We start from the raw sequence: 113,247 nt of genomic DNA on the forward strand, positions 1-113,247 counted from the left end.
CCCTCGGCGACCTGCCGCCGGTCATCTACGCCCAGCTCCACTCAACCGCCGAGGACTCTAAAAATGAATGGTCCTCTTGACGGGGAAGCTTACGAAGGGGCCGGGGCCGACTGTCGGCCGCGGAACGAGCACCCTTGAAAAGCATCTGGCAAAAAATAGGCCATGTTAGTAAGTTAAGGTTGCTAAAGACCTTTCTGTTGGCGCTCACGGATCCTGCTCGAGCGGTTGTAAGAAACCCTGACCATTCCCGCTGAGCCGTTGCACCTGCGCCATGAAGGCCGTCAGAATTTTTGACATTCTTTCAGGTAGGTCTCGGGCCTGCACGCAAACTGGCATGGGGCTGCTGCAGCCGTGCAACATCTTCCGTAAGCCCCCTGATGAACCACCAGTCCTTGCCCCCCGGCCCAACCGCGTACGGCGAGCCGGTGATCGACTGCAATGAGGAGCGGTCGTAGGGAAAAGCCGCAGCCTCCGCTGCGGAGTGCTGCATGCAAGACGGATGCACGGCGGTCAGATCTGCCACTCGACCGGGGCCCGGGGGTCGGGCTCATAGGCGAAGTAGGTACCGGTGCGTACGGTCCGCTCGAGGTGCTCGCCGAGCGCTGCATGGTGCTCGGCGATCCGGTCGAGGGCGTAACGCAGTGACCGGGTTGCACTGGTTCGTGCCCGTTCCAGGCCATCCCCCACGGTTCGCGCACGGTCGTGCAGGCCCACGCCGCGGCGCAGTTCGTTGATCAGAAACTCGCGGTCGGCGCGTGCCAGTTCTGCCCGGTGAAGGTCGTTGTTTGCCTCGGCCTCTTCGATATCCGCTTCCGTTTCGGCGAGTCGTTGCCGATAGGCTTCGCGCGCCTTCGAGTCGAACACCTCCAGCCCCGCCTGGGCATCGATGCGCAGATCCTCCGCGGGGGGCTCGACCGGCAGTGCCCCGCGCTCGGCCGACACCAGGTCGAGGACGTGGAATTCGCGACCGGGTTCTGCCAGCAGGCGCTCCAGATAGCGCATGCCCTTGAGGTCCTTGAGGCGTACGGTCGTGCCGGCGTACGTCACCGTTCGCATGTCCGCCTCCCGGCTGAAGACGCAGCGTTCGGGCTCGGCTGTTGTCTCCGCCGGTTTCTCCGGTGCCCGTTCGCGTGCGAGTTCGGCCCAGGGAGTGGCGTTGAGGTCCCGGAATGCGCTGCAGGCCGCCTCGAGCTCCTGCTCGGCCGTCCGGCGGTCGTCTGCTGCGCGATAGGCTTCGGCCAGTTCGATGCGCAGGGTTGCTGCATCAAAGGGCATTCGCAGCGAGACCCATTCAGTCACGGCGCTACTCAACAGCCGGATGGCTTCTTCGGTTTGCCCGTCGTGGAGCGCCAGACGCCCCCGGGCCGCGACGGCTGCGTTGCGCAATGTGTGGCTTTGATAGGCCTCCGCGGTGGCCTCCAGATCGGCTGCGGCGGCGCGCGCCACATCCGCACGTCCGGCGGCCAGTGCGATCACCACCTCGGCATCGCGCAAGGGGGCCCGCCGCAGCGCGCCGGTGGGCGGGCGCTCCTTCGAGGGGATGTCGAACGGATGTTCGAGGGCATTCTCGATCATCGCAAAGGCTTCCTCGGTGCGCCCCTGGGCCAGCCGCAGCCACGCAAGCCCGGGCTGGGGCAGCCAGGCGTTCTGGTAGGCGGCCATGAAGGCCTCTTCGGCCCCGGCGAAATCGCCCTTGCGCAGGCGTGCGTTGCCCAGTTCAGTGAGTGGCCAGCCGTACTCGCGGCGCATCCAGGGTCGCAGCTCTTCGCATGCGAGCAACGCCTCCTGTTCAGCCGCATCACAGGGCCCCCGCAGGCGCATGATCTCCGCCTGGTGGACCCGGCAACGCCCGCCAAGCCCCCCGAAGGCCGCGTCGTGACGCCAGCGTTCCATGGCTTCGGTCCACTGTTCGGCACGGTCGTGCTGGCCGATCCATTGCATCGCACAGATGACCTCGCACCACATCTGTCCGGAGGTCAGGGGATCGAGATTGCCGGCGCTCAGCTCCACGGCCACATCGTCCAGCGCACTCAGCCCTTCGTCGACCGCGCCATCATGGATGCGGACCCTGGCATCAGCTACCTGTCCGATGATCGCCGGCGCCTTCAGGCCGTGCCTGTGCCCCCCTTCCATCGCCTTGCGCGCCCAGTGCCCGGTCCCCGGCATGTCTCCGCACATCAGACGTTCGTAGGTTCTTACCGCAGCGACCCAGGCCCACACCGGATTGTCCGGTGCGCCGGAGAGCAGGCGTTCGGCCCGTGACAGCCAGGCGCGTACGGGTGCCATCAGGCCCGAATCCATCATCAGATACATGCCCACGTTTACGGCGGCCTGAGCTGCCTCGCAGGGCTCGTCGTTCTCGAGATGAAGGCGGTACAGATCGCCATACGCGGCCAGAGTCCCTTCCAGGTCTCCACTTCCATATGCCGCCATGGCCCGGAGTTCCAGCACTTTCGCCGAAGGGGACCCGGGGAAGTCGTCAATCAGCTCGCGCGCCCCGGCATAGTCACCGGCGTCGAGGGCCGCGCGTACCTGCGTCAGGTCTGGCTCCGTCATCTCTCACTATCTCCTTGTCCGAGCCGTGCCAGGAAATGCCATGTCTCCCTGGCAGATGCGCGATGCATCTGTCCGTTTAACCAGAGCATAGGGAGTGGTTGTCGTGTCCGATACCGATTCCGTCTGCGACGAGGTTCTGAGTATTTCCTGTTATCCGAAGGAAGAGATCGTCCACAAGCAGGTCAACCCCGGGCGGCCATTTCGCCCAAGGCAAGAATGGAAGCGGGGCCGGATCTCTTGTTGTTTCCGGCCCCTTTCGCCTCCAGTGGCCTCATGCGCCGATCCCGCTGCCCTTTATGTATCGGTTCGGCGTCATCCGCCTCCCGTCGAGGGTCCGCGATCCTGTATCTGACCGAACATTGCGAACCCAGTCGGTAACGCCGCCGAACCGCGCCAGACGTGATCAGTCGAGGAGGGCGACGGATTTGACGAGGGCGTGGGCGCGGGTGCCGGGCTTGAGGCGCAGGCGTTCGGTGGAGAGGCGGGTGAGTTCGGCCATCAGTGTCTGGCCGTCGTGCTGGCGGCAGACGGCGAGGAGGCGGGCGGGGCCGTGGTGGCCGGGGGCCTCGTCGAGGGACTCGATGGTGACGGGGATGATGTTGAGGATGGAAACGTCCTGGGGCGGCGACAGGGCGATGGAGACGTCGCGGGCGTCTACGCGCAGGCGGGCCGGGCGGCCGGCGCCGTTGCTGGCGCCGGGGGTGGACGGTACGTGGTAGCGGGCCTCGGGCGGGCCGAAGGGGTGCAGGCCGTGTTGGTCGGCCGGGCCCAGTTGGCCCTGCAGGACGGAGACGGCGCCCTGTTCGCGGAACAGGGGGGAGTCGGCGCGGGCCAGTGCCTCGCGCAGGGGTTCCAGGCGTTCGAGCCGGCCGTCGTGCATGAAGGCGACGCGGGTGGCGAGGCGTTCGACCTCGTCCGGGGCGTGGGTGACCAGCAGGCTGGGGATGCCGGTCTCCTCGGACAGGCGGGCGAGGAAGGGCATGATCTCGCGCCGGGTCTGGGTGTCCAGGGCGTTCAGGGGTTCGTCGAGCAGCAGCAGGTCGGGGCTGGTGAGCAGGGCGCGGCCGAGGGCGACGCGCTGGCGCTGGCCGCCGGAGAGTGCCTCGGCGCGTCGCTCCAGCAGGTCGTCGATGCCGAGCAAGCGGGCGACCTCGTCCAGGTGCAGGCGGCGCAGGGGTTCGGGCGTGCGCTTGTAGCCGTAGAGCAGGTTGCCGCGTACGGACAGGTGCGGGAGCAGGGTGGATTCCTGGAACACTAGGCCGACGCGGCGGCGGTGCAGCGGGACGAAGGTCTTGCCGGTCTGCCAGGCGGTATCGCGAAAGTGCACCTCGCCGCCGGGCGGATGTTCCAGCCCGGCGATGACGCGCAGGAGCGTGGTCTTGCCGCAGCCGGAGCGGCCGAACAGGGCGGTGACGCCCTGCAGCGGTAAGGCGGTGTCCACGTCCAGCGTGAATCCGGGGCGTTCCAGCCGGGCCCGGATGCGCAGCGTGTCGGGCTCGGGCCGGGTCACGGGCGCACCGTGTCGAAGCGGCGGTTGATCGCGTAGACGATGAACAGCACGGCGAAGGCGAACACCAGCAGCCCGAAGGACAGACGGTGGGCGGAGGCGAAGTCCATGGCCTCGGCGTGGTCGTAGATCAGGATGGACAGTACCTGGGTCTCCCCGGGGATGGCACCGCCCAGCATCAGGATCACGCCGAACTCGCCGAGGGTGTGGGCGAAGGCGAGGGTGGCGGCGACGATGAAGCCGCCGCGGGTCATCGGCAGGATCACGGTGAAGAAGCGGTCGATGCGCCCGGCGCCCAGCGAGCCGGCGATCTCCACCGGGCGGCGGCCGAGGTTGGCGAAGGCCTGCTGCAGCGGCTGCACCGCGAACGGCAGCGAGTAGATCACCGAGGCGATCAGGATGCCCTGAAAGGTAAAGGCCAGGTGATTCAGCCCCCAGTTCTCCAGCGTGCTGCCGACCGGGCCGGCCGGGCCCAGCAGGACCAGCAGGTAGAAGCCGAGCACGGTGGGCGGCAGCACCAGCGGCAGGGCCACCAGCGCCTGCACCGCGGTGCGCAGCCCGCCGGGGGCACGGCCGTTGGCCAGCCACCAGGCGATTGGTGTGGCGATTACCAGCAGGATCAGCGTGGTGTAGATCGCGAGCTTGAGGGTGACCTCGATCGCCATCCAGTCCGTGGGGCTCAGCTCGAACATCCGTTATTCGCCCTCGGGCATCACGAAGCCGTAGCGGCGCATGATGTCGCGGGCGGTGTCGCGGCCCATGAACCCGGCGAAGCGGTGCGCGGTAGCGTTGTCTTCGCCGCGTCGGGTGATGATGAAACCCTGGGTCAGGGGTTCGTGCAGCGCGTCGTCGATCAGGTAGTGCGGGTGTTCGGCGAGGTCCGGGAACTCGGCCAGCGACAGGGCGATGACGCCGATCTCGGCACCGCCGGCCTGGACCATGCGCGCGGTCTGGGCGATGTTGTCGCCGTTGACGATCTTCGGCTGCAGCTCGTCCCAGACACCCGCGGACTTGAGCGCTTCCATCGCGCGCACGCCGTACGGCGCATGGGTCGGCGAGGCGATGGCGACGCGGCGGATGTCGTCGCGCGTCAGGTCTTCCAGTGTCAGTTCGGAGGCGTCCATGCGGTTGCTCCACAGCACGATGCGGCCGATGGCGTAGACCTCCGGTTCGGTCACCGCATGGCCCTCCGCGCGCAGCTTCTGCGGGTAGGCGATGTCGGCGGAGAAGAAGACGTCGTACGGCGCACCGTTCATGATCTGCGTGGTCATGCGCCCGGAGGAGCCGTAGGTCACGCGCACCGCGTCGTCCGGGTGCTCGCGCTCGTATTCCTCGATGATCTCGTCCAGCGCGAACCGCAGGTCGGAGGCGGCGGCGATGGTCAGCGTGTCATTGGCGTGGGCAGCGGACGGGGCCAGCAGCAGAAACAGAGCGATGATCAGGCTCGCGAAGACAAGGCGCGGGTGGCGGGGCATGGATTGGGTCCGTCCTTTCGTCGGATTGAGCCGGGGGCGCTCGGCGGATGCCCGGGTCAGGGCGACCCGTGGGCGACCCCGGGGCGAACATGGCTGCTGTCACATTCGTTATGTTCAGTGGAATATAGCGATCCGGGGTGGGTGGAACAAGCTTTCGCAGGACCTGTCCCATGCGCCCGCAGGGCAAAACCGGAGGAAATCGATGACGAGCGAGGCACACGAGGAGACGGATACGGACGGGCCGCAGCTGGAGATCAGCGTGGATGCGGCGCGCGAGCTGGTGGATATCGGCCTGGCGGTACTGCTGGACATCCGCCAGCCGTTCGAGCTGGAGCTGGAAGGCGCGGTGGATGGCGCGGTGTCGGTGCCGCTGTTTCGGCTGAAGCAGTTGCTGGGCAAGCATCTGTCGGAAGAAGAACAGGAGCTGCTGGATGCGGACGAGCCGGACGAGCGGGATTTCCAGCACTTCCTGTCGCTGATCAACCAGCACCATGTGCGCCAGGATCAGATCCTGCTGTGCCTGTGCAACAGCGGGCGGCGCAGCCTGCGGGCCGCGCAGCTGCTGCGCGATCTGGGGTATGTGCGCAGCCTGTCGGTGCGCGAGGGGTTCCGCGGGTGGCAGGGGCCAGGAAAGGCGGATTGAGGATGGCGGGAGGTGGCCGGTTGCGGCCCGGTCGGGGGCGGCAGGGCCGTTGTTCGCGTGCGAGCACGCTCCCACATACCCGCATAGCCAGTTACCCGGGTACCCACCTGGCCGTCTGGCCGGATATGCGGGCTATTCGTTGTCGTCGCGCATGAGGGGCTGCATGGCGTCGAGCTCGTCGCGGATGGCCTCGGCGGCGCGCTCCTCCATGCGGCGGTAGCGGGCGAGGACATCCTCGCCCAGCGGTGTGACCCGCGCGCCGCCGCCCCGGGTGCCGCCGCGGGCGGTGTCCACCAGGGGTTCGCGGAAGCTGCGGTTCATGGTCTCCACCAGGTTCCAGGCCCGGCGATAGGACATGCCCATGTCACGCGCCGCACCGGAGATCGAACCCGCGCTCCGGATGGCCTCCAGCAGGCGTGCCTTGCCCGGTCCGAGGGCCGTGACCTCGCCCAGCAGGATCCGCAGGCGGGGTGTGGGGGCGTGCCGGTTTTGGCTGTCGGGGTCGCTGCTCATGGTCGGCCGTGGTCGCAATCTGCGTCGATGGTGCCGCGAAAGCCTGCCGATTGCGAGGCATGTGGCGGGTACGGGCCCGGGGTGGGCCCGCCATGCTTTCGGGATGCACCCGGCGGGCGGCGCGGTGCGGCGGTATCTGCGAGACTGAGGACATGGTGAGCAAGCTTTCCAGATCGGCCCCGTTCCGCGTCGGCCTCGGCGTCCGCTGGCGGGTGGCCCGTTCGCGATGAGCGCGACGATGGCCCGCGAAGAAGCGGCGGCGCTGGAGGATCTGCTGGGGCCGCTGGATGCGGCGCTGGCTTCGCCCGGGGCGGCGGTGCTGGTGGCCGAGCCCGGGGCGGGCAAGACGACCCGCGTGCCGCTGCATCTGGCCTCCGGGGAGTCGCCCGGGCGCGTGGTGGTGTTGCAGCCGCGGCGCCTGGCCGCGCGCATGGCGGCCACGTTCATGGCCGGGCAGTGCGGCGAGGCCGTGGGGCAGACGGTGGGTTATCGCGTGCGCGACGCGCAGCAGGTCTCGGCGCAGACCCGGGTGGAGCTGGTCACCGACGGGATCTTCCTGCGCCGCATCCAGGCGGATCCGCTGCTGGAGGGCGTCGATACCCTGGTCTTCGATGAATTCCACCTGCGTCGGCCGGAGGCGGAGCTGGCGCTGGCCTTCGCGCTGCAGGTGCGCCGGCTGCTGCGCCCGGAGCTGCGCATCGTGGTGATGTCGGCCACGCTGGATGATGACGCGGTGGCGCGCCTGCTGGCCCGGGGCGGGTCGGAGGGCGGGGCCGAACCCGTACCGGTCCTGCGGGCGCGCGGCCGGCAGTTTCCGGTGGATGTGCGGCATGCGCCGCCGGCGCCGGACGCGTCGCTGGCGGACGCGGTGGCCGATGCGGTGCGCGAGGCGCTGGCGGCCGAGACCGGATCCCTGCTGGTCTTCCTGCCCGGGGAGCGCGAGATCCGCGAGGTGGCTGGGCGGCTGCAGGCGGGCGGGGACGCCGGCCGGGATACGCCGTCCGGTCATGCGCGGGTCGTGCCGCTGTTTGGTCGTCTCTCCGCGGAGGAACAGGCGCGCGCGGTGCAGCCGGCCCCGGCGGGCGAACGCAAGGTGGTGCTGGCCACCGACATCGCCGAGACCAGCCTGACCATCGAAGGCGTGCGGGTGGTGGTGGATGCGGGGCTGGCCCGCGAGCCGCGCTTCGATGCGGCCACCGGGCTTTCTCGCCTGGTGACGGTGACGGCCTCGAAGGCCGCGGCCGAACAGCGTGCCGGGCGTGCCGGACGCACCGAACCCGGGGTCGCGATCCGGCTGTGGGCGCGGGCGGACGAGGTCACCCGGCCGGATTACGCAACCCCGGGACTGCGCCAGGTGGACCTTCTGCCGCTGGCGCTGGAACTGGCGGGCTGGGGCGAGCCGGTGGCCGGGCTGGACTGGCTGGAACCGCCCCCGGCGCACGGGCTGGCCTCGGCGCAGGCGCTGCTCGCGGAACTGGGCGCGGTGGACGCAGCGGGGCGCATCACCGATCACGGGCGTGCGCTGCTGCGCCTGCCGACCCATCCGCGGCTGGCGCACATGCTGCTGCGTGCGCAGGAACGCGGGTGGTCGCGGCTGGCCTGCGAACTGGCGGTACTGGTGGAGGAACCCGGGCTGGCCGGACCGGAGATGCCCCTGGATCTGGAGTTGCGGCTGGAACGGGCGCGGCGCGCGGGCGGACGGGCCTGGCAGCGATCCCTGCGGCGTCTGGAGCAGGGGCTGGAACGGGTCGCGGGTGCGGCCGAAGCCGGCGAAGCGGGGGCGGACGGGGCGATGGACGAGCCCGCCGCCCTTGGCGTGCTGGCCGCGCTGGCCTGGCCGGAGCGCATCGCCCGGCATCGTGGCGGCGCGGCCGGGCGTTTCGTGATGGGCAACGGCCGCGGCGCGGTGCTGCCGGAGCGCGAACGCCTGGCGCATGCGGAATTCCTGGTGGCGGTGGACTGCAGCGATGCCGAACGCGAGGCCCGTATCCGCTGTGCGGTGGCGCTGGATCCGGCGGTGCTGGAACGCGAGGCGCCGGAGCTGTTCCACCGCGAGACGCGCTGCGACTGGGTGGAGGACGGAGCGCGCCTGGAGAATGCGCGTATCCGCCGGGTCGGCACGCTGGTGATCGAACGGCAGATGGTCGCGCTGGAGGATCCCGCCGACACCATCGCCCCGTGGTGCGCACGGTTGCGCCGCGAGGGGCTGGAGCGGCTGCCGTGGGACGCGGCGGCGAGCCAGCTCCGCGCGCGCATCCGCATGCTGCACGAGGCGATGCCGGAGGCGGGGTTTCCGGCCATGGGGGATGCCGCGCTGCTGGCCGATCTCGAGCAGTGGCTGGGGCCGTATCTCGCAGGGATCACGCGGCGGCGCGATCTGGAACGCCTCGATCTGGCGGCGATCCTGCGGGCACGCCTGGACTGGGCGCAGCAGCAGCAACTGGAGCGCGAGGCGCCGGCGCGAATCGAGGTGCCGTCCGGTTCCGCGTACCGGGTCGACTACACCAGCGAGCCGCCGGTGCTGGCGGTCAAGCTGCAGGAGCTGTTCGGCCTGACCGATACCCCGACGGTTGCCGGTGGGCGCGTGGCGGTAATGCTGCACCTGCTGTCACCGGCCGGGCGCCCGGTGCAGGTCACTCAGGATCTGAAGAGCTTCTGGGCGAATGGCTACCCGGAGGTGCGCCGCGAGCTGAAGGGGCGCTACCCGAAGCATCCGTGGCCGGAGGATCCGTGGAATGCGCCGGCGACCCGGCACGCAAAGCGGCGGTAATCCCGGGGACCGCTCCCCCGGGAGCCCGGTTCCGGGTCGGGTTCACGATGCGACGCGCGGCGTTCTCGGGTAGTGTCGCGTTCAGCACCACTGCGAGAAGATTCCCCCGATGCTGAAGTTCCTGACCGCGATCCTGATCCTGCTGTTCATCTGGTGGCGGGTGTCGCGCTGGCTGGAGGTGCGCCGCCGCCGGGCACGCGGCGAGGACGTGTCCTACGAGGTGCGGATCAAGGGTTATCGGCCGATCACCATCCTCAGCGTGATCTTCCTGATCCTGTACGGGGGGTATGTGGTCTGGTACGTGCTCACCGAGCACCTGGAGCTGCTTTAGATCCGCGCCGGCCCGGGCAAGGGGCCAGCGCGGGATATGTTCGGGATCCGCGACCGATCAGCAGTCGCCGATGCGCTCGCCCTCGATCTCCGTGACGATGGTCATCTCGCCCATCGGGCCCTCGACATCGGCCTCCATGCGGCCCTCCGAGCGGTCACCCATGAAGCGCATCTCGCCTTCCATGGTCGCGCTGCCGCCCTGCGGATCGGTGCAGGTCATCGCGTATTCGGCGCCGTCGGCGCGGATGTCGGCGTGATCCAGCGTGCATTCGTCGGGCACTTCAAACACGTCCTCGCCACGTTCGATGTCTTCCTGCGTCACGCATTCGCGGGAGGTGTCCACCTGGTCCGGCATCTGGTCCATGCCTTCCATTATCATGGTGTGGGTGTATTCCCACTTGCCCGGTTCGATGTTCGGGGTTTCCGCCGCGGCGGCGAAGGGCAGGATCAGCAGGGCGGCACCGAGGCTGAGGCAGGAGGGGCCGATGCGGGAGGTGAAAAGTCGCAGCATGAGGATTCTCCGGTTTGGGACAGGACCTTGCGGTCCATCTTGCAACGCAGGCCGCGGGGTGACAACTCTGTATTTGGAGGGGGCGTGACCGTGGAGAGACGGGCGTGAGCGGCCGCTGGTGGCTGGTACCACTGCTGTTGCTGGTGGTGGCGGGGGCATGGCACGAGCTGGGGCCGGGTCCCGACGCGGAGGACAGCGAGTCGTCGGTGTCCGCGCCGGACGCCGGGCCGGCCATGCGGGAACACCCGGTGGCCCCGGGTTGCCGGCTGCCGGTGAGCCTTCATCTTGATCGGGTGGATGCGGAGTTCGGGCTGGAGGAGCGCGAGGTGCGCGCGGCCCTGCGGGATGCGCGCGAGATGTGGGAGTCGGTTACCGAGACCACGCTGTTTCGCGACCGCGCGGACGAGGGCGTGGCGGTGCGCCTGGTGTTCGATGAGCGTCAGGCCTCCGCCCTGGCCCGGCAGCGCGATCGCGATGGCCTGGATGCGGCGTACGAGGAGATCGAACGGCGGCGCGAACGCCTGGAGGATGCGCGCGCCGATCTCGAGGCGGACATCCGCCGCCATGCCGAGCGGCGCGAGGAACTGGAGGAGCGCCGCGAGGAACATCGGCGCGAGGTGGAGGCGTGGAATGCCGGGGATCGCTACCGCAGCGACCGGCGGCGCGCGCGTCTGGAGGAGGAGGGCGAGGCGATCCGGGAGCGTGGTCAGGAGCTGAACCGTCAGGCCCGGCAGCTGGAGGAGCGTCGTGGCGAACTGGATCGGCGGGCTGCAGAGCTGGATGCCGCGATCGCGCGGTACAACGAGCGTGCCGATGGTCTGAACGAACGTTCCCGGCAGGCCGGCGGGTTCAACGTCGGGCTGTACGAGCAGACGCCGGGGTCGCGCTCCATCACCGTGTATCAGGCGGTCGATCGGGAGCAGCTGACCCTGGTGCTGGCGCACGAGCTGGGCCATGCGCTGGGCATCGGCCATGTCTCCGACCCGGAGGCGGTGATGTACGCGACCCTGGGGCCGGAGAACGCCGGCCGCAGCCGCCTGACGCAGGCCGATCGCCGCGCCCTGGAGCAGGCCTGCGACGTGACCACCCGAACGGCGTCGGGGCGCCAGGGAAACACCGATCAATAGGTGTAGCGCAGTCCTGCCGACAGGATGTTCACCCGCCCGCGGGTGCTCCCGCTGTATTCCACCGTGCCGGTATCGAATTCGCGGGTCAGGTCGATGTCCTCGCGCGAGACATCCACGTACGAGTAGCCGAGGTCGATGCTCAGGCGGTCGGTCGGGTGCCACGAGGCCCCCAGCGACAGCCAGGTGCGGTCGCCATCCGGGGTGCGGGTGGAGCGGTAGCCGTCACGCGTGGGCGTGCGGTCATACTGGATGCCGCCGCGCAGGGTCCAGTCCGGGTTGAGTTCGTATTCGGCCCCGACCGCCAGGGCGTAGCTGTTGCGATAGTTCTGCTCCAGCTCCTGTTCGGCGAGCGGGTTGGCGGACTCCACCGCGATCTCGTCGAAGTTCGACCACCGGAACCAGGTGTACTGCACCAGCCCGGTCCAGCGTTCGTTGAAGCGGTGGCTGAGCGCCGCGCTGGCGATGTCCGGCAGCTTGAGCTCGGCCTCGCCGGTTGCGATCACCGGTCGGCTGATCGGACCGTTTTCGGGCATGGATACCCGGGCGGTGCCCTTGAGCGTGTGGGTCACTCCGCTGCGATAGTGCAATCCGAGACGGGTGGTGTCCGCGAGGTCGATCAGTACGCCAATGTTGTAGCCCACGTCCCAGCTGTCGCCTTCCAGGCGGTATTCGCCGTCGGTGGCCGGGTCCGCTCCCGTGGCGTCGGGGATGGCCGCGCGCAGCGTGGCATCGGCGTATTGCAGATCGATGCCGCCGCCGATGGAGACCCGGTCGCTGACCCGGACCGCGATGCTGGGCTGCAGGTTGAGGACCTGCAGGTCGGTCTCCAGCGAATCGTAGCGGGCGAAGAAATCGTCGTCGTACTCGCCCTTGAGGCCGAAATGGGTGCCCAGGCCGAAGCCCAGCCACACGCGCTCCGACTGCGGCTCGGCCCAGTAGAAATTGGGCAGCGGGGTGGGGTCGTAGGGGTTGTCGCCCTGGCTGCCGTCCACGTCAAAGGTGTTGGCGTTGGTAAAGCTGGAGCCGTCGTTGCGGGTGCTGGAGTGCGGGAACAGCAGATGCGCGCCGGCCTGCACCTCGGCGCTTTCCAGCCGGGTCATGCCGGCCGGGTTGAAGTAGATGGTGCTGGCGTCGTCGGCGAAGGCGGCCTCGCCGGCATAGGCCCGCCCCAGTCCGGTGACCCCCTGCTCCTGGAGGTAGAACCCGGCGGCCAGCACGGCCGTCGGGGCAAGGCCCAGGGTGGCGGCGGTGATGGCGGCGGCGAGATGTCGTGGCTTCGGCTGCATGTGCCTTCCTCCCTCCCGGATCCGGGGCTTTTTCACGCGGACCGTAGCCGCACCCGCGAGCGGGCTCAAGGGAAGGTATTGCTGGCGCGCAGGTTACAGCAGCAACAGGGCGAGACCGAGTGCCGCCGCCGCCCCGCCGCCACCCGCCAGTCCGAGGGTGCGGGCGGTAAAGCGCCCGATCACCGGACGCGCACGCTCGCGGCGGGTGAAGGCGTCCTGCACCCCGACCAGCGCGGTAATCGCGCCGGCGACCATCAGGATAATGCCGAAGATGTCCAGCAGTGCGGCGTGTTGCATGGGATGTCTCCCCGCGGGCGGTCGGTGTCTGCCTGATGGATCGTCCGACCGGGCGCGGGGTTCCGCGTCACAACCCTGATCGAATCAGGGTTGGTTGTGGGACGGATCACGTTTCCCGAAGGTTTGAGGATGTTTTCGGGCCGTTCGGGCCCGCCGGGTGTCAGGAGACACCGTCCGGGGAGGGATCTCATGTCCACTGATTCGTACATCCATTCACTGCATCCGAGCCGCTGGCTGCGCCCGGGTCTGCTGTCCGCGTCGGCGGCCGTGCTGATGGCCTGTAGTCCCGGAGAGGGGCAGTCCGAGGTGCCGGGGGTGGCGGGCTCGTCGCTGGAACATCCGGAGGACACCGGTGAACTGGTGGTGGTGACCCGCAATGCACCCACCGCCTGGTTCTACGATCGCCACACCGAGACCGCAGGTCCGGAACACGACCTGGTGGAAGCCTTCGCAGGCGCGCGTGGCTGGGAGGTCGAATGGAAGCTGGTGGATTCGGTGGGCGAGGTGCTGAAGACCCTGGCTTCCGGTGAGGTCCACATGGCGGCGGCCGGCCTCACGCATCTGGAATCGCGTGATGCGGATTTCCTCCGCGGGCCGCAGCATACCGAGGTGACCGAGCAGGTCGTGTGTCACCGCGACCGCGGCTCGCTGCCGGAGTCGGCGGCCGATCTGGACGGGCTGGAGCTGGCGGTCAGTGCCGGCAGCGCCTACGTCGAAACCCTGCAGGCGCTGGACGAGCCGGTGGCCCATCGCGCCGAGCCGGAGGGCACCGAGCGCCTGCTGGCGGCCGTGGAAGAGGGCGAACTCGACTGCACCGTGGCCGACTCGCATATCGTCGGGCTCAACCGGCGGATGTTCCCGCACCTGGAAGTGGCCTTCGACGTGAGTGATGAACGCGCGATCGGCTGGTATCTGCACCCCGATTTCGAGGGACTGGCGGCGCAGGCGGGCGCGTGGATGGACACCGACGAGGGGACGCAGGCGCGTGCCGGGGTGGACGAGCAGTACTATGCCTATGTCCCGGAATTCGATTTCGTCGACCTGCGTGCCCTGACCCGGCGCATCGATCAGCGGCTGCCGGATTTCCGCCCGGTGTTCGAGGAGGCCGCGGACGAGACCGAACTGCCCGCCGACCTGCTGGCCGCACTGGCCTACCAGGAGTCGCACTGGGATCCGCAGGCGCGCAGTCCTACCGGGGTGCGCGGGATGATGATGCTGACCCAGCGCACCGCGCAGGAGCTGGGGATCGAGGATCGTCTGGATCCGGAGCAGAGCATCCATGGCGGCGCGCGCTACCTGCGCCAGATGCACGAGCGCCTGGACGAGGACATCCCGGAACCGGACCGTACCTATCTCGCGCTGGCCAGCTACAACATCGGCCGCGGGCATCTGCTGGACGCGCGACGCCTGGCGCGCGAGCTGGGTCGCGATCCCGACCGCTGGGCGGATATGCGCGAAGTGCTGCCGCTGCTGACCGACGAACGCTATTACCGCGATCTGCGGTTCGGCTACGCGCGCGGCTACCAGCCGGTGTACTACGTGCAGCGCATCCGCAACTACCGCGACGTGATCCGGCCCGCCTTCGTGGAGGATGAGGTCGCCGGGGAGGGAACGGCGTCGTCTACGTCCTCGTGGCTGGCGCTGGACTGAGCGGGCGGCCGGTCAGTTCTTCCAGCGCCCGTGTCCACGCGGGCAGCAGGGTGTCGGGCTCCAGTGCGCGGACGTCCGCCGGCGGGGGCAGGCCGTCGGTGAGCCAGGTGTCGAGGCGGGCGGCCAGGGCCTCGGGGTCGCCGGCCGGATAGCGGTATTCGGGCGGGTACTGCTCCGGGTAGCACAGGGCGTCCGGCACCAGCGGACGCGCGCCGGCGCCGCTGGCCTCCAGCATCGACAGCCCCTGGAATTCGTGCGCGGTGGTGCTGACGACGATGCCCGCCCGCCACAGCAGGGCGTCGTATTCCGCGCGCGGCAGGCGCCCGTCGGCCACGATGTTGGTACCGAACCGCTCCCGGATCCGCTGCAGGGCCTCGGGCGGCGGTTTCGGGCGCGGTCCCAGCAGGGCCAGGCGGAAGCCCCGTCCGCGCGCGGCCAGCCTTTCCAGCGCCTCGGCGAACAGTTCCGGGCGCTTGTCGTACTCCCAGCGGTGGTTCCACAGGATCAGGTCCGGGTCGCGTTCCGGTGTGGCCCCTTCCGGTCGCCGCGGCGGCGGGACCGGGACCGGGAGGATCCGGGCCCGGTCGGCCAGGCGCTCCGGGACGCCGGGCGGGACCGCGTCCGGCATGCGCCGCAGCAGGGCCCGCAGGCCGTCGAGGAATGAGTCGCGGTTGAAAGCCGAGTTGAACGCGATGCGCCCGGCGGACAGCGCGCCGTAGATCTGCACCATCTGCGGCTCGATGGAGCGTACCTGATGCTCGCCGACCGGGTAGGCGAACTGGTTCTCGTGGAAGTAGTACAGCGCGGGCAGGGCCGACAGCGGCGGATGCAGGCCCCGCAGCGTGGCCAGATCCACCATCGAGGTCGCGACGATCGCATCGGCCCGCACGCCTTCCAGTGCCTCCAGCCAGGAGATCGGGTTGCCGCGGATGCGCCAGCGGAAATGGCGACCGGGCAGCTCGAAGCGTAGCCATTCGATGTCGGGAAAGGTGGCCACCAGGGCATCCGCCCATACCGCATGGCTGTCGGCACGATAGGCCGACAGCAGCAGCACCCGTGGACGGCTATCGATGTTCATTCGCGCGCCTTTCCGGCGCCGGTGCGCCGAGCAGCAGGTCCTGCAGCGCCGGGGCCAGGCGCAGGATGGTGTCCGCGTCCTGTTCCGCGCGCGCCATCAGCAGGATGCCCTCCATCAGCGCGAGCCAGTGGTCGGCGAGGCGGGCGGTGTCGGTGCGTGCATCCAGTTCGCCGTGCGCGACGGCCGCGTCGAGGGCCGCGCGGAATTGCGCGCGGATCGCGTCCAGATGGCCCTGCATGGCTTCGCGCAGACGCGGGCTCTGCGTGCCGGTTTCCACCGCCAGGCTGCCGAACGGGCAGCCGGGCAGGCGGCCCTCCGCGGCCTGCATGCGAGTCTGAAACGCGTGTACCGCGTTCACGAAGGCGGTGATCCGTCCGCGCAGTCCGGCGGGTCCGCGCAAAGCGGGCTGCAGGACCTCGGCCTCGAACTCGGTGTAAAGCACCTCCAGTGTGGCGATGACCAGATCCTCCTTGCCCGGGAAGAAGTGATACAGGCTGCCGCGCCGGACGCCGGCGCGCTCGCAGATGCCGGCGATGCCCACCGAGCCGTAGCTGCGGGTGAGCACCAGACTGCGGGTGGCATCCATCAGGGCCTGTCGGCTTTGGTCTCCGGTTTTCATGGTCTACAGTCTAGTTGACCGATCGGTAAACACAAGGAGAACCCCGACATGAACGAAGCAGATGGCTTTGCAGCGGGCGGTTCGGGCCAGGGGTCTGCGCGGTCGGTGCAGGTGCCGGTGCGTTATGGCCGGACCTGGGACGATGGTTTTGGCGCCCGTGGGTGGAAGCTGGCCCTTCCCGGGCTGGGCGAGGATGTGATCGCCGCGACGCCGTTTACCGGCGAACGCATCCCCACTTCGGTCTTCGTGCATGACATCGTGGATCACCATCTGTGCGGCTTCGCGCTTTCGGGCTATCTCGACGAGGCGGGGGCGCTGATGCAGCTGGCGCTGCGCACGGGCTCGGACCCGGTGGAGGACTATCGCCAGATGATCGACGAGGATCTGCTGCCCGGACGTCCGGTCGCGGACGACTGGCCGGCCCTGCTGCCGGAGGCCCTGCGGCCTGCCCCGGACGTGCCTCCTCATCCGCTGCACCTGCGCCGGCTCGGGCAGCAGTTCGGCCGGGGTGCGTTACGGGCGCTGCTGGTGTCCGGTTTCGTGCGGGCCGGGTATGTGCGCATGGAGGCGGCGTGCGCGTGCTGGGAAGGTTACGGACTGGAGACGCGGTCCCGCGCGGCGGTGGCGCTGGCCCTGCAGCGTCTGTTCGAGCGGGTGGACGAGGCCATGCGGTCGGCGGATGTACCGCAGGCGCAGGGGGTGTTCGAGATCGGAAACCGGCGGGTGGTCTATCGCGATGCCGGGGAGACAGGGATGGACGAGGAACCCGTCCAGCGGATGGAGGACCCCGCCGGCACGTGACCGGCGGGGGACGAGCAGGTACGCGGATCAGCCGCGCACGTGGGCGTCGCACCAGCCGCCTTCGGCGACCAGGACGTTCTGGAACGCCTGATGGAAGCAGCCGCCGTAGCCGTCGGGGGCGTCGACATTTGCATCCCAGAACGCGCAGTTGTCGCAGCGCGCGCCGTCTTCGTACTGCGGATGGTCCGCGGCGTCGGCGGAATCGTTCACGTAGTCGTGCGCGTGACCGTCTTCGGCCTTCTCGTCCGCGGCGTGCAGGGACTGCGTACCCACCAGGCTCACCACCGGAATGGCGGCCACCGCGGCGGAAGCGCGGCGCAGGAAGGCACGGCGATCGGCGTTGTGCTTGTCGGACATGGAAAACCTCCGTACTTGCATTTTGGTCGTGATTTTTTTCGTGCGACATCCGGGGTGTTTCCAAAAGTTCCCGGATGCCCGTTGGAGTATTGTAGACGTCTAGGGTTCCTGACGAAATTCATGACCCGTGGCATGGACCCCCGCGGGGTTTCCGATCGGTATCCCGTCGATGCATGAGGGTCCGGGATGATTCCGTGCGGGGCTCGGTAGCGTTCGGGCCTGGTTCCCCGGAAAAAGGTGGTAAGTTAAACTCCCAATATCATTTGACGCTCATGGAGTCCTTATGAAGATGCGCAAGATGCTGATCGGCGTTGCCGTCGCCCCCCTGCTGGCCGCCGGTTCCGCCAGTGCTGACGGCATGGGCCTGAACCCCAGCTTTGCGATTCTGGGTGGCGGGGTCTGGACCGCCGAATCCGACCTGCCGGATAACAGCGCGTACGGTATCGAGATCGGCGCCGACTGCCTGCTGTTCCAGCCCGACAACGGGGTGCTCCGCCATCGTCTGAGCGTGACCGAGTTCGATGACGGCCCGCTGGAGATGACGGGTGCCGAGCTGAACACCCACTGGGAGTTCGAGGTCGCGGACGACCTGACCATGGGGTTCGGTCCGGGGCTGGGCTACGTGAGCGCGAAGCTGGACGGTGACCGCAACGGCCTGTGGGCCGGGCAGTTCGGCGGCTCGGTGCAGTACGACATCGACGACACCATGTTCGTCGGCATGGAGGCGCGTTACCAGATCACTGAGAGTGACCGGTTCGACGGCACGCGCGAAGACATGGACAACACGCGGGTGATGGCGAAGGTGGGCTTCAACTTCTGAGGGCCACCGCCTGGCAGGACCCCGCTGGAGGCCGTCCCGTCATCGGGGCGGCCTTTTTTGTGTCCGTCGCCGTCCACACGGACTTGTGACGCCGTGCAAACTCCGACAGCATTGAAATCCGCCCCATCCACCCGGCCGGAGTCCGCCGATGAATGATCCCCGCCCCGAAGCTTACCCGCACGCCGAGGAAGAGGGTGGCGAGGGGCCGCCGTGGCATGCGCTGGATCCGGATGAGGCCCTGCGCCGTCACGATGCCGCGCGCGAGGGGTTGAGTATCGAGGAGGCGCAGGCCCGGCTGGAGCGTTTCGGACCGAATGCCCTGAAGCCGCCGGAGAAGGCCGGGGTACTGCGGCGCTTCCTGCGCCACTTCCACAACATCCTGATCTACATCCTGGTGGTGGCCGCGATCGGCACCGCCCTGCTGGGTCACTGGGTGGATACCGGGGTGATCCTCGCCGTGGTCCTGATCAACACGCTGATCGGCTTCGTCCAGGAGGGCAAGGCGGAAAAGGCCCTGGACGCGATCCGCAAGATGCTCTCGCCGCAGGCGGTCGCGCTGCGCGGCGGCGAGCGCCGAGAGGTCCCGGCCGACAGCCTGGTGCCCGGGGACATCGTCTATCTCCAGGCCGGGGACCGCGTGCCGGCCGACATCCGCCTGCTGGAGACCCGCAACCTGCAGATCGAGGAGGCGGTGCTGACCGGCGAGTCGGTGGCGGTGGAGAAGAACACCGCAACGGTCGATGCGGGCGCCGATCTCGGCGATCGCAGCGGCATGGCGTTCTCGGGGACGCTGGTGTCCTTCGGCCGCGGCACCGGGGTGGTGGTCGCCACCGGCGGCGACACCGAGATCGGGCGCATCTCCACCATGCTGGGCGAGGTGGAGAGCCTCGAGACGCCGCTGGTGCGCCAGGTCGCGCAGTTCGGCCGCTGGCTGGCCGGCGTCATCATCGTGATCTCGGCGGCGACCTTCGCCTTCGGCTTCTGGGTGCGCGATTACCCGCTGGACGAGATGTTCCTGGCGGCCGCCAGTCTGGCGGTGTCCACCATCCCCGAGGGCCTGCCGGCGATCCTGACCATCGCCCTGGCCATCGGGGTGCAGAAGATGGCGCGGCGCAATGCGATCATCCGCAAGCTGCCGGCGGTGGAGACCCTGGGTTCGGTATCGGCGATCTGCTCCGACAAGACCGGGACCCTGACCCGCAACGAAATGACCGTGCAGGCCCTTCTGACCGGCGCCGGCGAATACGGGGTCAGCGGGGTCGGTTATGCGCCGCACGGCGATTTCACCCGTGACGGGGTAGAGGTGGAGCCGACGGATGCCCCATGTCTGGAAGAGGTCCTGCGCGCCGGCTTGCTGTGCAACGACGCGGAGGTCTTCGAGAAGGACGGCCAGTGGGTGATGCAGGGCGACCCGACCGAGGGGGCGCTGGTGACCGCGGCGTTCAAGGGCGGGTTGAGCTCCCGGCGGGAACACGAGGGCCTGCCGCGCACCGACGTGATCCCGTTCGAATCGGATCACCGTTACATGGCGACCCTGCATCACGATCACGACGGCCACGGGCGGATCTATCTGAAGGGGGCGCCGGAGCGGGTGCTGGAGCTGTGCGAGCACCAGGCCACCGCCGACGGTCGCGAGCCGCTGCGCGCGGATGAGTGGCATGCGGCGATGGATGCGATCGCCGCACGCGGTCAGCGCCTGCTGGCCATCGCCCGGCGCGCCACCACCGCCGAGCAGCGCGAGCTGACCTATGGTGACGTGGAACAGGGCGGTTTCGTCCTGCTGGCGCTGGTGGGGATCATTGATCCGCCCCGCGACGAGGCGATCGCCGCGGTGGCCGAGTGCCAGCGGGCCGGGATCCGGGTCAAGATGATCACCGGCGACCACGCGGCCACCGCGCGGGCGATCGGCGAACAGCTGGGCCTGCGCGGCGAGGGCGGCACCCTGACCGGGCAGCAGCTGGAGGCCATGGATGACGACGAACTGGCGCGCGCGGTGGAAGACACCGATGTGTTCGCGCGCACCACGCCGGAGCACAAGCTGCGGCTGGTCAAGGCCCTGCAGGGTAACGGCCGCATCGTGTCCATGACCGGGGACGGGGTGAACGACGCGCCGGCCCTCAAGCGCGCGGATGTCGGCGTGGCCATGGGGCACAAGGGGACCGAGGCGGCCAAGGAGGCCTCGGAGATGGTGCTGGCGGACGACAACTTCGCCTCCATCGCGCATGCGGTGGAGGAAGGGCGTACCGTCTACGACAACATCCGCAAGGCCATCCTGCACATGCTGCCCACCAATGCCGGGCAGTCACTGACCATCATGATGGCGATCCTGATGGGCCTGGCCCTGCCCCTGACCCCGGTGCAGGTGCTGTGGGTCAACATGGTGACCTCGGTGACCCTGGCGATGGCGCTGGCCTTCGAGCGCACCGAGCCGGGGGTGATGGGCCGTCCGCCGCGTGCGCCCGACACCCCGCTGCTGTCGGGCTTTTTGCTGTGGCGCATCCCGTTCGTGGCCATCCTGTTGTGGCTGGGGACCTTTGGCCACTTCGTGTACATGGAGGAGGTGCTGGGGGTGGCCGATGATCTGGCCCGCACCGTGGCCATCAACACCCTGGTGGCCGGTCAGGCCTTCTACCTGCTGAACCTGCGGCTGATCCATCAGCCGGTGCTGGTGGGTGGCGAACTGTTCCGCTCGCGGGCGATGTGGATCGCCATCGGCGTGCTGGTCGTGCTGCAGCTGACCTTCACCTACGTGCCGGTGATGAACACCCTGTTCGGCACCACCGCGATCGATGCCGGTGACTGGGCGCGTATCCTGATGTTCGGGCTGGCGGTGTTCCTGATCGTGGAAGGCGAGAAGCTGGTGTTCCGGCGCATGGGCTGGGCCGGGGCCGGGACCTGATCCGGCCGCGGCCGGATCAGTGGGCCGATCAATGGCCAATCAATGGGCGTGGGTGACCCACTCCTCGCCGGTGGCCTCTTCCCAGTCCTCGGGCGTGGGGGTGTTGCGGTCGTATTCCAGCCAGGCCTCGTAGACCTCGTCGGGCCAGTGTGACTGCAGCCAGTAGATGATCGCCTCGGCGTCTTCCTCGTCGATCTGTTCCTCGAACGAGGGCATGGTGCCGCCGCGGGCCTGACCGCCGTAACGGATCATGTCCTTGAGCTGCCACCAGGGGTGGTGCCAAGTATGGGCCGAGCCGTCGAGCGGCGGCGGGGGCCAGTTGCCCTGCTCGTCCGGCTGTCGCCAGTTCTCCGCGCCTTCGCGGTTCTCGCCGTGACAGGCCACGCAGTACTGCTGATAGAGGTTTTCCCCGCGCGCGAGGATTTCGGGGTTGTCGGTGCGTTCGCGGTGCTCCGGTTCGCTCGACCAGAACCCGCCGTCACACCCGGCCAGCAGCAGGGGCAGGACCAGCAGCGGGCCCAGCCGCAGCGAGGTGCGCAGGGGCGCGGTCATTCGGATCCCCCGCTGTCCGGCCCGTCTTCCGGCGCGTCGTCCGGTTCGTCGTCCCCGCCGAAGGCATCACGGACCCCACCCCAGGCGTCGCGGGAGCCGTCGCGGATGCGGCCCCAGGCGTCCTGCGACCCGTCGCGCACGCCATCCCAGGCCTCGCGGGAACCTTCGCGTACGCTGCCCCAGGCGTCGCGCGAGCCGTCCCGCACCCCTTCCCAGGCCTTGCGCGAGCCGTCGCGGATCGAGCCGCCGGCGCGTCCGCTGCGCAGTTCCATCTCGTCGTACCAGGCGGCGAGGGCGTCACGTTCGTCATCCAGCGCCTCCAGGGCCCGATCGCGCCGCTCACGGGCGTCGTCGGCCAGATCTTCCCGGGCCTCGTCGGCCTCCCGGTGCAGGCGCTGCAGGGTGTCATCCATCGCGTCCAGGGTGTCCCGGGTGCGTTCGCGCGCGGTCTCGTCGCCTTCCTCGGCATCGCGCTGCAGCTGTTCGCGGCGCTGCTGCCAGTCCTCGCGCAGGGCCTCCATGGTTTCGCTGGTGGTCTCGGCGACGCTGTCTTCGTCGGCCAGGGCCGTGGTAGCCAGCGGCAGCGCGACCAGCAGGCCGAGAATGGCCGACACAAGCAGTTGTGCGGCAGGATTGCGGTTCATCATGGATTCTCCGGATGCTTCGAACTGTCCACCATGGTAGACGAGTGCGGCCCGATGGAGTTTCCCGAGGAAGGGGCGTCAGGCCACGAGGAGGTGAATCCGTGAAATTCGACGCTTTTGTCCGCGGCGCTCCGGGCCTGTCCGTGATCATCCCCGCATGGAACGAGGCCGAGTGGCTGCCACGGACCCTGGCCGCGGTCCAGGGGGCGCTGGCCGGTGTCGAACGGGACAGCGAGATCATCGTGGTCGACAATGCCTCTACGGATGCCACCCCGGAGATCGCGCAGCGCGCGGGCTGCCGGGTGGTGTACGAGCCCGAACGTCGGATCAGCCGGGCGCGCAATGCAGGAGCCGCGGCGGCGCGCGGCGACTACCTGGTGTTCGTCGATGCCGATACCTGGCCCGATGCCGAACTGCTGCAGGCCACGCTGGACGCGCTCGACAGCGAAACGGTGTGCGGTGGTGGGGCCCGGGTGGCCTTCGATCATCTCGACCACCGCATCTATCGCTGGGGGGCGGCCGCATGGAATGCCCTCGCCGCGCGCCTGGGGCTCGCGGCGGGCTGCTACGTGTTCTGCACCCGCGAGGCGTTCACGGCGTCGGGTGGCTTCAGCGAGGCGGTCTACGCGGGCGAGGAGGTGTTCCTGTCACGGGTGCTGAAACGCCGGTGCCGGGCGCGCGGGCAGCGCTTCGAGATCCTGCAGGCACCGGTGCTGACCTCGGGGCGCAAGGAGGAATGGTTCCCCCCCGTGCGTCACGTGCTGGTGGTGCTTCAGGTGCTGCTGTTGCCCTGGAGCCTGCGTTCGCGGCGTCTGAGCTGGTTCTGGTACACCCGCCCTCGGCGCAAATCCTGAGTCAGACGGCCTCGAAGCGGTTGCGCCCCGAGGCCTTGGCGGCATAGAGGGCGCGGTCGGCCCGTTCGAGGATCTCGCCGACCGGCTGGCCGGGTTGTGCGAGGTGGCCTCCGGCGCTGAAGGTCACCGGCGTGTCTTCCGGCGTTTCGACCCGGGCAGCGGTCTCCACTGCGGCCTGCCCGATCTGCGACAGACGTTCCTGGTCACAGGGATGGAGCAGGATCAGGAACTCGTCGCCGCCCCAGCGGGCCACGCGGTCTTCGGGACCACGGATCTCGCGCAGCCGCTCGGCGACCCGGGTCAGGGTGACGTCGCCAGTGGCATGCCCGTGAGTGTCGTTGAGCGGCTTGAAATGGTCGAGATCGAGGTAGATCACTCCGAACGGCTCGCCGGAATGCAGAGCCTGCTGGTAATGGTCGTCCAGCAGCTCGTCCATGCCGCGCCGGTTCACCAGGCCGGTCAGCGGATCCTTGCGTGCCAGGCGGTGCAGCGCATCGGTACGCTCGCGCACCTTGGTTTCGAGGTTGCGGGTCTGGTTACGAATGGCATCGGCCATTGCGTGATAGTGGCGGATCAGGTTCCCGATCTCGCCGCGCCCCTGCGGCAGGTCCACCGGTCGCAGGTCACCGGCCTGGATGCGCGCCATGGCATTCTCCAGCGAGGCCAGCGGGCGGAAGATCAGACGCTGCAGGGCCAGGTGCACCAGCAGCAGCGCGAGGATCAGGGTGAAGGCGAACACCACCAGCACCGGGGTGAAATGCCGCACGGGCATGACCTCGTCGAGGTCCATCAGGGTGACCTCGTACCAGCCCAGCGCCGGCAGATGCGCGACCCCGGCCAGCTGGCGCTGGCCATCGACCTGGACGAAATCGGTGCGAACCTCGCCCTCCGGGTCGTCCAGGTCGCGCAGCTCTTCCATCATCGTCTCCAGCCGCTGGCGGTCGCGGGAACGGTCGACCAGACGGTCCACGGTGCTCTTGCGGCCTTCCGGCTGGACCACGCTGCCGAATTCGATGAACTCGGGATCGCGGTAGAGCTGAATGGCCCCGCTGAAATCGGCGAACAGGGTGGTGATGCCGGGCTGGTCGATGTCGACGATTTCCCGCAGGATCTCGTCCAGTTCCAGGCCGGTTCCGGTCATCCCAAGGATCGTGCCGTCGCGGTCGCGGATCAGGACGTCGATCCACAGCTTGGTCACGCCCAGCTCGGTGTCCGGATTGACGTTGAGGTGGAAATCGCGCCCCTCCTCGATCAGGCGGAAGAACCAGGCATCATCCGGGTCGTCCGGGTCCAGGTGGTAGCGCAGCGGTTCGTCGGCGTATTCGTCTTCGGCGTTGTTGTGGTAGTACGCCCCGTTGTCGGCCAGGGCGACGAAATAATTGCGGTCGCGGAAGTTGTTGCGAAAGCTTTCCATCTCCGCGATGGCGGCGGCCTCGTGCAGGTCGTTATCCGGATCACGGGCGAAGCGGCGGATGGCGGTGGAGTCCGCAAGCTGGCGTGACAGGGCGATCTCGCGTTCCAGTGGCTGCTGCAGGCGGGCGCTGTCGTAGCGCACCTGGATCTCCGCGACCTGCCGCCCCCACTGCTCGACGATGCCCTCGGCGATGCGCTCGAAGGCGAACCACACCCCGGCCAGACCGATCAGCACCAGGGCGCCGGTCAGGATCAGGAAACGGCTGCGCAGGCTCATGCCGGCGATGCGACAGGGGGCGGGATACCGTGCATGGTTAACAGTTTACCCCGCGCCCCCCGGGCGGTCACGCGATATGCTTGCGGGCCAGGGTCAGGCCGTCGCCGATCGGGACCAGGGACAGCTCCACGCGATCGTCGCGGTAGAGTTTCCGGTTGAACTCGCGAATGGCCACGGTGTCCTCGCGCTGGTCACTGCGGTCCGCCACCGAGCCGTGCCACAGGGTGTTGTCGATCATCACCAGTCCCCCGGGGGCCAGCAGCTCGAGGCAGTGTTCGTAGTATGCCGCGTAGCCGGTCTTGTCCGCGTCGATGAACGCGAGGTCGAAAGGCTCGGTCGCGGCATCGTCGCGCAGCGCCTGCAGGGTCTCCGAGGCCGGCCCGAGACGCAGGTCTACGCGCTCCTCGACACCGGCGCGGCGCCAGTAACGACGCGCGATGTCGGTCCATTCGCGGCTCAGGTCGCAGGCGACGATGCGTCCGTCGGATGGCAGCGCCTGCGCGATGGCGAGGGTGCTGTAGCCGGTAAAGGTGCCGATCTCCAGATAACGTCGCGCACCGGCCAGCCGGGCGAGCATGGCCATGAACTGCCCCTGCTCCGGGGCGATCTGCATGCGTGCCTCGGGCAGGCGGGCGGTCTCCGCGCGCAGTTCGGCCAGCAGCGGCGATTCGCGCAGGGAGACGTCGAGCAGGTAGGGGTACAGTTCGTCGTCGAGTCCGATGGAACGTGTGGACATCGCAGCCTCCGGGTCATGCGGACCGCGCCGCGCGCAGGCGCCGCAGTACGCGCAGGGGGTGGGTGGCGGCCAGGACCAGGGCGATCAGGGCCGCCCATTCCAGCCAGTGCGGGAGCCATTCGGTGGTCGCTTCGACTCCCGTTACGGGATCAAAGCCGGTGTAACCCAGGGCGAGATCCAGGGACAAGCCGAGGACGATGGTCGATGCCACGATGCCGAGCAGGTATCGTACCAGGGCGGTATTGCCCATCTCCCGGCGATAGACGCCCAGGGTCGCGAGGCTGGTGATCGGCGCCGCCAGCAGGAACACCAGCACGGTCCCGGGCGAGACCCCGGCGGCCAGCAGTCCCGCGGCGATCGGGGTGGCCGCGGTTGCGCACAGGTACATCGGGATGCCCACCAGGGCCATCAGCAGCATGATCGCGGGGCCGCTGCCCCAGGCAGCCAGGGTATCGGGGGGCAGTGCCACCAGCAGGATGCCGGCGACCAGCAGCCCCAGCACCAGCCACAGGCGGATGTCGTCGAGGATGTCGCCAAAGGCGTAGGCAAGCCCGTCCCGCAGTCGGGTCCGGAATGTTTGCGGCGAGGGGGCCGGCGCCGGCTCGCCGGAGCAGGAATCCTCGCAGCATCGGGCGCGGGGCGCTTCCGCGCCGGGGTCCGCCGCCGCGGGTGCCCGAGGCGATCGGGCGGCGCCCACCAGCAGGCCGGTGGCGAGGGCCGTGACCACGGCCCCCAGGCCGCGCACCAGGGCCATCAACGGGCCCAGCAGGACATAGCTGATCGCCAGCGAATCGATGCCGATGCCGGGGCTGCCGATCAGAAACGCGGTGGCGGGGCCACGTCCGGCACCCCCGCGATGCAGGGCCATGGCCGCGGGGATGGCTCCGCAGGAACACAGCGGCAGCGGGGCGCCGGCGACGGCACCGCGGGCCGTGGCCCCCGCCGACGAGCCCCCCAGCCAGGCCTGCAGCCGCTGCTGCGGCAGCAGCGCATGAACCGCCCCCGCAACCGCCAGCCCCGCCAGCAGCCAGGGGGCGGCGGCGAGGGCGAGCTGCAGAGCGGCCTGGAGGATGTCGGTGATCATGAATCCATCGTTGAGCGGGCGCGGCCGTGGTGCAAGAAGGATCAGCGGGGGTGGCCATTCGGCACGGGGCCGTGCAAGCGACTACACTGCGTGCCACTCGCGTAACGACCAATCGGGGAGATGATGATGACGGGATATGCACTGGCCAACGTACTGCACGTTCTGGCCGCGGTGATCTGGGTTGGCGGCATGTTCTTCGCGTGGGCGATCCTGCGTCCGGCGGCCAACGAACAACTGGATGACGCGACGCGTCTGCGTCTGTGGCCGGCCGTGCTGGGGCGGTTCTTCCCCTGGGTGTGGGCGGCCGTCGCGGTACTGCTGGTGACCGGCTTCTATCTGATCTTCGGCGTGCTGGGCGGCATGGGCGGAGTGCACCCCAGCGTGCACACCATGCTCCTGCTGGGGATCATCATGATGCTGCTGTTCGCGCACATCTTTTTCGCCCCCTATCGCCGGCTGAAGCAGGCCGCGGAGGCGGGCGACGTCGCCGAGGGCCTGCGCCGGGTCGGTCAGATCCGCCTGTTCGTGGGGATCAACACGGTCCTCGGTCTGGTCACCATGGCGGTGGGGGCTGGCGGCCGGCTGCCGCTGTAACCCGGGTCAGGCGCTCGACCCGGGGCGCAGGTGCGGATGCCAGACCAGTTCCGCTGCCGCAGGCGGCCGGTACTCGACCACGGCGTTCTGGGCGAAGCCTTCCAGCCATCGGTCGCGGATCGCCGGGGGCAGGTCGGGCACGCAGAAGCCCGGCTCCTCGGGCCATTCCCCGTTCGGGTCGTGGCTGGTGGCCGGCCACGCCGGCAGGCCCGCCCGGGCAATCGCATCCCGCAGCTGCTGCTGGCGGCGGGCATTTTCCGCCGCATCACACGGCTGACTGAACGGGTTGTGCGCGGTGATCAGGGTGATGCGGGTGTGGCCGAGCGCGTTCAGGTGGCGTGCCAGTGCGGTGCCGGTATCCCCGATCCGCAGTTCGAACGGTGTGTCCGGGGCGCCGCCGGAGGTCTCCGGCAGCCACAGGCAATAGCGCGCCGCGGCATACACGCGCTGCAGGCGGCGGCGTTCTGCGGCATCCGCGGGCGGGGGGGTTGTGTGCGGGGCCATCTCGCGGCAATTTCGGCATCGCGTCGTTGACGCTGGCATTCGACAGGGGGAGGCGTTGCGGGTCAAGGGCAGGATGGACCATCGGCCGGGGCAATCGGACCGGGCGGGGCGCACATGAGCGGCGCAGTGCCTGGCGCGCGTCGGCGTTCCATGCGGACTTCGCAACTGACCGGCGCCTTCCTGCTGGTCCTGCTGCTGGTGGCCGCGGTGGCGGTGGTCAGCTGGCTGCGCGTCCAGCAGCTGCAGCACGAGGTCCAGTCACTGACCGCCGATTACGTGCAGCGCGTGGACAGTGTCCACCGCATGCGGGCGCTGGTGCGCGAGCGCACCCTGCGCGCGACCCTGGTGATCAGCGCCGACGACCCGGCGCAGCAGGACCAGTACCACCAGGAGTTCCGTTCTCTCGCGCGGCGGTTTCTCGAGGCCCGCGAGGAGGTGACGCGGGCGGTCGATGACCCCCGCCATGCGGAACTGCTGGACGGGCTGCGGGAGAAGACCTCGGTGGGGGCTCCGATGATGGGCGAGATGATCGATCTGGCCCTGGCCGGCGGTCGTGACGAGGCCCTGCCCACCCTCTATTCCCGCATCATGCCCGCGCAGGAGCGAACCCTGGAACAGATCGAGCGCCTGCTCGACGCGCTGGAACGGCAGAACGCCGCGGATATCCGTTCGATGGTGCGTCAGCATGAGGATACCCAGCGGGTGATGGTGGCGGCCTCCGGGCTGGCGATGCTGCTGATCGCCGGGATCGGCTTTCAGGTGCGCGGGCGTATCCGTAGCGACCATGCCGCGCTGCGCGAAGAACTGACCCAGCGGCGGCGCGCCGAGGCGAGCCTGCGCGAGACCCAGGCCGGGCTGGAAGCCGCGGTGGCGCGGCGTACCGCGGAGCTGGAGGAGGCCTCGGCGCGCCTGGAGGAGGCCCAGCGCATCGCGGGTGTGGGGTACTGGGACTGGGGTATCCGCGGCGAGCAGCTCGACTGGTCGACCAATGTCTATCAGCTGCTCGGGCTCGATCCGCAGCGGGACGGCGCCGGCTTCGAGGCCTACATGCACGCGATTCATCCGGACGACCGTGCGCGGGTCCGGCGGGGCATCAACGACGCCCTGGCGGAGGGCAGCCATTATCATCTGGAGCATCGGGTGGTGCTGCCCGATGGCGGTCTGCGGCACGTGCGGGTGGAGGGCGAGATCGCACGCGATGCCGACGGACGACCGCAGCGCATGCTGGGCATGGTGCGGGACATCACCCGGGACAAACAGTCCGAGGAACGCCTGTGGCATCAGGCCCATCACGATTCGCTGACCGGGCTGCCGAATCGCAGCCTGCTGCAGGAACACCTGCGTCAGGCGCTGAGCCGCGCGCGGCGCAACGGCACCCGGGTGGCACTGCTGGTGTGTGACCTCGACGGCTTCAAGCCGGTCAACGACCGGCTCGGCCATGATGCCGGTGACGTGGTGCTGGTGACCGTCGCCGCGCGCCTGCGCAGCGGCGTGCGCGAGAGCGACGTAGTCGCCCGTGTGGGTGGCGACGAGTTCGTCCTGCTGCTGGAGGCCGTGGGCGGGTCCGATGACGTACGCGTGGTGGGAGACAAGCTGCAGCAGCGCTTCGCCGAGCCGGTGGAGATCAATCAGGATGCGGTTCGCGTGGGTCTGAGTCTGGGGGCGGCAATCTTTCCCGACGACGGCGAGCGGGCCGAGGATCTGCTGCAGCAGGCGGACCATGCCATGTACGTCGCCAAGAAAGGCAGTGCGCAGGGCCTGGTGCTGGCCGCCGAGGCGGGCCCGGGTGGCGCTCAGAGGTAGGGAGTCAGCAGCCGCGCGGCGCCATCGCGCAGGCGGATCGGCAGCGGGCGGCGGTAGACCTCGGCGAGCGTCAGCTCGCGCGACTGTTCCAGCAGGTCGTCGGCCCACTGCGTCAGGCGTCCGCCCAGCCCGGGGTCGTAGCACTCGAGGTTGAACTCGAAATTCAGGCGCAGGCTGCGCGGGTCCCAGTTGGCCGAGCCCGCGAGCACCCATTCGCCGTCGACCAGCATGATCTTGGAATGGTTGAACGGCGGCGGGGTCAGCCACAGCCGGCAGCCGCGTTCCAGCAGCTCTGCCTGCCCGGGCTGGCTGGCCCACTGTACCAGCCGCAGGTTGTTGCGTTCCGGCAGCAGGATGTCCACGCGGATCCCGCGCAGTGCCGCAGCCTTGAGGGCGCCGACCAGGGCATGGTCGGGGAGGAAATAGGGCGTGGCGATCACGATGCGTTCGCGTGCCTCGGCGATCGCCGCCTGCAGGGTGAAGTTGAGGATCTCGAAATCCTCGTCCGGGCCGTCGGGCAGGCCGCGGCACAGCAGGGCCCCGCCATCCATGCCCAGCGGCGGGAACCACGTCTCGCCTTTCAGATGCTCCCCGGTGCTGAACTCCCAGTCCTCGGCAAACACCCGCTGCAGCTGGTGGCAAACCGGCCCGCGCACGGTGAAATGCAGGTCCTGGATCGGGTGGCGCCCGGGATCGCTGGGGCTGTGTCCGCGACGGATGTTCATGCCCCCGGTGAAGCCGCGGCGGCCATCGACCACCAGCAGCTTGCGGTGGTTGCGCAGGTTGAATGCGGCGAATCTGCGCGGGATGTGATGCACCGGCAGGAACTCGGCGGCAACGACGCCGGCACGGCGCAGTTGCCGCACGGTGTTGCGCCGGCTGTAACGCACGCCGATCCCGTCCACCAGCACGCGTACCGCGACCCCGCGCTCGCGGGCCGCCTTCAGGTGGCGGACGAAACGCTGCCCCTGCGGGTCGTAGTCGAAGATGTAGGTGGCCAGGGTGATGGAAAACTGCGCCTGGTCGATCGCCTCCAGCATCGCCCCATAGGCATGGTCGCCGTCGAACAGCGGTTCCATCGCGTTGCCGCCGGTCAGGCGGAACGGACTCAAGCGGTCGCCGCTGTGCACCAGACGCGCCCAGCGTCCCGGCGGCAGCGGCCGTTCGCCCTCGCGCGGCTGCAGGTGAGACAGCAGGTGGCCTTCGCGCAAGGCGTGCGCGCGGCGCCGGATGCGGTTGACACCGAACAGCCAGTAAAGGATGGAGCCGGCCAGTGGCAGCAGGAAGATCAGCCCGACCCACGCGATCAGCATGCCGGTATCGCGCCGCTGCAGCAGGGCATGGCCGGCGGTCACCACGGCGATCGCGAGCGAGAGGACGGCGAAAACACTGGCGGCCCAGCCGGTGTCGAGCACAGCAGGTCTCCCGGTGAGATTGTGGCGTGGCGGCGTTGTGGATGAACGGCCGCAGGCCCGCTACAGTACGCGGGCCCGGCGGCAGCTTAAAGATTTTCCCCGGTGCCCGCCACGGCGGCCCGCGGGATTCCGGCCCTGTCGCCTACCGTTCCGTCCTCCGGCCGAGAATTGCGCATGAGCCACTCCCTGACTCCCGAATCGTTCGCCAATGGCGAACAGCTGCCGCTGAAGGACTTCACCGAGAAGGCGTACCTGGATTACTCCATGTACGTGATCCTGGATCGTGCCCTGCCGCACATCGGTGACGGGCTCAAGCCGGTGCAGCGCCGCATCATCTACGCGATGAGCGAGCTGGGACTATCGGCTACCGCCAAGTACAAGAAATCCGCACGCACCGTCGGCGACGTGCTCGGCAAGTTCCATCCGCATGGCGACAGCGCCTGCTACGAGGCGATGGTGCTGATGGCGCAGCCGTTCTCCTACCGCTACCCGTTCGTCGACGGGCAGGGCAACTGGGGCTCGCCGGACGACCCCAAGTCGTTCGCCGCGATGCGCTATACCGAGTCGCGGCTGTCGCGCTATGCCCAGCTGCTGCTCTCCGAGCTGGGCCAGGGCACGGTGGACTGGGTGCCGAATTTCGACGGCGCGCTGGAGGAGCCGAAGATGCTGCCGGCGCGGCTGCCGAACGTGCTGCTGAACGGCGGCTCCGGGATTGCGGTGGGCATGGCCACCGACATCCCGCCGCACAACCTGCGCGAGGTGGCCGCGGCCTGCGTGCATCTGCTGGAGCATCCGAAGGCGACGGTCGCGGAGCTGTGCGAGCACCTGCCGGCGCCGGACTTCCCCACCGAGGCCGAGATCATTTCCCCGCCCGCCGAGCTGCGCAAGGTCTACGCGACCGGGCAGGGCTCGATCCGGGCGCGGGCGAGGTATGAACGTGAAGGCGACGACATCGTGATCACCGCGCTGCCGCACCAGGTGTCCGGCGCCAGGTTGCTGGAGCAGATCGCCGGCCAGATCCGTGCGAAGAAGCTGCCGATGGTCGAGGATCTGCGCGATGAATCCGACCACGAGCACCCGACCCGCCTGGTGATTACCCCGCGCTCGAACCGCGTGGATGTCGACGCGCTGATGGCGCATCTGTTCGCGACCACGGATCTGGAAAAGACCTACCGCGTGAACATGAACGTGATCGGCCTCGACGGGCGTCCGCAGGTGCGCGACCTGGGCGGCTTGCTGCGTGAGTGGCTGGAGTTCCGCATCGAGACCGTGCGGCGGCGGCTGCAGTGGCGCCTGGAGAAGGTGCAGGCGCGGCTGCACGTGCTTGAAGGCCTGCTGATCGCCTATCTCAATATCGACGAGGTGATTGCGATCATCCGCGAGTACGACGAGCCGAAGCCGGAGCTGATCAGTCGCTTCGGTCTCAGCGAGACCCAGGCCGAGGCGATCCTGGAGCTGAAACTGCGTCATCTGGCGAAGCTCGAGGAGATGAAGATCCGCGGCGAGCAGGACGAGCTCTCAAGGGAGCGCGACCAGCTGGAGAAGACCCTGGGTTCCGAGCGTCGCCTGCGGACCCGCGTGCGCCAGGAGATCGAGAAGGACGCCGCCGACTACGGCGATGATCGGCGTTCGCCGCTGGTGGAACGTGAAGCGGCGCGGGCGCTGGACGAGTCGGCGCTGGTGCCGGCGGAGCCGCTGACCATCGTGCTCTCGGAGAAGGGCTGGGTGCGTGCGGCCAAGGGTCACGACGTGGACGCCCGCGGCCTGAACTACAAGGCCGGTGACGGCTTCCGCGCCGCGGTCATCGGGCGCAGCAACCAGCCGGTGGCGTTTCTCGACTCCACCGGCCGCGCCTACACCCTGCAGGCGCACAGCCTGCCTTCCGCGCGCGGTCAGGGTGAGCCGCTGTCGGGCCGGGTGAATCCGGCCGAGGGGGCGCATTTCGTCGGCATGGCTACAGGGAGCGGCGAGGATCGCTGGTTGCTGGCCACCGACCACGGCTATGGCTTCATCACCCGGCTGGAAGACCTGATGGGGCGGCAGAAAGCGGGCAAGAACGTGCTGACCGTGCCGGCCGGGGCGGCGGTGCTGCCGCCGGTCGCGGTGCCGGATCCGGAGCGCGACCATCTGGCGGTGGTCACGACCCGTGGCTACCTGCTGGTGTTCCCGGCGGCCTCGTTGCCGGAGCTGGCGCGCGGCAAGGGCAACAAGCTGGCCGGGATCCCGGCAGCGGCGGTCAAGGACGGCTCGGAGCGGGTGCAGCAGGTGGTGGTGCTGACTCCCGACGACACCCTGGTGGTGCATGCGGGCAAGCGCTTCAAGGCCCTGGCGCCGGCCGAGTGGGGCGAGTATCTGAGCGAGCGCACGCGGCGCGGGCGTCAGCTGCCGCGCGGCTATCAGAAGGTCGACTCGCTGGAGGTGCGCCGCTGACCCGTACCGCGGGGTCTACGTACCCCGTTGCCTGACGCCGGTGGCGTCCTGTGCCGGGAGGATCAGGGCGCGGGCCTCGGCCTCCGGCAACGGGCGGTGATAGAGAAAGCCCTGGCCGACGGGGCAGCCCAGTTCCCGCAGAAGCGCGGCATCGTCTTCGGTCTCAATGCCTTCGGCGACCGTCTTCAGGCCGAAACCGCGACTGACTGCGAGGATGGCCTCGAACAGGCGGCGCATGTCGGGGTCCCCGGCGATCCCGTCCACCAGGGCGCGGTCCACCTTGACCGTCGATACTGGCAGCCGCCGCAGATAGGCCAGCGACGAATAGCCGGTGCCGAAGTCGTCAATGGCGATGGAGACTCCCAGCTCCTGCAACGCGTGCAGTTCCTGCAGGGCCTGATCGAGGTTGTGCATGATCGAGGTCTCGGTGATTTCGACCTCGAGGCACTGCGGCGGCGTACCGGTGTGTTCCAGGGCCAGCCGTACGGCCTCGGTCAGGGTGTGGCCGCGTGCAGTCAGCGCCTCGAACTGGCGCGCCGAGATGTTGACCGCCACCGGGTGGCAGTCGGGGGTCAGCGCCCGCCAGCGGGAAGCCGCGGCCAGCGCCTCGCGCAGCGCCCACTCGCCGAGGTTGACGACCGCGCCGGTGGTCTCCGCCACCGGGATGAATTCCCCCGGCGAGACCCGGCCGAATTCGGGGTGGTCCCAGCGCATCAGCGCCTCGAAGCCCGTGACCGCACCATCGGGCAGGTGGATCTTGGGCTGGTACAGCAGCGACAGGCCCTGACCGTCGTGGGCGTGTGCGAGGTCGTGTTCCAAACGGTGACGCCGGCGAGCGGCCCGTTCCAGCTCGGGCTCGTAGGTGAGCCACCGGATCCGTCGGCGATCGGCCTTGGACAGCGTGAGCATCACCCGGCGGATCAGTTCCCCGGTGTCGCGGCCGGCCTCGGTGGTGCGCGCATGGCCGGCCACGATCTCCGGGCGCATCTCGTACTGGCCGATCCGCAGGCGCCGCAGGGCGCTGTCAAGCATGTCCCGCAGGGCGTCGTCCGTCAGCCCGCGCTCGCTGCGGGCCAGCAGCAGGAAGGTGGCGCCGCCCCAGAGCCCGCAGATCCCGCCATGTCGGTCGACCGCAGCGTCGAGGCGGCCCTGCAGGCGCTGGCCGGTCTCGCGCAGCATCAGGTCGGCGGCCGCATGGCCCTCCATGCGTTCCAGCGTCTCGTGGCCGCTGACGCGCAGCATCACCAGGTCGATCACCCTCTCCGGCCCATCCGCGAGCCAGCGCTCCAGGGTCTCCAGCAGGGCGGCGCGGTTGGGCAGGTCGGTGGCCAGGTCGTGGTGGGCGAGGTACTCCAGATCCCGGTCCTTGCGCTGCAGGGTCAGGGACTGGGTCTCGAGACTCTGCGACAGGTCCTGGACCTCGTTGTATGTGGCATTGTGCAGGGCGCGCACCCGCAGCAGGTTGCTGATGCGCTGGACCACCTCGGAGGCGTCGAACGGCTTGGTGATGAAATCGAGGGCACCGCCCTCCAGGGCCCGCTGCCGGGTGTCCGGGTCGATCTGCGCGGTCAGAACGATCACCGGCAGCCAGTCGCCTTCGCCCAGTTCCGCGTTCAGGGTCTCCATCACCTGGTGGCCGTCCATGCCCGGCATGCGGATGTCCAGCAGGAGCAGGTCGAAGGCCTCCTCGCGCCACGTATCCAGTGCCCGTTGCGGGCGGGTCTCGCCGTGCACGTTCGTGAACCCCGCATCTTCCAGGATGGTGCTCAGGAGCTCCACATTCATCGGGTTGTCGTCCACGATGAGGATGCGGGCGGCGGTCTGGCTGTGCTCGGGTGTCGGCATGTCGGGGACGGACTCGGACGTCAGTCGGCCGGCTGCAGGAGCCGGTCCAGGGTTTGCAGAAAGGCAGGGATATCCAGCGGCTTGGTCAGATAGTACTCGAAATCGGGGTTCTGCTTCCCTTCCTCGACGCGCTCGCGGGACGCGTCGGCGGTCAGGGCGATCAGCGGGATGTGGCGGGTATCCGGCCGGGATTTCAGGACCCGGGCCGCCGCGGTGCCGCTCATGCCGGGTAGGTGGATGTCCAGGATGACCAGATCCGGCTGCCACTCGCGCGCGGTGGCCAGGCCCTGTTCCGCGCTGCCGACCACGCTCAGTTCGGTATTCCCGCGATTGTCGATCAGTTCGCGCATCAGGTCCACGTTGACCGGGTTGTCCTCGATGTAAAGCACCCGCCGGCAGCGGGCCGGGCGCGCGTCCTCCGCCTCCCCGGAGGTTTCGCCCGGAGCGCCTGTGGAGGCAGGCCGCGGGGCTTCCTCGGGTGCTCCTGTATGTTCGCCGCGCGGCAGTACGATGCGGAAACAGGACCCCTCGCCCACCGTGCTGGTGTAGTCCAGATTGCCGCCCATGCGTGCGGCGAGTTCGCGCGCGATGACCAGGCCGATGCCGGTCCCCTCGACGCCTCCGCCTTCCTGGCCCAGGCGTTCAAACGGCTGGAACAGGCGGTGCTGCTGCTCCTCCGGGATCCCGGGTCCGGTGTCCCGGACCTCCACCGCGAGGTACCCGCGGACCGCTCCGTCGAGGTGTTCCGGGGCGGGGGCCTCGGGATCCACCACGACCTCCACGCGGCCGTGGTCGCGGTTGTACTTGATGGCATTGGTCAGCAGGTTGATCAGGATCTGGCGTACGCGGGTGGCGTCGGCGTGCACCGGTGGCCAGTCGTGGTCCGGGGCCGCGTGATGCAGGCTGACCTCGCGTTCGCGGGCCAGCGGGCGCACCATTTCCAGCGCCTCGTGCAGGATCGCGTCGATGTCGACGGGCTCCAGCGACAGGGTCAGGCGCCCGGTCTCGATGCGCGAGAGGTCGAGGACATCGGTGATCAGGTCGAGCAGGTGGGTGCCGCTCTGACGGATGTGGGCGATCTGGCGAGCCTGACGCTGGCTCAGCGGTTCGCGCGGGCTTTCTGCCAGCAGCTGGGAGAAGCCGAGGATGGAGTTCAGCGGTGTACGCAGCTCGTGCGACATGTTTGAAAGGAACTGCGACTTGGCCTGGCTTGCGCGTTCGGCTCGGTGCATGGCCCGTTCGAGTTCCTCGCGGTCGCGGCGGCGCGCCTCGCGGTCATGCAACGCGTTGATGAGGATCGCGCAGGTCGAGGTGAACGGGGCGAGGAAATCCGCAAGCGCCTCGTCGTAGCCGCCCGGGCGGCCGGCGATTCCGAACATGCCCACCAGTTCATCGCCATGGTAGATCGGCATGCCCAGATACGCCCCCAGATCGGGGTGTCCCTCGGGGAGCCCCCCGGCCCGCGGGTCCTTCGTGATGTCGTCGGCGATCAGCATCTGGCCATCCCGAAGCACACGACTGATCAGGTTGTCGGTTCCGCACAGTCGCTGGTCACCCGTGAGCAGGTCTTCGTAGAGCTGAGCCGAGGCCTCGTCCCACGCGATGTTCGTGATGGCGTGAATCCTGAGGCGCGGCTGTCCATGATGCCATTCGGTTTCGCCCATGAACCCGTACTGGCTGTCGGTGACCTGCAGCAGGGCGTATAGCAGGAACGGCCAGACCTCCGCACCGGATTCCGTTTCCATGTAGTGGGTGGTGGCCAGGCGCATGGCCTCCAGCAGGAGCTGTTGGCGCTGCTGCTCCATGGTGGCGTTGCGGTAGGCGTCGATGTCCTGGAGCACGCCCAGCAGGCGCTGCGGACGGCCCCGTTCATCGTGTTCCGGCGCGCCCTGCGCATGCAGCCAGCGCGGTGGTGAGGTGCGGATGCGGAATTCGATGTCCAGCGGCTGCAGTGAGCGCAGGCTTTCTGCCAGGGCTTCCTCGACCCGCGGGCGGTCCTCCGGGTGCACGATGTCGGTCAGGAACTGCGGGGCCTCGAGTGCCGGGTGCGCGCCCCCCTCCAGCAGGGCCGCGGCCTCGGGCGTCCAGTGGAGCCGGCCATCGGGCAGGTCGATGCTCCAGTTGCCGATGCGCGCGAAGCGGTGCGACAGGCTGCGCCGGCGCTCGGCCTCCCGCAGTGCCTCCTGGGCCCGCTTGATCTCGCTGAGGTCGTGGGCGACGGTGATGACCCCCTCCGGCTGGCCGTCCTGGCCGGACAGCGGGGTCTTGATCAGTTCCAGTTCCCAGGTCCGGCCGTGGTGTTCGAAGTGCAGCGGCTGGGTGCGGGTCTCGCCGGTGGCCATCACCTCGCGGTCCAGGTTGCGGGTGTAGTCGGCCACTTCGGGGGCGAACAGGTCGTGCGCGGTGCGACCGAGGGCCAGTTGCGGGTCGAAGCCCAGCAGGGGTTCGCACGCCGGGTTGGCGACGATGTAGCGGCCGTCGGCGTCACTGGCGTAAATCGGGTTGGGGGCTCCCGTGAGCACCGCGTTGAACAGCCGCGTCTCCCGCAGTTCCCGGTCGCGTGCCTCGTGGAGGTCGGTGAGATCGTTGATGATCCCGATGTAGTGTTCGGCGCCGTCGATCCGGATGGCGCTGACCGCCAGCTGCATCGGAAAGGTGTTGCCGTCGCGGTGCAGGCCGCGGACCTCGCGGCCGATCCCGATGATGCGCGCCTCGCCGGTGGTCTGGTAGTGGTGCAGGTAGTCATCGTGCTGGCTGGCCCACGGGTCCGGCATCAGCATGGATACGTTATGCCCGATCACGTCGTCCGCGGCGTGGCCGAACAGCCGTTCCGCGGCAGGGTTGAAGCTCTCGATCCGGCCGTTGGTATCGATCTGGATGATGCCGGCCGCCGCGGTCTCGAGGATGGCGTGCAGCTTGCGGCTGTGCTGTTCCTCGCCGGAGCGCGCGGCCGTGTAGTCCTTGCGCAGGGACTGCGAGCGCAGGATCTGCGCGGCGAGTTCGGCGAAGTCCTCGAGGGCGGCGATCTGCTCGGTGTCCGGCTCATGCGGCCGGGTGTCCATGATGCTCAGCGTCCCCACCGCGACACCGTCGTCCAGGGTCAGCGGCACGCCGGCGTAGAAGCGTACACCCGGTTCGTTGGCCACCAGCGGGTTCCGGGCGAAGCGGGGGTCGGCGGCCGCGTCCCCGACGACGGTGGTGTGTTGCGGGGTGGCGATGGCATGGGCGCACAACGAGACCTCGCGTGGAATGCGGCGGTGGCGTGCGCCGTGGTCCCCCAGCAGGCGCTGGTGGTCGTGGTCGATCACCGAGACCGCCGCGATCGGGACCTCCAGGCGCGCCGCCGTCTGACGCAGCAGCGGGGCGAACAGACGGTCTCCGTCGGCCTCTTCGAGCAGGAGACGACGCACTCCGGCCAGTCGCCGGTCTTCGTCTTCGGGGGTCGGGGGTGCCCGCATGCACGTTCTCTCGGGAAGGCCCGTCTGGCCCCGAATCATACGACATGCGGGCGGGCGTGTGTTTGCTGCCGGTTCCGCGGGGGCTTGAACCCTCGAGTATCGCCCTTATCTAATACTCCGTCCGAAGAGCCCATCCGCAACGGAGATCGAGTTCATCCGATGAAACGCATACTGCTGTTCCTGGCCACCAACTTCGCCATCCTGATCGTGCTCAGCATCACGCTGCGCATCCTCGGGGTGGAGAGCATCCTCGACGAGCAGGGGGTCAATCTCGACCTGACGGCCCTGCTGATCTTCGCCGCAGTGTTCGGCTTCGGCGGCTCGTTCATCTCGCTGGCCATCTCCAAGTGGATGGCGAAGAAGACCATGAAGGTCCAGGTGATCGAGAAGCCGCGCAATGCCACCGAACAGTGGCTGCTGGAGACCGTCCAGCGCCAGGCGAAACAGGCGGGCATCGGCATGCCCGAGGTCGGGATCTACGATTCGCCGGACCCCAACGCCTTTGCCACCGGCATGAGCAAGAACAACGCGCTGGTCGCGGTCAGCACCGGGCTGATGCAGAACATGGGGCAGGGCGAGGTCGAGGCCGTGCTGGGCCACGAGGTCGGCCACGTGGCCAATGGCGACATGGTGACCCTGGCCCTGATCCAGGGCGTGGTGAACACCTTCGTGATCTTCCTGTCGCGCGTGATCGGGCACTTTGTCGATCGCGTGGTGTTCAAGAACGAGTCGGGTCACGGCCCGGCGTTCTGGATCACCGCCATCGTCGCCGAGATCATCCTCGCGATCCTGGCCTCCATCATCGTGTTCTGGTTCTCGCGCCAGCGCGAGTTCCGTGCCGACCAGGCCGGGGCCGAGCTGGCCGGACGCGAGAAGATGATCGGGGCGCTGGAGTCGCTGGCGCGGGCCTCCGGCCGGCCGGTGGACATGCCGGATCAGATGGCCGCCTTCGGCATCCGTGGAGGCATGGCGCAGGGCCTGAAGAAGCTGTTCATGAGCCATCCGCCGATCGAACAGCGCATCGCCGCGCTGCGCGCCGGGGCCTGAGGCGGGCCCCGCGCCGGGGTTCACCCGGCGAGCACGTGATCGGCGACGAACGGATTGCGCCGGCGCTGCTCGCCGAAGGTGGATTCCGGGCCGTGGCCGGGGACGAAACGGACGTCATCCCCCAGCGGCCACAGCTTCTGCGTGATCGAATCGACCAGCACGCGCCCGTTGCCGCCGGGGAAATCGCTGCGCCCGATCGCGCCGTGAAACAGCACGTCCCCCACCAGCGCCAGCCGCGCGGACGGGCTGAAGAACACCACGTGGCCCGGGGTGTGCCCGGGGCAGTGCAGTACCTGCAGCCGTTCATTCCCCAGCTCCAGGGTCTCTCCGTCGTCCAGCCAGCGATCCGGGGTCAGCGGCGCGATCTCCGGAAATCCGAACATCGCGGCCTGCTGCGGCAGCTGCTCGAGCCAGAACGCGTCTTCGCGCTGCGGGCCGACGACGGGCACGCCGGACAGCCGCGCCAGTTCGGCCGCACCGCCGGCGTGATCCAGGTGGCCGTGGGTCAGCAGGATGGAATCCAGTTCCAGTCCCTGATCATGCACGCAGGCCAGCAGTGCCGGGGCCTCGCCGCCGGGGTCGACCCAGGCCGCTCGGCCGGTGGCATCGCACCAGATCAGGGTGGCGTTCTGTTCCAGCGGGGTTACGGGGCGGGTGCGGTATCGCAGCATCGGTCTCGTGAGAGGGCATGGCGGGCAGGGCCGGCGGGATCCCCGAAAAACAGGGAATAGGACGGCCCGACACACGTCTTAAGGGTGTGCAGACTGCAAGCTTAGGAGAAAAACCGGTTTGGCGCGACCGCTTCTTTCGTTCGTCGCTCGCGGGGCGTGCTTGACAGGAAGTTCCTAATATTAGAGTATCTGCATACGCTGAATGTTGTCCCCCCTGACAGCATCGGCGGACTCCTCCATCCTCCTTTGGTGGTTTTCTTGGCGCGGGCTCGTTCCCGCGCTTTTTTTTGCCCGTTTTTCGCATTGCCCGGCTCCGCACCCTACCATGGCGACCATGTGGAGACGTATCCGGTTTTTTCTGACCCGGCGCCTGAACAGCCTGCGCACCGTTGTGGTGATGTACATCCTGCTGCCACTGCTGCTGCTGGTCGGGGGGGTGGTTACGCTGGGCCTGCAGGAATTCCAGACCCAGATGGAAGAGCGCATGCAGGACGACATCGAGCTGGTGGCGCGTACCATCCGTCTGCCGGTGTCCACGGCCATCGTCGAGCAGGACGTGGCCGCGGTGCAGGAATCGCTGGACTCGCTGTTCCAGATCGACGAGGTGTTCGGCGTCTATGTCTACGATGCCGACGGCGACACGGTGGCGACCTCCGGGCCCCCCAGCCCGTCGCTGCAGCATCGCGGCGAGGTCCAGGCCATCAGCGAGGCCGGCACCCTAGGGGCGTTCGACGAACACCGCGGGCGCGAGGTCTTCTCCTTCTTTCTGCCGCTGGCGGATCACGCCGGACGCATCGTGGGCCTGTTGCAGGTCACCCGTGACGTGTCGCCCTTTCGTGCCTATGTTGCCCAGCTGCGCTGGCAGGGGGCAGTGCTGACCGGGGCGGCGACGGTGGTGTTCCTCGCGCTGGTGCTGATCGGTTACCAGCGAACGGTGGGGCGTCACGTGCAACGCCTGACCGGGGTGATGCACGACATCGGCGACGGCGTGCGTGGTGTGCGCGCTCCGGAGACCGGGCCGGCGGAACTGCGCCACATGGCGGTCACCATGAACGGCATGCTGGAACGGCGCGAGGCCTCGGAGGCGGCGCTGGAGGCGCAGCGGGCCGAGCAGCGCGCACTGGAAGAGAAACTGCGGCATTCGGAGAAACTTGCCGCAATCGGCCAGCTCGCGGCGGGGGTGGCGCACGAACTGGGGACCCCGCTGGGGATCATCGCGGGGCGAGCCCAGCGTGCGGCTCGGCGCCTCGACCCGGATGATCCGGCGCGCAAGGAGATGCAGGAACTGATGGCCGAGACCGAACGGGTCGAGACCATCGTCCGCCAGTTGCTGGATTTCGCCCGGCGCAATCCGTTGCAGCGCCGCAACGTGGATCTGGATGAGCTCGTTCGGGAACTGGTGGCGCGCGTGCGCGGTCGGGGGCAGTGTGCCGACGTGAGTTTCGAACTCGACGGTGAGCCCCTGCAGGTTCCCGCGGATCGCCTGCGCCTGGGGCAGGCACTGGAAAACCTGATCGAGAACGGCAGCCAGGCGGCCCGGTCCCGCGTCCGGATCGCCTGGGAGGCGCTGGAGGACGAAGTGCGGGTGACAATTGCGGACGATGGCCCCACCGGCGGCGGCGGGATCGATGCGCAGACCGCCGAGCGCCTGTTCGAGCCGTTTTTCACCACCAAGCCCGCCGGCGAGGGGACCGGACTGGGGCTGGCGGTGGCGCAGGTCGCCCTGGAGGATCACGGCGGGGTGATCGAGCTGGATCGCAGCGAACCCCGGGAAACCCGTTTCGTGCTGCATCTGCCGCGTGAGGCCGGTTCGTCATGAGCGCACCGGAGGCCGTGCTGGTGGTGGAGGATGACCGCGGCCACCGCGAGCTGCTGATCGAGGAACTGCGCGAGGCCGGATATCCGGTGGTCGCCGTGGGCAGCGCGGAGGAGGCCGTCGAGTCCCTGGAACAGCAACCCTTCGGTCTGGTGGTCAGCGATCTGCGGCTTCCGGGCGCGGACGGCTTCCGGGTGCTGGAGGCCACGCGGGGCGTCGTCCCGGAGCCGGGCTTCATCATGCTGACGGGCTTCGGCACCATCGACCAGGCAGTGTCCGCGCTCAAGGCCGGGGCGGACGATTTCCTTACCAAGCCCGTCGACCTGGACCACCTGAGACTGTCCGTGGACCGGGTGATCGAAGCGCGGCGGCTGCAGGCCGAGGTGCGCCAGTACCGCGAGCTGCTGGCGACCGGCGAAGACTTCCACGGCATGCAGGGCAGCAGCCCGGCGATGCTGCGCCTGTACGATCTGATCCGGCGGATCGCGGCGTCCGATGGCTCGGTCCTGGTCACCGGCGAATCGGGGACCGGCAAGGAACTGGTGGCCCGGGCACTGCATGCCGAGAGCAGCCGCAGCGACGGCCCCTTCGTGGCGCTCAACTGCGCCGGCATCCCCGAGACCCTTCTGGAGTCGGAGCTGCTCGGGCATGTCGCGGGTGCGTTTTCGGGCGCGCGGGGCGCACGTCGCGGGCTGTTTCGCGAGGCGGACGGCGGCACCCTGTTCCTCGACGAGATCGCCGAGATGCCGGTGGCCATGCAGAGCAAGCTGCTGCGTCTGCTGCAGGATGGGCGGGTGCGCCCGGTGGGCGGCAACGAGGAGGTGGCTACCGACGTGCGCATCGTCGCCGCGACGCATCAGGACATCCCCGAACGGATCGCCGAGGGGCGCTTTCGCGAAGACCTCTACTACCGACTGGAGACCTTCCGCATCGAGATCCCGCCGCTGCGCGACCGCGGCGAGGATATCGAGCGCCTCGCGCTGCAGTTCCTGCGCCAGCATGCGCTGGCACACGGGCTGCCGGAGCGCCGCCTGAGTCCCGAGGCGATGCGTGCCCTGGTCCGGTACAGCTTTCCCGGCAACGTGCGTGAACTCTCCAGCCTGATGGAACGGGCGGCTACCCTTTCCGCCGGGGAACAGATCGAGTTGCAGGACCTGCCGGACCGGGTTCGCGACGCGGTTGGCACTTCGGGGCCGGGACCGGGTGCGATCGCAGCGCCCGTGACCTCCGGGGGCGGGAGTTCCGACGAACGGTGGCCGACCCTGGCCGAGCTCGAGACGGACTACATCCGGCGCGTGCTGGAGTACTGCGACGGCAACAAGCAGCGTGCGGCGCGCATTCTCGGGATCGGTCGCAAGACGCTCTATCGCAAGATCGGCGAAGCCGAATCCTCCTGAAATCCGCGTCGCCAGGTCCGGCGATGGCCATGGTGATACGTATCAATCTGACACACTGGGTCGAAGTGACCCGTGTCACCCTCGATTTTTCTGCGTGTTTTCGTTGGGCTTGATCCGGCCTATCCCCCTGTTTTTGATTGCTTTTGAGTAAGTCCTTCGCGATTGGCCCGCGCCTTGCAAACACTTGGGTTACGGGCAGTCGGCAAGGCCGGCACCCTGAATGTCCCGCAATTTGCAGGAGGTCGAATGACAGCATTCCGCAAGACGGCCATGGCGGTAGCCCTGGGCTCCCTGATGAGCTTCGGCTTCTCCGGGGCTGCCAGTGCCCAGGCGGGCCAGCCCGAAGGTATGCCGCCTGGTGGCGGCGGGGCACCGTCGCAGGGACAGCCGCCCGAGGCGGGCGGGGCGCCGCCTCCGGGCGAAACCAGCCCGCCGCCCGCCGCCGGAGACCAGGGCGGCCTGCCGCCGGGCGGCTCTGGCGAGGAGCGTGGCCTCCCGCCGGGTGGTGAACCGGGTGCGCCGGGCACCGGGGCTCCCGAGCAGGCGCCCCCTGGTCAGGAGCCCCCGGGCGCGGGAGCCCCTCCGGCACCGGATGCGCCCCCGGGCAGCACCGGTCCGGAGCGGACCGACCCCCGGGGCGATGCACCGGGTGACGCCCCGGGCGGTGCCCCTGGTGGCCCCGCCGAACCGGGTGGTGCGCCGCCCGCCGGGGGTGATGCCCCGGGCGGCGGTCCGCCACCTGCCGATCCGCCCGGTGGCGCGCAACCGCCTGCGGGCGCAGAACCGCCTCCGGGTCCCGGCGAGGGTCCCGAGGCAGATCCGGACCTCGAGGGCGGGATGCAGCAGCCCCCGGAAGAAGATCTGCCGCCGGGTATGGAGTCCGACTCCGACCGATAACCGACATTCAATGCAGTAGTGAACTGACAACTGATCGAATGACCGATCAACCAGGAGCAATGATCATGATGAACTTTCGCAAGACCGCACTCGCCTTCGCCCTGACGTCCATGTTCGCCATCGGTGGCGTGGCCTCCGCGCAGACCGGCGGCGACGGCATGGGTGGAGGCGCCCAGGGGGGTGCCCCTGAAGGTGGTGCCCAGGGTGGCGCCCCGCCGGAAGGTGGTGCTCAGGGCGGTGCCCAGGGCGGTGCCCCGCCGGAAGGTGGTGGCGCGCCCATGCAGCAGGAAGCCCCCGAGGTGGACCTGTCCGATGAAGACATCGACACCTTTGTCGAGGCCTTCGTGAGCGTCCAGCAGGTCCGTGAGGACTTCGCCGACCGGCTGCAGGAGGCCGAGGACGAGACTCAGGCGCAGCAGATGCAGCAGGAGGCCCAGGACGAGATGGTCTCGGCCGTGGAAGATGCCGGCATGAGCGTCGAGGAGTACAACGAGGTCGCGATGGCCCTGCAGAACGACCCCGAGCTGATGCAGGAAGTGCAGGAGCAGGCCGAAAGCGCGATGTAACTCCCGCTGAGTGCACGCGACGGGGCCGTCCTTCGGGGCGGCCCCTTCTTTTTGTGCGGAGGAAACATGCGTCCCTTGAATAACGGTGCATGACACGGTATTCTTCCGCGCTTTCTGAATCGCCCCGACATCGGAGCATCGATACATGAGCACCATCAGCGCCAAGCCGGCAGAAGTCGAACGCGACTGGTTCCTTGTGGACGCCAGTGACAAGACCCTGGGTCGACTCGCCACGGAGATCGCGCGTCGGCTGCGCGGAAAGCACAAGCCCGTTTACACGCCGCACGTGGACACCGGTGACTACATCGTCGTGATCAACGCCGAGAAGATCCGGGTTTCGGGCAACAAGGCTTCCGACAAGATGTACTATCGCCACACGGGGTATCCGGGCGGCATCAAGGAAGCCAATTTCACCCAGATGATCGAACGTCATCCGGAGAAGGTTCTCGAGCTGGCCGTCAAGGGCATGCTGCCGCGGAACCCGCTCGGCCGGTCGATGTTCCGCAAGCTCAAGGTCTATGCCGGCAGCGAACACCGGCACGAGGCCCAGCAGCCGCAGCCGCTGGACATCTGAGCCGCGGCGCCGCTCACCAGAAACAGGGAAAACGATTCCAATGGCTACGAATCAGTATTACGGTACGGGTCGCCGCAAGACGGCTGCCGCGCGTGTCTTTCTGCGTCCCGGTTCGGGCAACGTGACCGTCAACGGTCGCCCGCTGGACGAGTTCTTCGGGCGTCCGACCTCGCGCATGGTGGTCCGCCAGCCGCTGGAAGCCGCCGAGGCCGCCGACGGCTTCGATGTGGTCGCCACGGTCAACGGCGGTGGCGGTAACGGTCAGGCCGGCGCCATCCGTCTGGGTATCGCCCGTGCTCTGGTTCAGTATAATGAAGACCTGCGCTCCCCGCTGCGCCGCGGTGGCCACCTGACGCGTGATGCGCGCGAGGTGGAGCGGAAGAAGATCGGCCTGCGCAAGGCCCGTCGCGCCACGCAGTACTCCAAGCGCTAATCCGGTTCATGCCGAGTGCCCGCGCCGCGGGCATCGGCCGGAATTGGGGGATCGTCTAGCGGTAGGACTACGGACTCTGACTCCGTCAACCCAGGTTCGAATCCTGGTCCCCCAGCCATCCATGGAAAAGGGCCCCCTCGCGGGGCCCTTTTTCATGGATATGATCGGCCAGGATGAGAACCTGGAAGGTTCGGCGGAGCGCAGCGGAGCAACGCACACGCGCAGCGTGGGCGGCCCGAAGGGTGAGGCGCGCAGCGCCGAATAACCCTGGTCCCCCAGCCATCCATGGAAAAGGGCCCCCTCGCGGGGCCCTTTTCCATGGATATGACCGGCCAGGATGAGAACCTGGAAGGTTCGGCGGAGCGCAGTGGCGCAACGCACTCGTGCAGCTTCGTCCTGTTTCCCGCGGAATGTCGCGTCTTCTCCATGCGTCTGTGGTCTATAGTCAGTCCCAGATTACGAGCGAGGAGAAGTCATGTCCGTACCCGAGAACCCGTATCCCGAGGTGACCGTCGACACCAGCGCCCAGAAAGTGGAAGGGACCGATGCCTGGTACATGGTCGGTCTGTCCGGTATCCCCGGCCCGGATAACGAGGGACATACCTCCAATGCCGGCTTCGTGGTCACCGACGAAGGCGTGGTGGTCTACGATGCGCTGGGGACCCCGGCGCTGGGGTTCGAGATGATCCGGCGCATCCGCGAGGTGACCGAGCAGCCAATCCGGTACGTGATCGCCGGGCACTACCACGCGGACCATGTCTACGGCCTGCAGGCCTTCGCCGACCACACCGAGGCGCGGATCATCGGCCAGCGCCGCGCGCAGGACTATCTGCGCGGGCCGGCCGCGGAGAACCGCCTGGAGCAGCGCCGCGGAGTGCTGTACCCGTGGGTGGACGAGGATACGCAGGTGATTCCGCCCGACGAGCTGTTCGATGACGAATACACCATTGAACTGGGCGGCAAGACTTTCCGGCTGCTGCATGCGGGTCCGGCGCATTCCCCCGACGACGTGATCATGGTGGTCGAGGAGACCGGTGTGGTCTTCGCCGGTGACATCGTGTTCGACGGGCGGATCCCGTTCCTGGGCGACGATGCCCTCGATTCGGGCAACTGGGTGGAACGCCTGGAGCGGGTGGAGGCGATGGAGCCGACCTTCCTCGTGCCGGGGCACGGAGACGGGACCTCCAACGCCAAACGCGCGGTGCGTTTCACCAAGGACTATCTGATCAAACTGCGCGAGCACATGGCCGAGTCGGTCGAGGATATGATGTCGTTCGAAGAGGCCTACGCCGCCATGGACTGGTCGGAATACGAGGACCTGCCGGCGTTCGACCAGACCAACCGCTCCAACGCCAACGCGGTCTTTCTGGAGATGGAATCCAAGCTTTTCTGACCGCGCTTCCTCGCACCGTGACGGTCCGCCGTTGCCGGGGGTGGCAGCGGGCCAAAGGAGTTTTTCCGCATGACACTGCAGCTTGACGCTGGCCTGCTCACGGCCCTCCTGTCTCTTGGCGCGGGTATCCTCATCCTGATCAAACCACGGCTGCTGAATTACGTTGTGGCGATCTATCTGATCGTGGTCGGTGCGGTGGGGCTGCTGGCCTACCTGTAACGTCGCTGGCCCCGGTGTAACGTTGGTCGCCATGCGCCGGAACCGCGCCGTGCGGTTCCGGGCAAATACTTTGGCGCCAAAAGAATGGACCACGAGTGCGACTTCGTGCTTTCGTCCGCGGTCGCCGTTAATCTTGCGCTTCACTTCGATCAGGGGGCCCCGCCTCAATGACCGCCGAACGCGTGCGCGAAATTCCGTACAACTACACCTCGTTCTCCGACCGCGAAATCGTTATCCGCTTCCTCGGGTCCGATACCTGGGAGCTGCTCAACGAGCTGCGTGGCGAACGCCGTACCGGCGTGTCCGCGCGCATGCTGTTCGAGGTCCTGGGGGATATGTGGGTGGTCACGCGCAACCCCTACATCCAGGACGATCTGCTGGGGGACCGCAAGCGGCGCCGTTCGCTGATCGATGCGATGCAGCATCGCCTCGACCAGATCGAGGCCCGCGCCGAGGGCAACGAGAAGGCCTTGACCCTCGCCCGGCGTGCCCAGGCGGCGCTGACCGCGTTCGCCGAGGAGTTCGACAAGACGCTGGCGCTGCGCGAGCAGGTGCGCAAGCGCATGAACGGGCTTACGCACAAGGACAATATCCAGTTCGGCGGGCTGGCGCGTGTCTCGCACGTGACCGATGCGACCGACTGGCGCGTGGAGCTGCCGTTTGTGGTGCTCACCCCCGACTCCGAGGAAGAGATGGGGCCGCTGGTGGCGGCCTGTATCGAGCTGGGCCTGACGGTGATCCCGCGCGGGGGCGGCACCGGCTATACCGGCAGTGCCGTGCCGCTGTCCAAACGCTCGGCGGTCATCAACACCGAGAAACTGGAAGGCCTCGGCGATGTGCAGCGTCGCACCCTGCCGGGCGTGGACCGTGAAGTCCCGGTGGTGCATGTCGAGGCGGGCGTGGTGACCAAGCGCGTCTCCGAGCTGGCCGACAACAACGGCCTGGTGTTTGCGGTGGATCCGACCTCGCAGGATGCCTCGACCATCGGCGGCAACGTGGCCATGAATGCCGGCGGCAAGAAGGCCGTGCTATGGGGTACCGCACTGGACAATCTGGCTGCCTGGACCATGGTGACCCCCGAGGCGGACTGGATGTATATCGAGCGCCTCGATCACAACCTGGGCAAGATCCACGACGCGGAGACCGTGCGCTTCCGCGTGACCCGGTTTGAGGCGGACGGCCGGACGCGGAAGGGCGAGCCGGAGATCCTGGAGATGCCGGGGGCGCAGTTCCGCAAGACGGGGCTGGGCAAGGATGTCACCGACAAGACCCTGATGGGCGTGCCCGGGATCCAGAAGGAGGGCTGCGACGGTCTGATCACCTCGGCCGAGTTCATCCTCCATCGCATGCCGGACAATGCCCGCACCGTGTGCCTGGAGTTCTACGGCACTGATCTCCACGAGGCGGTGCCGGCGATCGTCGAGATCAAGGATGCGGTGGATGCCGAGGAGAACGTTCTGCTGGCAGGCCTCGAGCACCTCGACGAACGCTACGTGCGGGCGGTGAAGTACACCCCAAAGGGTGCGCGCGGCGACCTGCCGAAGATGGTCCTGGTGGCGGACATCGTGTCCGATGACGAGGACGCGCTGGGCCGCCTGGCCGCGCAGATGGTGCGCGCGGCCAACGCGCGCAACGGCGAGGGCTTCATCGCCGTGAGCCCGGAGGCGCGCAAGCGGTTCTGGGCCGATCGCGCCCGCACCGCGGCCATCGCCCACCACACCAACGCGTTCAAGATCAACGAGGACGTGGTGATCCCGCTGGAGCGCCTGGCGGAGTACACCGAAGGGGTGGAGACCCTCAACGTCCGCGAGTCGCTGACGAACAAGCTGGCGATGGTCGACGAGATGCTGGAATGCATGCGCGGCGACCATCCCGAGCTGCGCGAGCTGCTGGAGGATGCCGAGGGCGAGGGCCAGCAGTGGTTCGAGACCAAGCGCCAGCGGGCGGTCGAGGTGCTGGAATCGGTGCGCGATCGCTGGTCGCGCATCGCCGACAACTTCCACACCCTGGCCTCCGAGTGCGACGCGCTGCTGGACGATGCGGCCCGCGCGGACATGCGCCCGCATGACAAGCTGATCCATCTGCTGCTGCGCCGCAGCCTGAGGATCTCCTATCGCGCGGAGGTCGAACGGCCGCTGTTCGACATCTTCAACGGCCACCAGATGGAGTCGGTGCGCAAGCGCCTGACCGCGATCCACGACCGCGTGCTCACCAGCCGGCTGTTCATCGCCCTGCACATGCATGCGGGCGACGGCAACGTGCACACCAACATCCCGGTCAATTCCAACGACTACCCGATGATGCACCAGGCCGAGCGTCTGGTGGACGAGGTGATGCGCCTGGCGCGCGAACTGGACGGGGTGATCTCCGGCGAGCACGGGATCGGCCTGACCAAGATGCAGTACCTGGATCGCGAACGCATCGACTCGTTTGCGAAGTACAAGAAGCAGATCGACCCGAACGGGGTGTTCAATGCCGGCAAGCTGCTGGAGGGCTCCGGCCTGAACAACGCCTATACGCCGTCGCTGCGTCTGGTGAAGCAGGAGGCGCTGATCCTCGAACAGAGCGAGCTGGGCGATCTCAACGACGAGATCAAGGACTGCCTGCGCTGTGGCAAGTGCAAGCCCGAGTGCAACACGCACGTGCCGCGCGCCAACCTGCTGTACTCGCCGCGCAACAAGATCCTGGCGACCGGCCTGATCGTCGAGGCCTTCCTCTACGAGGAACAGACCCGGCGCGGGCTGTCGCTGAATCACTTCGAGGAGATGAACGACGTGGCCGATCACTGCACGATCTGCCACAAGTGCCTGAACCCGTGCCCGGTCGACATCGACTTCGGCGACGTGACCATGCACATGCGCTCGATCCTCAACAAGAAGGGCAAGCGCAAGGCATCGCCGGCCACCATGATGTCCATGGCGTTCCTCAACACCAAGGATCCGGCCGCGGTGAAGGGCATCCGCAAGGGCGCGATCCAGATGGGCTATGCGGCCCAGCGTCTGGGGCACTGGTCGTTCAAGAAGCTCGGCCTGACCGGCGAGGGCAAGACGCCCCGCTCGACCACCGGCAAGGCGCCGGTGCACGAGCAGGTCGTGCATTTCGTGAAGAAACCCATGCCGGCAGGGCTGCCCAGCCAGACCACGCGGCAGATGCTGGGGCTGGAGGACTCGCGCTACGTGCCGATCCTGCGCGACCCGGTGAAGACCGACATGGATTCCGACGCGGTGTTCTACTTCCCGGGTTGCGGCTCCGAACGCCTGTTCAGCCAGGTCGGCCTGGCGACCCTGGCGATGCTCTACGACGCGGGCGCGCAGACCGTGCTGCCGCCGGGCTACCTGTGCTGCGGTTACCCGCAGAACGCCGGCGGTGACTTCGAGAAGGGATCGCAGATCAGCACCGAGAACCGGGTGCTGTTCCATCGCATCGCGAACACCCTGAACTATCTCGATATCAAGACGGTGGTGGTGTCCTGCGGCACCTGCATGGATCAGCTGCTGAAATACGAGTTCGAGAAGATCTTCCCGGGCTGCCGGCTGCTGGACATCCACGAGTACCTGATGGAGAAGGGCATCAAGCTGGAAGGGCTGCAGGGCGTGCAGTACATGTACCACGATCCCTGCCATTCGCCGATGAAATCGCACAAGCCGACCGAGGTCGCCGGCAAGCTGCTGGGCCAGGAGGTCCTGAAGTCCGATCGCTGCTGCGGCGAGGCGGGTACCTTCGCGGTGAGCCGCCCCGACATCGCGACCCAGGTGCGCTTCCGCAAGCAGGAGGAGCTGCACAAGGGCATCAAGCAGCTGACCGGCGAGGAAAAGGCACAGAACGGCAACGTGAAGATGCTGACCTCCTGCCCGGCCTGCCAGCAGGGCCTGTCGCGCTATCGCGAGGACACCGGCCTGGACACCGATTACATCGTGGTGGAGATGGCCAACCGCCTGCTGGGCGAGGACTGGCAGAAGGGCTTTATCGATCGGGCCCGTGAAGGAGGTATCGAAAAGGTCCTGCTGTAGGCCGGCGGTTCCCTTACACTGTACGTCGGAATAAACGGCATGCACGGGGCGTCGGGTGGAACATGCCGCCGGCTTGCGGCGCCTTTCGTGCAACATGCCAATGGAGATTGCATGCGCCTTCATCATTTCGCCGTACGTACGGGTACCGTCGCACTGAGCGTCGGACTGCTGCTCGCGCCGGTCACGCTCTCCGCCCAGCTGGTGGAATTCCCCGGGCGTCATCTCTACGAACGCTTCGGCGTCGAGGCCATCGATCTTTTCGATCTGCGCGGGCAGTTCAGCGACTCGACCCTGATCGACGTGCGTCCCGCGGCGGAATTCGACGTGGTGCGCATGCGTGATGCCCACCACGTGGAGCTGCACGACCCGCAGTTCACCGAACGGGTGCGCGAGCTGGAGGCCAGCGAGGGCGGGCCGCTGGTGTTCTATGGGAACGGTCGTGTCAGCGATCGGGCCTACCGCGCGGTGGCTCTGGCCCATGACGCCGGGGTTTCCGACGCCCTGGCCTACGATGCCGGCATCGGTGAGTGGGCAGAGAGCTACCCCGGACTGTCCCGGCTGTGGGGTGAGGAATTCGACAGCGATGAGCGGATCTCGGACGAGAGCTTCGAGGCCCGCCTGCTGGACAGCGAGACCTTCGCCCGGCGTGCGCAGGAGGCCGACACACAGCTGCTGGATGTCGGCGGGGCCATGGACGACGACGACATCGCCCTGTTTGCCGGTCAGGAGCGGGTTCTGCCGGTGAACGACCCGCCGGCGCTGGACGATGCCCTGCTGGCGGCGGCCGAGGAGGCCGATACCCTGCTGTTCTTTGACCAGCATGGCCAGCAGGTCCGCTGGCTGCAGTACCGCTTGCGCGACCTCGGAATCGAGGACGAGCGCTACTACTTTCTCGAGGGCGGCATGCGTGCGTTCTACGACGAGGTGATGGGGGGCTGAGGGTTCAGCGCCGGAACAGCCCCAGCACCAGCGACAGCACGATGCTGACGATGATCATGGTCGTCAGCGGGAAGTAAAAGCGGCTGTCGCCGCGTTCGATCACGATATCCCCGGGGAGTCGTCCCCAGGGGATCTTTCCCAGCCAGGGCCACAGCAGCCCGATCAGGACGATCGCGCCGCCGATGATGATCAGCCACTTGCCGGTCTCGTTCATGCTCTTGCGCGGGTATTCTCAGTGGCGGTGTACTTCGCGTACGCCCTTCTCGCTGCCGATCAGCAGCACGTCGGCGGGGCGCCGCGCGAACAGCCCGTTGGTGACCACGCCGGCGATGTGATCGATCTCCGACTCCAGCTCGGTCGGATTCATGATGCGCAGGTTGTGCACGTCCAGGATCACGTTGCCGTTGTCGGTGCGGAAGCCCTCGCGCAGCTCCGGATTCCCGCCGAGGTTCGACAGGGCCCGCGCGACCTGACTGCGCGCCATCGGGATCACCTCCACCGGCAGCGGGAAGTTGCCGAGATAGTTCACGATCTTGGTGTCATCCACTACGCAGACGAAGGTCTCCGAGGCCGCGGCCACGATCTTCTCGCGGGTCAGCGCGCCGCCGCCGCCCTTGGTCAGGTGCAGATGGGTGGTCGCCTCGTCGGCGCCGTCCACGTAGATCGGCAGCGGGCCGGCCGAATTCAGGTCGAGCACCTCGATGCCGTGTTTGCGCAGGCGCTCCGCGCTCGCCTCGCTGGAGGCGACGGCGCCGTCGATGCGGTTCTTCATGCCCGCCAGGGCGTCGATGAAATAGTTGGCGGTGGAGCCGGTGCCGACGCCCACTACCCAGCCATCCTCGATCTTCGACAGGGCGGCTTCGGCCACCGCCTTCTTCATTTCGTCCTGAGTCATCGCTTCGTCTCGCATGTTCTTGATATAACCTTCCGAGCATAACCACCCCGGCGGTGACGCGACAAGCGTCGCGAGCTCACACGGTATGCGGTGCCGTGCTATCGTGCGGGACCATGAAAGACTATCCCTATCTGGAGAGGATCCTCACCTCCAGCGTGTACGACGTCGCGCGCGAGACACCGCTGGATCCCATGCCCTCCCTGTCCCAGCGGCTGGGCTGCGATATCCGCCTCAAGCGCGAGGACCTGCAGCCGGTGTTCTCGTTCAAGCTGCGCGGGGCCTACAACAAGATCGCGCAGCTTACCGAGGTGCAGCGGTCGAAGGGCGTGATCGCGGCCTCGGCCGGGAATCACGCGCAGGGTGTGGCGCTGGGCGCGACCCATCTGGGCATCCGCGCGATCATCGTGATGCCGGTGACCACCCCGCAAATCAAGGTGGATGCGGTACGCCGGTTCGGCGGCGAGGCGGTGCTGGTCGGCGATTCCTTCGACGAGGCCGCGGCGCACGCGCGCGAGCTGGAGGCCGAATACGGCTACACCTTCATCCATCCGTTCGACGATCCCGATGTGATCGCCGGGCAGGGCACCGTGGCGATGGAGCTGCTGCGCCAGCATCCCGGACCGCTGGACGCGGTGTTCGTGTGCATCGGCGGGGGCGGGCTGGCCTCGGGCATGGCGGCCTACATCAAGCGCCTGCGCCCGGAGATCCGGGTGATCGGCGTGGAGCCGGACGACGCCCCGTCGATGTACAAGGCCCTGCAGCAAAATCGACGGGTCAGCCTGAAGCAGGTGGGGATCTTTGCCGATGGCGCCGCCGTGCGCCAGGTGGGCAAGGAGACCTTCCGCCTGACCCGCGAGCTGGTGGACGAGGTGCTGCTGGTGGATACCGATTCCATTTGCGCGGCGATCAAGGACATCTTCGACGATACCCGCGTGGTCGCCGAGCCGGCCGGGGCCCTGGCGGTGGCGGGCATGAAGCAGTACGCCCAGCGCGAGGGGCTACGCGGGGCGCATCTGGCGGCGGTGCTCAGCGGCGCCAACATCAATTTCGACCGCCTGCGCCACGTGGCCGAGCGCGCCGAGATCGGCGAACACCGCGAGGCGCTGTTCGCGGTGACCATCCCCGAGCGTCCCGGGAGCTTCCGCGAGTTCTGCGAGGCGATCGGGCGGCGCGGCATCACCGAGTTCAACTATCGCTACGCCGATGCCACCCGTGCGCACGTGTTCGCCGGGGTCAAGCTGGAGCGCGGGGATGTCGAGCGCGAGGAGATCCTGACCGCACTGCGCGAGAAAGGCTACGAGGTCCTCGACATGACCGAGAACGAGGTGGCCAAGCTGCACCTGCGGCACATGGTGGGTGGCCCCGGCGGTGACGTGCGCAACGAACGGCTGTACCGCTTCGAATTCCCGGAACGTCCGGGGGCGTTGCTGAACTTTCTCAACCACATGGGCGAGACCTGGAATATCTCCCTGTTCCACTACCGCAACCATGGTTCGGCGCACGGGCGCGTGCTGGTGGGGATGCAGATCCCGAAAGAAGACCGTGCGCGATTCCGGGCGTTCCTGGAAGAGGTCGGTTACCCCTGGCACGAGGAGACCGGCAACACGGCCTGTTCGCTGTTCCTGCGCTGAGCGTCCCGGTCCTTCGAGCCGGGCAGGTCGGGGTTACTGCTCCAGAGCGTCGGGCGTGGCGGCCTCGCCTTCCATCTCCTCCAGCATGGCCTCCTCGGCCTCCTGATTCAGCACGATCAGGGTGATGCGCCGGTTGACCGCGGCCTCGGGGTCATCGCGGTCGAACGGGACGGTGTCGGACAGCCCGACCACCCGGGCGATCTGTTCGGGTTCGGTGCCGCCGGCGATGAGTTCCCGTCGTGCGGCGTTGGCGCGGTCGGTGGACAGTTCCCAGTTGCTGTAATCCTCGCGCAGCAGCGGGCGGGCATCGGTGTGGCCGGTGATCGAGACGCGGTTGGGGACCTCGTTGATCAGCCCCGCGAGTTCGCGCAGGATGCCACGGGCATGATCCAGGGGCTGCGCGCCGGCGGTGGCGAACATCGGGCGGTTCTCGGCGTCGATGATCTGGATACGCAGGCCCTCCGGCGTGATATCCATCAGCAGCTGGTCCTTGAACGGCTCCAGCGCCTGACTGCGGTCGATCGCCTCCTCCAGCGCCTCCTGCAGGGACTCCAGGCGTTCGCGGTCGCGTTCCAGCAGGGTCTCGTCGTGCTCGGCCGGCTCCGGCGGCGCGTCGAGCCGGTCGGGGAGACCCTCGAAATCGATGATCGACGGGTCGGCGCCGGTGCCGTCGCCGATGGCCTGGGACGGGGCCATGGCCTCGCCCTCGAAGGCCGACGGGTTCTTGAAGTACTCCGACAGCGCCGCGCGTTCGTCCGCCTCCAGCGCGGCCAGCAGCCACAGCAGCAGGAAAAAGGCCATCATCGCCAGGGCGAAATCGGCGAAGGCAACCTTCCACGAGCCCCCGTGGTGGCCGCCCTTGACCACCTTCTTCTTGACGATGACCGGCTGGGTCTTGTCCTCGACGCCCATGATCGGAGTGCGGCGGCCGGCCTCAGGCCGCCTTCACGTGTTCCTCGAGTTCGCTGAAGCCGGGGCGCACGTCGCTTTCCATGGTCTTGCGGCCGAATTCCACCGAGACCTGCGGGCTGTAACCCTGAACGTTGGCGAGGATGCAGGCCTTGATGCACTGCATGTACTTGGTGTCCTCGTGCGAGCGGGCCTCCAGCGCGGAGGCCGTCGGTCCGACGAAGCCATAGGCCAGCAGGATCCCGAGGAAACTGCCGACCAGCGCGGCGGCCACGTTCATGCCGATGGTCTCGATGTCGCCGCCGATCGCGCCCATGGTGTTGATGATGCCGAGGATCGCCGCCACGATGCCGAAGCCGGGCAGGGCGTCCGCCACCTTGTTCACCGCATGGCTGGGACGCTCCACCTCTTCGTGGTGGGTCTCCAGATCCACGTCCATCAGGGCGTCGAGTTCGTGCGGGTTCATCGAGCCGGAGATGATCAGGCGCAGGTAGTCGGTGATGAATTCCACCGCATGGTGGTTCTGCAGCACCCGCGGGTGGTCCTGGAAGATCGTGCTGTTCTCCGGGTCGTCGATATCGACTTCCACCGCCATCAGCCCTTCCTTGCGGGCCTTGACGAACAGCTTGTACATCAGCGCCAGCAGGTCGAGATAGTCGGCCTGCGAATACTTCCGCCCCTTCATCAGCCTGGGGATGGACTTGAAGACCGTCATCACCACGTGCGGCGGGTTGGCGATCAGGAAGGCACCCAGGGCGGCACCGCCGATGATGATGTATTCGTAGGGCTGCCAGATGATGACCATGTCGCCACCATGGGCGACATAGCCACCGAAAACCGCTCCGAACACGACGACAAAACCGAGGATGAACTTCACGCGTGCGAGCCCTGCGTTGCTATAGTCGGCCCCGCAACTTTAATCGAGAACCGCAGGCGAGGTACAGCAATGGCCCTGGACGAGACGGCGCCCTATGCCGGGCGGGCACGCGGGCTGGCAGCGACCGACTGGCCGGTGCTGGCCTCCAGCGCGGCGGTGTTCGCGGACACCGACGCGCTGGTCAACCGTTCGCTACGCGAGTTGGGGCTGTATGCCGAGCGCGATCCGGGGCTCGCGCTGCGCCTGGTCCTGCGCGCCAACGAGCCGCGTCCGGGGCTGAAGCAGGAGGTGCATTCGGTGCCGGACGCGATCGCCATGCTCGGCCTGCGCGCGGTCCACGAGGAGATCGAACGCGCCCCGCGGGTGGAGGACGTCCTTCCGGACCCGCAGCCCTACCGGCGGCGCGCGGCCCGGGCAAGGCTGGCGGCGCTGATCGTGGAGGAGCTGGGTCGGGTCCGGCATGACAGCGAACCGGGTGAGCTGGGGCTGGCGGCGCTGGTGAACGATCTCGGCATGCTGGCGCTGGAACTGACCGATGCACCTGAACTCCCGGGGCTGCGCTCGATGCTGGAACTGCGCGCGTTGCCCGACGAGGCCAGCTATGTAGCCCTGGGCTTCGCCACCGATGACCTCTCGCGCGGGATGGCCGAATACATGCACCTGCCGGAACTGGTGCGCGGCACCCTGCGCGCGGAGAACGCCGCTCACCCGCGGGCGCTGGAGGTGATGGTGGCCTCGGCGGTAGCGGACCAGATTTTCCACGGCATGGACACCCTGCGCGGGGACCGCGACCTGCGCCTGCTGGCGGATCTGCTGGGGGAGCCGGACAAGGCGGCGGCGGATCGCCTGGGACGTCTGATCGAGATCTTCAACCGCGATGCCTGGCTGTATGCGATCGAACCGCCGGACCCGGCGGTCGTCGCCCGCGTGTGGCGTACGGAGGGCTCGGGCCCGCCGCTGGCGCTGGCCCCGCGCGGCGACATCGCGGTCAGCGGGGAGCTGGCGCTGCGTCAGGAGGCCGACCGGACGGTGCGGGTGCGGCGCCTGCTGCGTGCCTGTCAGTTCGGTCTGGGCCTCAATCGGGTAGTGTTCGCCGAACTGGCACGCGACGGCGACTGGCTGCACGCGGCCGATCTGGTGGGAACCCTGCACGAGCCCGAGTTCAGCGAATTCGGGATCGGACGGCATGATCTGGGGGCGATGGGCGCGGCGCTGGAGGCCCCGGCACCGGTCTGGTGGTCACGCGATCGAGGCGACCGGCCGCTGCCGGATGCCGTGGCCGGGCTGACCGGCGGGCTCGACTGTTTCGTGGCGCCGCTGCATGACCGGGGGCGCTGCATCGGCCTGATCTATGCCGACCGCCGTTCCCCCGCGCTGGAACTGGATGCGCGCGCCTTCGAGGGTTTTGGCCGGCTGGTACGGGCCGCGCAGCGCTGAACTCAAGCTTCGTCCGGATGCGCCGTTAACACATCCGAGGAAACCACCAGGACGATTCCTGGTACGTGCTCGTACCGGGCCGGCCATTGGAGAGATCGGCTGATGCGTGAAAACCTTCCCGTAACGGGTAAAGAATACCCCCTGAACGAAGGCGAGGACCTGATCTCGGCCACCGACCTGAAGGGCCGGATCCGGACCGCCAACGACGCGTTCGTACGCGTGAGCGGCTTTGACTGGGAAGAGCTCGAGGGTTCGGCGCATAACATCGTGCGCCATCCGGACATGCCGGAGGCGGCCTATGCCGATATGTGGGCCAACCTGAAGGCGGACCGCGCGTGGATGGGGATCGTCAAGAACCGGCGCAAGAACGGCGATCACTACTGGGTGGATGCCTTCGTCTCCCCGGCCTACGAAGACGGCCGGAAGGTGGGCTACGAATCGGTTCGCCGGGTCCCGTCGCGTGAGCACGTGCAGCGCGCGGAGAAGGTCTATGCCGCGATGAAGCGCGGACGCAGGATCCGGCGCCATTTCTGGGACAGCCTGCAGTTTCGCCTGCTGGCTCTGTGGGGAGGCGGCTTTCTGCTGACGCTGGGCGTGCTGCTGGCCCCCTGGGGTGCACTGACCCAGGGCCTGCTGCTGGCCCTGATCTTTGCCCTGGGCGGAGGGGCCACCGCAGGTTTCATGCAGCCCATGCAGCGTGCCATGCGCAAGGCGCGCGGGATGTTCGACAACCCGGTGATGGAGACCATCTACTGCGGCCGGCGGGACGGGGCCGCCACCCTGCAGCTGACCATGCGTATGTGCGAGGCGCGCCTGCACACCGTGCTCGATCGCATCGCGGAGCATGCCGGCGCCGTGGGCGAGGGCGCGAACAGCATGGCCGGCGCGGTGGAGCAGACCGCCGGTGGCGTGACCCGGCAGAAGGGCGAGATCGACCAGGTGGCGACGGCGATGAACGAGATGACCTCCACCATCCAGGAGATGGCGCACAACTCGGCGCAGGCCGCCGACAGTGCCCATCATGCCGAACAGGAGACCCGTTCCGGCGAACAGGTGGTCAACGCCACGGTAGAGGCGATCAACCGCATGGCAAGCGAGGTCGAGACCACCGCGGAGAAGCTCAACCGCCTGGAGACCGATGCCGCCGAGATCGACAACATCCTCGGCGTGATCCGCGAGATCGCCGAGCAGACCAACCTGCTGGCGCTGAATGCCGCCATCGAGGCCGCCCGAGCCGGCGAACACGGGCGCGGCTTCGCGGTCGTGGCCGACGAGGTCCGTCGCCTGTCGCAGCGCACCGACGAATCCACGGTCACCATCCGCGAGATGATCGAGAGTCTGCAGAACGGCTCGCGCGAGGCGGTGACCGCAATGCGCTCGAGCCAGGAGCAGGCCGCTCACGGGGTGGAGCAGGCACGCTCGGCCGGCGAATCCCTGGGGCGCATCCGCGACGCGGTGGCCCGGATCAGCGAGATGAACACCCAGATCGCCACTGCGGTGGAGGAACAGAGCTCGGTCGCCGAGGAAATCAACCGCAACGTCACCTCGATCCACGACGTCGCCGCCGAGACCGGGACCGTGGCTGCCCACGCGAGCGAGGCCAGCACCAACATGAAACGCCTTGCCGAAGAGCTGCAGTCGCTGATCCACCGCTTCGACACCCGCCGGTAGGAGGCGAGTCCTCTCGCCGATTCGATGCTTCGCTGCAGCGGCGCCGGGGCTTGGCCGGCCGGAGCACCGGCCTGCTGCCGTACGGGGCTCTTCCCGCACGGTGGCGGGCGGACGTATGCTGTGGCCTGCAACCCTGCCGCACACAGGAGCCCCGCCGCATGGCCATCGACTGGAAGCACTACGACCCCGCCCCGTTCTTCGATGAACTGATGGAGGGGCCGGGGCAGCCACGGCCGGCGGCGCGTGCAGTTACCGAATACCTGGCTACGCTGGATGACACCGAGGTGCAGGAGCGCAAGCAGGCGGCCGACAGCGCGATCCTCGAGATGGGCATCAGCTTTACGGTCTACAGCGAGGGCGAGAACATCGACCGCGCCTGGCCGTTCGACATCATCCCGCGGGTCATCTCGCGGCGGGAGTGGGAGCCGGTCGCGGCCGGGCTGAAGCAGCGGATGACCGCGCTCAATCTGCTGATCGACGACATCTACAACGAGCAGCGCATCTTCCGCGACGGCGTGATCCCGCGGTACGTGCTGGAGCAGTCGCGCAACTTCCGCGAGCAGTGTGTCGGGATCCACCCGCCGCACGGGGTGTGGGCGCATATCTGCGGCAGCGACCTGGTGCGTGCCGGGGACGGCCAGTTCCATGTGCTGGAGGACAATCTGCGGGTGCCCTCGGGGGTTTCCTACATGCTGGAGAACCGGCAGGTCACCAAGCGGGTGTTCCCGGAACTGTTCCAGGACAGCGCGATCCTGCCGGTGGACGAGTATCCGGCGCAGCTGTTCGACATGCTGGCCTCGATCTCGCCGCGCCCGCAGGAGTATCCCGAGATCGTGGTGCTGACCCCGGGGATCTACAACTCCGCATATTTCGAACACTCCTTCCTCGCCCAGCGCATGGGGGCCGAGCTGGTGGAGGGGGCGGACCTGATGGTGGGCGACGACGACTGCGTGTACATGCGCACCATCGACGGTCCGGAGCGGGTGGACGTGATCTATCGTCGGATCGACGACGCCTTTCTCGACCCCGAGGCCTTCAATGCCGACTCGATGCTCGGGGTGCCCGGCCTGATGCGGGCCTGGCGCAAGGGCAATGTGGGACTGGCCAACGCGCCGGGAGCCGGCGTGGCGGACGACAAGGTCATGTATGCCTTTATCCCCGAGGTCATCCGCTATTACCTCGACCAGGATCCGCTCATCCCCAACGTGCCGACCTGGCTGTGCTCCGACGACGAGCACCGCCAGTACGTGCTTGACCACCTCGACGAACTGGTGGTCAAGCCGGCCAACGAATCCGGTGGCTACGGCATGCTGGTGGGGCCGCACGCGACCAAGAAGCAGCGCGCCGAATTTGCGAAGCTGATCCGACGGGATCCGCGCAACTACATCGCGCAGCCGACCCTGGATCTGTCGGTTTCTCCCACCCTTTGCGGGGCAGAGGTCGAACCGCGCCACCTCGACCTGCGGCCGTTCATCCTGCAGGGGGTGCGCACCGACGTGACCGCCGGCGGGCTGACCCGGGTCGCGATGCGCAAGGGCTCGCTGGTGGTGAATTCCTCGCAGGGCGGGGGCAGCAAGGATACCTGGATCGTGGACGAGGAGGACTGAGATGCTCTCGCGGGTGGCAGAACGGGTGTACTGGATGGCGCGCTACGTGGAGCGGGCCGAGAATACCGCGCGCATGGTCAAGGCCTTCAACCTGCTGACCCTGGACATGCCAAGGACCATGCAGCTGTCGTGGCGCGGACTGGTGTCGGTGACCGGCTACGATGCCGAATTCGAGGCACGCTATCAGCGCGAGGACGAGCGCAACTGCGTGAAATTCCTGCTGGCGGATGACGACAACCCCGGGTCGGTGCTGTCGTCGCTGCGCGCGGCGCGCGAGAACGTCCGCACCACGCGGGACCTGGTGCCCTCGGAGGCCTGGGAGGTGATCAACGAGCTGTACCTGTACGCGCGCGATCACATCGACCAGGGGATCACCCGCCGGGGGCGCTTCGAGTTTCTTTCCGAAGTGATCGAGCGCTGCCAGATGCTGACCGGACTGCTGGCCGGCAGCATGAGCCACGATGCCGCCTACGAATTCATCCGCCTGGGGCGCAATCTCGAGCGCGCGGACATGACCACCCGTCAGGTGGATATCGGGGCGATGCGCCTGCTGTCGGATCAGGATGAGCCGGCCGCTCCCTACCAGGGTCTTCTTTGGGCGTCGATCCTGCGTTCGATGGGCGGGTTCCAGATGTATCGGCTGCATGTGAAACGGCGCATCAACGGCCCGGACGCGGTGCGGTTTCTGCTGCAGGACACGGCGTTCCCGCGCGCGGTCGCGCACGCCCTGGCCGAGGTGCAGTCGGCACTGGAACGGCTGCCGCGCAACGAGCTGTCACTGCGTCTGGTGTCCCAGGCGCGGCGTCACGCACTCAATGCGGACATTGACGAGCGGATCGCCGACGGCGGACTGCATGACTTCCTGGATGCGCTGCAGCAGGACGTGGCCGAGCTGCACACGGCCAACCAGCGGACCTGGTTCCTGTTTGCGGAGCAGGCCCCCGACGCGGCCTGAGCGGGCCCGGAATCGCCCGGGCCGGCGGGTCAGGACTTCCGGCGCGCGCGGCGACTGACGCGGGTGCCGCGGTCCTTGCGCCCGTGGCGGTGCTCCCAGTCGAAGCGGGGGAGATCGGTGAAGGCCTTCTTCACGTTCTCGTCCCAGGCGTGGGTCAGCGAGCGCAGGTATTCGTCGTCCGCCTCGAGACAAAGATAGTGATCCATCTCCAGGGTGTCGCGTTCGTACACCAGCACCTCGATCGGCGGGCCGACGGTCAGGTTGGAGCGGATTGTGGAGTCGATCGAGACCAGGGCGCAGCGGGCCGCATCGCCCAGCGAGGTCCCCGCATCGATGATGCGGTCGAGGATGGGCTTGCCGTACTTGCTCTCGCCGATCTGCAGGAACCGGGTTTTCTGCGAGGTGGTGATGTAGTTGCCCTGCGGATAGACCAGATAGATGGCCGGATCCTCGCCGGCAATCTGGCCTCCGATGATCAGGGTTGCATCCCCCTTCATCCCTGATTTTGACAGTGCCTCGGAGTGTTTTTCCTGCTCCTCGCGATTGATGCGGCCGAGGTATTCGGCGGCCTGAGACATGTGGTTCACGGTGGCCAGGCTGGTCTCGGCCGCGCCTTCGCTGCCGGCTTCCTCCATCTCCCGCTGCAGGCGGTGGACGACCGCCTGGGTGGTGGCCAGGTTACCGGCGGCGAGCACCACGAACAGGCGCTGTCCCTCCACCTCGAAGGTGTGCATCTTGGAGTAGGTGCTGACCTGGTCGACGCCGGCGTTGGTGCGCGAGTCGGAGGCGAACACCAGGCCTTCGTCCAGATCGATGGCGACACAGTAGGTCATCGGGCGGGCAAGTCCGGGCAGGGCGGAACTCGTGGATACTAGGCGCCGCCAGCGGGTGCGTCAACGCAGGCCGGGCCGTCGTATGGTCGGGCCCTTGCGGGGATCCCGGGGTCAGGTCTTCAGGATGCCGTTGGGGGCGTGGGTGCGCATCCAGTCGCGGACCATGTGGCCATATTCGTGATCGTCCCTGCGGATGTGGTTCATCAGCCAGTCACGCAGGGTCTCGCCCAGTTCCGTGGCCACGTCCTGCCCGTCGGCGAAGTCATGCTGGTACTGGCGGATCCGGCGGCTGAAGGCCTCGTGTGCGTGGCGGTGCCGCTCCAGGGCCGGGTATTCCACGATCTCCAGCATCTCCTCCTCGAAGGCGAAGTGGGTCAGGGTGTAGTCCACGACCTGATCCAGCACCTCGTGGACCTCCTCGCGCGCGGCGCGGCCCTCGACCGCTTCGTGCAGCCGGTTGATGTATTCGACGATGCGCTTGTGCTGGTTGTCGATGACCGGGATCCCCGTATCCAGATCATCCGACCAGTGAACGTAGGGCATGGATCCATCTCCTGGTGACGTTATCGGTATCCGGAAGCCGCCGTGCGGCGGCCGTTCAGCGCAGCGCGGGATGGAGCGGTTCTTCTAACGACCGAACAGCTTGCTGAAGAGCCCGCGACTGTGGGGCTCGGCGGCCCCGGTGTGCTGGCGCACGAGTTCGGCATAGTCGGCGTCGTCGTGCTTGATGTGATTGACCAGCCAGGTCTTGAGTACGGTGTGCAGTTCGCGGGCGATGTCCTCGCCGTTCTCGAACTGTTCCTTGAAGGTTTCCACCCGGCGGATGAACAGGCCGTGCACCCGCTGGTGGGCGCGCAGGAACGGATACCCGGCCTCCTCCATCATTTCTTCCTCGAAGGTGAAGTGCGACTGGGTGTAGTCGATGAGCTGGTTGATGACATCACCCACCTCGTCGCGATCGCTGGTCTCGATCGCATGATGGAGCTCGTTGATGTAATCAACGATGCGTTTGTGCTGGTTGTCGATGACATCGATCCCGGTGTCGAGATCATCGCTCCATTCCATGTGTGCCATTCAGTGCTCCGGACTGCGGGCGTGGAACTGCAATGTGGTCTGCGGCAGGGTACGGGATATGGACGGCCATGTTCAGTGATCGGGGTCATAAACAACCCCGAAATGGCCCGCCCGGGCCGTCCTTGACCCTCCGGTTTGCCGGCCCGGATACTCGCCGGAACCGGAGCGTCCCCACTTTCCTGCTGAAGCCGAGGGCCCGCATGCCTCTTTTCTGGATCACCCTGATTCCGTTCGCACTGCTGTTCGTGCTGCTGGTGTTCCTGCGCCGGCCGGCATACGAGGCGGCCCCGCTGGCCTGGCTTGCCACGCTGCTGATCGGCCTGTTCGTCTGGCAGCTCCCGGGGATGGTGGTGGCCACCAGCCTGGCCAATGCCGGGGTGGTGTTCCTCGAGGTGATGCTGATCATCACCGTCGCCCTGCTGATGCTGAACGTGCTGATCCGGACCGGGCATCTTGATGCGATCCAGTGCGCCATCGGCCGGGTTTCGGACGACCGCCGGGTGCTGGCCATGCTGCTGGGCTGGGGACTGGTCGGCTTTGTCGAGGGGATCGCCGGTTTCGGGACCCCGGCGGTGCTGGCCGCGCCGCTGCTGGTGTATTTCGGCATGCGCCCGCTGAAGGCGGTGGCCATCGCGCTGATCGGCAACTCCACCGCGGTACCCTTCGGTGCCGCGGGGACCCCGGTGGTGATCGGCTTCGCCGGCCTGGGGCTGGACGAGGCCACCGTGGAGCAGGCGGTGTTCCAGACCGCGGCCATCCATGGCGCGCTGGGGGTATTCGTCACCGTGTTCATCGCCTGGGTGGCAACCCTGGGCGAGGAGAAGGGACGTTTTCGCGAGTTCATCCCCTTCGCGGTGTTCTCCGGGCTGGCCTTCGGGGTTCCTTATTTCCTGGTGGCCTGGCTGGTCGGGCCGGAGCTGCCGGCGATCATCGGTGGTGCCAGCGCGATGGCCCTGATCGCCTGGGCGGCGCACATCGGCTGGCTGCTGCCGGTGCGGGGCGGCCGCGAGGCGGGCGAGGCGGTGGACCTGCGCCGGGTGGTGCGCGGGCTGGTGCCGTTCGCGGTAATGGCCGTGGCCCTGATCCTGTCGCGCACGGTGGATCCGCTGCGCGAGTGGCTGGCGGGGGTGGAGATCGGTTTTTCCGCGCTGCCCGCGGTGGACCCGGACCAGACCCTGCAGCCGCTGTTTACACCGTATTTCTATTTCTTCCTTGCGCTGCTGACTGCGATGTTCCTGTTCCGCGTGGAGCGTGCCACCCTGGGGCAGGCGGCCGTGGCCACCTGGCAACGCGTGCGCATCGCGGCGATCGTGCTGGTCTTCATCATCAGCCTTACGCAGCTGCTGCTGGTCTCCGGCGAGAACGGTGCGGACCTGCCATCCATCCCGCGGGTCATGGGCCAGGGGCTGGCCGAGCTGCTGGGGGGCACGTTCGTGCTGTTCAGTGCCTTCGTCGGCGCTCTGGGTTCGTTCATGACCGGGAGCGCCACGGTCTCCAACCTGCTGTTTACCGGGCTCCAGGTCGATACCGCGGAAGCGCTGGGGCTGGCGGTCCCGTCGATCCTGGCCCTGCAACTGATCGGTGCCGGGGTGGGCAACATGATCTCGCTGCAGAACATCGCCATGGCCGCCGGGGCGGCGGGGCTGGAGGCCCGCGAGGGGCAGGTGATCCGCGAGACGATCATCCCGGTGCTGGTGGTCTGTACCAGTGCCGGGCTGTTGATGCTGGTGTGGTGAGCCGCCCCCCCGTGCGGGGGCGGCGGCGCGATAGGCAGGGTGTTCAGTAGAGGAAGTCGGGAAGATGCTTGCGCAGATCGGCCGGCTTCTCCACCTTGGCGACGTTCTTGGAGACCTCCGCGGTGACGGTCTGGGCGACCTGGCGGTCCAGGGTATCCCGCAGTGCGCCGAGGAAGGACGGCGCGGCGACGATCACCAGATGCTGAAAGCTGCCGGCGTGGTGGGCCTCGCGCAGGCGTTCGGCCAGTTCGCGGGCGAATCGCTCGCGCTCCACGGCGGCCGGGTCGGTTGGGTCCTGCATGGCATGGCGGCCATCCCCGGTCGAGCTGCTCCAGCTGCGGCCGGGCCGGTCGGAGACCAGGTCCTGATTGTGGGCCCGGGATTGGCTGTGGGTGAGGGCTTCGACGTCCTGCATGTTGCTGCAGGCCCGGCCTTCGCAGCTGAGGATGCGCGCGCGGGCGGCATCGGCGACCACGATCCAGACAGTGTTCATGCATTTCCTCCCGTAGATTGAATGTCGGTGGCCCGACGGGACGCGGGTCCGGAAAAGGACCCACATCCACAGTGTAGATGCCGGCGGCGGGACGCGTCCGTCTTCGCGGGGGGAACCCCGGGTATCCGTGATCCGGATCACGGCCGCGCGTCGGACACCGTCCGGTCCGTTCGCGGGGTAGTGGCAGGCAGGCAGTCGCTCAGGGGGCGCGGCATCGCGAGGCCGTAACCCTGGCCGAAGGGGATACCCAGGTCGCGCAGCCGCGCCCCGACGCGGTCGTTCTCCACGTGTTCGGCGATGGTGGTCAGGCCCACGATCCCGCTGAGTTCGTGGATCGCGCGGACCATGGCCAGGTCGATGGGGTCGTGTTCGATGTCCTTGACGAAGCTGCCGTCGATCTTCAGGTAGTCCACCGGCAGGCTCTTGAGGTAGGTGAAGGAAGAAAGCCCGCTGCCGAAATCGTCGAGGGCGAAGCGACAGCCGAGGGCGCGCAGCTCCTGCATGAACCGGGCGGTGCGGGTGAGGTTGCTGACCGCGGCGGTCTCGGTGATCTCGAAGCACAGCCGGTCGCCGGGGACGCCGGCGTTGCGGACCACCTCCAGCAGGAATTCGGGGAAGGCCTCGCTGCTCATCGCGGTCCCGGAGATGTTGATGCCGATCACCGGGAGCTCCTGTCCACGGGTCTGGCACTGCTGCAGCCACTGCAGTGCGGTTTCCGCCACCCAGCGATCCAGCTGGCCCATCAGGTCGAAGCGTTCCGCCGCGGGGATGAAGATCCCCGGCGACACCGGGTTGCCCTGCGCGTCCCGCAGTCGCAGCAGCAGTTCGTGATAGGCCAAGGGCCCGTCCTGCAGCGCGAGCACGGGCTGGGACCAGAGCTCGAATTCCCCGCGCTCGATCGCCTGCGGGATGCGGCTGACCCAGTGCATCTCGCCTGTCCGATCGGCCAGATCGGAATCCTGCGGGGTGTAGACGCGGACCTGGTTGCGCCCGGAATCCTTGGCCGCATAGCAGGCGGTATCGGCGTGCCGCAGCAGCTGTTCGGTGGATTCGGCCGTCGCGTCTACCGCGACCACGCCGAGGCTGGCGGACAGGGCAAACACGTTGTCCTCCCAGAAGAAGCGCATGCCGGCGATCTCGCTGGCGATGTCCACCGCCATGCGGCTGCCCTGTTCGATGTCGCAGTCCTGCATCAGGATGCCGAACTCGTCGCCGCCGAGCCGCGCCAGGTGATCCTGCGGCCGCATGATGCTGCGCAGCATGCCGGCGACCTGGCGCAGCATCTCGTCACCGGCCCAGTGGCCGCGCGTGTCGTTGATCAGCTTGAACTGGTCGAGATCGAGATAGCAAAGCACGTGTTCGGACCCGCCGCCGCGGGCCTGATGCAGGGCCTGTTCCAGCAGCTGTTCGAAGCGCCGGCGGTTGCACAGCCCGGTCAGGTCGTCGTGCGAGCTGCGATAGGCCATGTGCTGCAGGGCCTCGCGCACCTCGGTGACATCGCGCAGGACCAGCACGTGGCCGCGCGGTGTGCCGTCGATATCCTGCACCGGGGTGACCGTCAGCTGGACCGGTTGCAGGGTGTCATCCGGCTGGCGCAGCACGAGATCGCCGTGTCCGGGGTCCCGGCAGTCCCCGGCCAGCGGGTCCACGGGGCGCCCGTCGGTTTCGTCCTCCAGGCGCAGGACTTCGCCCACCGGGCGGTCGCGCAGTGTGTCGTACGGTCGGTCCAGGAGCTGGGCGGCGACCGGGTTGGCGTAATCGATGCGCCCGTCCGGTGCGACGGTCAGGACCCCGTCGCCGATCGATGCCAGGGTGATCTGTGCGCGGCGCTGCTCGCGGGCATGGCGGGCGCGCTGCTCGTCGATGACCGCCTGCTGATGGCTGCGGGTGAGGCGCATGCCCAGCCACTCCGCGCACAGCCCGAGAAAGCTTCGGGCGACTGCATCCGGGGTTCGGAACAGGGCGCGGCCGCGGCGGCAGCTGACCAGGATCACCGATTCCGGGATGTCGGCCGGAACCCGCACCGCGTCCAGGCGTCCGGCCGCCGCCAGCCCGACCTCGTCGCCGCTCAGGGTGCGGGGCAGGTGGTCGGCCGCCAGGCGGGTGCACAGGGCGTCGGCGCGTTCCTTGATCAGGCAGGCCGGTCGCGCGGGATCGCTCGCCCAGTGGGCGATGCGCTCGATACCGTCGCTGCGCTGGCGAAACAGTGCGATCTCGTCGCTGTCCAGCTCGCGTGCCGCGGCCTCCAGCAGGCGCCGGTCGGCCCGGTCGTCGCCGTGGTCTCCGCTGGAGTCTCCGGCGCGCTCTCCGGGGGCTTCGGCACCGGCAGTGATCGCCGCGAAGGTGCGCAGTACATGGGTGTGCGAGGCCAGCATGCGGATGCGCGCGAGGAGGAAGCCGAACAGCAGTCCGACCAGCGCCGGGATCACGAACAGCTGCGGCGGAAAGCCCTCGACGCCGTAGACGAAGCGCACCTGGATGGCCGCCAGCACCGCGACGATGGCCACCGACAGCGCCGTGTAGCGCAGGTAGATCGGCCAGGTCTCGCGCCAGCCCGCGTGTTCCTGCATTCCTCCCCCTTTCCGGCAGGATCGCGCCGCGCGGCTTCGTGATGGCCGTCGTCGGTGAATTGCCGGGCGGGCATACGCTACACCGGGGGGCGGGCAGGTACAATCCGGGGTCTGCCTCGTGGTTCGGCGATCCGGCGGGGCACTGCGACCACGGGGGGCGAGGATGACCATCACCACGTTGACCTGGATCGGTGTCCTGCTGTGCCTGTCGCAGTCGGCGATCCTGTCGGGCCTCAATCTGGGGCTGTTCGCCCGCAGCAAGCTGGAGCTGCAGGTGGAGGCCAGCAAGGGCGATGCCCGGGCGCAGCGGGTGCTGCACCTGCGCGAGGATTCCAACTTCGCGCTGGTGACCATCCTGTGGGGCAATGTGGGCGTCAACGTGCTGCTGGCGCTGCTCTCCGGCTCGGTGATGGGCGGGGTCGCGGCGTTCCTGTTCTCCACGGTGGTGATCACCATCTTCGCCGAGATCATCCCGCAGTCGTATTTCTCCCGCCACGCGCTGCGCGTGGCCTCGGTGCTGTATCCGGTGTTGCGCTTCTATCAGTTCCTGATGTATCCGGTCGCGCGGCCCACCGCGTGGGTGCTGGACCGCTGGCTGGGCGGGGAGGAGATCCGCTATTTCCCGGAACGCGACCTGCACCAGGTGCTGGATCTGCACATGCGTTCGGGCGAGAGCGAGATCGCGCGGGTGGAGGGGCGCGGGGCGCGCAACTTTCTCGAGCTGGACGACATCGCGGTGCGCCACGAGGGCGAGCCGGTGGACCCGTCCAGCATCCTGACCCTGGAGTTCGACGGGGACCGGCCGCGGTTTCCGCAGATCGAACCGCGGGTGGACGACCCGTTCCTGCGCAGTATCAATCGTTCGGCCTGCAGCTGGGTGATCGTCACCGATCCGAAAGGCGCGCCCCGGCGGGTGCTGCGCGCGGCGGATTTCACCCGCGAGGCGCTGTTCGCGCCGGAGCGTTTCGACCCGCTGCATCACTGCCTGCACCCGGTGGTGGTGCGTGATGGCTCGCGGCGGCTGGGGGAGCTGATCCCGCACTTTCGCGTGCGCCCGGCACATCAGGGGGACACGGTGCTGGGCGAGGACGTGATCCTGCTGTGGGGCGAGCAGCGACGGATCCTCAGCGGGACCGACCTCCTCGGGCGGCTGCTGCGCGGGGTGGCCCGGCCCGCGCCGGAGTGACCGCGCGGGAGGCGCGCGGGGCGGTCCGGTTCAGTCCTTGCCCGGATCCTTCAGGCGTTCGGCGAGGTCGGCGAAGGGGTTCCAGGTTGCGCCCCCGGACGCCGCCGCGGTGCCGGAACCCCCGCCGGATGCCCCCGCCGCGCGCGCCTCGCCATGGCGCTGGTGTTCGTTGTCATGGCAGTACAGGCACAGCAGTTCCCAGTTGCTGCCATCCGGGGGATTGTTGTCGTGGTTGTGGTCGCGGTGGTGCACGGTCAGTTCGTGCAGGTTGGCGCGGGTGAACTCGCGGCCGCAGCGCCCGCAGACCCACGGGTACATGCCCAGGGCGCGCTCGCGGTAGCCGCGTTCGCGTTCGTCCCGCTCGCGCCGGGCGCGCGCGACCAGTTCGTCCAGGCGTTTCGAATCACTCATGCCCGGAGCATAGCCGCGTGCGCTCAGTCGCGCGAGCGGGGCGGTGGCAGCAGGAACTCCGTCGGGTGGCGCCGCAGGTGGCGGCCGTACGCACGCAGCAGCCGCGCCGGGGAGCCGATGCGCACGCCGCGGGCGCGCAGCGCCACGTACAGTGCCAGACCGAAGCTCACCCACAGGTTGATTGCGCCGATCAGCAGCACGAACACCAGGAACAGCCCGAACGTGCCCAGGGCCAGCCCTTCGGTCACCGTCACGTAGCCCAGATTGGCAGACGCGAACGCCACGTGCTGGATGTCCAGCGGCAGCCCGGTGAGATAGCCGACATAGCCGGTGCCCCCCAGCAGGGCGCCGAACACCATGTTGCCGAGCACGGCGCCGTAGTGGTAGCCGATCCAGTCGGCCAGGCCGTGGCGCGCTCGCCGCGGCAGCAGGCGCCGCAGCAAGGGGTGTTCGCGCAGGCGTCCGGGCAGGTCGAGATAGGCGCAGCGGTTGTCCAGCCAGCCGGCGACCAGTCCGGACACGAACAGCCAGACCCCGGCGATCGCCGCGAACAGCAGCGCGAGCCCGGCGAGCGGGCGCAGGCCGTCGAGCAGGTAGTCGGCCTTGCCACTGTCCATCACCGGCTGTTCGAACACCGACAGCGCGAACAGGCCGATGAACAGGGCCATGGGCAGGGCCACGCCCACGTTGCCCAGTACCGCCGCGAACTGCGAGCGTCCGACCCGCACCAGCAGATCGGCGAGTTTCGACGGATCGGCGGTGCCGCGTTCGGTCTGTTCGATGGCCGCCGCCATGCGCGCCGCGGTCATCGCGGGCTGCTTGGTGGCCACCGTCAGATGCAGCATGTGGATCAGCACGAAACCCAGGCCGTAGTTCAGGCTGGACCAGAACGCATACCAGCCCTCCGACAGGCCGAGGTGCCCGATCTGGATCTTGATCAGGGCCATCAGGGCGATGATGACCCCCGCGCCGGCTCCGGCCCCGAGCATGCCGAAGTATTCCTGACGCCCGCGGGTGATGTATTTCTCGCCGGTGTCGGAGACGTGCTGGGTCACGCTGCGCGAGACCTGGCGGATGTTGTCCTGCCACAGGGCCCGCACGCCGTGGCGTCGGGCGCTGGTGATCACCAGTTCGCGGAACAGCCCGACGCCGGTGGCGCGGGTGGTCGCGGTGTCCTCGGGCTCCAGCAGATCCAGCAGCTTGTGGATGCGCGCCAGCGTCTGGTTCAGGCGTTCCAGCAGGTGGGTCAGTGACAGACTGTTGCCACGGGAGTGCGACAGCGTCCGGAGCTTCTCGATCTGCTCGGCGCACTGCTCCAGCAGGACCCGGGCGTGGCGATCGTCGCGGCGTTCGAAAGTCGGATCCTGCAGCCAGGCCCGGTAGTCGCGTACATAGGCCGAGACCTCGCGCTCCTGCGCCACGAACGCGGAATTGCGTTCGGCGATCGAGGGATCCAGGCGCAGCAGTTCCGGTTCCAGCTCCTCCGCCGCGATCCAGATGGACAGCATCTCCAGGCCGTACAGGATCTCCTCGCGGGCGCGGTCCAGGACCGCGGGATGTTCCCCCGACAGGCAGCCCAGGGCCTCCAGCAGCCGCAGCCAGGCATCGTCCGGCAGGCGCGCGACCCAGATCGCGTCGTCCGGGTCGTGGAACACGTGATGGAGCACGTCGCGCAGATCGGTGCGGTCCATCGGCGACGGGTTGATGCGCTCGTACAGCAGCTCCGTCGCCTCGCGGAAGAAGCCGCGCCGCGAGAACAGGCCGACCCCGGTGTACAGCGTCAGGTGCCGCGCATCCTCCAGCCCGGCCTCCAGGCGTTCGCGCAGCCGCTCGCGCAGCGCAGGCTGCTCCTGAAGCGCCAGCACCAGGGACTCGAGGCGGGCGATGACCGGGGCGGTGTTGCGCGGGTCGTCCGGGCGCAGCCAGTCCACCAGGCGCCGGAGGATCTCCGCCAGATCGGTATCGGGGTCGTTTTCGAGGGCGGTCAGCAGACCCGCGAGATCATCGGTTTGCGACATGAAGTGACGGAATGGGTTGCGGGTGATGGCGCGCAGCATATCATTCCGCCGCGGATATTCCCGGCGGTGCCCGATTTGATCGGCGTCGCCCCGCAGTCCAGAATACGCCCCCTGCGGCCGGCCCCGGCGACCTTCCCGACGAATCGATGATCAAGCTCCGTACTTACGTCTACATGGATTCCCTGCAGCCGCAGCTGGCGGCCTACATGGCGACCGTCTCGCAGGGTTTCCCGCCGGTGCCGGGTGACTCCTGCCTGTGGGTGGAGGTCTCGCCGGGCATGGCCGTGCACCGCCTGACCGACATCGCGCTGAAGTCCACCCGCGTGCATCTGTCGCAGCAGGTGGTGGAGCGTGAATACGGTTCCATGGTGGTGCACCAGCGCGACGACTCCGACGTGCAGGAGGCCGGGCGTGTGCTGCTGTCGCGCATGGGCGCGCAGGTCTCCGATCGCCAGCAGTGCAACATTCCGTGGCAGGAGATCATCCGCGGAATGTCGCCCGACCACACGGTGCTGATCAACCGTCAGAACCGTCGCGGCTCGATGATCCTGCCGGAACAGAGCATGTTCATCCTCGAGGCCGAGCCGGCGGGATACATCATCTATGCCGCCAACCAGGCGCTGAAGGCGTCGCACGTGACCCTGATCGACGTCAGCGCCGTGGGGGCCTTCGGCCGGCTGATCCTGGCCGGCAGCGAGGCCGACATCGACGAAGCCGCGCGCGCCGCAAGCGCCGCCCTGGAACGCCCTGCGGGAACCTGAGCGCCATGCATCGCGAACAGCTGCTGCATCTGCTGCAACGTCACCAGACCCCGTTCATCGAAGAGGCGGGTTTTCGCCGCCGCGCGCTGGATTTCGTCCGCCGGCATCCCGACTGCTTCAACTGCGATCTGCTGCCGGCGCATGTCACCGGCTCCGCCTGGGTCCTCAGCCCCGACCGCGAGCGGGCGCTGATGCTGCTGCACGGCAAGCACAACCGCTGGTTCCAGCCCGGCGGCCATGCGGACGGTCAGGCCGACATCCTGCAGGTAGCCCTGCGCGAGGTGCACGAAGAGACCGGGCTGGCACGCGAGCATATCCGGCTGGTCGCCGAAGACGTCTTCGATCTGGATATCCATACCATCCCCGCCAGCCCCGAGTTTCCGCAGCACGACCACATCGACGTGCGCTTTCTGGTGGAGATCGACGACCGTCTGGAGATCCCCGGCAGCCACGAATCGCACGCCGTGCTGTGGGTGCCGCTGCAGCACGTCTCGCGCTACAACAACAACCGTTCCTGCTGGCGCATGGTCGAAAAGAGCCGGCGCCTGCGCACCGCCGAGCATATCGACGACCCGGTGCCGGCCCACCGCGTACCGGGTCCGGGGACACGCCCGGGGGGCTGACACCGGCCGGACCCCGTGGTGTCGTGCTCAGAACCGCCGGGCACCGTGCCCGGGCAGCGGTACGGCCTCCACGTGCACGCGCACGTCGCGCAGTTCCAGCGGCCCGTCGGAATCCACCCGGCGGGTCTCGCCCCGGCGCCAGCCGGAGCGCCACGGCAGGTGGGCCGCGCCGAACTCGTTGCGGCCGTGCGTTGGCAGGTCGAGCCGTAGCAGGCCTTCCCGGTAGCTGACCTTCATCTCGCGCGAACGCCGTTCGCTGTGGACCTCCACCGTGCGTGTCTCGCCATCCGCCAGGGTGAAGGCCAGCGGGGCATAACGCCGGTCACTGCCGCCGATGCGCATTCGCCCGCCCTCCAGGCTCACGCGGATCAGGTCGCCGAAGTGCCCTTCCTCGCCGCGATGGATGCGGTCGATGCGCGCCTGGCGTTCTGCCCGCTCGCGCGCCTCGATCTCCTGCTGCTCGCGCCGGGTCTGCTCGCGCTCCTTCTGCACCGACTCCCAGGCGCGCATCGCCTCCTGGCGCTCGGATTCGCTCATCTGCTCCCAGTGCTCCTCCGGCACGCCGTAGATGCGCGGGGCACAGGCGGCCAGCATCAGTGCCAGGCTCAGCACGGCGGAGATCAGGATGAGGCGGGCAGCGGATCGGGGCATGGTCAGGCGGCAATCCCGGTCGGATGGAACACGATGGCCGCCGGGGCGGCTCGGTCAGTTTATCCTGCCGGGGCTGCCTGAGTGGCGGCTGAACGGCCATGCCCGAGCTTGACCGCTGCCGCCAGGCCTTGAGCTGGCGCTGCGGAGTCGGCGGTTTTCGGCTGCCGCCGGGGGTGTTGCGCTCTCTCGCGAGCGCGCCGCGAGGTCCTTTCTTATGTGAACAAGAAAGGACCCAAAGAAGTCACCCCGACTGCCGCATCCCGGTCCGCTGATGCGGCCCGGGATCCCCTCGCTCCGAGGCCGGTCGCGGGCGGCGCTGAACTCGCGAAGCTACGCTTCGCTCAGACAAGCAGCGCCTTTTCTCCCGCGCCCGACCTCTGCGCTCGGTGCGACAAACGGGGCCGCAGGACCACCGCCCATTCCTTTTCCGCCAGGCGGGTAGACCGGGGCTTGTGAACGCCCCCGGCCGAGAACAGGATCGGTTGGCGACCGATCACGCCGGATCGGCGAGAGGGCTCGCCTCCCACAGCCACTGTTGCACACCCGGCACCGGGAGGGTGCCCGGGTAGCGCCTTCTACTATCAGGGCTTCGGGGTGGGGCCGGGCCCTGCCCACACGAGATTCCTTTGCCCGGATGGTTGGGAATGAGCTCTACGAAGGGCCCGTACCAAAGCTTGAACCCGTTGGTGCAACGGGCCGCCTTTGCATCAGGAACCAGGAAACGCGCGATTCGGGCGCCCCGCGATCAAGCGGGCCGGGACCCGGGCACCAATGGCCGGAACGCCTCCGGTTTACCCCCTCCCGTTGCGAGCCCCTTGCGGAGGGTGCCTCGCGCCGGAAACAAGGCGCCGGATGTCTGAGCGAAGCGCAGCTTCGCGAGTTCGGCGCCGCCGGCGCGAGGCGCCCGGAGCAAGGTTCCCGGGCGAGCTCCGGGTGCCCTTCTTTGGGTCCTTTCTTGGGCAAGCAAGAAAGGACCTCGCGGCGCGCTCGCGAGAGAGCGCAACACCCCCGGCGGCAGCCAAAGCCCCGGACCCCGCACCGCCAGCTCAAAGCCCCGCGGCAGCGGTCAGGCCCGGGCAGCAGCCCCTGCTCGCTTGAAAGCAAGCTCCCGCAACCGGGTCCGGGCGCCGGCACGCGTGGCGCCTACGCGCCGCACCCCGTGCGTTCGCGCAGGGCCGCCACCAGCCCGTCCATCGGCAGGTGTTCGGCCTCGCTGGCGGTGCGGGCCTGGTATTCGAGTTCACCGGCGTCCAGGCCGCGTTCGCCGATCACGATGCGGTGCGGGATGCCGATCAGCTCCATGTCGGCGAACATCACGCCGGGGCGCTGTTCGCGATCGTCCAGCAGGACCTGGAAGCCGGCGGCCTCGAGTTCGTCGTGCAGCTGTTCGGCGGCCTCGCGCACGCGCTGCGACTTCTTCGCGCCGATCGGGCACAGGGCGATGTCGAACGGGGCGATGGCGGTGGGCCAGCAGATGCCGCGCTCGTCGGAGTTCTGCTCGATCGCGGCGGCGACCACGCGCGAGACGCCGATGCCGTAGCAGCCCATGGTGACGATCTGCTCGCGGCCGTCCTCGTCCAGCACCCGGGCGCCCAGGGCCTCGGAGTACTTGTCGCCGAGCTGGAAGATATGGCCGACCTCGATGCCGCGGCGGATCTCGATGGGGCCGGAGCCGTCGGGCGCGGGTTCGCCCTCGGTGATGTTGCGCAGGTCGGCACTCTCCGGGCGTGGCAGGTCGCGTTCCCAGTTGACGCCGGTCAGGTGGTGGCCGTCCTCGTTGGCGCCGACCACCATGTCGGCCATCCCGAGCACGGCGTGGTCGGCCAGCACCGGGATCGGGCTGTCCACCGGGCCCAGCGAGCCGGGGTCGGCGCCGAACGCGGTACGGATCTCGCCGGCCTCCGCCATGCGCATCGGTTCGGCAATCCAGGGGTGTTTCTCGGCCTTCACGTCGTTGAGTTCGTGGTCACCACGCAGCACCAGGGCGACCAGATCGGCGTCGACCGCGTCGCTGGCGGCCACCACCAGGGTCTTGACCGTGCGTTCGGTCGGCACCTCGAGGAAGGCCGCGAGATCGGCGATGGTGTGGACATCCGGGGTGGCGACCTTCTGCAGCGTCTCGCCGGGGGCGGGCGGCGCGGCCGGGCCGGGGCAGGGCGCGAGTTCCACGTTGGCGGCAAAGCCGCCCGGGGAGAAGGCGATCGCGTCCTCGCCGGAGGCGGCCAGCACGTGAAACTCATGCGAGGCATTGCCGCCGATCGCGCCGGTATCGGCTTCCACCGCGCGGAAGTCGAGACCGCAGCGCTGGAAGATGCGGCAGTAGGCATCGTGCATCTGCTGGTAGGTCTGCCCCAGGGAGTCGGCATCCAGGTGGAAGGAGTAGGCGTCCTTCATCAGGAATTCGCGCGCGCGCATCACGCCGAAGCGCGGGCGGCGTTCGTCGCGGAACTTGGTCTGGATCTGGTAGTAGTTCACCGGCAGCTGGCGGTAGCTGCGGATCTCGCGGCGGACCAGATCGGTGATGACCTCTTCATGGGTCGGGCCATAGCAGAAATCGCGTTCGTGGCGGTCCTGGATGCGCAGCAGTTCGGCGCCGTAAAAGTCCCAGCGCCCGGACTCCTGCCACAGCTCGGCCGGCTGGATGGCCGGCATCAGCACCTCCAGGCCCCCGGCCCGGTCCATCTCCTCGCGCACGATGTTCTCCACCCGGCGCAGCACGCGCAGCCCCAGCGGCAGCCAGGTGTACAGCCCCGAGGCGAGCCGGCGGATGTAGCCGGCGCGCAGCATCAGCTGGTGGGAGACGATCTCGGCGTCGGCCGGGGTTTCCTTCAGGGTATTCAGCGGGAATTGCGAGACGCGCATGGTGCTCGGGCCTTGTGGTCGGTGGTCGTTGAGCGGACGGGGTCGGGGATCAGAACGTGGTGCCGTTGGTGCCCCAGAAATGGCGCGGGGCATCGGCGAACTCGATGTAGACGCGCGCCGGCTCCACGCCCAGTTCGGCCTGCAGGGCGTCGCACAGCTTGCGTGACAGCTCGCGGGTCAGGCCCTCGGGCAGGCCGATGCTCTTGAGCTCGCAGTAGGCCAGCGCCTCGGTGCTGCCGCCGAAACGCATATGGGCGTTGTGCCCGAGAGCGACCATCACGTAGCCTTCGGGCTTGCCCAGCCAGTCGGCCACCGCGGCCGACAGGCGCGCGGTGACGCCGTCGGCATCTGCGGGCAGGGCGGCGTTGGTCTCGATTCGCAGCATTGGCATGGCGGTCTCCCGGAATGTTTCGACAGGACAGGGGACGCTCCCCCGACGCGGATGCCGACATGATACGGACAGCGGCGGGCTGCTGCAGGGCCGGCGGGGGTGCAGGCAGGAAAATGCGGCTCAGATCGCTATACTCCCGGCAGATGCCGGTATTCGGGTCGGGGATTTGTCCATCCCCGGCCGGGTCCGATAAATTAGGGAAAACTAATATACAAAGAACGGCCCGTGACGGCTGCCGACGCCGGAATCCCGGTTCAGCAGGAGAGGGCCGAACATCCGGAAGGGACCACACCATGACACGACTCCCGATCATCGGGGCCGCGCTGCTTGCGCTGTCTCTGCCGATGGCGGCTCAGGCCGATGAGCTGCCCTTCGAAACCGTCGAGGCCGAACGCCTGACCCTGCCACAGGAGCGCCTGCTGGATGGTCGCGTTGAAGCGGTCCAGCGTTCCACCATCTCGGCCCAGACGTCGGGTCGGGTGCGCGAGATCTTCGTGGACGTGGACGATTTCGTCGAGGAAGACGAGCTCGTGCTGAGGATCTCGGACACCCAGCAGCAGGCCCGGCTGAGCCAGGCCGAGGGGGACCTGGCCGAGGCGCGGGCGCGTTTCGGCGAGGCGCGGTCGGAGTTCGAACGCATCCGCGAGGTGTTCGAGCAGGACGTGGTCTCGCGCTCCGAATTCGAACGGGCCGAGGCGGAACTCGAATCGGCGCGGGCGCGCCTGCGCTCGGCCGAGGGCCGGGTCGACGAGGCGCGCGAGCAGCTGGGATATACCGAGGTCTACGCCCCGTATTCCGGCATCGTGACCGAACGCATGGTGGAGGTCGGCGAGTCGGTCTCCCCGGGGTCGCCGCTGCTGGACGGGCTTAGCCTGGACCGCCTGCGCGTGGACGTGGACGTACCCCAGCGGCTGATGCCCGGGGTGCGGGATCGGCGCGAGGCGGAGGTGATTCTGGATTCCGGCGAACGCGTAACTGCCGAGAGCCTGACGCTGTTCCCTTACGCCCATCCGCAGAGCTCCAGCTTCCGCGTGCGCGTGAACCTGCCCGAGGACGAGGACAATCGCGGCCTGTTTCCCGGCATGTTCGTGAAGACGAGCTTCGTGCTGGACGAGGTCGAGCGCCTGATGGTGCCGAAGGAGGCCGTGGCCCACCGTTCCGAGGTGATTGCGGTCTACGTGATCGACGACGAGGACCAGGTGCGTTTCCGTCAGGTCCGCACCGGGCGCGAGCACGACGGCATGATCGAGATCCTCGGCGGCCTGCGTGAGGGCGAGCGTGTCGCGCTGGATCCGGTACATGCCGCGATCTACATGAAGGACCACCAGCAGGTGACGCGATGAGCGGCGGCACGGACGCGGCCCCGGAGCGCATGGGGATCTCCGGGCGCATCGCGAAGGCATTCCTGACCACCCAGATTACCCCTCTGCTGGCCCTCGTGGGCCTGCTGCTGGGCCTGTTCGCGATCCTCGTGACCCCGCGCGAGGAAGAGCCGCAGATCAACGTCACCATGGCGGACGTGTTCATCCCGTTCCCCGGTGCCAGTGCCGAGGAGGTCGCGCATCTGGTGTCCACCCCGGCGGAACAGGTGCTCTCCGAGATCGAGGGGGTGGACGACATCTACTCCACCTCGCGTCCCGACATGGCGCACATCACCGTGCAGTTCGAGGTCGGCGAGGACCGCACCGCGGCGCTGGTGCGACTGTACAACCAGATCTTCTCCAACGATGACTGGATGCCGCAGAACCTCGGGGTCGGCGACCCGATGGTGCGACCGATGGGGATCGACGACGTCCCGATCGTCAACGTGACCCTGTGGACCGAGGACGAGGAACGCGGCGGCCACGACCTGTTGCGCGTGGCGCACGGGCTGGAGACCCAGCTCAAGCGGGTTCCCGGCACGCGTGACATCTACACCGTGGGCGGGCCCGATCATGTGGTGCACGTGCGCTTTAAGCCGGAGATGCTGGCGGCGCACAACCTTGCGGTGGACGACCTGCGCGACGCCCTCGCGGTGTCGAACTTCTCGCGCGATGCCGGGCATGTGTACCAGGACGACGAGGAGATCCTGATCCAGGCCGGCGACTTCATCACCGAACCCGAGGCGTTCGCGCGGCTGGTCGTCGGGATGCATGACGGACGCCCGGTGCATCTGGAAGATGTGGCCGAGGTCGAACAGGGCCCCGGCTATCCCTCTGAGCACGTCCGCTTCGCCCACGGTGCCGCGGCCGAGGGCGGGGGGCACATTGGCGACAGTCACCCGGCGGTGACGGTGGCGGTGGCCAAGCAGCCGGGCACCAACGCCCCCGACATCGCCGACCAGGTGATCGAACGCCTGGATCAGCTGGAGGGCACCTACATCCCCGACGGGGTCGAGGTGTCCATCACCCGCAACTACGGCGAGACGGCCGACGACAAGGCCTCGACGCTGATCCAGAAGCTGATGCTGGCGACCGCCTCGGTGATCATCCTGGTGTGGATCGCGCTGGGCTGGCGCGAGGCGTTCATTGTCGGCGTGGCGGTGATCGTTACCCTGGCGCTGACACTGTTCGCGTCCTGGGCCTGGGGCTTCACCCTCAACCGGGTCTCGCTGTTTGCGCTGATCTTCGCCATCGGCATCCTGGTGGACGACGCGATTGTGGTGGTGGAGAACATCCACCGACACATGGTCCAGGGCGGACGCAAGTTCCTCGAGTCGATCCCGCTGGCGGTGGACGAGGTGGGCGGTCCGACGATCCTGGCGACCTTCACCGTGATCGCGGCGCTGCTGCCGATGGCCTTCGTCACCGGGCTGATGGGCCCGTACATGAGCCCGATTCCGATCAACGCCTCGATGGGGATGATCCTGTCGCTGGCGGTGGCCTACGTGGTGACCCCGTGGCTGACCTACAAGGTGCTCCGGCGTCAGGCCGAACAGCACGAGGCCGGCGGTGGCCACGGCGGACACGAATCCGGTGAAGCCGCCTCCGATAGCCTGATGCGGCTGTTCAACTTCCTGCTGCGGCCGTTCCTCGGCACCGGCGGGCGCAAGAAGCTCAACCGCACGGCGCTGTGGATCGGTACCCTGCTACTGATCCTGGGTTCGGTATCGCTGGCCTATTACCAGCTGGTGGTGCTGAAGATGTTGCCGTTCGACGACAAGTCGGAGTTCCAGGTGGTGCTGGACATGCCCGAGGGGACCAGCCTGGAGCGCACCAGCCAGGTGCTGGGCGAGATGGCGGACTACCTCAAGACCGTTCCCGAAGTGCACGACGTGCAGACCTATGCAGGCACGGCCACGCCGATGAACTTCAATGGTCTGGTGCGCCAGTATTACCTGCGCGAGGGCAGCCACGTGGGTGACATCCAGGTCAATCTGACGCACGAGTCGGAGCGCGACCGGCGCAGCCATGACATCGCCCTGTCGGTGCGTGACGACATCAATGCCATCGCGCAGCGCTATGAGGGTGCGGCGGTCAAGGTGGTCGAGGTGCCGCCGGGGCCGCCGGTGATGTCGCCGATCGTGGCCGAGATCTACGGGCCGGATTACGACGGCCAGATCGAGGTGGCCAAGCAGGTGCGCGAAGTGTTCGAGAACACCGAGGGTCTCACCGACATCGACGACTCGGTGGAGCACCCCGGTCCGAAGAAGATCCTGCAGGTGGATCGCGAACGCGCAGCGCATCTGGGCGTGCCGCAGCAGGCAGTGGTCGATGCCATCGAGACCTCCCTGTCGGGCGAGGACGTGACCTATCTTTACGGCTCCAACATCAAGTATGCGGTGCCGGTGCGGCTTGAATTCGACCGCGCGGAGAAGGGCAGCCTGGACCCGGTGCTGGGGCTCAAGGTTCGTTCGAAGGAAGGGGGTCTGGTCCCGCTGTCGGAGGTGGTGAACGTGGTGGATGCGACGCGCGAGCATTCCATCCACCACAAGAACCTGCTGCCGGTGGTGTACGTCCAGGGTGACCTGGCCGGCGGAGTCGACAGCCCGCTGTACGGCATGTTCGACATGTTCTTCGGCATGCGCGACAAGCCGATGGTGTACGACGAGCCGCTGGAACAGCGCTTCATCAGTCAGCCCGACCAGCCGTACGACTACAGCCTGAAGTGGGACGGCGAGTGGCAGGTCACCTACGAGACCTTCCGCGACATGGGCATCGCCTACTCGGTGGGCCTGATCCTGATCTACCTGCTGGTGGTCGCGCAGTTCCGCTCGTACATGGTGCCGCTGATCATCATGGCACCCATCCCGCTGACGGTGATCGGGGTGATGCCGGGGCATGCGTTCGTGGACGCGTTCTTCATGGACGCCAAGTTCACGGCGACCTCGATGATCGGGATGATCGCGCTGGCCGGGATCATCGTGCGCAACTCGATCCTGCTGGTGGACTTCATCAACGACGAGCTGCGCCGCGGGGTGGATACCATCGAGGCGGTGGTGCATGCGGGGGCCGTGCGCGCCAAGCCGATCGTGCTGACCGGCCTGGCGGCGATGGTCGGTGCCGGGTTCATCCTGGATGACCCGATCTTCTCCGGACTGGCGGTCTCGCTGATCTTCGGGGTGTTCGTCTCCACCCTGCTGACGCTGGTGATCATCCCGGTGCTGTACTACCTGTACGTGCGCAACCGGGTGCACCTGATCCGCGAAGCAGCGTAGTACCCGCGTGATCACGTGTCCGGGTCGGGCCCCGGGGTGGGGCATTTCCGCCCCGGGCGCGCGAGCGGCTACAATTCTTGCCCCAACCGAACCGGAGGCACCCAATGAATGTCGATATGGGAGACGAGGGTCTGGACGTCACCGGGATCAGCCGCGAACAGTGCGCGACCCTGGTCGAAGCCCTGCAGGCGAGCAGTGATCAGCGTTTCATGGACGATCCGGAGCTGCGGCGGCTGTTCAAGCTGCTGGCGGTACTGCAAAGCGATCTGTGGGACGAGATGACCTCGGGTCAGTTCGATTTCAGCCAGTACAAGAAGCAGTAGCGCACTGCGGGAGCCCGTCATGTCCGATTCCTCCGGCCGCCCCTCCAATTTTGCCATTGGCAACATCCTGCTCGCCGTGGCGGCCGTGATGCTGTTCTTCTTCGTCCAGCTGTGGGAACTGATCGGTGTCGTGGCATTGTTGCTGTGGATGGCCCTGGCGGCCGCAGGCGTCTATTTCATCATGAAGGACAAGGATATCAATCCTGGTGGACCGCCCAACTGAACCCGTCGGTTCGCCGGGGGGAGGTTCGCTTTCCGTTTTCGAGGACCTGCTTGAAGGGCATCTGGGTCGGCTCCGCGGTCTCGCCGAGGACCTGGATGCGACCGGCGTGTCGTCCGATCGGATCGATGCCCTCTACCGGGAGATCAATGCACTGGGACGTGCCGCAAGGGCGCACGGGGTGCACGAGCTTGCGCGTCTGGGCGAGGCCCTGAAGGCTACGCTCGCCGGTCTGAGCGCAAAAGCCAGCCCCGCGGATCGCGAGTTGCTGCGCCTGGGGCTGGCGCGCCTGGAGGCCTCGGCCGAGGCATGGACACGCCGGGGCCGGAGCAGGCCCGAGGTGCGGCCCGAACCCGGCAACCATGCCGTCCCGGAGGGCGGGTGGGTGCTGGTGGACTCGGTGGACACCGCAATCGGTGCCGAGATCGCGCGCAAGCTGCAGGCGCGGGGATTTCGCACGGACGATCCGGGCACCGGTTCGGAAGACGGGACGGTGGCGCCTGCTGGACTCCCGCCCGCGGCCCGGGTGGTCTGCTTCGGCGAGGTCCTGCCCGATTCCCCTGCGCTGACCCGGCTGCGCGAGCCCGGTCAGGGGTTCCTGCCAACCCTCGCGGTGGCGCGCTACTGGAATCCGGGGGCTCGCCTGCAGGCGGTGCGCGAAGGGGCGGCCCGCTGCCTCGACTATCCCCTGGCGGACGAGACCCTGCTGGAGCAGCTGGCGCAGATCGGCGGGGTGGTCACGGAGGCCGGCTATCAGGTGCTGATCGTCGGTGGCGAAAGCGACGAGGCGCTGGTTGAAGAACTGCGTGGGGTCGGGCTGGAGGCCGATGCGCGTTCCGACCCGGACACGGCACTGGCACGGGTCCACGGCGGCGCAGTCGAGGTGCTGGTGCTGGATGCGGATGCGTCGCAGCCCGGCTGCCGTGCGTCGGAGTTTACCGCCCTGCTGCGTACCCGCGACAACGGTTCCACCCTCCCCGTCATGATGCTGACGGAGGATCCGGCACGCATCAACGACCTGATGGCCCTGCATCCCGGGACCTGCGGGGTGTTCCTGAAACCGGTCCGGCCGCGGCAGTTGGCGGATGCGATCGCCGCCCACGCCCGCCAGCAGCGTCAGAAGGACGGGGTCTCGCGGGCCTACCGTCAGGCGCTGTACGAGCGTGAACGCGAACATCTCGCGGTGAACGAGCATGCGCTGGTCAGCATCACCGACGTGGCCGGCGACATCATCTACGCCAACGAACGCTTCGCCCGAGTCAGCGGCTACGCGGTGTCCGAACTTCTGGGCTGCAATCATCGCCTGCTGAAATCGGGCATGCACCCGGATGCGTTCTACACCGAGTTGTGGGAGACCATCGCCAGCGGGCGTATCTGGCAGGGCGAGGTCTGCAACCGGGCCCGTGACGGCTCGCTGTACTGGGTGGAGACCACCGTCGTTCCGTATCTCGACGGCGACGGTCTGCCCTACCAGTACGTGTCCATCCGTACCGACATCACCACGGTCAAGCGCCAGGAGCATCGGCTGCGCAGCAGCCAGGTGTTCACCAACATGGGTACCTGGGAGTGGACCCCCGGGCGCGAAGAACTGGAATGGTCGGAGCGCATCGCGCCGCTGCTGGGGTATCAGAACGGCGACCTGGCGCCCACCGAAGACAACTTCCTCGCCGCGGTGCACCCGGAGGATCGCGAACGGGTACGCAACGCGATCCGCAGTTCCATGCGTCGCGGGGCCTATCTCGAGCTGGAGCACCGGGTCGTGTGGCCGGACGGGACCGTGCGCTGGCTCCTGCAGCGTGGTGACGTGGAGCGCGATGCCGCCGGTGACGTCCTGCACATGCTGGGCGTGATGCAGGACATCACCAAGCGCAAGCAATCCGAACTGGCACTGGCCGAGCAGACCGGGCGTCTGCGTGAGGCCCAGCGCCTCGCGCGCGTCGGGCACTGGGAATACGAGCCGGAGTCCGGGCGCCTGGGGTGGTCGGATATCGTTTACGAGCTGTTTGACCTGTCCCCGGGGAACGGCCCGCTGTCGATGGAGGCCTTCCGCGACTATGTGCATCCCGAGGATCTGGAGCATCTCGACGCGGCGCTGGAACAGGCCCGGGGTGAAGGGCGCGGGGAGAGCGTCCTGCGCATCCGGCGTCCCGGCGGGGACCGGCGCCACATGCAGCTGATCGCCCACCAGAAACCCTCCGGCGAGAACCCGGACCGTGCGAGGCTGACCGGTACGCTGCAGGATGTGACCGAACTGCAGCAGGCGCAGGAAGAGCTGTCATTGTTCCGGCGCATCTTCGAGGCCTCCGAACAGGCGATCTCGATCGCGGACCGGGAGGGCTTCATGATCTACAACAACCCCTCGGCGCTGGAGATGACCGGATATGCCGAAGCGGACCTGGCCGGGAGGCCCTACCGCGAACTGATCCCCGAGGAGGCGGCACAGGCGGGGCGGGAGATCGACGAGATCCGTCATGCGGGCGGGGCATGGACCGGACAGCTGCCGATCCGCTGCCGCAACGGCGCGGTGATCATGACGCGAAGCACGGTGGGGGTGGTCCGGGACCGTCGCGGTGATCCCCAGTACATCTTCAACATCTTCAGCGACTTCACCGCCGAGCTGCAGCGGCGTGCCGAGCTGGACCGGGCGCGCGAGGAGGCCGAACAGGCCAGCCGGGCCAAGTCGGATTTCCTGTCCAACATGAGCCACGAACTGCGTACCCCGATGAACGCGATCCTGGGCTTCGCCCAGCTGCTGCAGCGCGACCCGGTACTGGGCGAGCGTCAGCGCGGCCAGCTGGACGAGATCAGCCGCGCCGGGCGGCACCTGCTGGAGCTGATCAACGAGATCCTCGACCTGGCGCGGATCGAGTCCGGGCGCATGCAGGTCGCGCGGGAGCCGGTGGATGTCGCCGGAGTGGTTCGTGAATGCGGGTCGCTGATGGGTCCGCTGGCGGAGGAACGCGACATCCGGCTCGCGGGCATCGATGCGGTGGCGGCGCAGGCCCCGCGGGTGCTGGCGGATCGCACGCGGGTCAAGCAGGTCCTGCTGAACCTGCTGTCCAATGCGGTCAAGTACAACCACGAGGGCGGGTGCGTGACCCTGGAGGTCACCCACGAGGACGCCATGCTGCGCCTGGGGGTGCGCGATGACGGTCCCGGCCTGTCACAGGAACAGCAGGAACGCCTGTTCCAGCCGTTCGAGCGGCTGGAGGCGGACCAGGGCGGTATCGAGGGCAGTGGCGTGGGTCTGACCATCACCCGCCACCTGGTCACGATGATGAACGGTCGTCTGGGACTGGAGAGCGCGCCGGGCGAGGGGGCCTTGTTCTGGTTCGAACTGCCGCTGGCGGACGGCGCGGATGCGACGGCGAACGCGGACGGGGCCGTGTATACGCAAGGGCCGGGCGGGTCGGCGCCCGGCTCCGGCGATTCCGGGGCGTCGGGCGACTCCGGCACCCCACGCTCCGTGCTGTGCATCGACGACCAGGCCGCCAACCTGCGTCTGCTGGAGGACATCCTCGGTCAGGAGCCGGACCTGCGCCCGGTGCTCGCAGATACCCCGCTCAAGGGTATCGAGGAGGCGACGCGTACGGTCCCCGACGTGATCCTGCTGGATCTGGCGATGCCCGGCATGGACGGCTATCAGGTGCTGCGCGCATTGCGCGCGGACGAGACCCTGGCGCAGGTGCCGGTGCTGGCGGTGACTGCCGACGCCACCGGGCCGACCCGCGAGCGGGCACTGCAGGCCGGGTTCGCGGAGGTGATCACCAAGCCGGTGGATCCCGCGGGCCTGCGTGAACGCGTGCGCGAGATCGCCGGCGACGCGGGTCAGAGGTAGAGCCAGGCGACGATCGCGACCGCGGCGACCACCGCCACCGCATCGGCGCTCAGCGCGGCGGCCAGGGTGTGGCGGACCCGCTTGACCCCGATCGCGCCGAAATACACCGCGAGCACGTAGAAGGTGGTTTCGGTGGAACCCTGCAGGGTGGACACCAGCATGCCGACGTGGGTATCCGGTCCGGTGGCCGGGTCCTGCATGATCCCGGCCATGATGCCGTAGGCCCCGGATCCGGACAGTGGCCGCAGCAGCGCCATCGGCAGGGCCTCGGCGGGCAGTCCGAAGGGCGTGGTCCACGGCCCGACCAGCCCGACGAACATCCCCAGCGCGCCGCTCTCGCGCAGCATGCCTACCGCGACCAGGATGGCCACCAGGTAGGGGATGATCCGCAGGGCCACGTTGAAGCCCTCTTTCGCCCCCTCGACGAAGACCTCGTATACCGGCACCCCGCGCAGCACGCCATAGGAGAGAAAGCCGACCACCAGTCCCGGGATGATCCACGGGGCGATGGCCTGGCCGTAGATGATGGTCAGCGGGATGATCGCCAGTACCCCCAGCAGGACCAGGAGCGAGACCCAGGCGGGATAGCCCTCGGCCGGGACCTCGATGTTCATCGGCTGGGGCTGCTCGCCCGGCTCCGTGTCCCGGTCGGCATTGGAGCGCCGGTCCCCGGGGCTGGCTTCAGCATCGGGGTCGTCAAGGCCGCCGGGCGGGATCTCGCGGGTGGCCGCCGGAGGGCGGAACCAGCGTTGCAGGACCAGCGCGCTGGTGATCCCGGCGACCGTGGCGAACAGTGTCGCGAACAGCGTGGTCGGCAGGATGGCGGCCGGATCCTCCGAGCCCAGCGAGGCGCGCAGGGCGATCACGCCGGTGGGCAGCAGGGTGATGCTGGAGGTGTTGATCGCCAGGAACAGCGCCATCGCGTTGGTGGCGGTGCCCGGGTGGGGGTTGAGCTTCTCCAGCTCCTGCATCGCGCGGATCCCGAACGGCGTGGCGGCATTGCCCAGCCCGAGGATGTTGGCGGAGAAGTTCAGGATCATTGCGCCCATCGCCGGGTGTTCCGGCGGGACGTCGGGGAACAGGCGCACCATCAGCGGCCGCAGCAGACGGGCGAGCACGGTCAACAGGCCGCCGGCCTCGGCGATCTTCATCAGGCCGAGGAACAGGGCCATCACCCCGACCAGCCCCAGGGCCAGTTCGACCGCGGCCCCGGCCGCCTCCACCGCGCCCTCGGAGAGCTCGGCCATCGGACGTTCGTCGGGATCGGTGGAGCGCAGCTCGCGCAGCGCCGCGGTGGCGAAGGCGATGACGACCAGCGCAAGAAAGATCGCGTTCATGCGCCGGTGGCCGTGACCGTCAGCGGTTCTCGCCGCGCGAAACCAGGCGCAGGAAGGCGTCCATCCAGCGCGCCGGCAGGATCGCCTTGAGGAAGGCGAACAGATGCGTGGGGAAGGTCACGCGGTAGCGCAGCTTTGGCCGCCGTGCCTCCAGGGCATGGATCACGCAGCGCGTCACGGCCTCCGGCCCGAGGGTGAACGGGGCATCGGCCTCCGCGTCGGCCATGCGTGCCTCGGCCGCCTCGTAGGTGCGGGCCCAGGGGCTGTGGGCGCGGTGGATGTGGTGGCGGAAGGCCTTCAGCGCATTGGCGCGGAACTCCGAGCGGATCGGCCCCGGCTGGATCAGCACCACGCGGATCCCGCTGCCGTGGAGTTCCTGGCGCAGGGTGTCGGACATCCCCTCGAGTGCAAACTTGGAGGTGACGTAGGCCCCGCGCAGGCGCAGCGGGGCGAAGCCCAGCACCGACGAGTTCTGGATGATGCGCCCCTCGCCGGCGCGGCGCATCGCGGGGATCACCAGGTTGGTGAGCTCCAGCCAGCCCAGCACGTTGGTCTCCAGCTGGGCGCGCAGGGCGGCGCGCGAGAGGTCTTCCACCGCCCCCGGCTGGCCGTAGGCGCCGTTATTGAACAGGCCGTAGAGCTTCCCGCCGGTGCGGTGCAGCACCTCGTGCGCCGCGCTGCGGATGCTGGCGGAGTCGTTGAGGTCCAGCTGCAGGGCCTCGAAGCCTTCCCTCTTCAGGCGCGAGACGTCCTCGGCGGCGCGCGCCGTGGCGAACACCCGATAGCCGCGGTCGCGCAGGGCGCGGGCCGCGTGGGCCCCGATCCCGGAAGAGCAGCCGGTGATCAGGACGGCGCGGGCATCGTCTTCGGCGGAACTCACGCGGACCTCCGGGCGGTCGGTCAGTAGGTCAGGGTCGCGACGTCGTCCTCGACGACCTCGCCGATGAAGGCCCCGCCGCCGCGCATGCCGTCAAGTTCGGGCACCGCGTTCTCCAGCGTCAGGCCGTTTTCGTCCATCGCGCCGGCGCAGGCGTAGAAACGCGCACCGGCCTCGTGGGCATCCTGCATGAAACTGTAGACCGATTTCTCCTGCGCGTCGCCGGGATACATGGTTTCGGCGACCCCCTGGCGCAGCAGGCGGGTGGTCTGCGCGGCGAAGTAGATCTCGACCTCCAGGTCCATCGCGGCGGCCACGGTGGCCTGGAAGAACGGGGCCCCCAGCGTGCCGGGGCGTTCGAGGTCCAGATTCAGCAGCATGATCACGATCTTGTCGGCCATCTCGTCTCTCGCTCTGCAGGCGTGGGTCGGGGAGGTTCCGGGAACGCCGCATGATCGGATCTCGCGGCGCGCGAAGCAATTGCCTTCAGTCCTTTTATTCCCGGCCGGCGGCCGCATAATACGGTCATTCGCTTCGCAACGAGTCACAGTCTTCGGGAGAACATCCTCATGCCGATCTACGAATACGCCTGCCAGCAATGCCACCAGGTCTCCGAGATCCTGCAGAAGATCTCGGATCCGCCCGCTACCACCTGCCCGCAGTGCGGTGCCGAGGCGCTGACCAAGCAGGTCTCGGCCGCCGGTTTCCGGCTGGCGGGTGGCGGCTGGTACGAGACCGATTTCAAGCAGGGTGGCCAGCGCAACCTGAAAGAGGGTGGCGGCGGTTCCGCCGGGGACGGCGGCTCTTCGGGTTCCGGCAGTTCCGGCGGCAGTGATGGCGGGGGCAGTGCCGCCACCACCGGGGGCTGAGTCCGATGCTGGCCGCGCTCCGGCGTTACGCGATCGCGGGGCTGCTGGTCTGGCTGCCACTGGTGGTGACCGGCTACATCATCAAGCTGCTGGTGGACCTGCTGGACTACAGCCTTCTGATCCTGCCGGAGGAATGGCGCCCCGAGGCCTGGCTGGGATTCGACCTGCCGGGCGCCGGGGTGGTGATCGCGGTGGCGATCGTGCTCCTGACCGGCATGATCGTGGCCAACATCCTCGGTCGGCGCCTGATCCAGCTGGGCGAGGCGGTGGTGCGGCGGATCCCGCTGGTCAGCACCATCTACGGGGCGGTGAAACAGGTCACCGAGACGGTGTTCTCCGACGGCGGTGACTCCTTCCGCAAGGTGGTGCTGGTCGAATATCCGCGCAGCGGCGCCTGGTCGGTGGCCTTCCTCACCGGTACCGGTACCCGCGAGACGCGTGAACGCACCGGCGAGGACATGCTGACGGTGTTCGTGCCCACCGCGCCCAATCCGACCTCCGGGTTCGTGCTGCTGGTCCCGCGCGAAGACGTGATCGAGCTGGAGATGTCGGTGGAGGACGGGCTCAAGTTCGTGATGTCGCTGGGGGTGGTCACGCCGGCTGCGGACAGCCCCGGCAACGCGCCGCTGCCGGTTGCGCGGGACGGGGGCAGGCCGTAACATTTCCGGCCCTTTGACGGGCGTCGTGTGCCCGTTTTCCCCGATCAACCCGCGTGGCCCCGCTCCCGGCAGGCCGCGCCCGGCAGCTGGAACGGCGCAATGCGAACGCATCTCTGTGGACGGGTCACCGAACGTGATCTCGACTCCGAAGTTACCCTCTGTGGCTGGGTCAACCGCCGTCGCGACCACGGCGGCGTCATCTTCGTCGACCTGCGCGATCACGCGGGACTGGTGCAGGTGGTGTTCGATCCCGACCGTGCCGAGGTCTTTGCGCGCGCCGAACAGCTGCGCAGCGAATACGTGATCCGAATGACCGGGCGCGTACGGCGGCGCCCGGAGGGCACCGAAAACCCCGAGCTGACCACCGGCGCGGTGGAGATCCTCGGGCTGGAGCTGGAGGTGCTGAACGCGGCGAAGACCCCGCCGTTCCCGCTGGACGACGAGGACGTGGGCGAGGATACCCGTCTGCGCTATCGCTACATGGACCTGCGCCGGCCGGAGATGCAGGAACGCCTGCGCCTGCGCGGCCGGGTCACCGCGGCAATGCGCCGTTTCCTCGAGGAGCGCGACTTTCTCGACATCGAGACGCCGATGCTGACTCGCGCGACCCCCGAGGGCGCGCGTGACTATCTGGTGCCGTCGCGCACCCACGCCGGCAGTTTCTTTGCTCTGCCGCAGTCGCCGCAGCTGTTCAAGCAGCTGCTGATGATGTCCGGCATGGACCGCTACTACCAGATCACCCGCTGCTTCCGCGACGAGGACCTGCGCGCCGATCGCCAGCCGGAGTTCACCCAGCTGGACCTGGAGATGGCGTTCGTCGACGAGGCCGACGTGATGGGCGTGACCGAGGAGCTGATGCGCCATTTGTTCCGCGAGGTCATGGGCATCGAGCTGGACGATCCGTTCCCGCGCATGAGCCACGCCGAGGCGATGACCCGCTTCGGCTCCGACAAGCCGGATCTGCGCATCCCGCTGGAATTCACCGAGCTGACCGAGGTGATGCAGGCGGTGGAATTCAAGGTCTTCAACGGCCCGGCGAACGACCCCGAGGGTCGCGTGGCCGCGCTACGCGTGCCGGGCGGGGCGAAGCTCACGCGCAAGGAGATCGACGTGTACACCGAATACGTCGGCCGCTACGGCGCGAAGGGCCTGGCCTATATCAAGGTCAACGACCCGGCGGATCTCGAGGGCGGGCTGCAGTCGCCGATCCTGAAGTTCCTGCCGGAGGACGTGACGCGCCAGATCCTGGACAGGACCGCGGCCGCCGCCGGTGACCTGATCTTCTTTGGGGCGGACAAGGCCTCGGTGGTCAACGAGGCGATCGGCGCGCTGCGCGTGAAGCTTGGCCACGATCTGGACATGGTCGAACCCGGCTGGCGCCCGCTGTGGGTGGTGGACTTCCCGATGTTCGAATGGGATGCGGACGACCAGCGGCTGTACGCCCTGCACCATCCGTTCACCGCGCCGGCCACCGACAGCCCCGAGGCCCTGCGCGAGAACCCGCGCGAGGCCATGTCGCGGGCCTACGACATGGTGCTCAACGGCACCGAGGTCGGCGGCGGCTCCATCCGTATCCACAACCCGGAGATGCAGCAGGCCGCGTTCGAGGCGCTGGGCATCGGCGAGGAAGAGGCGCGCGAGAAGTTCGGCTTCCTGCTGGATGCGCTGCACTTCGGCGCCCCGCCGCATGGTGGCCTGGCCTTCGGTCTGGATCGCCTGGTGATGCTGATGAGCGGCGCCCACTCCATCCGCGACGTGATGGCGTTCCCCAAGACCCAGACCGCCGCCTGTCTGCTGACCGATGCCCCGGCGCCGGTGGGCGAGAAGCCGCTGCGCGAGCTGGGCATCCGTCTGCGGGCCGGGGTTGCCGGCGACGGCGCGCAATAAGGCGGGCCCGCGGCGATGACGGCCATGCGGACCACCGTGGTGACCCTGCATGGCTGGCACATGACCGGGGTGGAGATGGCGCTGCTGCGGCGCCGTCTGCGTGCGGCGGGCTACCGGGTGCGGGCGTTTCGCTATCCGTCGCGCCGGGCGGCTCCCGAGGAGGTCGCCCGGGCTCTGGCGGCCTGGCTGGAAACCCTGCCCGACGACATGGTGCACCTGGTCGGCCACAGCCTTGGCGGGGTGATCCTGCGGCACCTGTTCACGGTGGCGCCGGTGCAGCGCCCGGGTCGTGTAGTAATGCTGGGTTCCCCGTTGCAGGGCAGTCGGGTCGCCGCGCGTCTGGCCTCCGGTCGGGCCGGGCGCTGGTGGCTGGGGCGCGCGCTGGATCGCGGACTGCTGGGCGGAAGCCCGGTGCTGCGCGGGCGTCAGGTCGGGATGATCGCCGGGACCCGCGGCCGTTTTCCGGGGCCGCTGCTGGCCGAACTGCCGGAACCGCATGACGGTCTGGTCGCAGTGGAAGAGACCCGGGGCCCCGAAGTGTCCCGGCATCTCCAGGCGCCGGTGAACCACATGGGCCTGATCTTGAGCGATCCGGTTGCGCGCGCCGTCGCGCATTTCCTCGAGCACGGGGAATTCGGGCCGGAAACAACGTTAGACTGAGCGCTGGTAACGAGGAGGCGGAACACCATGGCCGGTCACAGCAAGTGGGCGAACATCAAGCACCGCAAGAGCGCGCAGGACGCCAAGCGCGGCAAGCTGTTCACCAGGCTGATCCGCGAGATCACCGTGGCCGCGCGCCACGGCGGCCCCGACCCGGAGACCAATCCGCGCCTGCGCCTGGCCTTCGACAACGCCCTGAAGAACAACATGACCCGCGACACCATCGAGCGCGCGGCGAAACGGGGTGCCGGGGAGACCGAGGGCGAGGCCTACGAGGAGCTGCGCTACGAGGGCTATGGTCCCGGTGGCGCGGCGATCATGGTCGACTGCATGACCGACAACCGCAATCGCACGGTCTCCGAGGTGCGTCACGCCTTCAACAAGATGGGCGGCAATCTGGGGACCGACGGGTCGGTGGCCTATCTGTTCGAGAAGAAGGGCGTGATCAACTTCCCGCCGGGACTGGATGAAGAGACGGTGATGGAACCGGCGCTGGAAGGCGGCGCCGAGGACGTGCTGGTGGATGACGACGGTTCGATCGAGGTCATTACCGACCCGGATACCTATCAGGACGTGCGCCAGGCCCTGCTGGACCACGGCCTGGAGCCGGAGAACGCCGATGTCACCATGCGCCCCGAGACCCTGACGCCGCTGGATCCGGAGACCGCCGAGACGGTGCTCAAGCTGCTGAACATGCTGGATGATCTGGACGACGTGCAGAACATCTACACCAACGCCGACTTCCCCGAGGGCATGGGCGGCGATGACTGAACCGCGTGCCCGGTGGCGCGGCTGACGCCATGCGCATCCTCGGCATCGACCCCGGGTCGCGCCTGACCGGCTTTGCGGTGATCGAGACCGGGGCGCGCCAGTCGCGTTCGCTGGGGCACGGGGTGGTGCGCCCGCGGGCGAAGGCGTTCCCCGAACGCCTGGGCGAGATCTTCACCGGGGTCGAGGAGGTGATCGCCGAGCTGCAGCCGGAGGTGCTGGCGATCGAGAGCGTGTTCGTCGCGCGCAATGCGCAGTCCGCGATCAAGCTCGGTCATGCCCGCGGGGCGGCGATCTGTGCCGCCACCCGGGCGGGTCTGGCCGTACACGAATATACCCCGCGCGCGATCAAGCTGGCCGTGGTCGGGGTCGGCGGAGCCGGCAAGGAGCAGGTCCAGCACATGACACGGCAGATCCTTTCCCTCGCGGAGGAGGCATCCAGCGATGCCGCCGATGCCCTGGCCGTGGCCCTGTGCCACGCGCATACCGATGCCAGCAGGACGCGCCTGCAGCCGGCGGCCTCGATCGGAGGCCGACCGTGATCGCGCGTCTGGAAGGGGTCCTGATCAGCCGCGAGCCCGGCGGCGTACTGCTGGATGTCGGTGGCGTCGGCTACGAGGTGGATGTGCCGGTGTCCACCCTGGCAGTGCTGCCGGACCCGGGCGAGACCGTGGTGCTGGCCACCCATCTGGTGGTGCGCGAGGACGCCCATCAGCTGTATGGCTTCCACCATCGCCGCGACCGCGACCTGTTCCGGCGCCTGATCCGGGTCAACGGCATCGGCGCGCGTCTGGCGCTGGCGATGCTGTCGACCTACGCCGGCGACGAACTGGCGGGGCTGATCCGCTCGGGCGACACCACCGGGCTGGCGAAGGTCCCGGGTATCGGCAAGCGCACCGCCGAGCGCGTGGCCCTGGAGCTGGGCGAGCGGCTGGGCGAGCTGGGTTTCGGCGGGCCGGTGCCGGAAGGGGGCGGCAGCACGGCCGCGGCCAGTGCCGGTCCGTCGATGGAGGACGAGGCCCTGGCCGCGCTGGAGGCGCTGGGCTATGCGCGGGCCAGCGCCGAGAAGATGGTGGCCGCGGTGCGCGAGCAGGCCGATTCGGTGGAGACCCTGGTGCGCCTGGCGCTGCGTGCCACCGTGCGTTCCTGACGCTGCGGGCCGGGGCGGGCGTGAACGGGGCCCGGATTCTGCGAAAACCACAGTCCGGCGCCCTGTAAATGGTTTTCGGCAGGATGCATACTGCGGCGCATGGAATCCCGCCTGGTCGACATGCAGCATCAGTCCGAGGACGCCGGCGCCGAGGTCAGCCTGCGCCCGAAGCGACTGGCGGACTACAGCGGGCAGCCGCGGGTGGTCGAACAGCTGGGGCTGTTCATCGACGCCGCGCGCGGCCGTGGTGAGGCCCTGGACCATACCCTGGTGGCCGGCCCGCCCGGGCTTGGCAAGACCACCCTGGCCCATATCGTCGCCCACGAGCTGGGCGTGGGGCTGCGTCAGACCTCCGGGCCGGTGCTGGAGCGTGCCGGGGATCTGGCCGCCATTCTGACCGCGCTGGAACCGCGCGACGTCCTGTTCGTCGACGAGATCCACCGCCTGCCCACGGTGGTGGAAGAGGTGCTGTACCCCGCGCTGGAGGACTCGCAGCTGGACATCGTGATCGGCGAAGGGCCGGCCGCGCGCTCCATCAAGGTCGATCTGCCGCCGTTCACGCTGGTCGGGGCGACCACCCGGGCGGGGCTGCTGTCGGCCCCGCTGCGCGACCGCTTCGGCATAGTGCAACGCCTGGATCATTATTCCGTCATGGATCTGGCGCATATTGTCGAGCGGGCCGCGGGGCTGCTGGGCGTGGGCATCGATGCCGCCGGGGCCGAGGCCATCGCGCGCCGTGGCCGCGGCACCCCGCGGCTGGCCAATCGCCTGCTGCGCCGGGTGCGCGACTACGCCGAGGTGCGTGCCAGCGGGGTGATCACCGCCGAGGTCGCGGAGCACGGGCTGGACCTGCTGGCCATCGACGCCGGCGGGCTGGATGCCCAGGACCGTCGGCTGCTGGAGGTGCTGGTCGAGAAGTTCGACGGCGGGCCGGTGGGCGTGGAGAGTCTGGCCACCGCACTCAACGAGGATCGCGGCACCCTGGAGGATGTGGTCGAGCCGTTCCTGATCCAGCAGGGCTATCTGCAGCGGACCCCGCGCGGCCGCCAGGCGACCCGGCGCACGCTGGCGATGTTCGATCTGCCCGGGGGCGGGCAGGACCTGCTGGCCGGCGGGGGTGGCGCGTGAAGACATCCGCGGATTTTCGCTGGCCGGTTCGCGTCTATTACGAGGACACCGACGCCGGCGGGCTGGTCTATCATGCCAACTACCTGAAATTCATGGAACGGGCGCGGACCGAATGGCTGCGTGAACTCGGGTTCGGGCAGGACCGTCTGAGGGCGGAGTCCGGCGTGGTGTTTGCCGTGCGCCGTGCCAGTCTGGACTTGCGCCGGCCGGCGCGTTTCGATCAGGTCCTGGAGGTGACCTGCCACCCGCAGCGGCTGCGCCGCGCGAGCGTGGAGTTTCGCCAGGAGGTCATCCGCGACGGCGAGGTGCTGGCGCAGGGCGAGGTGATGATCGCCTGCATGGACCCGGACCGGGGCGTGCCGGCCCCGGTGCCCGAGCCCGTACATGGCGCGATGCAGACGGCCATCGCAGACACGACCGAAGCAACCGGCTGAGGGGGAGGACCCGTGGAAGTCGATTTTTCGATGTACCAGCTCATCATGGACGCCAGTCTGGTGGTCCAGCTGGTGATGATCATCCTCGTGCTGGCCTCGGTGTTCTCGTGGCTGGCGATCATCGTGAAGGCCCGCACGCTGCGCGGGGTGGACCGCGCGGCGGATGAATTCGAGGAGCGGTTCTGGTCGGGCGCGGACCTGTCCCATCTCTACGAGGGCCTGCGGCGCAAGAACGTCCTGACCCCGATGGAGCATGTCTTCTCGTCGGGATTCAAGGAGTTCCTGCGCGCCCGCCAGCACGGCATGCCGCCGGGCGAGCCCGCCCAGGGTGCGATGCGGGTGGCGATCTCGCGCGAGCTGGACGGCATGGAACGCTATCTGCAGTTCCTGGCCACGGTCGGATCCACCAGTCCGTATATCGGCCTGTTCGGCACGGTATGGGGGATCATGCATGCCTTCCTCGGGCTCTCCGGGGTGCAGCAGGCGACCCTGGCGATGGTCGCGCCCGGCATTGCCGAGGCCCTGATCGCCACCGCGCTGGGGCTGTTCGCGGCGATCCCGGCGGTGATCGCCTACAACCGTTTCTCCGGGGACGTGGACCGCATCGCCGGCCGGCTGGAGAACTTCAGCGAGGAGTTCGTCGGTCTGCTCAACCGTCAGTCCCATCCGCGCGCAAGCGAGGCGTCGGTCGCCACGACCGGCGAATGACCGATGGCGAAGACCTCGCTTCGCAGCCAGCGCCGCAGCCGGCGGCCGATGTCGCAGATCAACGTCGTGCCGTTCATCGACGTGATGCTGGTGCTGCTGATCATCTTCATGATCACCGCCCCCATGCTGCAGCAGGGGGTGGAGGTGGACCTGCCCGAGGCCCAGGCCGAGGCGCTGGATGACGGGACCGAGGCGGCCGAGCCGCTGGTGGTCACGGTGGATTCCGGCGGTGCGATGAGCCTCAACCAGGGGCCGCGGGTGAACGAGCCGCTGGCGCCCGAGGAAATGACCGAGCTCGTCATCGAATTCCTCGAGGAGAACCCGGGCACGCAGACCTACGTGCGCGGTGATCGCAACGTGGACTACGGACGGGTGATCGACGCGATGATCGCGCTGCAGCGGGCGGGGGGCGGTCGCGTGGGCCTGATCACCGAACCGCCGCGCGACGACTGAACCAGCCGCCGTGTTCGAACTGCTGCGACATCATCCCTTCGCCCTGCTGCTGGTGCTGACCCTGCATGGCGTGCTGTTTGCCGCGCTGCTGCTGAATGTCAACCTCACGCCGGACGACCGATCCGGGGATCCGGTGGAGATCATCGCGGGCGAGGACGTCGAGGTCGTGGAGGCCGAGGCGGTGGATGCCGAGACCTTCGACCGTATCCAGCATGAACGCGAGGTCGCGGAACAGGAGGAGATCGCCGAGGCCCTGCGCGAAGAAGAGGAACGCCGACGGGCCGAGGAGCAGCGGCGGCTGGAAGAACAGCGCCAGCGCGAGGCCGAGGAACAGGCCCGGCGCGAGGCGATCGAGGCGGCCGAACGGGCGCGCGAGGAGGCCGAGGAGGCGCGTCGTCGTGCCGAGGAGGAAGCCGAGGCGGAGCGCGAACGCATCCGCGAGGAACGTGAGGCCGCCGAGCAGGCGCGGCGCGAGGCCGAGGAAGAACGCGAACGCCAGGAACAGGAGCGGCGCGAACGCGAGGAGGCCGAACGTCAGGCCCGCGAGGAACAGGAACGTCGCGAGCAGGAAGAGGCGGAACGGCGCGAGCGCGAGGAGGCCGAGCGGCGTGCCGAAGCCGAGCGCGAGCTGGAGGAGCAGCGCCGCCGCGAGCGCATGGAGGCCGAGCAGCAGCGCCTGGCCGAGGCGCAGGAACGGCGGGAGGCGGCGCGGGCGCAGCGCGAGCGCGAAGAGGCGCTGGAGGAATGGCGGGCCCGTGCCAGCGAGACCGTGCAGCGGCGCTGGCGTGAGCCCGAGGACGCGTCCAGTTCCGACCGTGCCAGCGTGAGCGTGCGGGTGAACGAAACGGGGCGTATCATCAGTTACGAGGTGGAGGACTGCCGCGGCAGCGATGCCTTCTGCGCCTCGGTGGAGGAGGCGATCGGGCGTCTGCGGGCACTGCCGGAGCCACCGGATGCCGAGGCCGCCGCGCGCGGCGTACGGATCCAGTTCGAACCTCAGTGAACAGACGGTGCCGGGACCGGTCCAAGCGGGGGGGCTGCTCCGTCCAGTTACGGGCCTTGCGACCCTTGTCGTGGCGGCGGGTGGAGTCCGCTCCGGCGCTTCTCTGGCAGGAATCGGGTGGAAAGAATGATGCTACAACGAGTGCGACGCGGACTGGCCGGGCTGTGCGGCGGTATCCTGTTGCTGGTCGCGGCCCCGGCCTCGGCGGTTCTGGAGGTGACGGTGACCGAGGGGGTCGCCGGGGCGATCCCGGTGGCCGTGGCTCCGTTTGAATGGCGCGGCGACGCCGAACCGGAGACACGCCTGAGCGACATCCTGCGGGGGAACCTGCTGCGCAGCGGGCTGTTCGAGATCCGCGAGGAGGATCTGCCGGCCGCGGCCACCGGGCCGGCCGACTTCATCCCCGAGCCCTGGGCGCGGGCCGGTGCCGAATACGTGGTGGTCGGCAGCAAGCAGCCCGAGGATGACCGGATCATCGTGGAATTCCACCTGTTCGACGTGCTGGCAGAAGAGCGCGTGGGCGGCTGGCGCATCCCGGTGCCGGACGACATGGTGCGGCGTGGCGGCCATCGAGTGTCGGATATCGTCTACGAGGCGATTACTGGCGACCCGGGAGCCTTCAGCGCGCGCATCGCGTTCGTGCAGGTGGAGCGCCATGATGACGGCCGCGAGTTCCGACTGCAGGTGGCGGATTCCGATGGCGCCAATCCGCAGACCCTTTATCGTTCGCCCGACCCGCTGATGTCGCCGGCGTGGTCGCCGGACGGCAGTGCCCTGGTGTACGTGTCGTTCGAGAACCGGCAGTCGGAGGTGTTCCGCCACGACGTGCGCTCCGGCGAGCGGACCAGTCTCGCCCGCTTTGGCGGGATCAACAGTGCCCCGGCATGGTCCCCGGACGGACGCTACCTGGCGTTGAGCCTGTCACGTGACGGCAGTCCGAATATCTATCGCATGGATCTGGAGAGCGGGGACCTGGAGCAGCTGACGCGGTCCTCGGCGATCGAGACCGAGCCGTCGTGGTCGCCGGACGGCGAGACCATCTATTTTACCTCCGACCGCGCCGGCGCGCCGCAGATCTACCGCATGGACGCCAGTGGCGATGACGTTCGTCGCCTGACCTTCGAGAGCGGCTATGCGGCACGTGCCGCGCCTTCGCCGGACGGACGTTCGCTGGTGTACGTCGAGGGCGGGGACGGGGGCTTCCGCCTCGCGCGTCTGGATCTGGACGACCGCCGCGTCACCCGCCTGACCGATCCCGGGGACGCCGAGTCGCCCAGTTTTGCCCCCAACGGGAGCATGGTGCTGTACGCGATGAGCGAGGGCGGGCAGGGCGTGCTCGGCTCGGTCAGTCGGGATGGCCGGGTGCATCAGCGCCTCGAAGGTCGCGAGGGTGACGTGCGCGAACCCGCGTGGTCGCCGCTGGAACAATAAGTCTGTCATTCAATGTTGAGGAAACAACGCATGAACCATCTGATTCGTTGGGGTGCCGTGGCGCTGGTTGTCGGCTCCCTGGCCGCCTGTGCCCAGCCGGTGCGGGAAGACGAGGACCCGGCCGAGCGCGAGGCACGCGAGGCTGCCGAACTGGAAGCCGAGCGCGAGGCGGAACGGGAGGCCGAGCGCGAGGCTCGGGCGCTGGAGGATGACCGCCGCCTGGATGCCGCCGCGCTGGATGATCCGGACAGCCCGCTGGCGGATCGCCTGGTGTATTTCGATTTCGACCGCGACGAGGTCAAGGAAGAATACGAGGCGATGCTGGAGGCGCATGCCGAGTATCTGGAGGCGAACCCGGGGGCCCGGCTGCGCCTCGAGGGGCACACCGATGAGCGCGGTACTCGCGAGTACAACCTCGGGCTGGGCGAGCGCCGCGGGCAGGCCGTCCGGCGGGTACTCAATCTCAATGGCGCCTCGGATGATCAGATCGAGGTGATCAGTTACGGCGAAGAGATGCCCGTGGCCTTCGAACAGAATGAAGACGCCTGGGCGCAGAATCGTCGCGTGGAACTGGTTTACGACCGCCGGGAGTGATGATGCAGCGGTTGAACGACAGGGGCCCGGGCCGCGCGGGGCCGATCGGCAAACGGGCAGTGGTGCCGGGCGTGTTGCTCGGGCTGCTGGTAACGGGGAGCGCGGCTCCGTTGCAGGCCGACGACATCGTGGCGACCCAGTCTCAGGTGCGCGAACTCAACGACCGTCTGGAGCGCATCGAGCGCACCCTGGAATCCGGGGCCATGCACGATCTGCTGCGCGGGTCCGACGAGATGCAGCGCGAGATACGCCAGCTGCGTGGCGAGGTCGAGACCCTGGGGCACCGACTGGAACGCCTCGAGGAGCGCCAGCGCGACCAGTTTACTCACCTCGACGAGCGGGTCGCGGCGCTGGAGGCGGGTAGTGTCGGCGAGGCGGCTGAGCCGGAGGTCGTGGATTTCGACTTTGACGAGGAGGGCGAACATGCCGCATATCAGGAGGCGTTCTCGGTACTGATGGACGGCGACTATGCGGGGGCCATGCGCAAACTGGAGTCCTTCCTCGAGCAGTTCCCCGACGGGGATCTGGCCGCCAACGCCTGGTACTGGCTGGCCGAGGCCAAATACGCGAGCGGCGAGTACGAGGCGGCGCTGGAGGACTTCGAGCGACTTCGCGCGGATTTTCCCGAGAGCGACAAGCAGGGGGACGCCTTGCTGAAGATCGGGTACTCGTACTATGAACTCGAGGATTTCGAGGCCGCGCGCGACGCGCTGGAGCAGGTGCGCGAGGAATACGGCGGCACCACCCTGGATCGCCTCGCCCGCGAGCGGCTGCAGCGGATGGACGACTCGTGAGCGTGGAGGCACCCCTGCAGCGAGCCGCCCCGAAGGTGGCGGACGCGGGCCCGGCGCGCCTGCGGCTGACCGAGCTGTTCGTCTCCCTGCAGGGCGAGGCGGCCCAGGTCGGCTGGCCCACGGTGTTCGTGCGCCTGAGCGGCTGCCCGTTGCGCTGTCGCTGGTGTGACACCGAATACGCGTTCGAGGGCGGCGAGAGTACCGACACCGACGAGGTGACCCGGCGGGTGCTCGCCGAGGGCGTGCGCCACGTCTGCGTGACCGGCGGGGAGCCGCTGGCACAGCCCGGTAGCCGTGCGCTGATCACCGCGCTGTGTGACGCCGGCCGGACCGTGACCGTGGAGACCTCCGGGGCGATGGATGTGAGCGACGTCGATCCCCGCGCGGGGCTGGTGATGGACTGGAAGGCCCCTTCCTCCTGCGAATCGGGGCGTAACCGCAAGGAGAACCTCGGCTATCTGGGGGCCGGCGATCAGCTGAAGCTGGTGCTGGCCGACCGCGCCGATTTCGAGTGGGCGCGGGATGTACTGCCCGAACTGGGGCTGGACCCCGCGGTGGATGTGCTGTTCTCGCCGGTCTTTGGCGAGCTGGAGCCGAGCCTGCTGGCCGACTGGATCGTGGCCGAACGCCTGCCGGTGCGGTTTCAGCTGCAGTTGCACAAGCTGCTGTGGGGCGAGGAGCCGGGGCGCTGAGCGTGGTGGATGCGGACCGGCGTGCGGTGGTGCTGCTCTCGGGCGGGCTGGACTCGGCGACCTGCCTCGCACTGGCGCAGGAGCAGGGGCTGGAATGCCACGCCCTGTCGGTGGATTACGGGCAGCGCCACGCGACCGAACTGCAGGCTGCCCGCCGCGTCGCGGCCGCCGCCGGGGTGACCGACCATCGCGTGGTTTCGGTGGACCTGACTGCGATCGGCGGCTCGGCGCTGACCGATCCGGCGATCGCGGTGCCCGAGGCCGGCGGCGAGGGCATCCCGGTCACCTACGTCCCCGCGCGCAACACGATCTTCCTGTCACTCGCCCTGGGGTTCGCCGAGTCGCTGGGTGCGCATCGTCTGGTAGTGGGGGCCAATGCGGTGGACTATTCCGGCTACCCCGACTGTCGGCCCGCATTCATCGAGGCCTTTCAGGGGCTTGCCCGCGTGGCGACCGCAACCGGAGTGGAGGGCGCCCCGTGGACAGTCGAGGCGCCGCTGATGCATCTGAGCAAGGCCGACATCATACGCGAGGGCCGGCGTCTCGGGGTGGACTACGCCCTGACGGTGTCCTGCTACCGGGCCGATGCGGATGGTCGGGCCTGCGGCCACTGCGACTCCTGCCGCCTGCGGGCGGATGGTTTCGCCGCCGCAGGCATCCCCGATCCCACCCGTTACGTCCCTCGCCCCTCCGGATCCTGAGGCTTCCCCGGTATTGGTAGAATCCGGTCATCGGCACGGAATGAAACCACTCTCGATCTCGTCTGGTGGTCGATGTATGCTGCACGGCCCTGAACGGTGAGCCCGGCCGCACGTGGTCGGACGGCCGTGCAGCCCGAACGACAATCGATCAAGAGGGTTTGACGCATGGAATTTTCCAGCTTTTCCGCAGCAGCCACCGCGGTGCTGGTCGGGACGTTCATCCTCGCCTTCATCATGGGGGCGGTTGCCAACAAGACCAACTTCTGCACCATGGGCGCGGTCTCCGACTGGGTGAACATGGGCGATACCGGGCGCATGCGCTCCTGGTTGCTGGCCATCGCCGTGGCGATGCTGGGCGTCAGCACCCTGGAGTTCTTTGGTGTGCTGAACGCCGACGGCTCCTTCCCTCCCTATCGCATGGACAATCTGAACTGGCTGGGCCACGTGCTGGGCGGCTTCCTGTTCGGCATCGGCATGACCTATGGCTCGGGCTGCGGTAACAAGACCCTGGTTCGGGTCGGTGGCGGCAATATCAAGTCGATCCTGGTGATGCTCATGATCGGGATCGTGGCCTACTTCCTGCTCAGTACGCAGTCGGTGTTCGGCACTGGCCAGACCCTGAACCAGCTGCTGTTCGGCTGGATGGATGCGACCGCCATCAATCTGTCCGGCGGTCAGGATCTGGGCTCGGTGGTGGCCGGTGACGCCGACGGGACGGCGCGTCTGGTGCTGGGGCTGGTGATCGGCGTTCTGCTGCTGGCGCTGATCTTCAAGGCCGCGGACTTCCGCAAGAGCTTCGACAACATCCTCGGCGGTCTGGTGATCGGCCTGGTGGTGGTCGGCGCCTGGTGGCTGACGAGCAACGTGCAGATCGCCGACGACATGGGTGACACCTATACGCCGACGGCCTACCTAGCCGACTGGGATTTTCTCGGCGAACCGGGTGAGGAGCGTCCGGCCGACCAGGTGCGTTTCTGGAACAACCAGTCGTTTACCTTCATCGCGCCCATGGGGCAGAGCGCGGAGTACGTGGTGGAAGGGTTCGACAGCCGCTTCCTGTACTTCGGCGTGATGGCGCTGGCCGGCGTGATCCTGGGCTCGTTCTTCTGGGCGCTGGTCTCGCGCAGTTTCCGCATCGAGTGGTTCTCGTCCTTCCGCGATTTCTGGAACCACTTCGCCGGCGGCATCCTGATGGGTGTGGGCGGCATCCTCGCGATGGGCTGTACCGTGGGGCAGGCGATCACCGGGGTCTCCACGCTGGCGATCGGTGGTTTCCTGACCTTCATCTTCATCGTCTTCGGCGCGGCCCTGACCATGAAGATCCAGTACTACAAGATGGTCTACGAAGACGAGGCCAGCTTCGGCAAGGCGCTGGTCACCTCGCTGGTGGACATGAAGCTTCTGCCGTCGAAGCTGCGCAGTCTCGAGGCGATCTGATCGCCCGGGATCGCTCGACAGGCAACGTCGGGGCGGGCCGCGCAAATGCGGCCCGCCTTGCGTTTTGGCGGATGGGCCTTACACTACGTCCGCGATATTGATCACTGCGGGTCGTTAGCTCAGTTGGTAGAGCAGTGGACTTTTAATCCATTGGTCGTAGGTTCGAATCCTACACGACCCACCATCTTTCCGGTTCCGGATCGGCACCAGGCCCGTTCAGCGGGCCTTTTGTGTTTCCGGCACCCAGAAACGCTACAATGCCGGGTTACGAAGCGAACGGCGAAAGTGGCGGAACTGGTAGACGCGCTGGGTTTAGGTCCCAGTGGGGTAACACCCGTGAGAGTTCGAGTCTCTCCTTTCGCACCAGGAACCCCGTCCGGTCGCACGATGACGGCCCCGCGCCCGGACACGACGATTTCAGAACCATTTGACGAGGCCCTCCATGCAAGTTTCCGTTGAAGCCACTGGCAGCCTGGACCGCAAGATGACCGTCCAGGTCCCCTCCGAACGCGTCGACAACGAGGTCGACAACCGCCTGAAGAATCTCGCCAGGCGGGTCCGGCTCGATGGCTTCCGCCCGGGCAAGGTGCCGCTGAAGGTGGTACGTCAGCGCTACGGTGCAGGGGTGTACCAGGAGGTGCTCAGCGAGGTCCTGCAGGAGAGCTACCGCGAGGCGGTGCAGCAGGAAGGACTGGAGCCGGCCGGCAGCCCGAGCATCGAGCCGAAGTCGGTGGAAAACGGCCAGCCGATCGAATTCGTTGCATCCTTTCAGGTCTTTCCCGAGATCGAGATCGCCGACCTGTCCGGGGTGGACATCGAGCGTCCGGTGGCCGAGATCGGTGACGAGGACATCGATCGGGTGATCGATTCGCTGCGCGAGCAGAACAAGGAATGGCACGCGGTGGAACGTGCGGCCACCTCCGGCGACCGGGTCACCCTTGATTTCCTGGGCAAGCTGGACGGCGAGGCCTTCGAGGGCGGGCAGGCCGAGGATTTCCAGGTCGAGATCGGCAGTGGCCGGCTGCTGGAGGAATTCGAGAACCAGCTGGAGGGCGTGCAGCCGGGCGAGGAGAAGACCATCGAGGTCACCTTCCCCGAGGATTATCCGGCGGAGGTGCTCAAGGGCCGCACCGCGACCTTCGACATCACGGTCAAGACGGTGGAAGAGGCCCGGCTGCCCGACGTGGATGCGGCCTTCGCGGAGAAATTCGGCATCGAGGACGGCTCGGTGGAGAAACTTCGCGAGGATGTGCGGTCCAACATGGAGCGGGAGCTGAATCAGGCGCTGAAGAGCAAGATCAAGCAGCAGGTCATGGATGCGCTCGTGGAACGTCACGACTTCGACCTGCCGGAGGCCCTGGTGAAGTCCGAAATCAACCGCCTGCGCGAAGACGCCGAGAAGCGCTTCGGCGGGGCAGAGCAGACGCAGCCCCTGCCGGACAGCCTGTTCGAGGAAGAGGCGAAACGGCGGGTGCGCCTGGGCCTGGTGCTGCGGCACCTGATCGACGACAAGGGTTTCGAGGTGGATCGCGAACGGGTCGAGCAGGAGCTCGACAACATGGCCGCGACCTACGAGGACCCCGAAGAGGTCAAGCAGTACTACCGCACGCAACCGCAGGCCATGCAGAACCTGGAGTCCATCGTGCTGGAAGACCAGGTGGTGGACTGGGTGGTGGAACAGGGCAACGTGACCGACAAGCCCACCACCTTCCAGGACGTGATGAATCCGAACAAGGAGTCGAGCGAATGACGCACGACATGGGCGATCAGGGCGCGCAGCATACCCAGGGCCTGAACCTGGTGCCGATGGTGGTCGAGCAGACCGCCCGCGGCGAGCGTGCCTACGACATCTACTCCCGGCTGCTGAAAGACCGGGTGATCTTCTGCGTGGGTCCGGTCGAGGACTACATGGCCAACGTGATCGTCGCGCAGCTGCTGTTCCTGGAGTCCGAGAACCCGGACAAGGAGATCAGCCTGTACATCAATTCTCCGGGCGGCGCGGTCACCGCCGGCATGGCCATCTACGACACCATGCAGTTCATCAAGCCCCAGGTTTCCACGTTGTGCGTGGGCCAGGCGGCGAGCATGGGGGCGGTGTTGCTGGCCGGCGGTGCCGAGGGCAAGCGCTACGCCCTGCCGCATTCGCGGGTGATGATCCATCAGCCGCTGGGCGGCTTCCAGGGGCAGGCCACGGATATCGACATCCATGCGCGCGAAATCCTCAAGATCAAGGAAGAGCTCAATCGCGTGCTGGCGAAGCACACCGGGCAGACGGTGGAGCAGATCGAACAGGACACCGACCGCGACCGGTTCATGACCGCCGCCGAGGCGAAGGATTACGGGCTGGTGGACAACGTGCTGGCCGACCGCAGCGAGGCCGGGGGCAAGGCGGAGTAAGACCGCGCGAGCCCGCACGAACACTTGGCTCGTTTGCACCTGCCCGCGAAACGCGGCATGTTGCAAAGCCAACGGTAATCCAATCGAGGGCAACGGATGAGCGACGACAAGAACCCTCCCGCGGATGGCAAGCTGCTGTACTGCTCCTTCTGCGGCAAGAGCCAGCACGAGGTGCGCAAGCTGATCGCGGGACCCTCCGTGTTCATCTGCGACGAATGCGTCGAGCTGTGCAACGACATCATCCGCGAGGAGATGCAGGAGGCCGGGCAGGGCGAGCATGCCGCACTGCCGCGTCCGCGCGAAATCCGCGAAACCCTGGATGACTACGTCATCGGCCAGAACGATGCCAAGAAGATCCTCTCGGTCGCGGTGTACAACCATTACAAGCGGATGGAGGCGCGGGCCGGCAAGGACGATGTCGAACTCTCCAAGTCCAACATCCTGCTGATCGGTCCGACCGGTTCCGGAAAGACCCTGCTGGCCGAGACCCTGGCGCGGGTGCTCAATGTTCCCTTCACCATCGCCGACGCCACCACGCTGACCGAGGCGGGCTACGTGGGCGAGGACGTCGAGAACATCATCCAGAAGCTGCTGCAGAAGTGCGACTATGACGTCGAGAAGGCCGAGAGCGGCATCGTCTATATCGACGAGATCGACAAGGTGTCGCGCAAGGCCGACAACCCGTCGATCACCCGTGACGTCTCGGGTGAGGGCGTGCAGCAGGCCCTGCTCAAGCTGATCGAGGGCACGACCGCCTCGATCCCGCCGCAGGGCGGGCGCAAGCATCCGCAGCAGGAATTCCTGAACGTTGACACCAGCAATATCCTGTTCATCTGTGGCGGTGCGTTTTCGGGCCTGGACAAGGTCATCCAGCAGCGAGCCGAAAAGGGCACCGGGATCGGTTTCTCCGCGGCGCTGGCGAGCAAGGACGAGGATGCGACCTCCGATCAGTGGCTCAAGCAGCTGGAATCCGACGACCTGGTTCGTTACGGCCTGATCCCGGAATTCGTCGGTCGCCTGCCGGTGCAGGCGACGCTGGACGAACTCGATGAGGATGCCCTGATCACCATCCTGACCCAGCCGAAGAACGCGCTGATCAAGCAGTACGCGCGGCTGTTCGAGATGGAGGGCGTGGAGCTCGAGTTCCGTGACGATGCCCTGCATGCGATCGCCGCCAAGGCCCTGGAGCGCAAGACCGGAGCGCGCGGCCTGCGTACCATCCTCGAGAAAATCCTGCTGGACACCATGTACGAGCTGCCTTCCATGGAAGGCGTGACCAAGGTGGTGATCGACGAAGCGGTGATCCGCGGCGATGCCGAGCCTTATCTGATCTACGACAACGCGTCGTTCTCCAAGCAGGCCGCCGCCGACTCCTGAGCGCGCGCGTCGGGTGGCCCTTGAAATTCCGGGGGTCGCCCGCATTTCCCCCTTACATTCTCCCAGCCCCGAGGGGTCCTCATGACCGACGACCGTCCTTCCCAGAACGAGGTGGAATCGCCCGTCAAGCGTGTTGCGGTACTGCCGCTGCGCGATGTTGTGGTGTATCCGCATATGGTCATCCCGCTGTTCGTGGGGCGCGAGAAATCGATTCGCGCGCTGGATTCGGCGATGGCGCAGAACAAGCAGGTGCTGCTGGTGGCGCAGAAAAGCGCCGAGGTGGACGAGCCCGGGGCCGATGATCTCCACGAGATCGGTACCCTGGGCAATATCCTGCAGCTGCTGCGCCTGCCCGACGGCACCATCAAGGTGCTGGTGGAAGGGGCCCAGCGCGCCCGGGTGATGGATGTCTCCACCACCGGCGATGCGGAGCAGGAAGAAGACTATTTCGTCTCCGACATCCGCCTGATCGACGAGGAATACGACACCGAGGACAAGGAGCTGGAGGTTCTCGGGCGTTCCGCGCTGAACCAGTTCGAGCAGTACATCAAGCTAAACAAGAAGGTGCCGCCGGAGATCCTGACTTCGCTCGCCGGGATCGACGACACTTCCCGCCTGGCGGACACCATCGCCGCGCACATGTCGCTCAAGCTCGAAGAGAAGCAGCAGGTCCTCGAGATCGCCAACGTGCGCGAGCGCCTGGAGCATCTGGTCGCGCGCATCGAAGGCGAGATGGACGTGCTGCAGATCGAGAAGAAGATCCGCGGGCGCGTGAAGCAGCAGATGGAGAAATCCCAGCGCGAGTACTACCTGAATGAGCAGATGAAGGCCATTCAGAAGGAGCTGGGCGACCTCGAAGACGCCCCCAACGAGCAGGAAGACCTGGCGGAGAAGATCGAGAACGCCGGGATGCCTGAAGAGGCCAAGAAGAAGGCGACCGCGGAGCTGAACAAGCTCAAGATGATGTCGCCGATGTCGGCCGAGGCCACGGTCGTGCGCAGCTACATTGACTGGCTGGTCAGCGTGCCGTGGAAGAAGAAGACGCGCGTCAGCAAGGATCTCAAGCGGGCGGAGAAGATCCTCAACGAGGACCACTACGGCCTCGAGGAGGTCAAGCAGCGCATCCTCGAATACCTCGCGGTGCAGTCGCGCGTGCGCAAGCTGAAGGGTCCGATCCTGTGCCTGGTGGGGCCGCCCGGCGTGGGCAAGACCTCGCTGGGGCAGTCCATCGCCCGGGCCACCAACCGCAAGTTCATGCGCATGGCGCTGGGCGGGGTGCGTGACGAGGCCGAGATCCGTGGCCATCGGCGTACCTACATCGGCTCGCTGCCGGGCAAGATCATCCAGAACCTGACGAAGGTCGGCGTGCGTAATCCGCTGTTCCTGCTCGACGAGATCGACAAGATGGCGATGGACTTCCGCGGTGACCCGGCATCGGCCATGCTCGAGGTGCTGGACCCGGAACAGAATCACACTTTCAGCGATCATTACCTGGAAGTGGATTACGACCTCTCCGACGTGATGTTCGTGGCCACCGCGAACAGCATGCACATCCCGGGGCCGCTGCTGGACCGGATGGAGGTGATCCGTCTGTCCGGCTACACCGAGGACGAGAAGGTCAACATCGCGCATACCTACCTGATCCCCAAGCAGATCAAGACCAACGGCCTGAAGAAGGGCGAGATCAACATCTCCGATGCGGCCGTGCGCGACATCGTGCGCTACTACACCCGCGAGGCGGGGGTGCGTTCGCTGGAGCGCGAGATCGCCAAGATCTGCCGCAAGGTGGTCAAGCAGCGCACGCTGGCGCGCGGCAAGGACGCCGACCGGATGACCTCGGTCACGCCCAAGACCCTGGACAAGTACCTGGGCGTGCGGCGTTATCGCTTCGGTCAGGCGGACGAAGCCGATCGTGTCGGCCAGGTCACCGGCCTGGCGTGGACCGAGGTGGGCGGCGAGCTGCTGACCATCGAGGCCTCGGTGGTGCCGGGCAAGGGCAAGACCCAGCAGACCGGCAAACTGGGGGACGTGATGCAGGAGTCGATCCATGCCGCCCTGACCGTGGTGCGTTCGCGCGCCGAGGCCCTGGGGCTGGCCGACGACTTCCATGAGAAGAAGGATCTGCACATCCACGTGCCCGAGGGGGCGACGCCCAAGGACGGCCCGTCAGCCGGTATCGGCATGTGCACCGCCATCGTTTCCGCGCTGACCGGGATTCCGGTGCGCGCCGACGTGGCCATGACCGGCGAGATCACCCTGCGTGGTCAGGTGCTGCCGATTGGCGGACTCAAGGAGAAGCTGCTGGCGGCCCATCGGGGCGGGATCCGCACCGTGCTGATCCCGGAAGAGAACGAGAAGGATCTCGTGGATATCCCGAAGAACATCAAGCAGAAACTCGACATTCGTCCCGTACGCTGGATCGACGAGGTGCTGGAGGTGGCCCTTGCCGAACTCCCCGAGGCCCGGGCGGGCGGCGCCGACGAGGGACAGGAGGCCCCGGCTGAAGAGGTCGTCAGCAAGAAGAAGAAGCCGGCCGGCGGACGCGGACGGGTCCGCCATCACTGATCGGACCGGGCGCGGGCACTGCGATTGACACCTTTTCCGGGGCCTTGCTATAACCCTGATCGCATTGTCCGCATCCGGCTGTCGAGCGTCTCCCCGTTTTGTTTCGCGGCCCGTGGCGATTTCGGCCCGAATTGTTGTAAGCTTGGCGCCTGCCGGCTGCACGCCCGAGTCACCAAAAAGATAAGGAATCGTTTCATGAATAAATCCGAATTGATCGACGCGATCGCCGCGGAAGCCGACGTCCCCAAGGCCCAGGCCGGCAAGGTGGTGGACGCCATGGTGAGTGTAATCGGGGATTCCCTCGCGAAGGGTGATCAGGTATCCTTGGTTGGCTTTGGCACGTTCCTGGTGCGTGAACGTGAGGCGCGTACCGGTCGCAATCCGCGTACGGGCGAGACCATCCAGATCGCCGCGTCGAAGACGCCGGGCTTCAAGGCTGGTAAAGCGCTCAAGGATCGGGTAAACTAAAGAGCTTTACCGGGTGCTTAGCTCAGTTGGTAGAGCGTCGCCCTTACAAGGCGAATGTCGGCGGTTCGAACCCGTCAGCACCCACCAGATGCAGCCAATGAAAATGCAGGGGCTGCGCTGCAAGAATACGGAGCGGTAGTTCAGTTGGTTAGAATACCGGCCTGTCACGCCGGGGGTCGCGGGTTCGAGTCCCGTCCGCTCCGCCATATTTCGAAAGGCGCCCTCCGGGGCGCCTTTTTTGTTTCTGGTTTTCTCTTGTTTTTTGAACTTGTGATTGCCGGGGGCGCACCGGGCCGCGGGACAGACGGCGGGATACGCTCCTGCTAATATGTCGGGTCGTTTCCATTGAATCCGAACGGACGAAACCAGGATGCTGCAAGCAATTCGAGACCGGGCGACCGGCTGGCTCGCCTACGCCATCATCGGCCTGATTGCCGTGCCCTTTGCCCTGTGGGGCGTGGGCGAATACTTCGGCGGGGCGGCGGATGTCGTTGCGGCCGAAGTCAACGGCGTCGACATCGACACGCGCTCCGTGCACGAGGAGGCTCGCGCACAGCGCGACGAGATCCGGCGGATGTTCGGTGGCGAGGTGCCCGAGGAATTCGATGATGCCGGGATCCGCCTGCAGGCCCTGGAGACGCTGATCCGCGAGACCCTGCTGCGCCAGGCCGCGGAGGATCTCGGCTTTACCGCCGCCAGCGAGACGGTGCGTCAGGAGATCCGTGCGATGCCGGTGTTCCAGGAGGGCGGCCGGTTCAGCCCGGAACGCTATTCCCAGTTGCTTTCGGCCCAGCGTATCAGTCCGGCCGACTTCGAAGACGACATCAGCCGTTCTCTGGTGCTGGCCCAGCTGCAGGGCGGGGTGCGCGATTCCGGTCGTTTCGACGATGCCCTGGTCGAGGATTTTGCTGCGCTGCGCAATCAGGTGCGGACGGTCAGCTGGCGGTTATTCGCTGCGGATGATTTCGATCGCCCGGATGTGGTCGACGACGACGCGATCGAGGAATATTACGAGGCCAATCCGGACGAGTTCACCACCGAGGAGCGCCTGCGGGTGGAGTATCTGCAGCTCGATCCGGAATCGCTGGAAGACGCGGTGGAGCTGACCGAGGAGGACATCGAGGAACACTACCGCGCCAATCGCTCGCGTTACGAAGAACCCGAGCTGCGTGACGTGCGCGTGATCCGTCTGGACGACGAGGATGACGCCGAGTCCCTCATCAAGGAGCTGCGTGAGCGCATCCAGGACGGGGAGGACTTCGCCGATCTGGCCGAGGAATACTCGGAGGACAGCCTGAGTGCGGGCCGCGGCGGACGCATGGGCGAACTGGCCCGTGGGGACCTGGACTCCTCGACCCTGGAGACGGTGATCTTCAGCCTGCCCGAGGGACGCGTGAGCGAACCGGTGCGCGCGGACGGCCGCTGGTACATCATCGAGGT

At 67.9% G+C, this 113,247-nt stretch carries 99 protein-coding genes, 5 tRNA genes and 1 other RNA gene (1 of these 105 only partly in view); 67 read left to right on the forward strand and 38 right to left on the reverse strand.

Annotated features, from left to right (window positions below):
- Positions 1-510: 510 nt before the first annotated feature.
- From D571_RS0100010 to modA, 4 genes are all read right to left on the reverse strand, one after another.
- Positions 511-2,556: a hypothetical protein gene (locus D571_RS0100010; RefSeq protein ID WP_018934625.1), complete on the reverse strand. Its 2,046-nt coding sequence runs from the start codon at positions 2,554-2,556 to the stop codon at positions 511-513.
- Positions 2,557-2,959: 403 nt separating this feature from the next.
- Positions 2,960-4,066, reverse strand: coding sequence for a molybdenum ABC transporter ATP-binding protein (gene modC, locus D571_RS0100015; protein ID WP_018934626.1), 1,107 nt, complete (start codon positions 4,064-4,066; stop codon positions 2,960-2,962).
- Complete coding sequence (gene modB, locus D571_RS0100020) at positions 4,063-4,755, reverse strand: molybdate ABC transporter permease subunit (RefSeq protein WP_018934627.1); 693 nt, start codon at positions 4,753-4,755, stop codon at positions 4,063-4,065. Before modB ends, modC begins: the two co-directional genes overlap by 4 nt.
- A gap of 3 nt (positions 4,756-4,758) precedes the next feature.
- Complete coding sequence (gene modA, locus D571_RS0100025) at positions 4,759-5,538, reverse strand: molybdate ABC transporter substrate-binding protein (protein WP_018934628.1); 780 nt, start codon at positions 5,536-5,538, stop codon at positions 4,759-4,761.
- A gap of 202 nt (positions 5,539-5,740) precedes the next feature.
- Between modA and D571_RS0100030 the strand changes: the two genes are divergently transcribed.
- Positions 5,741-6,181, forward strand: a complete 441-nt coding sequence (locus tag D571_RS0100030) for a rhodanese-like domain-containing protein (RefSeq protein WP_018934629.1) — start codon at positions 5,741-5,743, stop codon at positions 6,179-6,181.
- Between the two features lie 132 nt (positions 6,182-6,313).
- Here D571_RS0100030 and D571_RS0100035 read toward each other — a convergent pair whose 3' ends face one another.
- A complete protein-coding gene (locus D571_RS0100035; RefSeq protein WP_018934630.1) occupies positions 6,314-6,694 on the reverse strand; it encodes a winged helix-turn-helix domain-containing protein in 381 nt (126 codons plus the stop codon).
- A gap of 238 nt (positions 6,695-6,932) precedes the next feature.
- On the opposite strand from D571_RS0100035, the gene hrpB reads away from it, so the two are divergent.
- Positions 6,933-9,464: an ATP-dependent helicase HrpB gene (hrpB, locus tag D571_RS0100040; protein WP_018934631.1), complete on the forward strand. Its 2,532-nt coding sequence runs from the start codon at positions 6,933-6,935 to the stop codon at positions 9,462-9,464.
- A gap of 109 nt (positions 9,465-9,573) precedes the next feature.
- The gene (locus D571_RS0100045) at positions 9,574-9,795 is read left to right on the forward strand and encodes a hypothetical protein (RefSeq protein WP_018934632.1); all 222 of its coding nucleotides are present in this window, start codon (positions 9,574-9,576) and stop codon (positions 9,793-9,795) included.
- Positions 9,796-9,852: 57 nt separating this feature from the next.
- Here D571_RS0100045 and D571_RS0100050 read toward each other — a convergent pair whose 3' ends face one another.
- Positions 9,853-10,305, reverse strand: coding sequence for a DUF3617 family protein (locus D571_RS0100050; RefSeq protein ID WP_018934633.1), 453 nt, complete (start codon positions 10,303-10,305; stop codon positions 9,853-9,855).
- A 104-nt stretch (positions 10,306-10,409) separates the two neighbouring features.
- Here D571_RS0100050 and D571_RS0100055 point away from each other — a divergent pair, with 104 nt between their 5' ends.
- Positions 10,410-11,432 carry a matrixin family metalloprotease gene (locus tag D571_RS0100055; protein WP_018934634.1) on the forward strand — a complete coding sequence of 341 codons (1,023 nt, stop codon included), beginning with the start codon at positions 10,410-10,412 and terminating at the stop codon, positions 11,430-11,432.
- Here the strand turns inward: D571_RS0100055 and D571_RS0100060 are convergent.
- The gene (locus tag D571_RS0100060; protein ID WP_018934635.1) at positions 11,426-12,718 is read right to left on the reverse strand and encodes an OmpP1/FadL family transporter; all 1,293 of its coding nucleotides are present in this window, start codon (positions 12,716-12,718) and stop codon (positions 11,426-11,428) included. The two genes, D571_RS0100055 and D571_RS0100060, sit on opposite strands and share 7 nt — an antisense overlap.
- Before the next feature lie 93 nt (positions 12,719-12,811).
- On the reverse strand, positions 12,812-13,015 hold the full coding sequence (locus D571_RS0100065; protein ID WP_018934636.1) for a DUF3185 family protein: 204 nt from the start codon (positions 13,013-13,015) through the stop codon (positions 12,812-12,814).
- Between the two features lie 189 nt (positions 13,016-13,204).
- Between D571_RS0100065 and mltF the strand changes: the two genes are divergently transcribed.
- Complete coding sequence (gene mltF, locus D571_RS0100070; RefSeq protein ID WP_018934637.1) at positions 13,205-14,665, forward strand: membrane-bound lytic murein transglycosylase MltF; 1,461 nt, start codon at positions 13,205-13,207, stop codon at positions 14,663-14,665.
- On the opposite strand, the gene D571_RS0100075 is transcribed toward mltF, so the two are convergent.
- Both D571_RS0100075 and D571_RS0100080 read right to left on the reverse strand, forming a co-directional pair.
- On the reverse strand, positions 14,637-15,743 hold the full coding sequence (locus tag D571_RS0100075) for a DUF3524 domain-containing protein (protein ID WP_018934638.1): 1,107 nt from the start codon (positions 15,741-15,743) through the stop codon (positions 14,637-14,639). The genes mltF and D571_RS0100075 overlap by 29 nt on opposite strands.
- On the reverse strand, positions 15,730-16,329 hold the full coding sequence (locus D571_RS0100080) for a TetR/AcrR family transcriptional regulator (protein WP_018934639.1): 600 nt from the start codon (positions 16,327-16,329) through the stop codon (positions 15,730-15,732). The genes D571_RS0100075 and D571_RS0100080 overlap by 14 nt, the downstream gene beginning before the upstream one ends.
- Positions 16,330-16,410: 81 nt before the next feature.
- Here D571_RS0100080 and D571_RS0100085 point away from each other — a divergent pair, with 81 nt between their 5' ends.
- A complete protein-coding gene (locus D571_RS0100085; protein WP_018934640.1) occupies positions 16,411-17,163 on the forward strand; it encodes a hypothetical protein in 753 nt (250 codons plus the stop codon).
- Between the two features lie 27 nt (positions 17,164-17,190).
- On the opposite strand, the gene D571_RS0100090 is transcribed toward D571_RS0100085, so the two are convergent.
- Positions 17,191-17,520, reverse strand: coding sequence for a high-potential iron-sulfur protein (locus tag D571_RS0100090; protein ID WP_018934641.1), 330 nt, complete (start codon positions 17,518-17,520; stop codon positions 17,191-17,193).
- A gap of 283 nt (positions 17,521-17,803) precedes the next feature.
- Between D571_RS0100090 and D571_RS0100095 the strand changes: the two genes are divergently transcribed.
- Both D571_RS0100095 and D571_RS0100100 read left to right on the forward strand, forming a co-directional pair.
- Positions 17,804-18,340, forward strand: a complete 537-nt coding sequence (locus D571_RS0100095) for a hypothetical protein (RefSeq protein ID WP_018934642.1) — start codon at positions 17,804-17,806, stop codon at positions 18,338-18,340.
- A gap of 148 nt (positions 18,341-18,488) precedes the next feature.
- Positions 18,489-21,239, forward strand: a complete 2,751-nt coding sequence (locus D571_RS0100100; RefSeq protein ID WP_018934643.1) for a cation-transporting P-type ATPase — start codon at positions 18,489-18,491, stop codon at positions 21,237-21,239.
- Between the two features lie 39 nt (positions 21,240-21,278).
- Here D571_RS0100100 and D571_RS0100105 read toward each other — a convergent pair whose 3' ends face one another.
- Positions 21,279-21,791 carry a cytochrome c gene (locus D571_RS0100105; RefSeq protein ID WP_018934644.1) on the reverse strand — a complete coding sequence of 171 codons (513 nt, stop codon included), beginning with the start codon at positions 21,789-21,791 and terminating at the stop codon, positions 21,279-21,281.
- Positions 21,788-22,435: a hypothetical protein gene (locus D571_RS0100110; RefSeq protein WP_051076144.1), complete on the reverse strand. Its 648-nt coding sequence runs from the start codon at positions 22,433-22,435 to the stop codon at positions 21,788-21,790. The genes D571_RS0100105 and D571_RS0100110 overlap by 4 nt, the downstream gene beginning before the upstream one ends.
- Positions 22,436-22,536: 101 nt before the next feature.
- On the opposite strand from D571_RS0100110, the gene D571_RS0100115 reads away from it, so the two are divergent.
- The gene (locus tag D571_RS0100115) at positions 22,537-23,289 is read left to right on the forward strand and encodes a glycosyltransferase (RefSeq protein WP_018934646.1); all 753 of its coding nucleotides are present in this window, start codon (positions 22,537-22,539) and stop codon (positions 23,287-23,289) included.
- A 1-nt stretch (position 23,290) separates the two neighbouring features.
- Here the strand turns inward: D571_RS0100115 and D571_RS0100120 are convergent, their stop codons facing one another.
- The 3 genes from D571_RS0100120 to D571_RS0100130 form a co-directional block, all read right to left on the reverse strand.
- Positions 23,291-24,979: a diguanylate cyclase domain-containing protein gene (locus D571_RS0100120; protein WP_018934647.1), complete on the reverse strand. Its 1,689-nt coding sequence runs from the start codon at positions 24,977-24,979 to the stop codon at positions 23,291-23,293.
- Positions 24,980-25,046: 67 nt separating this feature from the next.
- Positions 25,047-25,715: a class I SAM-dependent methyltransferase gene (locus tag D571_RS0100125; protein WP_018934648.1), complete on the reverse strand. Its 669-nt coding sequence runs from the start codon at positions 25,713-25,715 to the stop codon at positions 25,047-25,049.
- Between the two features lie 13 nt (positions 25,716-25,728).
- A complete protein-coding gene (locus D571_RS0100130) occupies positions 25,729-26,799 on the reverse strand; it encodes an SO_0444 family Cu/Zn efflux transporter (RefSeq protein ID WP_018934649.1) in 1,071 nt (356 codons plus the stop codon).
- A 126-nt stretch (positions 26,800-26,925) separates the two neighbouring features.
- Here D571_RS0100130 and D571_RS0100135 point away from each other — a divergent pair, with 126 nt between their 5' ends.
- Positions 26,926-27,393: a CopD family protein gene (locus D571_RS0100135; RefSeq protein WP_026287445.1), complete on the forward strand. Its 468-nt coding sequence runs from the start codon at positions 26,926-26,928 to the stop codon at positions 27,391-27,393.
- Between the two features lie 6 nt (positions 27,394-27,399).
- On the opposite strand, the gene D571_RS0100140 is transcribed toward D571_RS0100135, so the two are convergent.
- Positions 27,400-27,897, reverse strand: a complete 498-nt coding sequence (locus D571_RS0100140; RefSeq protein ID WP_018934651.1) for a DUF3293 domain-containing protein — start codon at positions 27,895-27,897, stop codon at positions 27,400-27,402.
- A 150-nt stretch (positions 27,898-28,047) separates the two neighbouring features.
- On the opposite strand from D571_RS0100140, the gene D571_RS0100145 reads away from it, so the two are divergent.
- Positions 28,048-29,700, forward strand: a complete 1,653-nt coding sequence (locus tag D571_RS0100145) for a diguanylate cyclase domain-containing protein (protein WP_018934652.1) — start codon at positions 28,048-28,050, stop codon at positions 29,698-29,700.
- On the opposite strand, the gene cls is transcribed toward D571_RS0100145, so the two are convergent.
- Entirely contained in the window at positions 29,691-31,115 is a 1,425-nt protein-coding gene (cls, locus tag D571_RS0100150) for a cardiolipin synthase (protein WP_018934653.1), read from the reverse strand. The two genes, D571_RS0100145 and cls, sit on opposite strands and share 10 nt — an antisense overlap.
- A gap of 174 nt (positions 31,116-31,289) precedes the next feature.
- On the opposite strand from cls, the gene parC reads away from it, so the two are divergent.
- The gene (gene parC / locus D571_RS0100155) at positions 31,290-33,545 is read left to right on the forward strand and encodes a DNA topoisomerase IV subunit A (RefSeq protein ID WP_018934654.1); all 2,256 of its coding nucleotides are present in this window, start codon (positions 31,290-31,292) and stop codon (positions 33,543-33,545) included.
- A gap of 15 nt (positions 33,546-33,560) precedes the next feature.
- Here the strand turns inward: parC and D571_RS0100160 are convergent, their stop codons facing one another.
- Entirely contained in the window at positions 33,561-35,390 is a 1,830-nt protein-coding gene (locus D571_RS0100160) for an EAL domain-containing protein (protein WP_018934655.1), read from the reverse strand.
- A gap of 20 nt (positions 35,391-35,410) precedes the next feature.
- Positions 35,411-38,848 (reverse strand): PAS domain S-box protein, encoded by a 3,438-nt coding sequence (locus D571_RS0100165; protein WP_018934656.1) that lies wholly within the window; start codon positions 38,846-38,848, stop codon positions 35,411-35,413.
- A 159-nt stretch (positions 38,849-39,007) separates the two neighbouring features.
- Here D571_RS0100165 and htpX point away from each other — a divergent pair, with 159 nt between their 5' ends.
- Positions 39,008-39,895: a protease HtpX gene (gene htpX, locus D571_RS0100170; RefSeq protein ID WP_018934657.1), complete on the forward strand. Its 888-nt coding sequence runs from the start codon at positions 39,008-39,010 to the stop codon at positions 39,893-39,895.
- A 20-nt stretch (positions 39,896-39,915) separates the two neighbouring features.
- On the opposite strand, the gene D571_RS0100175 is transcribed toward htpX, so the two are convergent.
- Entirely contained in the window at positions 39,916-40,566 is a 651-nt protein-coding gene (locus D571_RS0100175) for an MBL fold metallo-hydrolase (RefSeq protein ID WP_018934658.1), read from the reverse strand.
- Positions 40,567-40,924: 358 nt separating this feature from the next.
- On the opposite strand from D571_RS0100175, the gene D571_RS13480 reads away from it, so the two are divergent.
- The 12 genes from D571_RS13480 (at position 40,925) to D571_RS0100235 (ending at position 52,810) form a co-directional block, all read left to right on the forward strand.
- On the forward strand, positions 40,925-42,385 hold the full coding sequence (locus D571_RS13480) for an ATP-binding protein (protein ID WP_156815749.1): 1,461 nt from the start codon (positions 40,925-40,927) through the stop codon (positions 42,383-42,385).
- A complete protein-coding gene (locus D571_RS0100185; RefSeq protein WP_018934660.1) occupies positions 42,382-43,779 on the forward strand; it encodes a sigma-54 dependent transcriptional regulator in 1,398 nt (465 codons plus the stop codon). The genes D571_RS13480 and D571_RS0100185 overlap by 4 nt, the downstream gene beginning before the upstream one ends.
- A 246-nt stretch (positions 43,780-44,025) precedes the next feature.
- On the forward strand, positions 44,026-44,676 hold the full coding sequence (locus D571_RS13965; protein WP_198003756.1) for a hypothetical protein: 651 nt from the start codon (positions 44,026-44,028) through the stop codon (positions 44,674-44,676).
- Between the two features lie 68 nt (positions 44,677-44,744).
- Entirely contained in the window at positions 44,745-45,242 is a 498-nt protein-coding gene (locus D571_RS0100195) for a DUF4168 domain-containing protein (protein WP_026287448.1), read from the forward strand.
- A gap of 145 nt (positions 45,243-45,387) precedes the next feature.
- Entirely contained in the window at positions 45,388-45,816 is a 429-nt protein-coding gene (gene rplM, locus D571_RS0100200) for a 50S ribosomal protein L13 (RefSeq protein ID WP_018934663.1), read from the forward strand.
- Positions 45,817-45,856: 40 nt separating this feature from the next.
- On the forward strand, positions 45,857-46,249 hold the full coding sequence (rpsI, locus tag D571_RS0100205; RefSeq protein ID WP_018934664.1) for a 30S ribosomal protein S9: 393 nt from the start codon (positions 45,857-45,859) through the stop codon (positions 46,247-46,249).
- 44 nt (positions 46,250-46,293) lie between these two features.
- Positions 46,294-46,367, forward strand: a tRNA-Gln gene (locus D571_RS0100210).
- A gap of 34 nt (positions 46,368-46,401) precedes the next feature.
- A non-coding RNA gene (locus D571_RS13970) (RtT sRNA) lies at positions 46,402-46,531 on the forward strand.
- Positions 46,532-46,724: 193 nt separating this feature from the next.
- Positions 46,725-47,642 carry an MBL fold metallo-hydrolase gene (locus D571_RS0100220; RefSeq protein ID WP_018934666.1) on the forward strand — a complete coding sequence of 306 codons (918 nt, stop codon included), beginning with the start codon at positions 46,725-46,727 and terminating at the stop codon, positions 47,640-47,642.
- Positions 47,643-47,711: 69 nt separating this feature from the next.
- The gene (locus D571_RS13975; RefSeq protein ID WP_018934667.1) at positions 47,712-47,861 is read left to right on the forward strand and encodes a DUF3096 domain-containing protein; all 150 of its coding nucleotides are present in this window, start codon (positions 47,712-47,714) and stop codon (positions 47,859-47,861) included.
- Positions 47,862-48,028: 167 nt separating this feature from the next.
- Positions 48,029-51,871: a DUF3683 domain-containing protein gene (locus D571_RS0100230; protein WP_018934668.1), complete on the forward strand. Its 3,843-nt coding sequence runs from the start codon at positions 48,029-48,031 to the stop codon at positions 51,869-51,871.
- 111 nt (positions 51,872-51,982) lie between these two features.
- Positions 51,983-52,810: a rhodanese-like domain-containing protein gene (locus tag D571_RS0100235; RefSeq protein ID WP_018934669.1), complete on the forward strand. Its 828-nt coding sequence runs from the start codon at positions 51,983-51,985 to the stop codon at positions 52,808-52,810.
- A gap of 4 nt (positions 52,811-52,814) precedes the next feature.
- On the opposite strand, the gene D571_RS0100240 is transcribed toward D571_RS0100235, so the two are convergent.
- Both D571_RS0100240 and rpiA read right to left on the reverse strand, forming a co-directional pair.
- Positions 52,815-53,024 (reverse strand): DUF2905 domain-containing protein, encoded by a 210-nt coding sequence (locus tag D571_RS0100240; RefSeq protein WP_018934670.1) that lies wholly within the window; start codon positions 53,022-53,024, stop codon positions 52,815-52,817.
- Positions 53,025-53,042: 18 nt separating this feature from the next.
- On the reverse strand, positions 53,043-53,705 hold the full coding sequence (rpiA, locus tag D571_RS0100245) for a ribose-5-phosphate isomerase RpiA (RefSeq protein WP_026287449.1): 663 nt from the start codon (positions 53,703-53,705) through the stop codon (positions 53,043-53,045).
- Positions 53,706-53,818: 113 nt separating this feature from the next.
- On the opposite strand from rpiA, the gene ilvA reads away from it, so the two are divergent.
- Complete coding sequence (gene ilvA, locus D571_RS0100250; protein ID WP_018934672.1) at positions 53,819-55,336, forward strand: threonine ammonia-lyase, biosynthetic; 1,518 nt, start codon at positions 53,819-53,821, stop codon at positions 55,334-55,336.
- Between the two features lie 33 nt (positions 55,337-55,369).
- On the opposite strand, the gene motB is transcribed toward ilvA, so the two are convergent.
- Both motB and motA read right to left on the reverse strand, forming a co-directional pair.
- Positions 55,370-56,248 (reverse strand): flagellar motor protein MotB, encoded by an 879-nt coding sequence (gene motB, locus D571_RS0100255; RefSeq protein ID WP_018934673.1) that lies wholly within the window; start codon positions 56,246-56,248, stop codon positions 55,370-55,372.
- Positions 56,249-56,270: 22 nt separating this feature from the next.
- Entirely contained in the window at positions 56,271-57,122 is an 852-nt protein-coding gene (gene motA / locus D571_RS0100260; protein ID WP_018934674.1) for a flagellar motor stator protein MotA, read from the reverse strand.
- A 69-nt stretch (positions 57,123-57,191) separates the two neighbouring features.
- On the opposite strand from motA, the gene D571_RS0100265 reads away from it, so the two are divergent.
- From D571_RS0100265 to D571_RS0100280, 4 genes are all read left to right on the forward strand, one after another.
- A complete protein-coding gene (locus D571_RS0100265) occupies positions 57,192-58,559 on the forward strand; it encodes an HDOD domain-containing protein (protein WP_018934675.1) in 1,368 nt (455 codons plus the stop codon).
- 102 nt (positions 58,560-58,661) lie between these two features.
- Positions 58,662-60,230 carry a PAS domain-containing methyl-accepting chemotaxis protein gene (locus tag D571_RS0100270; protein WP_018934676.1) on the forward strand — a complete coding sequence of 523 codons (1,569 nt, stop codon included), beginning with the start codon at positions 58,662-58,664 and terminating at the stop codon, positions 60,228-60,230.
- A 158-nt stretch (positions 60,231-60,388) separates the two neighbouring features.
- Complete coding sequence (locus D571_RS0100275) at positions 60,389-61,837, forward strand: circularly permuted type 2 ATP-grasp protein (RefSeq protein WP_018934677.1); 1,449 nt, start codon at positions 60,389-60,391, stop codon at positions 61,835-61,837.
- A gap of 1 nt (position 61,838) precedes the next feature.
- Positions 61,839-62,792, forward strand: coding sequence for an alpha-E domain-containing protein (locus D571_RS0100280; protein WP_018934678.1), 954 nt, complete (start codon positions 61,839-61,841; stop codon positions 62,790-62,792).
- Between the two features lie 29 nt (positions 62,793-62,821).
- On the opposite strand, the gene D571_RS0100285 is transcribed toward D571_RS0100280, so the two are convergent.
- The 3 genes from D571_RS0100285 to D571_RS0100295 form a co-directional block, all read right to left on the reverse strand.
- Positions 62,822-63,625: a proteasome-type protease gene (locus D571_RS0100285; protein ID WP_018934679.1), complete on the reverse strand. Its 804-nt coding sequence runs from the start codon at positions 63,623-63,625 to the stop codon at positions 62,822-62,824.
- 111 nt (positions 63,626-63,736) lie between these two features.
- A complete protein-coding gene (locus tag D571_RS0100290; RefSeq protein WP_018934680.1) occupies positions 63,737-64,168 on the reverse strand; it encodes a bacteriohemerythrin in 432 nt (143 codons plus the stop codon).
- Between the two features lie 84 nt (positions 64,169-64,252).
- Positions 64,253-64,699, reverse strand: coding sequence for a bacteriohemerythrin (locus tag D571_RS0100295; RefSeq protein WP_018934681.1), 447 nt, complete (start codon positions 64,697-64,699; stop codon positions 64,253-64,255).
- A 200-nt stretch (positions 64,700-64,899) separates the two neighbouring features.
- Here D571_RS0100295 and D571_RS0100300 point away from each other — a divergent pair, with 200 nt between their 5' ends.
- Positions 64,900-66,435, forward strand: a complete 1,536-nt coding sequence (locus D571_RS0100300; RefSeq protein ID WP_018934682.1) for an L-lactate permease — start codon at positions 64,900-64,902, stop codon at positions 66,433-66,435.
- Positions 66,436-66,478: 43 nt separating this feature from the next.
- Here the strand turns inward: D571_RS0100300 and D571_RS0100305 are convergent, their stop codons facing one another.
- Together D571_RS0100305 and D571_RS0100310 are read right to left on the reverse strand one after the other, a co-directional pair.
- Positions 66,479-66,928, reverse strand: coding sequence for a host attachment protein (locus D571_RS0100305; protein ID WP_018934683.1), 450 nt, complete (start codon positions 66,926-66,928; stop codon positions 66,479-66,481).
- Positions 66,929-67,065: 137 nt separating this feature from the next.
- Entirely contained in the window at positions 67,066-69,498 is a 2,433-nt protein-coding gene (locus D571_RS0100310; RefSeq protein ID WP_018934684.1) for a bifunctional diguanylate cyclase/phosphodiesterase, read from the reverse strand.
- Positions 69,499-69,667: 169 nt separating this feature from the next.
- Between D571_RS0100310 and D571_RS0100315 the strand changes: the two genes are divergently transcribed.
- Positions 69,668-70,684 (forward strand): DUF21 domain-containing protein, encoded by a 1,017-nt coding sequence (locus D571_RS0100315; RefSeq protein WP_026287450.1) that lies wholly within the window; start codon positions 69,668-69,670, stop codon positions 70,682-70,684.
- Positions 70,685-70,714: 30 nt separating this feature from the next.
- Here the strand turns inward: D571_RS0100315 and D571_RS0100320 are convergent, their stop codons facing one another.
- On the reverse strand, positions 70,715-71,095 hold the full coding sequence (locus D571_RS0100320; RefSeq protein ID WP_018934686.1) for a YajD family HNH nuclease: 381 nt from the start codon (positions 71,093-71,095) through the stop codon (positions 70,715-70,717).
- A gap of 23 nt (positions 71,096-71,118) precedes the next feature.
- Complete coding sequence (locus tag D571_RS0100325; protein ID WP_026287451.1) at positions 71,119-73,113, reverse strand: site-specific recombinase; 1,995 nt, start codon at positions 73,111-73,113, stop codon at positions 71,119-71,121.
- Positions 73,114-73,259: 146 nt separating this feature from the next.
- Here D571_RS0100325 and D571_RS0100330 point away from each other — a divergent pair, with 146 nt between their 5' ends.
- Positions 73,260-73,874: a BMC domain-containing protein gene (locus D571_RS0100330; protein ID WP_018934688.1), complete on the forward strand. Its 615-nt coding sequence runs from the start codon at positions 73,260-73,262 to the stop codon at positions 73,872-73,874.
- A 5-nt stretch (positions 73,875-73,879) separates the two neighbouring features.
- Positions 73,880-74,497, forward strand: coding sequence for an NUDIX hydrolase (locus D571_RS0100335; protein ID WP_018934689.1), 618 nt, complete (start codon positions 73,880-73,882; stop codon positions 74,495-74,497).
- Positions 74,498-74,524: 27 nt separating this feature from the next.
- Here D571_RS0100335 and D571_RS0100340 read toward each other — a convergent pair whose 3' ends face one another.
- From D571_RS0100340 to D571_RS0100350, 3 genes are all read right to left on the reverse strand, one after another.
- Complete coding sequence (locus tag D571_RS0100340; protein WP_083916850.1) at positions 74,525-75,154, reverse strand: hypothetical protein; 630 nt, start codon at positions 75,152-75,154, stop codon at positions 74,525-74,527.
- Positions 75,155-76,291: 1,137 nt separating this feature from the next.
- Positions 76,292-78,010 (reverse strand): proline--tRNA ligase, encoded by a 1,719-nt coding sequence (locus tag D571_RS0100345; RefSeq protein WP_018934691.1) that lies wholly within the window; start codon positions 78,008-78,010, stop codon positions 76,292-76,294.
- 49 nt (positions 78,011-78,059) lie between these two features.
- Positions 78,060-78,401, reverse strand: coding sequence for a phenylpyruvate tautomerase MIF-related protein (locus D571_RS0100350; RefSeq protein ID WP_026287452.1), 342 nt, complete (start codon positions 78,399-78,401; stop codon positions 78,060-78,062).
- Positions 78,402-78,694: 293 nt separating this feature from the next.
- Between D571_RS0100350 and D571_RS0100355 the strand changes: the two genes are divergently transcribed.
- The 5 genes from D571_RS0100355 to D571_RS0100375 all read left to right on the forward strand — a co-directional run bounded on the left by D571_RS0100355 (position 78,695) and on the right by D571_RS0100375 (position 87,418).
- A complete protein-coding gene (locus tag D571_RS0100355) occupies positions 78,695-79,744 on the forward strand; it encodes an efflux RND transporter periplasmic adaptor subunit (RefSeq protein WP_018934693.1) in 1,050 nt (349 codons plus the stop codon).
- A complete protein-coding gene (locus D571_RS0100360; protein ID WP_018934694.1) occupies positions 79,741-83,037 on the forward strand; it encodes an efflux RND transporter permease subunit in 3,297 nt (1,098 codons plus the stop codon). The genes D571_RS0100355 and D571_RS0100360 overlap by 4 nt, the downstream gene beginning before the upstream one ends.
- A gap of 104 nt (positions 83,038-83,141) precedes the next feature.
- Positions 83,142-83,360, forward strand: coding sequence for a hypothetical protein (locus tag D571_RS0100365; protein ID WP_018934695.1), 219 nt, complete (start codon positions 83,142-83,144; stop codon positions 83,358-83,360).
- A gap of 19 nt (positions 83,361-83,379) precedes the next feature.
- Entirely contained in the window at positions 83,380-83,583 is a 204-nt protein-coding gene (locus tag D571_RS0100370) for a hypothetical protein (RefSeq protein ID WP_018934696.1), read from the forward strand.
- On the forward strand, positions 83,567-87,418 hold the full coding sequence (locus D571_RS0100375; protein ID WP_018934697.1) for a PAS domain-containing protein: 3,852 nt from the start codon (positions 83,567-83,569) through the stop codon (positions 87,416-87,418). The genes D571_RS0100370 and D571_RS0100375 overlap by 17 nt, the downstream gene beginning before the upstream one ends.
- Here the strand turns inward: D571_RS0100375 and D571_RS0100380 are convergent.
- The 3 genes from D571_RS0100380 to D571_RS0100390 are packed head-to-tail and all read right to left on the reverse strand — an operon-like array spanning position 87,409 to position 90,033.
- Positions 87,409-88,755 carry a nucleoside recognition domain-containing protein gene (locus D571_RS0100380; protein ID WP_018934698.1) on the reverse strand — a complete coding sequence of 449 codons (1,347 nt, stop codon included), beginning with the start codon at positions 88,753-88,755 and terminating at the stop codon, positions 87,409-87,411. The two genes, D571_RS0100375 and D571_RS0100380, sit on opposite strands and share 10 nt — an antisense overlap.
- A gap of 19 nt (positions 88,756-88,774) precedes the next feature.
- Complete coding sequence (locus D571_RS0100385) at positions 88,775-89,635, reverse strand: SDR family oxidoreductase (RefSeq protein WP_018934699.1); 861 nt, start codon at positions 89,633-89,635, stop codon at positions 88,775-88,777.
- 20 nt (positions 89,636-89,655) lie between these two features.
- The gene (locus D571_RS0100390) at positions 89,656-90,033 is read right to left on the reverse strand and encodes a DsrE family protein (RefSeq protein ID WP_018934700.1); all 378 of its coding nucleotides are present in this window, start codon (positions 90,031-90,033) and stop codon (positions 89,656-89,658) included.
- Between the two features lie 168 nt (positions 90,034-90,201).
- Between D571_RS0100390 and D571_RS0100395 the strand changes: the two genes are divergently transcribed.
- From D571_RS0100395 to D571_RS0100530, 28 genes are all read left to right on the forward strand, one after another.
- A complete protein-coding gene (locus tag D571_RS0100395) occupies positions 90,202-90,501 on the forward strand; it encodes an FmdB family zinc ribbon protein (protein ID WP_018934701.1) in 300 nt (99 codons plus the stop codon).
- Positions 90,502-90,506: 5 nt separating this feature from the next.
- Positions 90,507-91,160: a DUF502 domain-containing protein gene (locus tag D571_RS0100400; protein WP_018934702.1), complete on the forward strand. Its 654-nt coding sequence runs from the start codon at positions 90,507-90,509 to the stop codon at positions 91,158-91,160.
- Positions 91,161-91,259: 99 nt separating this feature from the next.
- Entirely contained in the window at positions 91,260-93,047 is a 1,788-nt protein-coding gene (aspS, locus tag D571_RS0100405) for an aspartate--tRNA ligase (protein ID WP_018934703.1), read from the forward strand.
- Between the two features lie 15 nt (positions 93,048-93,062).
- Positions 93,063-93,707, forward strand: a complete 645-nt coding sequence (locus D571_RS0100410) for an alpha/beta fold hydrolase (protein ID WP_018934704.1) — start codon at positions 93,063-93,065, stop codon at positions 93,705-93,707.
- Positions 93,708-93,734: 27 nt separating this feature from the next.
- Positions 93,735-94,478, forward strand: a complete 744-nt coding sequence (locus D571_RS0100415; RefSeq protein WP_018934705.1) for a YebC/PmpR family DNA-binding transcriptional regulator — start codon at positions 93,735-93,737, stop codon at positions 94,476-94,478.
- A 29-nt stretch (positions 94,479-94,507) separates the two neighbouring features.
- Positions 94,508-95,017: a crossover junction endodeoxyribonuclease RuvC gene (gene ruvC, locus D571_RS0100420; RefSeq protein WP_018934706.1), complete on the forward strand. Its 510-nt coding sequence runs from the start codon at positions 94,508-94,510 to the stop codon at positions 95,015-95,017.
- Entirely contained in the window at positions 95,014-95,625 is a 612-nt protein-coding gene (gene ruvA / locus D571_RS0100425; RefSeq protein WP_018934707.1) for a Holliday junction branch migration protein RuvA, read from the forward strand. Before ruvC ends, ruvA begins: the two co-directional genes overlap by 4 nt.
- Before the next feature lie 99 nt (positions 95,626-95,724).
- Complete coding sequence (gene ruvB / locus D571_RS0100430; RefSeq protein ID WP_018934708.1) at positions 95,725-96,753, forward strand: Holliday junction branch migration DNA helicase RuvB; 1,029 nt, start codon at positions 95,725-95,727, stop codon at positions 96,751-96,753.
- A complete protein-coding gene (ybgC, locus tag D571_RS0100435; protein ID WP_018934709.1) occupies positions 96,750-97,187 on the forward strand; it encodes a tol-pal system-associated acyl-CoA thioesterase in 438 nt (145 codons plus the stop codon). The genes ruvB and ybgC overlap by 4 nt, the downstream gene beginning before the upstream one ends.
- 30 nt (positions 97,188-97,217) lie before the next feature.
- Positions 97,218-97,895: a protein TolQ gene (tolQ, locus tag D571_RS0100440; RefSeq protein ID WP_026287453.1), complete on the forward strand. Its 678-nt coding sequence runs from the start codon at positions 97,218-97,220 to the stop codon at positions 97,893-97,895.
- 3 nt (positions 97,896-97,898) lie between these two features.
- Positions 97,899-98,348, forward strand: a complete 450-nt coding sequence (tolR, locus tag D571_RS0100445) for a protein TolR (protein WP_018934711.1) — start codon at positions 97,899-97,901, stop codon at positions 98,346-98,348.
- A gap of 10 nt (positions 98,349-98,358) precedes the next feature.
- Entirely contained in the window at positions 98,359-99,351 is a 993-nt protein-coding gene (gene tolA / locus D571_RS0100450) for a cell envelope integrity protein TolA (protein WP_018934712.1), read from the forward strand.
- Positions 99,352-99,480: 129 nt separating this feature from the next.
- Entirely contained in the window at positions 99,481-100,782 is a 1,302-nt protein-coding gene (gene tolB / locus D571_RS0100455; protein WP_083916851.1) for a Tol-Pal system beta propeller repeat protein TolB, read from the forward strand.
- A gap of 30 nt (positions 100,783-100,812) precedes the next feature.
- A complete protein-coding gene (pal, locus tag D571_RS0100460; RefSeq protein ID WP_018934714.1) occupies positions 100,813-101,376 on the forward strand; it encodes a peptidoglycan-associated lipoprotein Pal in 564 nt (187 codons plus the stop codon).
- Positions 101,328-102,170, forward strand: a complete 843-nt coding sequence (gene ybgF / locus D571_RS0100465; protein WP_369773848.1) for a tol-pal system protein YbgF — start codon at positions 101,328-101,330, stop codon at positions 102,168-102,170. The genes pal and ybgF overlap by 49 nt, the downstream gene beginning before the upstream one ends.
- Positions 102,167-102,862, forward strand: a complete 696-nt coding sequence (gene queE / locus D571_RS0100470; RefSeq protein ID WP_018934716.1) for a 7-carboxy-7-deazaguanine synthase QueE — start codon at positions 102,167-102,169, stop codon at positions 102,860-102,862. The genes ybgF and queE overlap by 4 nt, the downstream gene beginning before the upstream one ends.
- Positions 102,863-102,864: 2 nt before the next feature.
- Complete coding sequence (gene queC / locus D571_RS0100475; protein WP_018934717.1) at positions 102,865-103,563, forward strand: 7-cyano-7-deazaguanine synthase QueC; 699 nt, start codon at positions 102,865-102,867, stop codon at positions 103,561-103,563.
- Positions 103,564-103,728: 165 nt separating this feature from the next.
- A complete protein-coding gene (locus D571_RS0100480; protein ID WP_018934718.1) occupies positions 103,729-105,000 on the forward strand; it encodes a YeeE/YedE family protein in 1,272 nt (423 codons plus the stop codon).
- Between the two features lie 108 nt (positions 105,001-105,108).
- Positions 105,109-105,184 (forward strand) — tRNA-Lys (locus tag D571_RS0100485).
- Positions 105,185-105,279: 95 nt separating this feature from the next.
- A tRNA-Leu gene (locus tag D571_RS0100490) sits at positions 105,280-105,366 on the forward strand.
- A 76-nt stretch (positions 105,367-105,442) separates the two neighbouring features.
- Positions 105,443-106,750, forward strand: coding sequence for a trigger factor (gene tig / locus D571_RS0100495; protein WP_026287455.1), 1,308 nt, complete (start codon positions 105,443-105,445; stop codon positions 106,748-106,750).
- Positions 106,747-107,397: an ATP-dependent Clp endopeptidase proteolytic subunit ClpP gene (gene clpP, locus D571_RS0100500; protein WP_018934720.1), complete on the forward strand. Its 651-nt coding sequence runs from the start codon at positions 106,747-106,749 to the stop codon at positions 107,395-107,397. Before tig ends, clpP begins: the two co-directional genes overlap by 4 nt.
- 96 nt (positions 107,398-107,493) lie before the next feature.
- A complete protein-coding gene (gene clpX / locus D571_RS0100505) occupies positions 107,494-108,774 on the forward strand; it encodes an ATP-dependent Clp protease ATP-binding subunit ClpX (protein WP_018934721.1) in 1,281 nt (426 codons plus the stop codon).
- Positions 108,775-108,855: 81 nt separating this feature from the next.
- Positions 108,856-111,339 carry an endopeptidase La gene (gene lon, locus D571_RS0100510; RefSeq protein ID WP_018934722.1) on the forward strand — a complete coding sequence of 828 codons (2,484 nt, stop codon included), beginning with the start codon at positions 108,856-108,858 and terminating at the stop codon, positions 111,337-111,339.
- Positions 111,340-111,519: 180 nt separating this feature from the next.
- Positions 111,520-111,807: an HU family DNA-binding protein gene (locus D571_RS0100515; protein ID WP_255349426.1), complete on the forward strand. Its 288-nt coding sequence runs from the start codon at positions 111,520-111,522 to the stop codon at positions 111,805-111,807.
- A gap of 11 nt (positions 111,808-111,818) precedes the next feature.
- Positions 111,819-111,894: transfer RNA gene (locus D571_RS0100520), tRNA-Val, on the forward strand.
- 42 nt (positions 111,895-111,936) lie between these two features.
- Positions 111,937-112,013, forward strand: a tRNA-Asp gene (locus tag D571_RS0100525).
- Between the two features lie 164 nt (positions 112,014-112,177).
- Positions 112,178-113,247, forward strand: the 5' portion of a protein-coding gene (locus D571_RS0100530; RefSeq protein ID WP_018934724.1) for a SurA N-terminal domain-containing protein. It continues 820 nt past the right edge of the window; only the first 1,070 of its 1,890 coding nucleotides appear in the window; its start codon is at positions 112,178-112,180; its stop codon lies off the right edge, out of view.

The organism is Thioalkalivibrio sp. ALJ24, assembly GCF_000377785.1.
Taxonomy (GTDB): Bacteria; Pseudomonadota; Gammaproteobacteria; order Ectothiorhodospirales; family Ectothiorhodospiraceae; genus Thioalkalivibrio.

Excerpts from the sequence above, each read along its gene's own strand:
- D571_RS0100185 (WP_018934660.1), top strand. The coding sequence starts at position 42,382 with ATGAGCGCACCGGAGGCCGTGCTGGTGGTGGAGGATGACCGCGGCCAC.
- D571_RS0100085 (WP_018934640.1), top strand. The coding sequence starts at position 16,411 with ATGAACGAAGCAGATGGCTTTGCAGCGGGCGGTTCGGGCCAGGGGTCT.
- D571_RS0100370 (WP_018934696.1), top strand. The coding sequence starts at position 83,380 with ATGTCCGATTCCTCCGGCCGCCCCTCCAATTTTGCCATTGGCAACATC.
- D571_RS0100240 (WP_018934670.1), bottom strand. The coding sequence starts at position 53,024 with ATGAACGAGACCGGCAAGTGGCTGATCATCATCGGCGGCGCGATCGTC.
- ruvC (WP_018934706.1), top strand. The coding sequence starts at position 94,508 with ATGCGCATCCTCGGCATCGACCCCGGGTCGCGCCTGACCGGCTTTGCG.
- D571_RS0100300 (WP_018934682.1), top strand. The coding sequence starts at position 64,900 with ATGCCTCTTTTCTGGATCACCCTGATTCCGTTCGCACTGCTGTTCGTG.
- D571_RS0100280 (WP_018934678.1), top strand. The coding sequence starts at position 61,839 with ATGCTCTCGCGGGTGGCAGAACGGGTGTACTGGATGGCGCGCTACGTG.
- D571_RS0100165 (WP_018934656.1), bottom strand. The coding sequence starts at position 38,848 with ATGCGGGCACCCCCGACCCCCGAAGACGAAGACCGGCGACTGGCCGGA.
- D571_RS0100305 (WP_018934683.1), bottom strand. The coding sequence starts at position 66,928 with ATGAACACTGTCTGGATCGTGGTCGCCGATGCCGCCCGCGCGCGCATC.
- D571_RS0100320 (WP_018934686.1), bottom strand. The coding sequence starts at position 71,095 with ATGAGTGATTCGAAACGCCTGGACGAACTGGTCGCGCGCGCCCGGCGC.
- ilvA (WP_018934672.1), top strand. The coding sequence starts at position 53,819 with ATGAAAGACTATCCCTATCTGGAGAGGATCCTCACCTCCAGCGTGTAC.
- D571_RS0100175 (WP_018934658.1), bottom strand. The coding sequence starts at position 40,566 with ATGCTGCGATACCGCACCCGCCCCGTAACCCCGCTGGAACAGAACGCC.
- D571_RS0100140 (WP_018934651.1), bottom strand. The coding sequence starts at position 27,897 with ATGGCCCCGCACACAACCCCCCCGCCCGCGGATGCCGCAGAACGCCGC.
- tig (WP_026287455.1), top strand. The coding sequence starts at position 105,443 with ATGCAAGTTTCCGTTGAAGCCACTGGCAGCCTGGACCGCAAGATGACC.
- D571_RS0100145 (WP_018934652.1), top strand. The coding sequence starts at position 28,048 with ATGCGGACTTCGCAACTGACCGGCGCCTTCCTGCTGGTCCTGCTGCTG.
- D571_RS0100130 (WP_018934649.1), bottom strand. The coding sequence starts at position 26,799 with ATGATCACCGACATCCTCCAGGCCGCTCTGCAGCTCGCCCTCGCCGCC.
- tolB (WP_083916851.1), top strand. The coding sequence starts at position 99,481 with ATGCTACAACGAGTGCGACGCGGACTGGCCGGGCTGTGCGGCGGTATC.
- modB (WP_018934627.1), bottom strand. The coding sequence starts at position 4,755 with ATGTTCGAGCTGAGCCCCACGGACTGGATGGCGATCGAGGTCACCCTC.
- D571_RS0100330 (WP_018934688.1), top strand. The coding sequence starts at position 73,260 with ATGATCAAGCTCCGTACTTACGTCTACATGGATTCCCTGCAGCCGCAG.
- aspS (WP_018934703.1), top strand. The coding sequence starts at position 91,260 with ATGCGAACGCATCTCTGTGGACGGGTCACCGAACGTGATCTCGACTCC.
- D571_RS0100060 (WP_018934635.1), bottom strand. The coding sequence starts at position 12,718 with ATGCAGCCGAAGCCACGACATCTCGCCGCCGCCATCACCGCCGCCACC.
- lon (WP_018934722.1), top strand. The coding sequence starts at position 108,856 with ATGACCGACGACCGTCCTTCCCAGAACGAGGTGGAATCGCCCGTCAAG.
- D571_RS0100345 (WP_018934691.1), bottom strand. The coding sequence starts at position 78,010 with ATGCGCGTCTCGCAATTCCCGCTGAATACCCTGAAGGAAACCCCGGCC.
- D571_RS0100355 (WP_018934693.1), top strand. The coding sequence starts at position 78,695 with ATGACACGACTCCCGATCATCGGGGCCGCGCTGCTTGCGCTGTCTCTG.
- D571_RS0100075 (WP_018934638.1), bottom strand. The coding sequence starts at position 15,743 with ATGAACATCGATAGCCGTCCACGGGTGCTGCTGCTGTCGGCCTATCGT.
- parC (WP_018934654.1), top strand. The coding sequence starts at position 31,290 with ATGAGCCACTCCCTGACTCCCGAATCGTTCGCCAATGGCGAACAGCTG.
- D571_RS0100065 (WP_018934636.1), bottom strand. The coding sequence starts at position 13,015 with ATGCAACACGCCGCACTGCTGGACATCTTCGGCATTATCCTGATGGTC.
- D571_RS0100125 (WP_018934648.1), bottom strand. The coding sequence starts at position 25,715 with ATGTCCACACGTTCCATCGGACTCGACGACGAACTGTACCCCTACCTG.
- D571_RS0100120 (WP_018934647.1), bottom strand. The coding sequence starts at position 24,979 with ATGAGCCTGCGCAGCCGTTTCCTGATCCTGACCGGCGCCCTGGTGCTG.
- D571_RS0100105 (WP_018934644.1), bottom strand. The coding sequence starts at position 21,791 with ATGACCGCGCCCCTGCGCACCTCGCTGCGGCTGGGCCCGCTGCTGGTC.
- D571_RS0100090 (WP_018934641.1), bottom strand. The coding sequence starts at position 17,520 with ATGTCCGACAAGCACAACGCCGATCGCCGTGCCTTCCTGCGCCGCGCT.
- D571_RS0100335 (WP_018934689.1), top strand. The coding sequence starts at position 73,880 with ATGCATCGCGAACAGCTGCTGCATCTGCTGCAACGTCACCAGACCCCG.
- htpX (WP_018934657.1), top strand. The coding sequence starts at position 39,008 with ATGAAACGCATACTGCTGTTCCTGGCCACCAACTTCGCCATCCTGATC.
- D571_RS0100390 (WP_018934700.1), bottom strand. The coding sequence starts at position 90,033 with ATGGCCGACAAGATCGTGATCATGCTGCTGAATCTGGACCTCGAACGC.
- D571_RS0100235 (WP_018934669.1), top strand. The coding sequence starts at position 51,983 with ATGCGCCTTCATCATTTCGCCGTACGTACGGGTACCGTCGCACTGAGC.
- modA (WP_018934628.1), bottom strand. The coding sequence starts at position 5,538 with ATGCCCCGCCACCCGCGCCTTGTCTTCGCGAGCCTGATCATCGCTCTG.
- rpsI (WP_018934664.1), top strand. The coding sequence starts at position 45,857 with ATGGCTACGAATCAGTATTACGGTACGGGTCGCCGCAAGACGGCTGCC.
- D571_RS0100380 (WP_018934698.1), bottom strand. The coding sequence starts at position 88,755 with ATGAACGCGATCTTTCTTGCGCTGGTCGTCATCGCCTTCGCCACCGCG.
- tolQ (WP_026287453.1), top strand. The coding sequence starts at position 97,218 with ATGTACCAGCTCATCATGGACGCCAGTCTGGTGGTCCAGCTGGTGATG.
- mltF (WP_018934637.1), top strand. The coding sequence starts at position 13,205 with ATGTCCACTGATTCGTACATCCATTCACTGCATCCGAGCCGCTGGCTG.
- D571_RS0100310 (WP_018934684.1), bottom strand. The coding sequence starts at position 69,498 with ATGCAGGAACACGCGGGCTGGCGCGAGACCTGGCCGATCTACCTGCGC.
- D571_RS0100350 (WP_026287452.1), bottom strand. The coding sequence starts at position 78,401 with ATGCCAATGCTGCGAATCGAGACCAACGCCGCCCTGCCCGCAGATGCC.
- D571_RS0100220 (WP_018934666.1), top strand. The coding sequence starts at position 46,725 with ATGTCCGTACCCGAGAACCCGTATCCCGAGGTGACCGTCGACACCAGC.
- D571_RS0100230 (WP_018934668.1), top strand. The coding sequence starts at position 48,029 with ATGACCGCCGAACGCGTGCGCGAAATTCCGTACAACTACACCTCGTTC.
- D571_RS0100325 (WP_026287451.1), bottom strand. The coding sequence starts at position 73,113 with ATGTCGCAAACCGATGATCTCGCGGGTCTGCTGACCGCCCTCGAAAAC.
- D571_RS0100045 (WP_018934632.1), top strand. The coding sequence starts at position 9,574 with ATGCTGAAGTTCCTGACCGCGATCCTGATCCTGCTGTTCATCTGGTGG.
- clpP (WP_018934720.1), top strand. The coding sequence starts at position 106,747 with ATGACGCACGACATGGGCGATCAGGGCGCGCAGCATACCCAGGGCCTG.
- pal (WP_018934714.1), top strand. The coding sequence starts at position 100,813 with ATGAACCATCTGATTCGTTGGGGTGCCGTGGCGCTGGTTGTCGGCTCC.
- D571_RS13965 (WP_198003756.1), top strand. The coding sequence starts at position 44,026 with ATGACAGCATTCCGCAAGACGGCCATGGCGGTAGCCCTGGGCTCCCTG.
- D571_RS0100290 (WP_018934680.1), bottom strand. The coding sequence starts at position 64,168 with ATGCCCTACGTTCACTGGTCGGATGATCTGGATACGGGGATCCCGGTC.
- D571_RS0100360 (WP_018934694.1), top strand. The coding sequence starts at position 79,741 with ATGAGCGGCGGCACGGACGCGGCCCCGGAGCGCATGGGGATCTCCGGG.
- tolR (WP_018934711.1), top strand. The coding sequence starts at position 97,899 with ATGGCGAAGACCTCGCTTCGCAGCCAGCGCCGCAGCCGGCGGCCGATG.
- D571_RS0100095 (WP_018934642.1), top strand. The coding sequence starts at position 17,804 with ATGAAGATGCGCAAGATGCTGATCGGCGTTGCCGTCGCCCCCCTGCTG.
- motB (WP_018934673.1), bottom strand. The coding sequence starts at position 56,248 with ATGGGCGTCGAGGACAAGACCCAGCCGGTCATCGTCAAGAAGAAGGTG.
- D571_RS0100010 (WP_018934625.1), bottom strand. The coding sequence starts at position 2,556 with ATGACGGAGCCAGACCTGACGCAGGTACGCGCGGCCCTCGACGCCGGT.
- D571_RS0100265 (WP_018934675.1), top strand. The coding sequence starts at position 57,192 with ATGGCCCTGGACGAGACGGCGCCCTATGCCGGGCGGGCACGCGGGCTG.
- hrpB (WP_018934631.1), top strand. The coding sequence starts at position 6,933 with ATGGCCCGCGAAGAAGCGGCGGCGCTGGAGGATCTGCTGGGGCCGCTG.
- D571_RS0100195 (WP_026287448.1), top strand. The coding sequence starts at position 44,745 with ATGAACTTTCGCAAGACCGCACTCGCCTTCGCCCTGACGTCCATGTTC.
- D571_RS0100275 (WP_018934677.1), top strand. The coding sequence starts at position 60,389 with ATGGCCATCGACTGGAAGCACTACGACCCCGCCCCGTTCTTCGATGAA.
- D571_RS0100030 (WP_018934629.1), top strand. The coding sequence starts at position 5,741 with ATGACGAGCGAGGCACACGAGGAGACGGATACGGACGGGCCGCAGCTG.
- D571_RS0100135 (WP_026287445.1), top strand. The coding sequence starts at position 26,926 with ATGACGGGATATGCACTGGCCAACGTACTGCACGTTCTGGCCGCGGTG.
- D571_RS0100365 (WP_018934695.1), top strand. The coding sequence starts at position 83,142 with ATGAATGTCGATATGGGAGACGAGGGTCTGGACGTCACCGGGATCAGC.
- D571_RS0100395 (WP_018934701.1), top strand. The coding sequence starts at position 90,202 with ATGCCGATCTACGAATACGCCTGCCAGCAATGCCACCAGGTCTCCGAG.
- ruvB (WP_018934708.1), top strand. The coding sequence starts at position 95,725 with ATGGAATCCCGCCTGGTCGACATGCAGCATCAGTCCGAGGACGCCGGC.
- D571_RS0100050 (WP_018934633.1), bottom strand. The coding sequence starts at position 10,305 with ATGCTGCGACTTTTCACCTCCCGCATCGGCCCCTCCTGCCTCAGCCTC.
- D571_RS0100410 (WP_018934704.1), top strand. The coding sequence starts at position 93,063 with ATGACGGCCATGCGGACCACCGTGGTGACCCTGCATGGCTGGCACATG.
- rpiA (WP_026287449.1), bottom strand. The coding sequence starts at position 53,705 with ATGACTCAGGACGAAATGAAGAAGGCGGTGGCCGAAGCCGCCCTGTCG.
- D571_RS0100100 (WP_018934643.1), top strand. The coding sequence starts at position 18,489 with ATGAATGATCCCCGCCCCGAAGCTTACCCGCACGCCGAGGAAGAGGGT.
- rplM (WP_018934663.1), top strand. The coding sequence starts at position 45,388 with ATGAGCACCATCAGCGCCAAGCCGGCAGAAGTCGAACGCGACTGGTTC.
- D571_RS0100400 (WP_018934702.1), top strand. The coding sequence starts at position 90,507 with ATGCTGGCCGCGCTCCGGCGTTACGCGATCGCGGGGCTGCTGGTCTGG.
- D571_RS0100480 (WP_018934718.1), top strand. The coding sequence starts at position 103,729 with ATGGAATTTTCCAGCTTTTCCGCAGCAGCCACCGCGGTGCTGGTCGGG.
- D571_RS0100160 (WP_018934655.1), bottom strand. The coding sequence starts at position 35,390 with ATGCCGACACCCGAGCACAGCCAGACCGCCGCCCGCATCCTCATCGTG.
- D571_RS0100110 (WP_051076144.1), bottom strand. The coding sequence starts at position 22,435 with ATGAACCGCAATCCTGCCGCACAACTGCTTGTGTCGGCCATTCTCGGC.
- clpX (WP_018934721.1), top strand. The coding sequence starts at position 107,494 with ATGAGCGACGACAAGAACCCTCCCGCGGATGGCAAGCTGCTGTACTGC.
- D571_RS0100285 (WP_018934679.1), bottom strand. The coding sequence starts at position 63,625 with ATGACCTACTGTGTCGCCATCGATCTGGACGAAGGCCTGGTGTTCGCC.
- D571_RS13975 (WP_018934667.1), top strand. The coding sequence starts at position 47,712 with ATGACACTGCAGCTTGACGCTGGCCTGCTCACGGCCCTCCTGTCTCTT.
- D571_RS0100415 (WP_018934705.1), top strand. The coding sequence starts at position 93,735 with ATGGCCGGTCACAGCAAGTGGGCGAACATCAAGCACCGCAAGAGCGCG.
- D571_RS0100080 (WP_018934639.1), bottom strand. The coding sequence starts at position 16,329 with ATGGATGCCACCCGCAGTCTGGTGCTCACCCGCAGCTACGGCTCGGTG.
- D571_RS0100035 (WP_018934630.1), bottom strand. The coding sequence starts at position 6,694 with ATGAGCAGCGACCCCGACAGCCAAAACCGGCACGCCCCCACACCCCGC.
- D571_RS0100270 (WP_018934676.1), top strand. The coding sequence starts at position 58,662 with ATGCGTGAAAACCTTCCCGTAACGGGTAAAGAATACCCCCTGAACGAA.
- D571_RS0100295 (WP_018934681.1), bottom strand. The coding sequence starts at position 64,699 with ATGGCACACATGGAATGGAGCGATGATCTCGACACCGGGATCGATGTC.